Raw genomic sequence first — 115343 nt, forward strand, 5'->3', positions numbered from 1 at the left:
ATTAAAAGCTATATCTGGCTCATAATTGATGCTGCATCCAGAGCCATCATTGGCTATCAGGTATCCGATAACAGAGGTGTTGGTCCGTGCATCCTCGCCATGAGAATGGCCTTAAAAGGTATCACTGAACTTCCCAAGAACTTTAAGTTTATAGCTGATGGTTACAGTGCCTATCCTTTAGCTGCACAGCAGTTTTTCCACGAGTTTGGAGAAAAGCTCAAGTTTGAAATCACTCAGGTAATCGGGCTCCAGAACGAAGACGAAGTATCCAAGGAATACCGTCCTTTCAAGCAGATGATTGAACGCCTTAACCGTACTTATAAAGCCTCATATCGCATCACTAATGGATTCGACAATTACGATGGCGCCAACTATGATCTGACTCTCTGGGTTGCGTATTATAACTTCCTGAGGCCGCATAAGCACAATGATTACAGGCCTCCAGTTGTAGATGAGATTCTGTCAAAGGCTGAAAACATGCCCGCTAGGTGGCAGCTGATGATCTACTTCGGTCAGAAGAAGATACTTGAACTTCAGGCTGCCAGCTGATTGTTCTTAGATTCTGAGCCCGAGGTATTAACCTAGCCACCGCTTTAGCGGCTTGCCCTTGATGGCACAAAAAATAACTGCTACACTGCTGCAAACGACGGAGAAAATCTGATTGTTCTTGAGTTCTTCGCCGTCGGTGATTAACCGTCAGCAGTTATTTTTTGTGCTGTCAAGGGTGGCGTCCGGCTACCTCAACCTATATATCTGCAATTTTCAAGGTTCATCTGAGCCTATTTTTTCTACTCAGTTTTTTCATAGATCATTTGACACTATCTTTTAAGCAATTAAACCCATCATTAAATACTATCACACCTGTTTTTTATTATCAAATTCTGCGCACAAAAAGAAGCGGCAGACAAAACCAAAGGTAAATGACATATCGCACAAGATAAGTCGGTCCAAGAAGAACTGTAGCCCAGGTAAGCATAACAGGTATAAAAGGTACAACTTTCGCAAGATCCCTGATAGAAATCCTGTAACAGAGCACAAACAAATAAATAATGATAAGCACACCAGGTGAAAAAAACAGTGCCAACACCGGCGCATCCTTATGAAAGCTTCCGATTGACAGATAACGGTAGAGACTGTCAATAACAGGTATTAAGCTGTGCCTTTCACCGGGCTGTTCAACTTCATATCCAAAATATGAGCTTTCATCATAGGTAAATGTGAAAACCGTAGTCCCTTGATATACGTTTATCTTTGCAACAGGATACCAGTATCCATATGAAGTAAGAAACCACGAATTAACATATACAAATGGATGCTTTTTAAATAGTGTAAACCATAACCTCCAAAATGTCCCTTTACTTTCTTCGTAAAGTTTATTATTGAAACCAACCTTTACCATATCTGAGACTCTTGGAGAATACAGATTAAGATTCTCCTCAGGAATAAAGGCTTTCAAAGTGTCTACTTCTTCCTGGGTCATTGAGTCCTTATCATACTCATAAACTCTTACCATCTGCATTATCGGTACAGTAAGTATCTCCTGATGATGTGTCCCCTCAGAGCTAAAAGCTGCAGAAAGAAATGATGAAATGAGTATATAGACCATAACAGGCGCAACAAGCGCAGCTGTCAGGACGGACTTGATATTCTTTTTAAAATATATGAACGCAAACGGCAAAAATACCAGATACGCGTAAAATCCATTGTGTCTAAAACAAGGCATAAGTGAAGCTGTAAGAATAAATGCGATAATTCTCTTTTTATCCTGAATAAAAGCTTCTGTATTTTCTGTCATCTGAAGTAAGAAAACTGTAAGCAGTGTCAAAAGCGCAGCGAACAATCCATCCTTGCTGGAGCAGAGAACAAACATCACCACCGTGGGAAAAAGACCATAAAACAAAGTCCAGAAAAGACCTGCTTTCTTATTTATCCCTCTTTTTCTTAGATACAGAATAACGTATGCAAATATCGCTGTTATAATAAGCATCTGTATAAACAGATAGCAGAAAATCCCGGCATTCCATGAGCCGACAAGCTTATGAACGAGCGCAATAGTCCCTCCAAGGAAAAGAACATGTAACAGAGGATGGTGCGTACTGAAAGTTCTGGTAAGCACTTCATTGAGTTCATCCTGCGCATCATAGACAAAAAAACCCGGAAATTCAGCAAGCAGAACCGGAATGTTCAGCACTATCAGTAAAATCCAGACAAAGAAATACTCTTTTCTTTCAGCTTTCTCTGCCTCTATCAGGCGGTATTTGTTAAGATCAAGCAGCCCTAAAAACTTTTTTCCTTTGTAGCTGTTGTTATAACCATCCCATACATGTTTGGCATCAACTGTCAGAACCGCAGCAAAGCAAAGAAGTAATATCAGGGCATTTTTATCAGCCAGATTAACACTGTCATATTTTTCAAGCTGATAGCCCCAAACCAGGAAAAAGCTGGTGATAACTCCAAAGACTGTAGCCATTACCCATGCAAGATAATTAACTTTTCTTACGCTTTTATCTATCATTTCAGACAATTCTCCATAAGGATCATATCGCTTATTTTTCCGTCACTGCATTCAACGTCTTTAAGCTCTTTTGTTCTGACAAAGCCTGCATTTTCATAGCTCTTTATTGCAATGGTATTATATGAAAAGACCCTTAGAAAAAGTTTATCCATCCCAAGTTCTTCTTTTGCATATTCAACAGCAAGTCTTGCTGTCTCACTTCCGTAGCCCATTCCGATTGCATCATCTTCGCCAATAAAAATACCGTATTCCGCCGTCTTTTTAGAATCATCCGTAAATCTCAGATACACACTTCCAACAGGTCTTAAGTCTTTTGCATTCTCACAGATGATCATCTGAAGAACTTCTCCTGTCTCAACTTCTGTTTTCAACCAGTTCTCATGTATTTCGGGAGTAAAATGCTCTCTGTAAACAAAGTTCTGCCTTACTCTCTCATTATTACGCCATCTCACCACTGCTTCTGTATCTTCGTTAGTGATCATGCGAAAGCTTACCTTTTCGCCTGTCTTTATCATTTTTTCAGCCATTTTCAATCCTCATTTGCCTTATCAAGATGGTAAATTACAAAAACATCTGCTATTGTTTTAATCTTTACAGGTTCTACCTTCTGACCTTTTTCAAGATAATAATCTTCAAGCCACTTTGTATCTTTTTCCACAGTCTGAACAAAATAAACATTGTCAGAAAGCAGTGCTTCTTCAGCGGATGAATAGCCTGCCCTGTTAAGCTTTTTATAATAAACAGGACTTTTGGACGCCCAGCCGCCTAAGATGTCCTGATTTGCAAAATTGTTATTCACATTTTCAAACATCTTCTCAGAATAGGTCGCAACCTTGTAGTCCACTGCATCTGCATACGAAACACTGGTATATACATCAATAAGGTAATATGAATCCGGATTCGCTTCAAAGTAATCAGAAAGTTCTCTGTACTTCGCAAGCATCTCTTCACGAATCAGCTTCTCATTCTGAATAACAATAACCTGTGCCGGAAAAGAAACTATTCCTGTAACTACTGTAAGTGCAGCCACAGACGCTATTATTCTTGATGTCTTTTCCATGCTTATCATTAGAACTGCTAACAGAATCAGTATCTCCATATAATAAAGAGGATGTGTAATTCTGATTGGATCTCTTCCACGTAGAATTATGTACATCCAGAGTGATGATCTGCACGCAAAAAGTAGGACTAAATACCAGATTTTTTTCGTTTTCCTTATAGAAACAAAATAAATAACAGCTCCGATATAAAGTATGATAATTCCCAAATTCCAGGGAAAATCCGTCATTGGATACTCATAGGATGCAGGCTCTGACATTGAATGAAGCCTGTAAATGTAATTCTTTGTAGCATCAGTTAATCGCTGAGAAACAGGCGCTTCTTTTCCTCTTATACTCTTTGCATATTCTGCGACTTCTCCGAGAAGATCAGCATCAATTTCATCATCAAGTCCGAAATTGTAATTAACAAGAAGTTTCTGCTCGCTTTCAGATAGTCCGATGCTATCATAAAAATCTTTATGTTCCTGATAATCCGGAATACTCTGAAAATCGTAAAGTTCAGTTCTATTATCAAAGAGTCTGTTAAATTCCTTCCAATCCGCTCTCGAATAACCGGCTTTATTTAAAAGGCTGCAAACTAATAAGCCTGCAATAATAACAACACATAATTTCAAATACTGGAAAAAAAGCTTTTTCTTTTCACCTAAACTGGAAACATCGTCGTTATTACTAATCTGGCTTCTTGTAATGCACCATTTTATGAAAATAGCAACGCCTGCCATCGGCAATGTCAAAAGAAGCATTTCTGAGCGCAATAAAAATGCGATTATGATAAGAATAACAGACAGAATGTTTTCTCTGATGCCGCCGCTTTCTGCTGTTAGTATCAAAAACGCTGCTGTAGCCGACATAAAGGCGCAGACAACCGTGTACTGAACATATAAGAGATGCGTTACATAAAATCCGAGAATAACAGAAATAAAAATTGAAACAAAAAGAACTCTGTTTTTATTCTCAGGGATAAATGAGATTATTCTTTTTACAATAAGAAAGATACATAAATACTGTGAAAAACATAAAAAGATGCCGTACCAGTCAACAGCTCTGCTTATCCTGTAAAACAAAGACAAACAGAGGCTGATCGGATACAGCATCTGAATATTATTCCCCTCAGGCGTACCTGTGTAAGAACCTGAGAGGATATCTTTCATAAGGCAATCATCATTTAAGTCAAAAAAGTAATCACCCAGTATTGCTGTCACCATCATAACAACAAACAAAATTAACATTGATGCAATTATGTTCTTGTTAAATCGTGACTTTACCATTTTATAACCCCAACAAATTAAAATTTGTAATACTCTTTCACCCTCATTACAACTTCATCAAGATCATCGTCAGTAAGCTTATAATACATAGGAAGTCTTAATAGTCTTTCACTTTCCTTGGTAGTATAGCGGTCTTCACCATGGAATCTGCTGTACTTAAGACCTGCCTTTGATGAATGAAGCGGAACATAATGTGATGCCGGAAGAATATCATTATCCTGCAGATAATCAATCAGCCCTTTTCGTTCTTCAAAATCTTTACACTTAATATAGAACATGTGAGCATTATGCACACACTCCTTGGGAACATAAGGAAGCTCAATAAGTCCTTTTTCTTTTAACGGAAGAAGCGCTTCATAATATCTGTTCCAATGATCCATTCTTGCGTTATTGATCTCATCAGCCATTTCAAGCTGCGCATATAGATATGCTGCATTCATCTCACTTGGAAGGTAGGATGATCCGGCTGAGATCCAGCTGTACTTATCAACTTTGCCAAGCTTGTACAAAGTACGGTTAGTCCCCTTTTCTCTGATGATTATTGCATCATCAACATAAGTCTCATCTCTTAATAAAAGAGCTCCGCCTTCACCCATGCTGTAATTCTTGGTCTCGTGAAAACTGAAGTTTCCAAAATCACCGATTGCGCCAAGTGCCTTGCCTTTATAAGTAGACATAACACCCTGGGCAGCATCCTCAACCACAAAAAGATTGTGTCTTTTTGCAATGTCCATGATTGTATCCATCTCACAGGCTACTCCTGCATAGTGAACAGGTACAATTGCTCTTGTCTTGGGAGTTATTGCATCTTCAATGAGCTTTTCATCAATATTCATGGTATCAGGTCTGATATCCACAAATACAATCTTAGCTCCCCTCAAAACAAATGCATTGGCAGTAGATACAAAGGTATAGGACGGCATAATGACTTCATCGCCCTCTTTGATTCCTGCAAGGATAGCAGCCATCTCGGTAGCGTGTGTGCAGGATGTAGTCAAAAGTGCTTTAGAAACACCTGTCTTTTTCTCAATCCATTCATTTGCCTTTGCTGTATATGGACCATCACCACAGATTTTCTGATTTTCCACACACTCTTTTATATATTCGAATTCTTTTCCCACAAAAGGTGGAACATTAAAATTTATACGCATATGTTATCTACCTCAATCCTTCTTCTCAAGAAAAATCTTCCTTGTTATGAAATTATAGACCATAACAACGCCGGTTGCACCAAATTTAAAGAAAATATCCTTGGCAAAGCTCTCACTCATAATACTTCCAAGCCACTGCCAGTTCTTGTAGATGATGTCAATTCCAAGCCAGAGGCAAAGTTCATTTATACCAAGACCTATGATGCTTAGGATAAGGAAAATAGTAAACTCCTTCTTCCTTGACATATCCTCTTTTCTCTCGAAAACAAACTTAAAACTAAGAATATAATTACATACAACAGATATGGCAAAACCCATAAATGCTGAAATCAGATAATACTGACCAAATGCTGATGACAGCCCTGTTGCTTCAAAGATTACATTGAATATTCTATAGATCACATAATCGATAATAAAACAGATAACTCCAACCAATCCAAATTTGGCAATCTGTGCCAAAAGTTTATTCATTCAAACTATTCCTCGCTTTCATTTCCGGTAGTAAAAACTATAAATCTGTCACTTTCAAACACCTTATTATAATCATGATTATCAATATAGTCCAATAAAATATCATACTTCACGCCAACATTAGCATATTCCTGCATGTTTTTGCCGATTATTATTGAAGGCATTTCAGAAGATAACTCTGAATTATTCAATTGGGTAACAAATTTATCGACAGAATAGCTGTCAAGATCAGGCCAAACAGTGTCAAGTGCCGGTTCTAGGTCAAATAAATATGAAATGCCCGGAATACCACCATAAATAATAGCTTTTCCATCACAAATATCTTGCTCCTGCAAAAATGTATTCAATTTTTCAAGACTGCCTGCATTCTCGCCTGAAGTAACCATGTACTCAGCTTTCTTTATCCCTGATGCTACGGTATTTCTAACCGTTCCATCCGCTCCGTCAGAAAACGAGAAGTTCCAGTGAAAAAGAAATCCCTGAACCATTAAAACAATAATAACTGATGTTATTATTGCCTGCCATGCAAAGTTATATTCTTCTTCCCCCATTCTCTGAATGAGTCTTCTAAAGAGCCACAATGCAATGGGCGCTGCTACAAATAAATTGTTAAGCACCGGATAAGTATAATTATTACTGCCGATTGGCGTTAATAATATTATCATAAGGGCAGAAAAGGCCATTGTCTGTTCCTGCTTACTACCATTTAAAAGGCCTATGCTTCCGATAAAAGAAATGATAACAGATATTATCACAAACATCATTGCAGCCTTAAAAATACTGTCATAATAATAATAATTTCTTGTAAATATCCCTCTTGCAAAGAAATATCTTATCAGCACTAGTATGCCCGCTATGTATACTATTTTTTTAGTCCATATATATTTTCCTTTGTAAAGCAAAAAGAGAATTATACCTGCTGCCACACATGGAATCATTATCATCATATCTAGTAAAGATGAACGGTAAGCATCTAGTATCATAGCAAGCATCCCGGAGGATGAATAATCAGAAGCTCCCTCTGTCATTCCGAACAGGCTCGAAATCATATTTATATATGCAAGTGGTCCGTAAATGATTGAAATAATAATATATGGTATCCCAAATCCAATCAGATATCCTGCTATGCAGACAAGTGTTTTCTTTACCGCATCAATTACCTGCTCTTTAGTAATAAAGCAGTAAAACCACAGGATAAGAATGAGTGCAGCCTCTAAAATATTAGGAAACCTTACCATGACATTAAGTCCAAGCGCTATGCCTGCAATTAACAGGTATAGATTCTGTCTGTTCCAGGAAAACATTCCTTTTAACAAAAAAATGATTCCTACAGACATAAGTATATAGGTAAGATAGTTGTACAGAATAACTTTAGGGCACCAGCACAGACTCTCAGCCATAAAGAGCCCGATAAAAATCATCCATCCTGGCATGTAATCCTGAAGCATATAGTATATAAACAATGAAAACAATCCTATAAGCAGGCTGCAATATACTCCCATTCCAAATAATGTACCTGCACAGGGAAGATGCATAATAGCATTTCCAAGAACATTACCAAGAAACGTTGAAAGAATCCACATAGGATCAATATTTCCCAAATACTCATAGTTCACAAGGCTGTACATGGTATCTGTTATATCAAGCCCTGCATTTACGCCTATCAGCGGGTAAAAAATGATGATCAACGGAAAGAAATACTTTTCAAGAGGTCTCTGATATTTTTTTAGGCCATAAAAATACTGTCTGATATTCTTTAGCATAACTCGTCATCCCATTTTCTGATTTTGGCTGAAAGCCATGAATTATGCATAACTCTCTCAACATAATCAAAAAACATTTTTCTGATCCAATCTATAAAAATACCGGTTATAAATACAATAACAATAGTTCTTATCATATGCCATGCATAGAAAGGAACGCTGTCCATAGGCACTTTGCCTATCATCTGCTCAATCCATAGAAGCCATCTGTCTCTTATTTCCAGATGCATGTGTAAAAGATAGACTCCAAAAGTCAACGGACCCACAAATCTGACCACATCCGCCAGACGATTTTCTTTCATTCTGTAAAATCTAAAAACTGAAAACAGTCCCAGTGAGCCAAGAAGTGTAAAAATGAAATTGTAATGGTATGGAACATCTGAATAATAGATAAGTCCACCAAAACGATAGTTGAAATAGTATAATCCGATGCTCATGAGCCCTATTACAAGTGATGATATCAGGTACACGAGGGCACTTCTCTTTGCATTAAAAAACAGAACAACATTATATTTTCTTATATAAGCAGCTATCAGATACAGGCAAATAAACCATCCATAGTCATAACCATAATGGTCTGTCGCAAACATTACAGGAATAATACTCTTTATGAAACAGAACCAGATGAGCAGTCCAATGATTATGGCTTTAAGTTTTTTTCTCGATAAGGTATTGACCGCTGCATTCATCACAGGCGCAAACACGTACATTATGACATACGCGCTTACAAACCAGTAGTGTTCTGAAGAAACAGGGAAAAGATACTGCAAAGTTTTAAACACCGAGTCATTAGACTTTACAACGTAAACTCCTGCAATAACCATTGTTATTGAAATAAGTATAGTATAAAAATAAACCTGAGATATAAGCTTTATAATTCTGCTTGGCTTAACAGAAGATTGGGACAAAAAATATCCGCTCAGTAATACATACACATTTAAACCGGATATGCAAAATCCTTCAATAATGCTGGCAAATAATTGAACTTTTGATGCAGGAACACCAAGCTCAAGCAATGCTCCTGAATGAGAATTATAGTGAAGTGTAATTATCATGAGCATCGCAATTATTCTGAGAAGTTCAAAGTTTGCGTCTCTTTTTTTATTCAATCTGCCTGTGTCAGACATCCTTCCTCCCAAGCTTCGCCGACTTAATTATCTGTCGCGAACAGCCTTTTTTTCCTTAATGCTGTAGACCATGTCGCACTTTTCTATTGTCTGTAATCTGTGCGCTATTATGATCAAAGTCTTTTTGCCATGAAGTTTGTTGATAGAGTCCATGATTGCAGCTTCTGTCTCATTATCAAGAGCAGAAGTTGCCTCATCAAGAACTAAAACCTCAGGATCTTCAAAAAGAGCTCTTGCGATACCTATACGCTGTCTCTGTCCACCTGATAGTCTGATTCCTCTTTCACCAATCTGTGTATCAAGCCCTTCCGGAAGTCCCTTTACAAATTCATCAAGGGAAGCTTCTTTAAGAGCCTGCCAAACCTTATTATCATCTATTTCATCATCTGCACAGCCAAAAGCCACATTCTTTCTGATTGTTGAATCCACCATAAAAATAGTCTGAGGAATATAGCCGACATTCTTAAGCCACCCCTGATAGTTCTCCATTACATCAACGCCATCAGCATAGATCTTGCCACCTGATGGTTTTAACAGGCCAAGCATTACATCCACGATTGTGGTCTTACCTGCACCGGAAGTTCCCACAATACCTACAGAGTGCCCAACCGGTATCTCCATTGAGGCATTCTCCAGTATATTTGAGTCTGTATTTGGATACCTATAGGTTATATCAACCATTTCAATCTTCTTAGTAACAGGAAGTTTCTCAACTACCTTCTTTTTTCTGTAATCTTCGCTGTTATATGAAATAGCACCATCATGAATTTCTTTTTGAAGATTATCACTTACATTCATCAGAAAAGGCTCAAAGTATGCTATTGAAGTCAGGTAGTTATTAATTCTGTTTGCACTTGGTAGTAGTCTCATTGCCGCTGCTGCTAACACTGTAAGAAGTGGCAACAGTTCAGATAGTTCTTTTCCCTGATTCATAACAACAAGTAAAAAGCCTATCATTCCGGCTATTGCTATTGTCTCAATTAATAGTCTGGGTGTTGAATTATAAAGATTATACTTCTGAACCGCGCTCACATAACCGGAACCGCAATCCGCATAGCCATTTATGAAATAGTTTTCCTTATTGGCTATCTTGATTTCTTTAATACCGGTAACAGATTCATTTATCCACTTATAAAGACCACTGTAATAATCCTGATTGTCCTGTCCTGCCTTGACCATTACCGGCTTTATCACATACTTTATTATAAGAAGCACGATAGTAAGCAGCGCTGCAATAGTTATTGTCATCAGGGCATCCTGACTTAAAAGAAATCCCACCAGGAAAATAAAAACAATTATCTCACTTGTAAGCTGAAGACAGCTGAGAATCAGTCCATACATATTGTTAACGTCTGATGTTATGCTTCTTTGTATTACACTTGTATCCGCATTAAGATAATATTCGTAAGGTCTCTGCATAAAGTTGATCATCATGCGTCTTGAGGTTGCAAACTGATTAGTGTACACAAATCTTAACTGAATAACATTTTCAAGATATAAGAAAATATTCTTGATAACAAATATAATAATGATACCTACCAGTATCAGCTTGGCCAACTGCGTTGTGCTTGTTAGATTAAGGCCATGATAAAATGCTGATAATAACCGGTTTTTCTCCACTTTCTCAGGATCTGCAACTATTGTCATCACCGGAGCCAGCATAGCGATTCCGACTGATTCCAGAATTCCTCCTATTAACATGAGAAAAACGATTCCCACCATCTGCTTCTTTTGTTTTTTATCCAAAAGAACCATTAATTTCCTGTAAATCTTGCGCATAAAATACTATAAAATCCTTTCAAATGCGTTTTATAAAATAATGGAGCTTGAATCATATTCTCAAGCCCCAGCAAATGCATGTTTTTTGTAACTGCCTTTACAAATTCATACCTTTTACGGCCTCCCGAGCTCTACTACTCATTCTTGATCTGAATCCGGGATTATCAACCGCAGCAGTCCCCCAGGTTACTATTTTCTGAACAAGTCTCTTATCCGTTCTGGCGTCTCCTGCATATTTGGCAGCGCCATTATCGTCAAAACGTTTTGCCACAAGAGCCTCTCCGTCACTTGTGCTAAACACAACAGTAGGAACTCCCACACTACACAGACTATAAAGCATTGTTTCTTCTGATGCCACAGCAAAATCACATTTATGCATTATCGCAGTCAGATCCTCACATTTTTCATTAAGAAAAATTGTTTCATGCTTTGAAGAAAGGTCTTGAAGCTTTTTAATGTATTCCACATCAAAATCACGTCCTATCATCACTTCACATTCTACACCTGTAAGATCAAGGACCTGTCTGCAAGGACTGTCATCTTCAAATATTTCCGACAAAATTGCCAGAATTACTCCAAACTCGTCCTTGTCACCTGCAGATAAAAAAGCTCTTTTTGCGTGCTCATTTATAATGTAGTCCATACTCAATCCTCATAATAGACCCTCGGTCACCTACGTGGTTAATTGTTCTTAGGCATTATAATGACGAATTTATAAGATTATACTTAAGTTCTGCCAGTTTCCAGTCAACTTCATTGTCAATATCCTGTACTTCAAGTTCTGATAGTTCAAGAGGAATAATATCACCAACAAGTATCCCTTTATTCTTAAGAAAGCTCTCAGTCTTAAAAACATAAAACTGTCCAGCATCATGATACTGCGCTGTAAGATCCTGTGATCTCTTAGCCAGATTTTCAGGATTTCTGAATACCAGTCTTCCATCTCTTATCTCCATGGCTCTTTGAGGAGGATATGAAAATCTAACCACAGGGATAAGACAATCTGCGGTGGATTGTTCAAGAGTTTCCACAGCGTTCTTAAGACGCTCGGCGCTAACAAATGGAGCAGTTGGATATATGCAGGTTATGATATCATATTTTACTCCATTTTTTGCATATTCATCGACAACTTCCTGAATTACATCAGTTGTAGTAGCAAAATCATTAGAAGTCCGCTCACTTCTCATAAACGGAATCTTTGCACCATACTTCCGGGAAATTTCAGCAATCTCCTCATCATCTGTCGAAACCATAACTTCGTCATATACTCCGGAAGCCAGAGCAGCTTCAATAGAGTAAGCTATTATTGGTTTTCCATTAAAATCCTTAATGTTCTTTCTGGGGATTCTCTTGCTGCCTCCCCTTGCTGTTATCATTGCCAGCTTTTTCATTAAATTTCTCCCGATATTTTATTTCTGTTATTTCTTTTTATTGCGCAGACCACGATAAAACCAAAGAAGCTTATAGTACACATAAAAACGAAGTGGTGACTTACAGCACATCGACACAAGCTTTTTTTCTTCGGGATTTACCTTCTCCAAATAGTAGTTGTTCTTTTCAAACTCTGGAAATACCTGCTTCATCTCCTGTGTAAGTTTTTTTACAAAAGATAGCTTTGTTGGTCTCACACATGGCATATACGTAAAAAGAGTATTCACATAGAAAAGAATTGTAAATGTAAATTCCAGTTCCTTATAAAACTCATCTAAAAATCCAAGCCTTTTTGCTTCACTTACCATTATACGCCCGGCTTCCATCCTATCATTACATTTTTCTACGGAAAAAGAATGAACAGTCGAAGCTCCATGCTGATAATAATAATACCATGGTTTTGATATATACTCGTAGTGAGTGGCTGTCAGCAAATATGACACCATCATCGCATTATCTTCATAAAATATATTTTCCGGGAAAAAAAGATTATTTCTTATGATATTATCCCTTTTAAAAATCTTTGCAACAAGTCTTCCACCATCAAGAATAAGGCTCTTTTTCTTATTGTGATCAAGAACTCCTGACTGCTTTGGATTTCCATTTTTCTCAATAACATCACCGACATCATAGGTATGTTTATCCACAAGATTAAGGTCGCACCCAACCATGTCAGCTCCTGTTTCATCAGCTTTCTTCAACATCTCCGCAAACATATCAGGATCAATCCAGTCATCTGCATCGATAAAACTTATCCATTCACCCCTGGCGGCCTTGATTCCAATGTTCTTGGCGCCGCCCTGATGCTTATTTACTTCACTGTGAATAACACGCAATTTTTGCGGATATTTCTTCTCATAATCTCTTAATATATCCAAAGAATTATCTGTAGAACAATCATCTACAGCGATAATCTCGTAATCAGACAGATTCAGACCAAGCAGCGATTCAATACAAAACTCAAGCTTTTTATCTGATGCCATATTAAAAACAGGAACAATAATACTCAGCTCCATAGAATTACCCCGACTAAACTTTTATTGTGCGATGAGTTCCTCTGCAATCCTGATGGCACCTCTTCCATCAGTAATACTTCCGATGCCCTCTGTCATTGCATTAAGCCTTGCTGCATCTGAAATAATATCATTTATTTCATTACATATGCTATTTATTGCAATTTCTTTGGCATCTTCACTAGTGCTTACATCCCCTGCAAATGCCATGCCATTAACTTCTTTCCAGAATTTTACGTTATATTTCTGATTATCCGCAACCTGGTAAAAAACAGTAGGAAGATGCGTTGCAGCACATTCTGTAAGCATTGTCCCCGCCGCCATCACGGCAACATCGCACTTCTTCATAAGTTCTGCCATGTTTCTCACGGAACGGTGCATAAAAATCCCTTCGGTGGAATCTATGAAAGCCTTTATTTTATCAGGCTCTTTGACATAATCTCCAACTACAACATGCCATGAAGCCTTCTCATTAAGTCCACGAGATGTTACCTCTCTCAGAAAAGGCACTATCATTTCACAGGTATCTGCGCCACCGGTTGAAAGAAGGATATTGGGATCATTAACAAAATCCTCTTCCGCAAACTCTTTATCCTCAATATCTGTATAAAACTGTTCTCTCAAGGGTGCAAACTTAAGTCCCAATAAAAACTTGGTAGGAGTCTTACAAAAGCCTTCTCTGCCCGCATACTTTGCTTCATATCCCATTTCACCTGAATAACCACTGTAATTTATTAAAAGATCTATTGAATAAGCCCTTTCGCATAGGTCATCAAGGTAGGCAATTCTACAGATATCTTTTAATCTGTCAAAGTAGTTTTCTGTGACCATGTATGAATCTACAAGCAAAGTAGCAACATTAAATAACTGTAGTTTTGTAATTAACGTATCAAGCTCGCCATCCATATCCTGCCAGTTGCTCTCTAAGACCACTATCTTCACGGAGCCGTTTTCAGCATTTAATTTGTTCGAAGATTCCAATTTATCTTCATTCCAATCGCTAATGCCCGACTTCAAAAGTGTCTCGGACTCTTTATCTGCAATAAAAAAAGTCACTTCCTGGCCAAGTTTTACAAGTGCCTTGGCGATGGTTATACATCTCATCATATGGCCAGTCGCTATAACGCTGTTGGCATCTGTTCTAATACCTATCATAACTTATGTTACTTAATCAAATCCCAGCTAAGGGGAGTGCCTTTCTCTATATCTTTTACAGCTTTCATTCCAAGCACTTCTTCGTAATGCTTCGTATGCATTCCAACTCCCGGACGAATAGACCTTACATTCTGCATGGTGATCGTCTCACCAGCTTTTATGTCTTCCACAACAAAAAGAGATCTGCTAAGTCTTCTTTCTGAAACCTGCTTATCTGAAAGCTCATACTCATATTTGCCAAGGGATGCTTCCATGATTCGCACATTTCTTACCATTTCAGCAAATTCAGCCGGTTCCATTGAAAATGCGTCATCAACGCCACCTGCACTTCTGTTAAGGGTAAGATGCTTTTCTATCATTTTACCGCCAAGGGCCACGCTTCCAACAGCGACAACGCTTCCTGCTGTGTGGTCTGACAATCCAACGATGCACCCATACTTATCCGCAAGGTACTGCATCATTCTTAAATTGACCATCTCATATGGTGTAGGATATGCACTGACACATTTTAGAAGGATAATATCATCATTGCCCTCTTCCTTACAGGTTTTAAGAGCAAGTTCAATATCTTCCTCATAAGCTATTCCTGTTGCAAAAATAATAGGTTTATGAAGTGCGGCTATTTTCCTGATAAGAGGAATATCATTTATCTCAAAGCTTGCTATCTTATACGCCGGCACATCTAATTTTTCAAGATAATCCACAGCTGTCGGATCAAACGGAGATGAAAAACATTCCATTCCAAGCTTCTTAGCCTCTGCCATAAGACCTTCATGCCACTCCCAGGGTGTATATGCATCCTCATACAGATTGTGCAAGGTTCTTCCTTCCCATAGACTTCCCTCAGAGGTCATAAACCAGGGCTTATCACAATCTATTGTTATTGTATCAGCAGTATAAGTCTGCAATTTTACAGCGTCGGCGCCTGCTTCTGCTGCAGCATGTATTATCTCAACTGCCCTGTTATAATCTCCATTGTGATTTCCGGAAAGCTCAGCAACTATCATGGTCCTGTTGCCTTCTCCAACGGAAATATTTCCAATCTTTATATTCTTATTATACATATTGACCTCATTATTCTGTCTAACCATACGTTGTTCTTGTCGTTTAGACAGCTCTTTACTGAATATTTTTTCTCACGTAATGCTCCGCATAGTGCGCATTTATGTCTTATCATTAACCTTTATTGTTTGCTGTCTTTTTGAATGCATTCTGATCTTATAGTTGAATACATACTAATTAATCCATAATCTTTAAATAGCAGGTCACAGGTCCCGTAGGCATCTTTAGATAACCATTGTTTTCAAAGCATTTCATCGATGCCTTATTTTCACTCAACACAAAACCAATAAGAACTTTTACTTTTTCCTTCATCTGCTGTTCGAGAAGCCCAAGTATCACGCTGCCATATCCCTGCCCGCGAAAAGCCGGTGCGATCATATAACTTATTTCCCCAACTTTTCCCTTATCACCATTCATGTCCACGCGGATATTTCCAATTCTTTTTTCTCCGTCCTCAAGTATATAGAGGAAGCAATCCGGATCACTCAGCTTTTTTTTATACCATTTGATATGATTTTCAAAGGATATTTCTTCTTTTGAGAATGAGTTTCGCCTGGTAGACTCATCATTTCGAATCTCTAAAATAAACTCTGCGTCATCGATGACAGCATTTCTTAATTGCATACTAAACTCCTGCTTAGCAATATCTTATGTTTCAGCACATTATTTACAGCAGCTCTGTTTTTCTATGGATAGCCGGATCTTCATACTTATCCAGGAAATCCAGTCCAAGATAAACAATTTCTTTTGCAAAATAGGTATTATCCATCTGAGTAATAACTGAAATTATCTTATCCACCTCAAAGCCCTTGATATCACCAAGAACTTCCATTGGAAATCTGTCTTTTATAACAAGAACTTCCGGAAATTCCTTCTCATAATCCAAAAGATCTCTTGGATGAGGTTTGATGATAACCCTGTAGTTCTCCTTATAATCATCAACAATATCACCAAACAATTTCTTACGAGTCTCAAGATCACAAAGAGGCTCTGTAAGGATCATAACATTCGGTTTTGTATTTACCTTGGCTTTAGCATTATTTTCAATTGCATCTGCCCTGTTTTTTCCAAGAAGAGCATTAACCAGCCTGTCAGGGTTATTTAAAAATATATCAACCAAAACCTTGTGATCATCATCAGAAAGCTTTTCGTCCAGCTGCTTTCTTGGAACCTCAACTATATTCTTGGGCGGTTTATGATTTACACTGATATCATTTACTTCGTAGTCAATACAATATCTGCTATAGCCACTTTCAATAAAGATCAGTCCCATCTTGGCCATAGCGCATTTTAATGGAAATGCTCCTTTATTGGCATTTCTAGCCTGATCATCTAATAGTCCGGAATTAAGGCCATCTTCCACAGCATGATAATGTATTTTCTTGTAATTAAGATAATATCCAATAGGATCAGAATCGCAAAACACGTAAACGTCCTTGTATTCCGATAAGTCTACCGGTATAAACTCTTCCTGAAGCTGCCCCAACAGTTTTGTATACTTAATTCGCTGCAACAAATTCAGGATGATATTTCCTCTGTCCTTATGATACTTCATGACTTCCTCTGAGGTAACATCTTCCTTCTCGTCAAACATATATACATTTTTAAATAGACCTGTTTTTTCCAACCTTTCCTTCAGGTTCTCAAAATTGTTTGACATTGTGCTCAGCATGATATCAGCATAATCCTGCACCGAGCCACGAATAACAAGTTCTTTTACGGCTGCAATATAAACATGATAATATGTGTGGCAAATATACATTCGCCCTTTAGTCTTTACGTTTTTCATGCCATTTATTATATAATCAAAAAAGGGCCTTGTCATCACTTGCCTTACCCTATTAATTAGTAGTATTATTAATCGACTTGAAAAATTGCTGAAAAAAGGAGATAAATCCTATGAAAATGCGTTATTGTAAACGTTGCCTTCAGCCCGATACCAGACCGGGAATTGTTTTTGACGATGAACAGATCTGCTTTGCCTGCAGATATCAGGAATCTAAGGCACACATCAATTGGGAAGAACGTCATGCTGAGCTTGTTGCTTATGCTGAAGAAGCAAAGGCCGAAGCTAAAAAGCGTGGAAACACTTACGACTGTATTATCGGTGTTTCAGGTGGTAAGGACTCAACATTCCAGGCTATTTATGCAAAGGAAAAGCTTGGTCTTAATCCACTTTTGATCAACTGCATGCCTGATGAGATTACTGAAATTGGCCGCAAGAATATTGAAAATCTCAATAATCTTGGTTTTGACATCATATCAATCAGACCAAATCCTATCGTTGCTAAAAAGCTTGCAAGAAAATCATTCTTTGACAGATGTAATATCATTGCAGCTTCTGAGTATTGTTTATGGGCTTCTGCCTATATCATGGCTGTTAAATTCAATATTCCTTTCATCATTCAGGGAGAAAATGCTGCTCTTACTCTGGGAGCTGCCAAGAATCAGGAAACTACAGGAAATGCTTTCTCAGTTATGCAGCTTGAGACAATCAGAGGCGCTAGTGTAAACAGTTTCGTTGATCTTTCAAACAACATTACCGAAAAAGATCTTTTCCTATATAAGATACCTACCGTTGAAGAAATGGAAGCTAAGGGAATAAGAGCTATTTTCCTTCAGTACTATGTTCCTGAATGGTCACAGGTTACAAACGCTGACTTTGCCGTTGCCCGCGGTCTTACCGGAAGAAGCGGAAATCTTCATGACCTTGGAAGATACAGAAGATATACAGCCCTTGACTGCGATCTCCAGATTCCTAACCAGATGATCAAATACCTGAAGTTTGGTTTTGGTTATGCTACAGATGAAATCTGCTATGACATCAGAGAAGGTCGTTTTAGCAGAGAAGATGGCAAGTGGTATGTAAACGAATACGATGGACAATGTGGCGAACAGTATATCCAGAAAGCTTGCGACTATCTCTCTATTACCAAGGAAGAATTCTGGGAAGTAGTTGATAAATTCGTTAACAGAGATCTTTTTGAAAAGAAAGATGGAAAGTGGGTTCCTAAATTTACTGTTGGAGAAGACTACGAATCATGAAGAAATTCGAATTCAAAAAGAATTGGTATATCATTTTTACAGGAGCACTGCTAGCCTTACAGACTGCAGTGTTCCTTATCTTTCGTGGAGAAAGTTATCCTCAGATCCATGATAATCTGGATCTTTTCATGGCTCACTACGAGATGCTAAAAAAAGGAAACCTATGGTTTTCTCACAATGTGAATGCACCTATTCTTCATGGCATTTCAAGGGACCTCTTCGGTTCTGAGTTTAATCTGTATAACCTGTTTTATATCATTCTCCCGGGCTTTTGGGCATATTTTGCAGGCTATGCATCAAAGATAGCAATTGGTATTATATCTTTCATTTTACTTTCAAAGGATATATATAAAGATAAATATAAATCATATAAGCCTTTGATCATAGTTGTTTCTGTTGCTTACGGAATGATTCCTGTTTTCCCCACTTATGGAATTGCATTCACCTCTGTGCCACTTATAATTCTCTTCTTGAGAAAACTATATTACGCAGGTTCGACCAAACAGAAACTCCTTTGCTATCTGGCAATATTTTTATATCCATTGTTATCTTATTTTTCATATCATGGATTCTTTATCTTATGCTATATGGTGGTTGCTGTTATTATTCTATGGATTAAAGATAAACGCTTCCCACTTAGCATTTTTGTTTCAATAGTGGTGTTATCTTTAGGCTATGTTCTTTTTGAGTACAGGCTTTTTGGAGCAATGCTCTTTAACGATACTGTGACAATCAGAACAACAATGGATCATGGAGATTTAAGTCTTCCTGCAGCCCTTGCAACTGCATTCTCTGAGTTTGTTAATGCATCATTCCACTCTGAGGACTCACATACTTATGTAGTACTTGGGGTAGTTTTGGCTGCAATAGTATGTATCAACATCTCCTACATAAAAAATAAGGAATATGAAAAGATCCTCCATGAGCCGATCAACCTTTTAATGCTCTGGGTCATTTTCAATGTTCTCATCTTTGGATTATACCAGTATGAGCCATTCAGACATCTTTTTGAGCTCCTTGTGCCTCCGCTTACAGGTTTTGAATTTGCACGTACCGCTTATTTCAATACATTTTTATGGTATGCTCTGCTACTTCTTGTATGTACAAGAATGTATGATTTTGCAAAAAAGGGGTCAGATACAATACACAGACTAATGCTTCCGTTAGCTAATATAATTGTGGTTTTAGCCGCTGTTGTAGTTATGTTTATGCCTCAGGTCTACAATGATTTTTATTATACCTGCTACAATCAGGCATATAAGATACTCCGCCATAAAGATACAAGCACCGTCAACTACAATGAATTCTATTCCACTTCTCTGTTTGATAAAATAATAGATGATATCGATTACAACGGTGAATGGTCAGCTGCTTATGGCATGCATCCGGCTGTGTTAAATTACAACGGAATAGCAACTGTAGACGGATACCTTGGAATGTACGCACAGGATTATAAAGAAACCTGGACTAAAGTAATAGAACCTGCCTTAGAAGGTTCACCTTCACTTAAGTCCTACTTCCTTGGATGGGGAGCAAGAGTAAGTCTTTATTCCGGCTCAGATGAAAACACCTACGCCCCATTAAGAAATCTGGAATTAACAGACACAAGACTCATAGTAAATATGGATGAGTTGAAAAAATTAGACTGTAAATACATTTTTTCCAGGATAGAATTTTCAAATGCAACTGAGATTGGTCTTAAACTTATTGGCACATATACTGACGAGAGTAGTCCCTATACAATATTTGTTTATGATACCGGATGTAATTAAAAAATAAAAATTGCTCTTAATACCTTTGCGCACTAATCGAATACATAGTGGAACAATTTATGAAATAGGAATGTTCTGATCCATTAAAAAAAGAGATTTTTACTACTTTACATAAATAGTAAAAATCTCTTTTTCATTTCTATCATTTCTTTTCAATTAGAAAAGTCGTCCACATATCTTCTTCTGATAATTGTTTCATTAAATAACTATCGCTACTATTATTTCCTTCTCCTAGCGCTGATAACAGATTATCTATCGCAGCTTCCTTCAGATCATCATCTGCCACATAAAGAATTGCTTTATCTATATTAGCAAAGCTCTTTTCTCTGATTGGCTCAAGATTCTCCTCATCCATATAATAGACCTTAGAATAACAGATAAGCTCATCAGTCAGTCTCCATACATTATGAGGCGTCGCCGGATTAAACATTACTATCACTACCTGATCTTCATTTTCAGATGCAAATTGTATTTTGTCCCTGTCCTCAGGATATAAGAATAAAACTCTATTATCTAAGCAAATCCCTTTCACCAGCAAGGTAGTCATAACGACAGCTATTAAATAACAACTGTATTTGTAGTATTTCTTTCTTTTTTCAGCTCTATTATCATCATAACGTAGTCTATCAGCTATCGCACTATCACTATTTCCGAATAATCTCTTCAAAACCGCGCCAAACGCATAAAATGTAACAGCAATAACCAAACTGTATATCGGCATCTCATAGCGATTAGATGCGCTTCCCACAAGTAGCGCCGCTTTTGCTGTTAAAAGAAAATATCCAACAGTAGCAAATCCTATGATCCATATCTCAATGTGATTCAAAAAGTCTCTTTTGATATCGCAAGATACTTTTTCTTCTGATAAGCATCGCCCATCACTATCCTTTTTGCGGGTTATTATTCCAAATATCATTCCTGCGATAATAATTAGAATGATTATCCAAAATGCTCCGGCAAAAACAAAATCATTAAGAAGTCCAAAAAAGAATGACAGTCTCATAACTGTATTTTCAATATTAAAAAGACTTCCCGCCGCTTCATTTCCCCTATATCCGCCTAAGAGATGATGCACGCTTGCTGGATAAGCAAGCACTGCCAAAATCAGACTGACCGCACATGCACAGCAATAAACAAGAGCTTTTTTTATTTCTTTTCTAAAGAATAATAGCCAAATTGCAAATGCAAAGCCTATGCACACAAAGAAAAACAAATAAAAATACTGCGTCAAAAATCCCATAAAGCATGTTATCATAACTGCGGGCAGGAACAGTTTATAAAAAGTATTTTTCTCTTTTCCTGCTCTTTCCTCTAATATCATCCTGATATGCAGATATGCACACAACAAAATCCAAAACGTCAGCCAGGAATACATCCTTATCAAAAGATTACATGAAATTGTCTGCGGATTTACTCCCCAAAATAATAACACGAGTAATCTTAAATAATAGTCCACTCCAAGGCTCTTAGTAATAAAATACAATACCCAGAATGACAATGCAAACGCGATAAGATTTGTTATTATCCCAGACCACTTTGTGAATATTCCCGGAGTCAATGAACATAACGTGTGAAAGATGAAATAATAAAGAGGAGGATGTACGTCCCAAGACTGAACAAGCTTTACAAGTCCATAATTATATCCTTCCCCCGGCTTTACCGTAAATTCATCCAGAATTGTCTGACTCTCCTGCCATTCTCTATCCGGTTGGTACAGTCCAATACTTCTGTTAGAGGAGAAATATGTATAATACTCATCCTCATGAAAGCCTTCCTTTTGGAAACCAAAATATATATTCACACTTAACGAAATCAAAAATATGATTACAATTGTAATTTTTTTCATAGAACACCTGATTTAAGTATCACAGCCCTCTGATCTTAGCATGTAAGGCACGCACTGACCTGGGAGCAATTGCCAATATCAAAAGATATGCTTTCTGCTTTTTAGTAAGATAGCTGTTTTTTATAATACCAATAATATTTTTTCTGTTATAGCTTACAACACTTCGATAAAAATCATTATCCCTTGTCATCTTTGAAACAGGAATATGCAACAGATAATCAAGACGCTGTACAAATCCAAACCTTTTCGCAATATCCTCAAGCTCCGGAAAGCTCTTCTTCACAAGTTCCAGCGCCACATCAGAGTTTCTTACAATATCCGTAAATACACTTGGAAAATAATCTTTATCTTCTTTTTTGCGTCTGGAATTACTTCCTGTCCGATAAAAAACATGGTAGTACTGCTGCGGCAGAATCACCAACTTATTTACTCTCTCAAGCATATGAATCATTAGATAAAAATCTTCGTTAAGCTCTCCTTCAGGAAAAAGCATATCATCAGTAAAAAGACTTCTTTTTACAAGTTTTGTGCAAAAAGAAGCATCACCTGTATGCATAAGAAGTTTTCTCAAATGATCTTTGGGCTTAATTGTAACTGGCTCTATGGGTGGTATCACCACATCAGGAAGTTTATTACCATCTTCGTCTATTTCATCCCTCGAAATCTGCACCATATCAGCTTCGTTTGAAACTGCAGCACTCATTAGCACGCTATACATTCTGGGATCCACATAATCGTCGCTGTCTACAAATCCAATGTAATCACCTGTAGCATGCAGTAATCCTAAATTTCTCGCACTACTTGAACCACCATTATCCTTGTGATATGCATGCACATTTGAATATTTATTTGAAAGTTCATCAATAATCTGACCGGTCTTATCTGTAGAACCATCGTCAACAACAATGATTTCCAATAAATCGGCAGGATAATCCTGTTTAACAACTGATTCAACACACTTAGTTATAAGTGATTCTATGTTGTAAGCAGGAATAATAACTGTTATCTTATCTTTCATCTTCATTTCCACTTAAAGTATATATTTACCCTATGCTAATGCGTTTCATTCCAAAACATTTCGTTCTCTTAAAGTTCGCCTAATTCCTGCCGGCTTTAAATTCTCTGCTTCACTCATCGGACCGTCCTCATAAAATGAGGGTTTTCTTCCCTCAAGAAATTCACTAGAAAATTCAACAAGCCTTTTCGCAGCATTTTCAGCATTCCATTTTACATCAATCGTTATTTTTGCATTCTCAGAAAACTTCTTAATCTGCTCCTGGTTTTCAAAAAGACTTTGCACCTTCTCAATAAAATCCTGAAGACTGCCGTTTTCATATATGAGACCATTTTCACCGGCTTTTATAAGAAATGGTACAGCTCCGGCCTCTTTAGATGCAACCACTGCACATTTACACTGCATAGCTTCATTGACCACAGCCCCCCAGCCCTCAAGATAATTACTGGTAAACATAAAAATATCAGCCGCTTTCATATACCCAATTACATTTCCCGGCTTCAAACCACCATTAAAAGTAACACTGTCCCCTAGCTTGTATTGATTTGACAATTCTTCCAGATACTTTCTTTTATATCCGTCACCTATCATATCAAGATGAAAGGAATATCCTTTTTCTTTGAGAACTTTTGCAGCCTCTATGGCAAATTCCGGGTGCTTTAGATCAATCAGTCTTCCAGCCCAGCAAAGTCTTATTATTTTTTCTTTTGAGCTATTTTTATTCAGCTCTTTTTGGGAATTTATATGAGCATTATCTTCAGCCAATTCCTGCCTATTGCAACTATCCTCTCCAGTCTGAGTACTATCTACATTTGGAAAATATCCCCACTTTAGTTTCTTCCCCGGGTAGCTGTGGATCAAAGAGAAATCAGATGCCACATATGCGCCGGCACATAACAGATATACCGGATAATTGCGGTATCTTATGTGCTCATAATACTTATTCAAAAGCCCTTTAGGACTGATAAATTTCCACTGCCCTTCTCTGTAAATTCGCTCACTGACACGAAAAGATAATTTCCCGGAAAGTAATCTCTTTTCCTCTAAATTTTTTATCGCCCCGTCAGTCCAGCCAAATATAGTCACATCGCTGTTTAAGATGAGTTCTTCGCATTTTTCCTTTTCTTCGTACAACAGCGAAACAAACGGATACTTCGAAACATCCACGCCCCAGCCCATATCAATCCTCTTTTGCTCCATCGGACTTGTCTGAATAAAATGAAACTCAACGTTATCCATCTTATTCATTGCATCGCAAAAAGGAAGCTGATGATGATTTATGTAATTAGAGGCAAAAGATATAACCATCTAAAGAATTAACTCCGTTTTCCATTTATTTTTCTGCAGTTCTTATCTCTATATCCCGATATATTTCCAAAAGACGCTTATAATTTATCTCGGGATCATGAGTAACAAGCGCTCTTTTTCTCGCATTATCTCCGTATACAGCAGCAATTACTGGCTCATCCCATATCTGAAGGATTGCTTCCGCAAGACCCTTTACATCACCCTTTTCGAAGAATTGGCATTCTTTATTTCCCTGGATAAGGCTTGGAATTCCACCAACTCTTGCAGCTACAACAGGCATTCCAAGCAGCATAGCCTCAGCAAGAGAATTCGGCGAATTTTCCACAACAGAAGGGCATACAAATACTGAGCTTTTCAAAAACTGTTCTTTCATCCCTTCTTCGTTTAACATTCCTACCATAGTCACTTTCTTTTTCAGCTTATTGGAAGAAATGAGATATTTAATATATTTCCCGTAAGCACTTGCTCTTAAAAAGTAAGGATATTTACTTTTTCCACGTCCTATGATATTGTTCCCCGCAACATATAAATGCGCATCAGGATACTTTGAAAGAATTTCCGGCATTGCTTTAAGCATAAAATGAAATCCCTTCAATGGATAATCACCCTGTGGAATAAAAATACTATGAGGAATAGCGCCCTTTTCTTCCCATTTTCCCTCATAAAAAGACGAGCGCATCGTCTCATTCATCTTGTAATACCTGGCATCCGGATTTATCCTTGCAGTCTCTTCCTTATCAAATGCAGTCCTTCCGGTTATATTGCCCACAAGCCTGATAGACTCAGTCTCTCTCCTTGCTCTAACAAAATATTTCTCTCTTTGTTGAAGAATTGAATCACTCTTTAATCTGTCTCTAAAAGTTGAGTTCTTCTGCACTTCCTCCGGGATATCTGCCATGTATTCCTCTGCTATTTTCCCGCATATTCCCTGGATTCCCAAAAGAACTCTCTCCGGTTTTCCAAATACTTTTAGCATAGCAAGCGTATGTGGAAACTCCGTTCCGAATATATGAAGCACATCCGGCTTAAAATCATCTACTATCTCTTTAAGTCTCAGTTCGATACTATCATCATATTTCTCCGGATGTTCAAGATCCTCTATAAAGCCATAATATGTGACATCATCAATTACTTCCTTTGAAGACGCAATTGCTCCTGTGGCAGGAAAACATACACCAAGTTCAATCTCCCTGTCGCTTTTCTTATCCCTGGTAATCTTGTCAAAACATCCTGACAGCCACCCTTCACGTGGTGAATATTCAATACCATGGACCTTGGCATAAGCAGGAAGCATTATATTGCAAAGCCATAATACTTTCAAATCATTTCTCCTTTTTGCTGCCACCCTTGATTTCATAAATGCATGTTTTTATACCGTTATAGACACCTGCAGTCACCTTGTTTGAAGCCAAAAATGTGCGAAGTCCCGATAATGTTATAATACGCAAAAAATCATATTTTCTTATCTTGCCGGCCGGCAGATACATCTTGATTATTTCTTTTCGTTCTTTTTCAGATATATCTTTATTCTGATCAGAGAAACCGCCGCCCTCATATTTTGAAATAACAATTGGTATGTAACAAGTTTCTGCTTTTTCCACATAAAAGCATCTCAAAAACTGTTCATAGTCCGCTCTGACCTTATATTTGAGATTAAACGGATTCTTATAAATAAGCCTTTCATCATAAAAACACGCCTGATGAGATGGAACATTTCTATAACATGCAAAATCATTTATCTCCGGGTTTGATGCCACCCTCTGCTTAGTAATGCTGTCGTATATGTCTCCATAATAAATGGTAGGAAGTGTTGTTCCATGATTTTCATTTCTTGAAGTAATCTTCCTGTGAAGATTCATAAGAACATCTTTGTCATAAAAATAGTCACCGCAGTTTAAGAAAAAAACATAAGACGGCTCCTCGCCTGCCTTCAATAATTTAACATCATTATCGCTGCTTTTATCTTTTCCTGCTCTTGAATCAAATATCTTACCGCCAAGATAAGATGTTGCGATATTCATTGCGTGGTAAATTCCATTATCGCAACTTTCAAGAAGGGTTATTGTCTTCTCTTCCCCTGACTGCGCAATGGCTAAATCATATTCTTTCTTCAGCCTTTCCATTGTCCCATCAGTTGACATGCCATCTTTTATCAGAATCCTATAGTCCTTAAACGACTGCCCAAGCACACTTTCCAAAGTTAAGAACAGCTTTTCTCCAGGATTATAGGACACTATTATTACAGTAAAAAAAGTTTTCTTCATGAATATCCTCTCTCAGACAGAGTAAGTGGCAGATCATGAAACAAAAATGTCTCATATGGTAAAATCCTGATACCATCCCCCGCTGCGCCTCTCATATACATCGCAAAATACCCAAGGCAGGCAATAACAGTCACCACTATAGCAATATTTCTCTTGTTTTCATCCTTTATTCCCTTTATAAGCACAGGAATAAACAATATATGAGTTACAGTAAGATAATAACCAATTCTGGAAATTACCGGCAAAAAAGATCCAAAGATATATAACACAGTTGCCAGTACATTACACATAAAATAGAACTTGTTATTTTTATTATCTTTTACAACGTCATTGTAAAGATAAAGAGAAAAAGCCAAAATCACCAGGCACCTTACTATATTTGCACCACTTGTACCTCCCGCAAGGTATTCAGTATTCTTATAGGAAGGATACAAAAAGACAACTATCTTGAGGTAAATATCCTTAAGAAACAGACAGGATATTCCTGCAATTATAAGCGCCACATACATCCATCTCTTAAAATCAAGTTTTGCTACAAAATATAATAGTAATACAACCAGAAGCGATTTATGAAAAAGACTCCCAATGATAACAATCAGCAAAAACTTTGGGTAATCGCCCTTCATCAGATATTTTATCGAATAAAGAGCCATCGAAAGCGCAAGGTAGTATCTCACTGTGCTAAGGGACTGAAAATAATAGCCAAGCAGCATGAACATCATAAAACTAAAAGTAAACCACTCACTCTGCTCAAGCATTGCCTTCATAAAAAAATAGATTGTTGCAAAAGCAAACAATGCAAACACAAGAATATAGTTTTCAAATCCGCACAGATAATAGACAACATAGGTAAGAACGTTAAACCCAAGTTCTGTTGGAACATATGCTTTAGAAAAAACAAGGTGCATGAACTCCACATAATTCAAATAATCATTTCCTACGTTTAACCTTAATGCAGATACACCAAACAGCAATACAAAAATAATGAGTAAACATATGTTGTTGACCATCTTTTGTCTACTCATTCCCCTGTAAACAAGCATATTTCCGCTTTTTTCTTCAATTTCTGTTTTTCTGATAAGCAGCGCGATCACAAGCACTGTAACAGTTAGTGTTAGATATACTGCCATTTACACCTTCTTTATTGTTTTTCCATGCTTAACACCGCGGGCTAAAAGGCCAAAACACTTAAAAAGTCCTTTTTCCGCACACATTTCAACTCTGTTTTTATATAAGAACCTGAAACCTAGCGCATAGGCAAGCTTACCGTAAAGAAAATGATACAGAACGCCTCTGTCAAAAAAGAATTTATCTGTATATCCCTTAAACCAAGTGGATTCTCCGGCCCTCTCATGTCCAATCGGGACATCCGTCCTATACACACTAAGGCCTGCTTTTAAGCAATCATGCAAAAACAGTGAATCCTCGCCATTCATATAGGGTGCCCCACCACCAAACAAAAGTGAATACCTCACACCGCTTTTTCTGATCTTATCTAATCTTCCGCATATTGCATACGCAGGATAACGGCCGTAATTTTTCCATGTAACCCTGGCATAATCCTCGTTCCAATAAGTTTCGCGACCTTCCTGTGCCTTAACATTAAACAAAAGAATATCTGCCTCAGGATGTGCATCAAATTCAGCTAATATCTTTTTACCGTACCCCGCGTCATAAACAATATCATCATCGCCAAACTGAATAATCTCATGGTCCGCCCTGTCAAGTGCAGTGTTTCTTGATAAGCCAACCCCTTTTTCCCTTCGATAAAGAATAGTTACCTTATTTCCGTTATATTCTATTTCTTCATCACGGTTCTCGTTTGCAATCTTTCTACTATCTAAGTCGTTAGCATTACACTCTTTTTCGCTTAAGACCATCTGGTTCTCAGCATTATAAGCTTCCCTGATAAGCTGATCTACGATTATGGCATCCGATTCAATCTTCATTATCTTGGGTAAAAAACAAGCATCCTTATCTACTGCTGAAATGAGAATCTGCAGCCTTTCATTACTTAATCCCATAATATCTCACCATAAATTTGTAGTCTGCTCTTGTAAGTACCATTCCGATCACAGGGCAATTATGCTTTTTAAGCTGTCCCAAAACATGCTCAGTCATTGTTCCATTGTTTATTCCATATGGCACACAAACGATAACTCCATCGCATACACCAATCTTTCTGTAGTTATCAAGTACCTTTCCGGGAACAGACATCGGAAGCAGCTGTAATTTATCTCCGCCATTTTTCTTGATTTCTTCTGCATCAAGACCAGATTCCTTATCACTATCAACCGAATCAGTTGATATTAAAGCTATCTTCATCTCGCCGTTGGTACTCTCCTCAAGCGCCGCTCTAAGCTCATTTTTGAAAAGAGAATTATTCTCCTCAACCTTGCCGTTAAAAGTCACTCCAAGAGCTGATATTCCGTAGCGCTTTTCGATGTCCTCCGGAACATAAATTGCATCATTTAATGCTTCCTTTAAAAGGAGCGCCAAAACAGTCAATATCAATAAAGCAATTGCACCAAAGCCTGCTGCTACTTTACTTCTGTCAGAATAAACAATAAGCTTTGCCTTGTCGCAGCTTAGAATCTTAATTGAATCAAATGCTTCATTTATGGCTCCATAATTTTCAATTGCCTTTGAAGAAGCATTTATAATAGCATCTGCCAACTCCTTGTTTGAATTTCTGGCAGTAAGCACCATTACTCTTACATCAGAAGGGATATCTGCATTTATCGACTTTACCAGCTCATCCCTGGAAATTGAAAGTCCATCAGTAGTCTCTCCCATTTCCACATCAAAAACTGTAATCCCATCCTTTTCAAGATTAGCTATTGTAAATTCAAGAATATCATCTGTAGAAACAAGGGTATTCCAGGTAAAAGCATTGTAGTAATCAACCTTTGAGCCCTTCTTCTCATCATAGGCAAAATTGATATACAGCTTGGATTCTGCGCTGTACTCACGGCCCGGACCAAATGCAACTGTCGCAACAAAATAGATTAAAGCAGCAATAAGAGCTCCAAGGACTGCTGCCAAAGGTAATATCCATATTCTCTTTATCAGACGTAAGTAAAAACTCCTCAAATTGAGCGTTTCATCCATGTGCCCCTTACTACTTCTCTCCATACCCACTCCATCATGTCACATTATTCACACTGTTTACTTTTAGATGCCGATACCTTATTTCAATAAGTAAACCGGATCAGTTCTGCAACATTCTTTAATTCTTCTGCGCAGTTATCTGATTTTCATCAACTCCCTCTGTACTGTCAGGAGTGAAAAGAATTTTAACTGTCAAAAGCATCAGCTTAATATCAAGCCAGATTGAATAATTTTCAATATAAGTCAGATCAAGTTTTAACTTATCATAAGGCGTAGTGTTATATTTGCCGTAAACCTGCGCATATCCTGCAAGTCCCGCTTTAACCTTCATTCTAAAGGCAAACTCAGGCATCTCCTCAAGATACTGCTCGATTATTTCCGGTCTTTCAGGTCTCGGGCCTATAAATGACATATCCCCTGCAAGGATATTGAACAATTGCGGAAGTTCATCAATTCTACAAGCCCTTATAAACTTACCAACAGGAGTTATTCTTGAATCATTCTTAGAAGCAAGTCTTGCGACACCGTCTTTTTCAGCATCAACTCTCATGCTCCTGAACTTCATAATCTTAAACTGCTTACGATTCTTGGTACATCTTATCTGCTTGTATAAGACAGGCCCACCATCATACGCCTTTATTACTATCGCTGTAACAAGCATGGTAGGTGAAAAAACAACTATAGCAACAAGCGCTATGATTATATCTATTATTCTCTTTAAAGCTCGCTGTTCCACCTTGATGGCATACTCTCTAAGTAGAAGCACCGGTGTGTCAAACAGATGCAGCTGATCTGAGCCTTTTAACAAAACATCTGTTATTTTAGGCATTACATAAATACGGATGTTCCTGCCATAGCAGTATTTTACAAGACCGTTTCTGTATTCGCTGGGAACATCCCATATTATTACACCATCATAATTTCCAAGGCACTCTTTATATACCTTTTCAATTCCCTCTGAGATGTTCATTGATTTTGCAATGTGATACTTATCTCTTCTTGAATTGAATTTGTGAGTAATGTCATCGACAGGATAAATTCCACTTATCAAAAGAAGTTCCCTTGGCTTAAAGATTGCCATATACAATGCATTTGTCGCATATGCCCACAAAAACGAGATCAAAAGCTGCAAGAAAAAGATCTCAACTATTGGCATTGCAGGAACAAGCCAGTTTCTAAGAAGTGAAAGCTGGAAATACGAAATGAAATTCACCATGAACAGGGCAAATATCTGAGAAAAGAATACGTCCATAGGCCTGAGATAGCCTATTTTAAGTCCTCCATAAGTATTAGAAAAAAACAAAAGAAGAATAAAATAAATCCCCAGTATCAGCAAATGTCCACGGAAATAGAGTTTAAGACCATAGCCAAGATAATAACCATCCTGACTGATACGGTCTGCCGATACTATCGGATAATAGGTTCTAAACCAAAAAAGCGCATATACTGCTGTCTGCATCACAAGACCGACAAAACCAAGCAGTAAAACGAGAGTTCTTTTTACTGACTCCACATGTTTCATAAAACTTCCCCTTAAAACTAAATTCATTCAGGATTTGATCACTCCCTATGAACAAAACCTGTCATGCCAGGATCACAATCTTCGCATAGTTGCCCTGAATGCCCATCCGACAAAATAAAATGCCGACTTTACCACTGAAAGATCAGCAATATTTCTGTATAAAAACCAGATTCTCTTCAAAGCCACCAACTTATTAGATGACAGTGACTTTGAGGGCCTTCTGTAGATAGCAAGATTCTCATTGAGTCCATATGCTGTATAGCCACTTTTAAGTATTCTCCACCATGTAGCAGTGTCCTCACTTGGTACATCAGGCATATGGATAATGCCCATGTCAATCTTCTCTGTATCAAACATAACAGTTGTTGTAAAAATGACAGTCCTGGACAGTGCCTGCTTAAAAGTAAGTTTTTCCGGCACCTTCACTACTTTTCCTGTAGGCCTTGCCAGTTCATCTCCAAACTCATATGAGTGAAAAGAAAACTCTGCTCCGGTTTTCTCCATAAACGCAATCTGCTTTTCCAGTTTGTCAGGTTTCCATATATCATCTGCATCCAGAAAAGCAATATATCTCCCCGAAGAAGCATCAATTCCTGTATTTCTTGCAGCTGCTGCCCCTTCGTTACTATTTTTCCTAATCAGGCGAATTCTCTTCCCCTGTCCCCTTATAATTTCCTCTATTACATCGCCACTGCCATCCTTTGAAGCATCGTCCACAAGGATCAATTCCCAATCTTTATAGCTCTGGGCGCTAACCATTTCAATGGTATCTTTTATATAATTGGCTGCGTTGTAAACAGGAACAATAATGCTGACCATTAAATCTCCTCTTTAACAATGAACATCGGACGCTTCTTAACCTCAAGATACGTCTTGGACAGATACTGTCCGACGATTCCCAGGCAAAAAAGCTGAACCCCGCTTATAAGCGAAATGATGCACACAAGTGAAGGCCATCCGCTGGTAGGATCACCAAAAATTATTTTTCTCACAATGATAAAAATAATAAACACAAAGGCAAGCACGCAGAACAAAACGCCCAACACTGACGCAAATGCAAGCGGTACTGTCGAAAAAGCCGTTATGCCATCCAAAGCATAAATAAAGAGTTTCCAAAAAGACCACTTAGTCTCTCCCTTAGCTCTCTCAATATTTTCGAACTCAAGCCATTTTGTCTTAAATCCTACCCATCCAAAGATGCCCTTTGAAAAACGGTTATATTCCTCCAAAGAAAGGATCGCATCCACAAACTGCCTTGTCATCAGACGATAATCCCTTGCTCCGTCAACAATCTCCGTCTTCGACATCTTGTTTATCAGTTTATAAAACATCCTTGCAAAAAAAGATCTGATAGGCGGTTCACCTTTTCTGTTTACTCTTCTCGTCGCAACGCTGTCATATCCTTCATCGACAATAGCCTTGTACATCTTAGGCAAAAGAGCCGGCGGATCCTGAAGATCACAGTCCATTACAACAACAAAATCACCCTTTGCCTTCTTAAGTCCCGCATATATTCCGGCTTCTTTTCCAAAATTCCTTGAAAAATCTATCAGATGAACCTTTTCATCTGTCTCATGCAGTTTCTTTGCAAGTTCTGCAGTTTTATCTTTGGAACCGTCATTTACATAAATGATCTCGATATCGACATCATTGGAACTAAAAAACTCTCTGGTTTTACCTATTTCATTATAAAAATCTATAACATTCTCCTGCTCATTATAGCAGGGTACTATCACGCTCAAAAGCTTCATAAATAACTCCCGCATACAATTACTATGGCTAAAGGCCACGTAATAACACATATATTGTACACTTATCCGCTTTTTCTTTCAATCTGGGCTCACTACTGAATCTCTTTCTCACGAAATGAGCATTTCTATCTGAATTAACTCTCATCACATTCTTTTTTATTGAGAAAATGCATATGCTCAAGCTTTTCATTTACCACAGTTCTGTCAATGATAGTTTTGACCAGTATATCAAGCTCTCCATTATCCGAATAATCAGCAGGTGCAAAGTACTTGATTCTGTTTTCCTTCATCATCTTATAAACCTTGGTCTTATCCTTGCTCTCACAGTCATAAACACCTATTGAATGTCCTCCATAACCATTTACAAGCTGCATGCAGGGAACATCAGTATCACTGTCACCGATATAGATCATATTTCTAAATGGAATCCTTATATCTTCCGGTGCAAAAAAATCATTCACCCCCGGATCATTCACATCAAGAACTCCCTTTTGTATTCTGAAAAGATACTGAGTCTTATTAGTAAAATTTATAACCTGAGAGGGCCATTTCGCCACATCATTCTTATCATAGTAAAAACTGCTGGCATATATTTTTTCAAAAGAGGATGCAACAGAGGTTCCCTCTATCATCTCTTTTAACCCTGATGAAATAATGTAATGTTCAACTATTACGCCCTTTTCAAGTCCGTACTGTCTGATTCTCTCAAACCAGCTCTCAACCCCCGGAAACAGCGCAACTTTTGAACCATATTCCTGTAATTTTTTCCTTGTAAAAAGAACCTTCCCCTGAGCTTCATCCATCATCTTATACATATAAGCAAGATTCTGGTCCATATCATTATTCTGTGAAAGCTCTGTTGCTTCTTTCCAAAAATCCGGAACATTAAATCCAACTGCCTGAATATACCCCTGAGCCTGCATATCATCAGGAGTAAGCGTCTTGTCAAAATCATAACAGATGGCTACTACCGGCTTATCTGATTTCTTTTTTCTCTCAAACATCTTATCACCTTCTATCGGACATCCTTCCTATAAAAGCGATGGAGGTAATAATACACCATATCCATCGCTTTTAACCCAAAAAGATTATTCAACTGTAACACTCTTTGCAAGGTTTCTTGGCTTATCAACATCAAGTCCCTTTGCAACTGATGTATAGTAACCAAGAAGCTGAAGAGGAATTATTGCAAGGCTTCCAATAAAGTGCTCATCAAGCTTAGGAACATATACAACAAAGTTGCACTGATCTTCAACATCATATTTGCCATATTCGGTAATTCCGGCAAGATAAGCACCGCGGCTCTTACACTCAACCATGTTGCTTATTGTCTTTTCATACAGTTCGCTCTGAGTAAGAACTCCGATAACAAGTGTTCCTTCTTCAATCAGAGAAATTGTTCCATGCTTAAGCTCACCTGCTGCATAAGCCTCCGAATGAATATAGCTGATTTCCTTCATCTTAAGGCTTCCCTCAAGAGAAACTGCATAATCTATGCCACGTCCAATAAAGAAAATATCCTTTGCGTTGCAGAACTTTGAGGCAAACCACTGAATACGCTCTTTATCGCGAAGACATTCCTCCATTTTATCAGGAATAGACATAAGTTCCTGAATATAATAGTTGTACTGCTCTTTGTTTGAAAGTGACTTTCTCACCTTACCCATCTGCAATGCCAGAATGAAACCGCAGACAAGCTGACAGCTGTAAGCTTTTGTGGTAGCAACTGAAATCTCTGGACCAGCCATTGTGTACATTACATGGTCCGCTTCACGTGCAATTGAAGATCCAACCACGTTTACGATTGCAAGAGTCTTATATCCTTTTTCCTTAGCCATTCTAAGTGCAGCAAGTGAATCTGCCGTCTCACCAGACTGCGAAATAACAACAACCAGTGTATTAGGCGCAAGTGATAACTTACGATAACGGAACTCTGAAGCCAGCTCACATCTCACTGAAATATCAGTAAAGTCCTCTATAACATACTGACATTCCATTCCAACATGCCATGCAGAACCGCAGGCAACAATACATACCTGCTGTATATTCTTAATATCTTCATCAGTCAGACCAGTTTCTGAAAGATTTATTGTCTTACCGTGGATATACTTGTTTAGAGTATCTCTTACAACAGTGGGCTGCTCATGAATCTCTTTCATCATGAAGTGCTCAAATCCGCCTTTTTCAGCTGACTCTGCAGAAAAAGTAACTTCAGTGAGTTCCTTTTCAATGACATCACCATCAAGGTTATAGAAAGTTACATCACCTGCTGTAACCTTAGCCATCTCAAGATTTCCAATATAATAAACATTTCTTGTATGCTTAAGCATAGCAGGAACGTCTGATGCTATAAATGACTCAGCCTTGTTCACTCCAATGATCATAGGTGAATCCTTACGTGCAACATATATCTCACCCGGATGATCTGCAAACATAACTTCAAGCGCATATGAACCGCGTACACGTACAAGTGTCTTGGCAATAGCATCTATAGGGCCAACATTATATTTCTTGTAGTAGTAATCCACAAGTTTAATAAGGACCTCTGTATCAGTCTGACTGTAAAATAAATATCCGTGCTTGCCAAGTTTATCTTTTAATTCCTGGAAATTCTCTATGATTCCGTTATGTACTCCTACAACTTCTGACTCAACGGTTCCTGACGCTGAACCTGCACAATTTCCTGAAACATGAGGATGTGCGTTTGTCTGAGAAGGTGCTCCATGAGTTGCCCATCTTGTATGACCAATTCCACAAGTACCTTTCAGTGCATTGCCGTTATCTGTTTTATTTGCAAGATTTATTAACTTTCCAACAGTCTTTACAACTTCTGCCGGCTCCTGTCCGTCTCTGACTGCCATTCCTGCAGAATCGTAGCCTCTGTATTCAAGCTTTGACAGGCCCTCCAGCAAAATAGGTGCAGCCTGACGATGTCCAATATATCCTACTATTCCACACATGTTTTTTCTCCTAACTTCTATTACAATTAATTGTTGTTTAGTTATTCTCACCTTTTAACTTTTCCATTAAAAGGTAAAAGAAAAACTTGGTATTAGTAACAAAGTACCTCTTAAGTAATCTTTCCGGATTCTGAAATAATCTGAATAACCACTCAAATCCCATCTTCTGAATCCAGACAGGTGCTCTTTTTATAGTGCCGCCATGAAAATCAAATCCGGCTCCAACTCCCATCATTACGCCATTTATCTTATCTTTATGGGCATTCATCCATTTTTCCTGCTTGGGTGCCCCAAGGCCAATCCAGACAATATCTGCTCCGGATTCATTTATTCTCCTGATATCTTCCTCGTCTTCCTCAGGATTGAGCTTCCTGAAGGGCGGTGAATACATTCCTCTGATATCAATTCCCGGATATTTTGCAAGAAGGTTCTTTCTGAGGGCTTCTATCGTTTCAGGAGAGGATCCATAAAAATAATGGGAAATCTTTCCATCCATGGTATTTTTAAACATATGCTCCATAAAGTCAGGACCTGCAACTCTTTCTATTCCAATATTAGGTCCTTTCTTCTGCTGAAGCTTTGCTATCGGAGCACCATCTGCAAACACATATGCCGCCCCGTTAAGTACATTCCTATATCCTATATCATCCTTAGCCATCACGGTAGTATGAACATTTGAAAAACAAATATATTGCCCGGAGAGCTTCTTTATCTGTCTTATTACTGTAAGAACAGCCTCTTCAGTTCTCGCAACAGAAAAATTCACTCCGAATATCTGGCACTTTTCTTTGCGGACATATGACGGGATCACAGCGAAACCATTTAATTCTGATATAATACCACTTCTTACGGTATAATCAAAGCTTTTAACTGACTGAAATGCTCTAACTCCCATTTCATCACAGATTTTAACACATTTTCTGACTTCTTCATCAGTTGCTTCATTTTGGATTATCATCACTATCTGATAATCTTTAGACCTTATCAGTCCCTTTAAGTCTGTATTATCTGAAAGTGGCAGTTCAACCTTTAATATATCTTCATCGCCAATCGCATAATACTTCTTTTTAAATACAAATCTGCAAAGCATTCTTGCCGCATAACCATATATTACACTAAGCAGCATAAAAATGCCAAATACCACCCTTGATGTAAGAACATTTCTGTGAGTGATATAAAAATATATGACAAGAAGCGCTATCAGTATAAACCTGCTTTTTATCAATAAAAGAAGATTTTCAATGGGATTCATCTCAAGAATCGATGATCTGTGCTGATCATAAAGCATGGAGATCATCATTTCAAATATGAATGCCGTTATCAGCATGGCTCCATATACTCCCATGCTCCTGTCAGCCCACATCATGATAGCACTGTATCTAATAAAAATTGCAGAAAAAAAAGCTGCCACAACAGAGATTTCATCCGCAATAAGTGTACCTCTGTATGCCATGCTGTTAAGTTTGTACTGCGTGTACTTCGTTTTCATCTATACTAATTTTCCAATCTATGCACAAAAATAAAAATGGTATACTATCCCATTCACAGAACAGTATACCATAAAACCATTTATTTATCCTTTAATTTATTACATTTGCCTGTATATTAGCGCTCAGCACGCATTGGATTGTTCAAAAAGTCTTCATAAGCAAGCCTGATACCATCATCAAGTTCTGTCTTGTAGGTCCAGCCAAGTCCTGCTGCCTTAGATACATCAAGAAGCTTTCTTGGAGTTCCGTTTGGCTTTGTGGGATCCCAACGGATTTCGCCCGTATAACCTATTATGGAAGCAACTTTTTCTGTAAGTTCTTTGATTGTAAGTTCTTTTCCTGTTCCGGCATTTACTGTCTCATCGCCGCTGTAGTTATTCATAAGGAATACACACAGATTAGCAAGATCATCTACGTACATAAACTCACGAAGTGGGCTTCCGTCACCCCAGCATGTTACATATGGAAGATTCTGTTCTTTCGCTTCATGGAATCTTCTGATAAGCGCAGGAAGAACATGCGAATGTGTAGGATGATAGTTATCATTTGGTCCATACAGATTGGTAGGCATAACTGAAATATAGTCTGTACCATACTGCTTATTCAGATATTCGCAGTACTTAAGTCCTGAAATCTTTGCAAGAGCATATGCTTCATTTGTCTTCTCAAGCTCTGATGTAAGAAGGCAGTTCTCCTTCATTGGCTGAGGCGCCATTCTTGGATAGATACATGATGATCCAAGAAATTCAAGCTTCTTACAGCCATTTTTCCATGCCGCATGAATAACATTCATCTCAAGAATCATGTTTTCATACATAAAATCTGCAAGTGCTTCAGAGTTACCCATGATTCCGCCAACTTTAGCAGCTGCAAGGAATACATATTCAGGCTTTTCTTTCTCAAAAAACTTCTCCACCTGATCCTGTCTTGTGAGATCAAGTTCTTTATGTGTACGGGTTATAATATTCTCATAGCCCTGTTTGTTTAATTCTCTGACAATCGCTGAGCCAACCATTCCTCTGTGACCTGCGACGTAAATCTTAGCATTCTTTTCCATCATTACAAACCTCTGTATATAAATTACTTATCAATACCTTTTTCAAGGAATTCTGCAAGATTGAACTTAACATGCTCATTAGCTCTCTCTACAGCAACCTTCTTCATATCATGCTCAACCATGATTCTTACAAGGTCTTCAAATGATGTTGTCTGTGGATTCCAATGAAGCTTTTCTTTTGCCTTAGTAGGATCACCCCAAAGATTAACAACGTCTGTAGGTCTGTAGAAATCAGGAGATACTTCAACCAGTACCTTTCCTGTTGCCTTGTCATAACCCTTCTCGTCAGCGCCTTCGCCTCTGAACTCAAGCTCTATTCCTGCATAATGGAATGCAAGCTGTGCAAACTCACGAACAGAATGCTGAACACCAGTAGCGATAACAAAGTCTTCAGGCTTGTCGTTCTGCAATATGAGCCACATACACTCAACATAATCCTTAGCATAGCCCCAGTCACGAAGACTTGAAAGATTTCCAAGATAAAGCTTATCCTGCTTGCCCTGAGCTATTCTGCTGGCAGCAAGAGTAATCTTTCTGGTAACGAATGTCTCGCCACGTCTCTCTGACTCATGGTTGAAAAGAATTCCTGAGCAGCAGAACATGTTATATGCCTCTCTGTATTCCTTCACAATCCAGTATCCGTAAAGCTTTGCTACTGCATATGGGCTATATGGGTGGAATGGAGTCTTTTCATTCTGAGGAACTTCCTCAACCTTTCCATATAACTCAGAAGTTGATGCCTGATAAATTCTGCAGGTTTCAGCAAGTCCGCAAAGTCTTACTGCTTCAAGCACTCTAAGCACGCCTGTAGCATCAACATCAGCAGTAAATTCAGGTGAGTCAAAAGAAACCTGAACGTGAGACTGTGCTGCAAGATTGTATATTTCATCAGGGCGAACCTTTGAAACCACCCCAAGAATACTCATTGAATCACCAAGATCTCCATAATGTAAATGGAATCCCGGATGTCCTTCAAGATGAGCAATTCTTTCTCTGTAATCAACTGATGATCTACGGATAATTCCGTGAACATCATAACCTTTCTCTAATAAAAACTCAGCAAGATATGAACCGTCCTGACCTGTAATACCAGTAATAAGTGCTTTCTTTGCCATATTTTGTCCTCTCAAAATAAAAACTATTTGCATATTTCGTATTTATTATATTTGTGAAGATTAACTTAATAAATTCACTTTCTTGATTTTTATTTGCATTATCTTGACAAACATTTTATATTAGTAATATATGAAATATCATCAAAACAAATGCTAAAGATAGGATAAAGCAATGGAAAAAGGACAGTTATTCCAAGGTGAATTTGTATTATCAAACAGAACAGTCTATACCCCTTCCGAGTTTGCCCGTTCAAATCTCTTCTACCTTCAGGAAATAGGCACACTAAAGGCCAAGAAGCCCCACACCAGCAAAAGACAGAATCTTGACTCCTTCTTATTTTTTTATGTAAAAGAAGGTAGTGGTTTCCTGGAATATAAAGGAAAAGAATACACTGTGAAAACAGGTGACTGTGTTTTTATAAATTGCAAAGAACCCTACTCCCACAGAACATCAGAGGATCTTTGGGCACTAGAATGGATCCATTTTAACAGTGAAAGCCTACTCCCTATTTATTTGAAATACGTTGAAAGAGGCGGCCAGCCTGTCTTTTCCCCCGGAAATCTTAGTCAGGCAGAAAAAATATGGAACGACATAAGCCTGGTAGCCAAATCAAACGACTATATAAAAGACATAAGGATAAATGAGTTTTTATCAAGCCTTGTTACTTTCCTTATGAGTTTTAGCTGGAATCCCGAAGCAGAACAGCTTTCCAACTCCGCCAAGGCAATTCCGGCTCTTAAAGATTATCTTGATACTCATTATAAAGAAAAAATAACTTTGGATAATCTTGCCGAAATATTTTTAATTAACAAATATACACTTTCACGTGGATTTAAAGAACAGTTCGGCACCTCGATAATCAATTATCTACTTATAACACGCATAACACACGCCAAACAGATGCTCAGATTTACTGATGATTCGATAGAAGTAATAGGGAACAACTGCGGAATTGCTCCCCTCTATTATTTTTCAAGAATTTTCAAACAAATAGAGGGCATAAGCCCTCTGGAATACAGACAACAGTGGAAATGATCACCTAAACTCACAAGCAATGAAAGTCTCTCCATTATCATTGCAATAGTAGGCTATTCCAACATAACTAAATGATTGTCTCACAAGATTAGCATAATGCTTAGAGCTAAGTGTCCAGGCCAGAACAACATTCTCGGGTTTCTGCTGATTATAGTTTATGGCATGCGCAAGATTCTCGCCATTTGTAAGCGATGAAACCGTACTCCAGGCTTTGCCATTGGGTCTTGTATGTGAGAAACTCACAGAACACTCCTGTGCTCTGATCGCAGCCACATCCGAAAGATCCTGATCCCATATAAATGCATCGAGACCTGCTTCCTGCCTTACACTATTCATGTAAGCAAGAACATCTTCCTCATTAGAAGCACTTGAATCAAGTGGTGTCCAAAATATGCCGGCAATAAATATGATTGCCGCAGACAACCATAAAATAGCCTTTTTCATAATATCGCCCCCTCAGCAGATTGCATAATCACTTTACTAAATACCGTCAATTATCAACCTACTTTTATGATACTTCTTTTAAGGGACGATAACCCATATATTAATTCTTTTTAATAGGTTTTTATAAATATTTTATATTTTTTCGATAATTTTTATAATGTTTTATCATTATGGAATTGACATAAAGCCGTCTTTTATTCCACTTCCAATCATAATCATTTTTTCACTCATATCCATAGTTGAAGAAGGGAATGGCTTATATCCCACCTTGTCACCCTCAGTCGGATAATAAAACACAGTATTACCAACCTTAAAGGTATCAACTTCATAATCCCCGTAATCCTGCTGAACAAGCAGATTATCAGAATTAAACCTTGGATAATCATATTTGACAACATTTACAGCTTTATAAACAAACCACACAGCAAAAAGAACTAAAGACACTCTTAAAATCACTTTTGCAAGACTTCCTTCACTGTCCAAAGTGTTATAAGCTTTTATCAGAAGTCTTCCTATTATGATTGCAAACGTCAGACATACATAAACTTCGCCATACCTGATAAGTGGTGCTGAAAACAACCAGAATATCAGACAAGCAATCATTGTTCCGCTAAGTGTCAGAAAATCAGCATATTTTACCATGCTTCTGTTCTTAAGTTTCAATACTTTTCCACTGGTCTTAGAGTTTTCTGCAGCTGCTGTAACAAAGAAATATACAATGCATCCAATATAAATAACAATCGATATCATATCCAGGATGATCATTATTTTATTAAATCCATGAATACTGTTAAACCAGTTGACAATCCACTCTTTGAAAGGAACATCTGCAAAAGCAGCAACATCATTATAGCCTCTGCCAAATGTCCTGATCTCTTTTGCATCGTACTGAGCTACACCCTTTGGTATTTTCCATATAACTTTAAACAGATCAATACCGGTTACAGGGTATACCAGCCACCCCGAGATTATTACATTTCTTATAATAAATGGCATAACTATCACAATTGCCATAAGAACAGAGAAGCCAAATGCCTTCTTTTTCTTTTTATCACTATTTGAAAAAAGCTGATATATAGGAATAGCTGACAAAAGAAGTATAGGAGCAGCAGATAACTTTATCGTCACTGCATATACTCCAAGAAGCGCCAGCATAATATATGGCAGGTACGAACGAATATGCCTTACATTCATATCAAGCCACTGTATAAAGATATAAAACACAATTGTAGATAAGAAATAATCCGATGCAGGCGCAACCATTTCATCATAAATCGTAAAAAGATAATATATCGCCATGATCCTGGCAAAATCAGAAAGAATCGGCTGACCTCTTCTGACAATATCTTTCAGGTCAAGACATTTCCAGGCAAGGAGAAGCGCAAAAAAGCCCGCCATACAATGAAAAGAACGCCCAGTCAAAAAGCTAAAACTGTAAAGTGCTGAAAGTGCAAATGACGAACTGTTATAAGCCAGACGAACATGGAGATTACCAAGCCCCTTAACCACTCCGTAATTCTCAATCCAGTGTATTGCCTGTGCATGATAAAGGTCAGAATCATAATGCATGATTCCGTGTGACGCACCATAAGCCATTATAAGAAAAACAAGAAGATAATACTTGCCCTCTCTTCTGGCAAACAGAATTCTTAATAATTCGCCACAATCTTCTTTTAGTTCATCTCTGTAATAGACTGCAATAACAGCGCACACTGCTATCAGAAGCATATTTGCTGCAAGTCCAACTCCTGATATAAGGCTAAAAAGCTGTGCATATACCGTATTTACGACGATACCGGCAATGATATAGCTTTCCCTATAATGAGGAGCATACTTTTTATACCCCGCCCTGCCTTTTTGTACCTGCATACAATCCAAAGATGTTACAAATTTAAGAAAGGCAAGACCGGTTAAATAGGTTGTTGCAATAACATATATCCATATCAGCACAACAGTTGCCATGTATTATGTTACCCCCAAATGCCACAGACAATTACTCCAACAAGCACTCCGAGAAGTGCGCCAAAGCATACCTGAAGTGGAGTATGTCCTACAAATTCTTTTAATTTTTCTTCAGCAGGAATATCACTGTCTAACTTCTGGAACCATTCCATCATATTATTGATAACTTTTGCCTGTATTCCGGTTTCTCTCCTGACTCCCATAGCATCATGCATAACTATGAGTGCAAGCACACCGGAGATTGCAAACTCAAAACTGGCTGCACTGTAATAAAATAGTGTTGAAGTAACAAGCGCCATAACAGTTGCAGAATGTGAACTGGGCATTCCACCATCGCCCAATAGCCTTTCCGGATCAAAGGTTTTGTTTACCAGCACAAACAGAATCGTCTTCAATATCTGTGCTGAAAGCCATCCAAAAAATGCAGCAATAAGAATCTTATTATTCAATAAATCATTAAAAAATTGCATAAAAGCTTCCCCAATAATTAACCATTCAAATCTCTTAAATATTTTGCAATAGCATCATGCCAATCAGCAAACATGTAGTCAGATGTAAGCTTGAGCATATAGTTTTCCAGAATGCTGTATGCTGGTCTTGGCGCAGCCTGGGGATTCTTAGCAAGATATTCAGCAGTAGTCACATGGTTTACCCTTGTCTTCTTTCCTGCTATCTTAAAGATTTCCTCAGTGAAATCAGCCCAGTTGGTAGAACCTTCGCAAGTTCCATGGAACACTCCGTAATTATCAGTGCCAAAAAGATAACAGATTGCTTTTGCAAGTTCTTCCGCACTTGTAGGTGTACCAACCTGATCCATAACAACACTTACTTCATCATGTGTTTCGGACAGATTAAGCATTGTCTTTACAAAATTCTTTCCATCGCCATAAAGCCATGCTGTTCTTACAATAAAAAACTTTTCAGCAAACTGGCGCACGAACTCCTCACCAGCAAGCTTTGTCTTTCCATATACACTTGCAGGACCGGTCTTATCAAATTCGATATATGGTCTTGTGCCATTTCCATCAAATACATAATCTGTTGAAACGTGAACAAGCTTTGCTCCACACTCTCTTGATGCAATTGCAAGATTCCTTGGTCCAATGGCATTGATCTTGTAGGAAAGGTCGATGTCAGACTCCTGCTTATCAACAGCTGTATATGCTGCGCAGTTTATTATTGCTGCCGGCTTTACTTTCTTTGCAAGCTCCATAACTGCATCTATGTTTGTTATATCCAGAGAAGTAATGCCTTCTCCTTCAAAAACATCAGTATTAACAAGTTCATATCTGCTGTCATTTGCAAGTTCTTTATTTATTGCTCTTCCGAGCTGTCCATTGCATCCTGTTACTATTATCTTCTCCATAATCTTCTAATCCTCCTGCTTAAAAATACTCCTCATATCTTTGTCCACATGCTGCCAAATAGCAATCTCATCACGCGGACCTCTGAATAAAACGGACGGCATTTCTGCCGTCCGCAGTAATCATATACTAAACTCATTCGTACTTCACACCATCAACTTCGAATTTAGAGAAGGAAGCACCTTTTTCCTGGATTACAAAGATCATTGTCTTTCCAGTGTTCAATGTGATTTCCTGTCCATTGTCGTCATAGTAAGTTGTTGGCGCATAATCGCTTGTCTTTTCCCATGTAATATGGATCATCTTACCATTAGTAATATAATATCCATCCTTGGTCTTATCATGCATCTGATAAGCAAGATACCCATTAGCATCACGAACTTCATGATAAGTTCTCTGAATAATGACATTTGTAAAAGCAAGCTGCTCGCCTGTGACAGCATCCTTCTGAGGATTGCCGTACAAAGTCTTTAAATAAACTTTTTTCTCAGGGTCATAAGAAAGAGCTGACTTTGTTACAGGGTAACATCCTGCCATGTCAATCTTAGTTGCCTCAACAGCATCTGAATACTGTTCCAATGTATTAGGATTATTATATCCTGTAAAATTAAAGTGTGCCTGGCCTTCAAAATAATCTGCGCGATGATTCAGTGAAAATCCGGCTTTATCGATAGCTGCCTTAACATGTGCACCATCTGTAAAAGCTGTATGTTCTGATGTGCTTCCCTCGGGAACACGGAAAAATGCGCCATAATCAGATCCCATAGCCTTTCCGCCTACACCATTAAGATTATCCACATCATCTTTTCCATTAGGTCTTGTCTTGCCTGTAAGCACGCCGCTTACATATAATTCCGGTCCGCCAAAATGTATGATAATCGGGTCATATTCAAGCGCAGCATATACAAAGTAGTCACGAATACTTCTGATATTTCCGATTCTGTCAAGCCCTTCCCAGTTCTCTACGATACCCATCTGACGGCTCATACTGCCTTCTTCCATGATTTCATAGAATACTGCAACATTACTCAGTCCATATTGTGGCTGTGCCTCTTTGTTAATGGGATACATAACTGCCAAAGGTCTCGTTACATTAACATTTTCATCAACCCACTCATTAGTAAAAAAGCTTCTTACCATTCCTTCATGAGGTGGCTGATCTTCATCAACTACTACTTCTTCCTCAACAGACTCCTCAGCTGTTGCTACCTCTTCAGTAACCACCGGCTGAATGTCTTCAAGTTTCTCAATACTAATTCCAACTACAGCATCTTCCTCTGACTTGCCGCACCCAACGATCAGTGCTGTTGCTAAAATACCTGTCAGAATAATAGCCTTAACTCTTTTCATTTAAAAACTCCCCTTTTGTATCTTTTATTCTCCCAATCCATTCTTTATAGCAGTGATGATGGCTTCCATAGCCTCCTCCTCATCAGCGCCCTCGCATCTGAATTCAAGCTCATCCCCACATTTAATACATGCACCAAGAACACTAAGCACGCTCTTGGCATTAGCAGTATTCTCACCATAACAAAACGTAATATGTGATTTATAATTCATCGCAACCTTACACAGGTTACCGGCAGGTCGCAGATGTAATCCGGTTGGATTGGTTATCACAATTTTCTGACTTACCATTAAAGCATAACCTCCTCGATTAACTTCGCCAGTTTCTTAGCTTCATCATCGATTACATTTTTGTCTTTGCCTTCAATCATTACTCGTACGAGAGGTTCTGTTCCTGAAGGTCTTATCAATACTCTTCCGTCTCCCGCAAATTTCTTCTCAAGTTCAGAAATCGCATCAGCAATTTCCGGATATTCCATATATGCATCCTTTTTGTGGGTAGGAACATGGGCATTAACAAGTGCCTGTGGCATTACCTCCATGATACTTGCAAGTTCTGACAGAGGTTTCCCTGTTTTTACCATTACCTCCAGCAAATGAAGCGCTGATAAAAGTCCGTCTCCTGTAGTGTTGTCATCAAGGAAAATAATGTGTCCTGACTGCTCACCGCCAAGATTTGCTCCGATTTCCTTCATATGTTCAAGAACATATCTGTCGCCAACCTTGGTCTGGTCTACGCGGATTCCTTCTCTTTCAGCCATCTTAAAGAATCCAAGATTACTCATTACTGTAGCAACAATAGTATTCTGCTTAAGTTTGCCCTCATCCTTCATGAACTTGCCGATGATTGCCATGATCTCATCACCATTGACCATATTGCCCTTTTCGTCAACAGCAAGAAATCTGTCTGCATCTCCATCAAAAGCAAGACCGATATTAGCCTCTTCAGTAACCACTCTGCCCATAAGCTCTTCCATATGAGTTGAGCCGCAACCTGCATTTATGTTGATGCCATCAGGATTATTATGAATTACAACCACCTCTGCGCCAAGCTGTCTGATTGCTTCTACGGAAGTATAATATGAAGCACCTTCGGCGCAGTCCATAACGATCTTCATACCTGAAAGGCTGATATCCACTGCATTAAGATTATGATTTATATACTCTTCTCTGGCATCTGTACGATTCTTGACTCTGCCGATGCCTGCACCTGTAGGCATCTTGACGCCTTCCATATTATTCTTGATAAGCTCCTCGATCTCGTCCTCAAGGGCATCAGGAAGTTTATAACCGTTTGCATCAAAAAACTTGATGCCATTAAACTCCATTGGATTATGAGATGCAGAAATAACAACTCCGGCATCAACTCTGTATTTTCTTGTAAGAAAAGCTACACCCGGAGTAGGTATAACTCCAACATTGACAACATTTGCTCCAACTGAACATGCTCCGGCAATAAGTGCGCTTGCAAGCATGTCTCCTGATAATCTTGTATCACATCCAACCATAATTGTAGGTTTATGATTTACTTCCTTGGAAAGTACATATGCGCCTGCCTGACCAAGCTGCATTGCAAGAAGTGGTGTGAGTTCATCATTTGCTACGCCTCTTACACCATCTGTTCCAAATAATCTTCCCATAATAATAACTCCTTACTCTTTTTCTCTAATTGTCAGATAAACGCTAACTGTTCCCTTTGCACTCACTCCGGAAGGCAGCGACCATTTGACTCTCGCACTGTATGTGCCTGCCTGAAGTTCGGACAAATCATTATCTTCGATGACATCATTTATGTCAACAACTCCAACAATATTATTAGCATTTACCAGATCAATGGCATTTCTAAGTCCCTGCAGTGTAAGTGATACCTGATCATACTCACTGTCATCAATAGCTACATCATAGCCATCAATGCTACCGTCTATAGAAATATTTCTTATACTCACATCAAATGTTTCTTCAATCAACGGAGAGATATGAACAACAACCGTTGCTGTTCCGTTAAATTCTTTATCTCCGAAATATACTCCTGTGGGAAGATGATCCGAAAGGTCAATTGTTCCACTAAAATCCGAACTATAGCCGGATATATCCAGCTTATCATCCTCAACCTTAAGCTCATTTATCGCAGAAATAGTGCTGCTCCTGCCCGCAATAAGGATTACTTCCGGATTACTCTCTATCTCACCGGTCATAGCATATCCCGATGCAGGTTCACCCTTAACCACATAATTGACCGGAACATACTTTGTTTCAAGAATCTGAATATTAACCCTGACAGTCTTAATATTCATTGAAACACCTTGTGATGCCAGATCCAGGGCATTTCCATCTCCGTCTAAAAGAATGATATCTGCATCTGTTCCGATATTAGATGTAAAACCTGTCACATCAACATCAACTGCTGCCTTCTGAATAGAATTAACAAAAGATTCAGGCCCTGTTACCCTCACCATATTCTGTTCAGTCGACACATCTCCAACCACATATCCGTCAGAAAGTGAACCGGATGTTGTTGCTGTCAGAGCAAGGCTCTTACTTGCTTTGCGTTCAACGTTTAGCTTTACAACATCAGAGCTCAGCACAATTTTCTCAAGCTTGTCATTATACTTATTTGTCTGAACATCAATACTAACAGTATTAAGACTGGATAAATTCTGAATATCCGCCGTTGCAACCACATTGCTCTGGCTAAGAGAATCAATAATCTGTCTTGGTCCGTATATTGTCACAGAGTTGATGGTATCACTCCCGTCAAGAATTGTGTAAACCTGCCCCTTTTCTGTTATAAGATTTCCATTTTTCAAAGTAACAGGAACGTTGGTATATCTGACTGAAATGATAGGATCATTAATATTTGTAACAAGAAACCACACTATTACGGCAAATATCAGAGAAGCCAGTTTAAGTCCCCAGTTGGCTGTTATCTTTTTCATTTCTTAGCCCTGGCCTTTCTTGCAAAGTGTTTAACAGGAACCTCTGTCTTATGTTTGTTCTGAAGATAGCGCAGGCGCTCTCTGAGTCTGTCACTGTCAACAGCCCTTTCAAGCTCACCCTCGTAAGCTACACTAATCTTTCCTGTCTCCTCCGAAACAATTATCGTCAATGAATCAGTTGCCTCAGACACACCAATTCCTGCACGATGTCTTGTTCCAAGTTCTTTTCCTATTCCCATGTTATCTGAGAGAGGAAGATAGCAGGTTGCTGATGTAATTCTGTTTCCGCGAATAATAACTGCCCCATCGTGAAGCGGTGTGTTATGCTCAAAAATATTGATAAGAAGCTGGCTTGTCACTATGCCATCTACGTCAATTCCCGTTCTTTCAAATTCTGTGAGAGGATGACTCTGTTCTATAACTATCAAAGCACCTGTTCTAACCTTAGCCATCTCAACGCAGGCTCTTACGATCTCATTAAGTGTTTTATCAGAGAAACGCTCTTCTGTGCGCCCATCTCCTATAGATAATACATTTGCAAAAAAGTTCTTTCGACCAAGTTCTTCAAGCGCTTTTCTAAGCTCCGGCTGAAGAATTACAACCATGGCTGTAATAGCTATTCCTACTACCTTTTCAACTATCCAGAGAATAGTTGTCATATTAAAAATAGCTGCAATAAGTATAAACACAACAATAACTATGACCCCTTTTAAAAGAGACCATAGTCTTGTATCCTTTGCCCAAACCAAAATATGATATACCAAAAACGCTATAATAAAGATTTCCAGCACATCAAAAAATCTGATTGCAGGCATATGCAGTGTTGTTCTGTTAAAGTCAAAAAGAAATTCTATCTGCTGCATTTCTATCCTTAATCTTTGTTGCTGCTCATAAAGAGCAATTATTTATCTTCTTTGTCTTTCGTTGGCACGATTTATTCTCTTTACTTTTCTGTCCGGGGCAGAAAGGATTACCTTAGGTACTGCCTTAACATAATAGTAATAATCATCATCTTCAAACTGAACCTTTTCTGTTCTGCTGTAATCCACATTAAATGCAAAGAACTCAACTACCAGCATAAGCGCAGCTGCTACAATAGTTCCAACGATCACACCTAAAAATGAAATATGTGTCTCACATACAAGATCGCCTATCAGTGTACATACAATAAGGCTCACAGATCCTGTTGCTATAGCAATTCTCCAACTGTAATTTACCGATGCTCTGCGAATAATATACACAAGAACAATTGTGATTGAAAAAGCAACTATAGTAACGAGCATAACCTTATCACCAAGGATTCCTGCAATCACCTGCTGGAACTGGTTAGAGGTTTCTTCCACATCAGTTCCGATCTTGGCTACAGTAGCTCCTGATGAAAAATAGTTGATCATATATGCAAGAACAATACCAAATGAAACAGAAACTATTGATGTAGGAAGTCCCAAAAGTCCCATTGCAAGAGGCATAACATATGGAATATGCATAAAGAAAAAGAGTGGTGTCAAAAGCACTGCCAAAGTATCTCTTGGTGAAAATCTAAAATACAAAAGAAACATCAAAAGTAAAATAACGCCTGCTATAAGTGCGCTTTCCACTGCCAGTGAATACAAATGCCCCATCAGGAATACTGCAGACATAAGCACTATGAAATTAGGAGGCAGAATTGAGCACAATAAAGAAGCCATCAAAACAATCGCAATATTATTGATTGGCTGCATATATCCAAGCTTATTGTTTATCATCACAATACTTATCAATGCCAGAACAAATTTCCAAACATATGAAATGTATGTTTCGTATTTAAAATAAAACTGTTTTAAATATTGCTTTAATTCAAGTAATGAAGTCATATTATCAATCCTTTTTCTTGTATAATCTAGCTAGCTTTTTCAGATCCCCATAATATGCCTTCATACTCTTTCGCATCTTGGAATAACGATATGAATATACAACATATGTGATAAGAGAATACACGCCAACAAGCAGGAGGTAGTAAAACAAACACCTCCTGCCAACAGACAATAAATTTTCCGTATTATAGAGGTTAGATAAAACCTCCTCAAATTTGCACAACGCATAGATGCCAAGGAAAATTGCATAAACAATAGTAGCACTTATAACAGATTTGATTATATTGTAGCCAACATAATCGCTTCTAAAATAAGTATTTATTGCATCATTTTTCTTTCCTTCGCGATCTATAAACGCAGCCATTTTGGTCATCAAAATGACTTTTTCTTCATCTAACATTACTGCTCCTTAAGTATCCAGGAAGCGCATTCCAGCCTTTGAATCCTTTTTCACTACCGGCTGCTGAATCTGTGGCTTAGGTTTAGCAAACGTATTCGTCATATTGTCTGCCATTGAAGATTTGCACTTCGCACAGTATCTTCCTGTCTGAATAAGTTCTCCACATTTCTCACACTGAAGCTGAATTGGAGAATCTGCTGTAAACATAAGACGCTCCTCACGAATCCACTGCTGAATCATCTTCGTGGTTACTTCGCAATCATCAGCGATCTGTTTGAGTCCTGCACGCGGATTATCGATTATGTATTGCTTAACCCTTTGGAAATCTTCCTCGATAGCTTTTTTACAAGCTTCACAAACAGGCTGACCTCCAATATAATTGAACATCCTACCGCATCTTGCACAATTCCGTAAGTTCATAAAGTGACCTCCGTATATTTTAAGTAGTTTGCCCGATTGCCAGGGTAAGAAAGTATATTCTCTTCACTCCTGTAATCCGAAACTCGTGGGCGATCTCATCAATAGTACTTCCAGTTGTATAGATGTCATCGATAATAAGTATGCACTTAAATTTTACATCATTTTGAGTTATATTGAAAGCTTTTTTCAAATTATTACGACGTCCACAGACATCCAATTCCTTCATAGGACGCGTATTTCGGTTTCTTTCAATAATATCGTTCCTCATGGGAATTTTTAGTGCCAAAGACAATTCTTTTGCAAAAATTTCAGCCTGATTATAACCTCTTTTCTTCTCTTTTCCCTTAAACATCGGAACCGGCACTATAGCTTCTATTCCAAGTTTTTTCAGCCGCGCTCCGCATAGTTTTTTTGCTTCTCCTGCAAAAAAGCGGGCATATTCCTGTCTTCCTGAATATTTAAATCTGTATATCGCCCCCGAAATGCTTCTGTATTCAAAGATTGAAAAACCTCTGTCAAAAACATGTTTTGTTTTATAGCAGTCCCTGCAATATTCATTATCCGACTCGCTATCTGGCAGAAGTTTCCCACATTTCAGACATGTATTTCCGTGTATATATCTTATTTTCTTGCGGCATTTATCATGAATAAGCTGTCCTGTCACAACTCCATCCCAACCAAAAGATATCGCACTCACAATTTCATCGCACACAGGACAGTGCCTTGGGTATACCAAATCCAGTGTCTTATCAAAGATTTCAATACCAGTTTCTTTTATTTCTTGTAAATCCAATAAAAAACATTAACCCTTTCTTTATACTTCAAATACATCCACAATTCTATCCTTAAGCCCGGTATACCTTTTTAACTGTTCTTCATTATCAACCATTCCAAATAACGTCTGGCTGCTCCCCAATATGCACACTGTACTCTTCGCCCTTGTAACAGCAGTATATAAAAGATTTCTGTTAAGCAGCATTCTCGGCCCGCCAAGAAGAGGCATGACAACAGCCGGATATTCACTTCCCTGTGACTTGTGGATAGTGATGGCGTAAGCAAGTTCGATCTCTTCCAACTCATTAAAATGATATCTCACCCTTCTGTGTTCATCATATTCCACCACCACATCCTGCGAGTATTCGTTTATCTCTCTGACAATGCCCATATCTCCATTAAATATGCCCGTTCCTGAATCAATGACTACATTATACTTGCCAACAACTTCCCACTGCGCCTGATAATTATTTTTAATCTGCATCACCTTATCGCCTTCGCGCAATATAAGGTCTCCATAAACATGTTCTTTCTTGGAGGATGATGGCGGATTAAGCTTTTCCTGTAAAACTGAATTCAGCTGAATAACTCCAAGAGGTCCCTTTCTCATGGGTGTAAGAACCTGAATATCATAGGGCTCAGCATCCACATATCCGGGAAGTTTGTCACGGATAAGAAGGATCAGGTGATTATATATGACATCACAGTCATTTCTTTCCAGAAAAAAGAAGTCTTTACTCTTGTTATCTATAACAGGCTTTTCTCCGTTGTGTATCCTATGAGCATTCATGACAATATCACTTTCTTCCGCCTGTCTGAATATTTTTTGCAGTATGATTGTCGGAAACTTACCGCACTTAATAAGGTCACTTAGCACCTGTCCCGGACCTACACTTGGAAGCTGCGAACTGTCACCCACAAGAATAAGATGTGTTCCAACAGTCAGTGCTTTTAAGAGCGCATAAAAAAGATGTATATCCACCATCGACATTTCATCAATGATAATCGCATCTGTCTCAAGAGGATTGTCCTTATTTTTCTCAAAATGAACCCCGGATCGACTTGTATTGTCATCACTGACCTGCCCTGATACTTCAAGCAATCTATGTATTGTTCTTGCTTCATACCCGGTTGCCTCAGTCATTCTTTTTGCAGCTCGTCCGGTGGGGGCCGCAAGCATAATATCCATTCCCTCACTGGCATAATAATTGATAATTGTATTTATTGTAGTTGTCTTTCCGGTTCCCGGACCACCCGTTATGATAACAATTCCATTAGTAACACTTTTTAGTACCGCATCCCTTTGGAGTTCATCAAGCTCAATACATTTCTTTTTTTCTATATCCAGGATCTTAGAACGTATCTCCTGCTCCTTCTCATCAGGCGTAAGGCTCATTTTATTAAGTTCCTCAAGCATTACTGCGCAGCCCTGTTCTTCATAGTAATAGCTCGAAAGATAAATCTCATTATCATGCTTGCACACCAGTTTTTTATCCATAATGAGATTTCCTATATAAATCTTTATACTCTCCGCATCAATATCTGTATCAGTTCCATTCGTCAGTATCTCAACTGTTTTGTCAATCAAAGCCTCCATTGGTAAAAAAGTATTACCATCCATGGAAGACTGTGACAAACTATATAAAATTCCGGACTTTATTCGATACTCTGAGTCAACAGAAATCCCCACTTTGGAAGCAATTTCATCTGCAGTTTTAAAACCGACACCGCTAATATCGTCAGCTAGCTGATATGGATTTTCTTTTAATATTGCATAAACTCTTTCGCCATACTGGTTAAAAATCTTTACCGCAAGAGTGTTACTTATCCCATATTGCTGCAAAAAGATCATTGCATCGCGCATCGCCCGCTTTTCATGCATCTGGAGTGAAAAATCTATTGCTTTTTCATGGCTGATGCCTTTGATTTTTTCCGCAAGGACTTCCGGTTCATCTTCAATTATCCTGAAGGAATCGTCGCCAAATTCTTTAACAATCTTGGCAGCCATTTTTTCTCCAATTCCCTTTATTGCCCCACTGCCTAGATAACGCTGCATTGAAGCTGCATCATCCGGAAGCGTTATCTTAAATGAAGATATTTTAAATTGCATGCCATAAACAGGATGATTGACATAGCAACCTTCCATTTCAAGAGAATCGCCTATTCCAGCATCCTTGAAATTGCCTGTGCACACAACCTCATCATCTGCAGTTATGAGATTTGCAACACCATAACCATTTTCAGCATTTTTAAATATAAAATGTTCTATATATCCTTTTAGCTTCTCAACTTCTGTCATCTATCTACCTTATACCAAAATCAATAATTTTGTTTTTCAACAATATTCATTTGTCTGCATAACTATATTGTTAATAGTAATGTCACGTATTGTTCAACGCAATGCGCTACCATAGTCCTGCAGAACATTCGAAAATCATGGGAATCCCCACTTTTTCTCATATTTTGTAAGGTCATAAGGTTTTTCCCTCCTGACATCACATCATATATAATAGCACATAAAAAGCCGCATAATTCTTAATCTTTCTTAAGAATTATGCGGCATATCGTCTTTTTTTATTCAATCATTCATTATCTGTAGTATTTACCTGCTCTGCAGCCACAGGGATGTCGTAATTTCGTTTGAGATTTTCATATAACATCTGTGCAAATCCATTGCTCTGTTTTTCTACAGATGTTGCGCAAATATCCTGAAGTGTCTCCCCTTTAAAATAATCTACCAGAGTTTTTGTGGATTGATCCTCTTCCTCCGGCTTTAAGGCATCGACAGATTTTTGCATTTCCTTGAACATCTGCTCCAAAAAATACGCTTCAAAATTCTTGCATGCAGCCCACAATTCATCATCCGAAGACTTATCCGAAACATTCTGAAGTTTTCTCTGAAGTTCGATAGTGCTGGCATTTTTACTCTCATTTGCAGCATAATCGGTTAATGCTGTGGCACTAAGCCCTTTAATATCAAGTCCCGCCATAGATCAATCACCCCCGATAATCAAAATCATAAGACCACTAAAACATCTTAACCATAATCAAAATTATCTCTTAAGTCCGTTAGCTGTCTGCATCATTTCATCGGTAGTCTTAATAGCTGTAGAATTCATTTCATATGCTCTCTGAGCAACGATAAGATTTACCATCTCAGTAGCTACATTTACATTAGAGCCCTCAAGATATCCCTGAACCAGTTCACTCTTCTTTATCTGATTTCCTGCTGTTGACTCGAGAATAGGAGCTCCACTTGCAGCTGTCTCTCTCCATGCAACGCTTCCAACTCTCTCAAGGCCTTCTCTGTTTGTAAACTGCCAAAGTCCAATCTGTTTTCCCTGATCCTGTGGAATTCCCTTATCGTCCGGATAATAAATCTTTCCTTCGCCATCTATTGTAATTCTGCTGGCAACTGCATTGTCCATGGTAATCGGCTGATTGTTAATATCAAGCACAGGATTACCCTCAGCAGTAGTAAGTTCGATCTGTGTTCCACCTGATGTAACAAGCGCCCAAGTAAAATTACCATTTCTGGTATATATGGTATCACCATTAGCATCCTGATATCCAAAGAATCCATCACCGCTTATAGCTAAAGCAGCAGGATTATCATTATTTAAAAGTGATCCCTGACTAAAAAACTGATTTATGGAAGAAGTGCGAACGCCAAGACCAACCTGAGAAGTTACAGGTTTGGGCGAACCGTTTGCTGTAGTTGTTACAGTCTGAAGTTCCTGATACAAAAGAGACTTAAACTGCGCGCCCTGAGCCTTATATCCGGTAGAGTTAACATTTGCCAAATTATTAGAAATAGTGTCAACATTTGTCTGCTGAGCATTCATACCAGTTGCAGCTGACCATAAGCTTCTTACCATAAGCTACCTCCAAATACCAGTTATGCTTTCTTATCGTCCTCCATGACTGATAATCAACACATCTCTTTTTTCATGTACTATATCGTCTGTTGTTCTTCCTTAATTTATTAAGAAACTATAAACTTTATTGCAAACAACAGATTACTTAGTCACTTACTATGCATCAAAGCTTGCCAAGCTGCCCGGCAGCAATTTCCAAGGTACTGTCAATTGTTGTTATCATCTTCTGATTGGTATCATAATTTCTCTGTACTGCGATCATATTCACCATTTCATCAACAATCGAGACATTCGACTGTTCCAGAAATCCCGCATAGACTGAATAATTTTCTGAAGCTTCTGCATTTCCATCATCTACCGGGTAAAAGAAATTTTCACCATAGTGCTCCAAAGTATCGTAGCTTATTCTTCCATCTGGATAAGTAGTCTTCTCAAAATCAAACACACCGATTTTTGCAACTACTGCTCCATCCTGCATGATCTCACCCTGAGTATTCACCGTTACAGGAATATTAGGATCAAGCTGTATATGGGAACCTCCATCAGAAAGCACAAAATCACCATCCTGTGTAACAAGCACACCCTCAGTGTTCAGGGTAAAATTACCATCTCTTGTATACATTGTGGAAGTTTCACCCGCAGTATCTTTTTGAATATTAACTGCTTTATTAGTGTGTTCCACAGCAAAAAAGCCATATCCACTGATAGCGAAATCGAAGGTATTGTTAGTTTCCTTCATTGGTCCTTCGCTCCAGTCGACATAGCCTTCTCCAATTTTCACACCAGGATTAATAATGCCCAATCCACGTGCTGTATGTGGGGCATCTGTATAATCCTTTATTTTAAGCGCCAGCTGGTCTTTGAAAGACTGAGCTGTAGCGCCTTCTTTTTTATATCCATTAGTGTTGGCATTAGCAAGATTGTTAGTAAGCACATCCATTCTGTGCTGTTCATTGATCATTCCAGTGTAAGCTGTGTATAGACCTTTAACCATGCAATATCCCTCATACCATCCTGGTCTTATCTGCGCGCATTCAATCCTTGAATGCCAAAGCTTTTTAGCTGTAAACGGTTATATTAACACCATGCGCAGAAAACCAGAGAGTTATCGCATTACCACACCTGCGTGATTCACTGATTCAATCAGTAAATTCTTAATCTTCGTGATATCCAACAATAAACTCGACATAACGACCAGTTCCAATAGCAACTGCTGTCATTGGATCCTCTGCTGTCATAGTATTGATACCAGTTTTTGAATAGATAAGATCCTCAAGACCACGAAGAAGTGCTCCACCACCAGTAAGTACAATTCCTCTGTCAGCAATATCTGCTGCAAGTTCAGGAGGTGTATTTTCAAGCACACTGTGAATAGCCTCGATAATCTGTGATGTAGGTTCTCTAAGAGCTTCCTCTGTCTCTTCTGAAGATACTCTTACCGTCTTAGGAAGACCTGTAACAAGGTTTCTCCCCCTTACATCCATAAAATCTTCTTCTGCGCGAGGGTATGCTGAACCGATCTTGATCTTGATGTCCTCAGCTGTACGATCACCGATAAGAAGATTATGTTTCTTTCTCATATAACGAACGATAGCTTCGTCGAAATCGTCTCCTGCCACTTTAACAGATGTACTTACAACTGTTCCGCCAAGAGAAATAACAGCAATATCAGATGTTCCACCACCTATATCTACGATCATGTTTCCGCAAGGCTTTGTAATATCAATTCCAGCTCCGATAGCAGCAGCTATAGGCTCTTCAATAGTCTTAACTTCTCTTGCGCCACACAATCTTGTAGCATCTTCAACAGCCTTCTTCTCAACCTCAGTAGCTCCGCTGGGAACACATACAGCAATAAAAGGTTTGCGATGGATTCTACGTCCAATAGCCTTCTTGATGAAGTATCTCATCATCTGTTCAGTAATCTTGTAGTTGGAAATAACGCCCTGTCTAAGCGGTCTTACTGCGACGATGTTGCCGGGAGTACGACCAAGCATAAGTCTGGCGTCCTCACCGATTGCCTTTATCTCTTCTGTATCTCTGTCATAAGCAACAACTGATGGTTCCTTTAAAACAACGCCCTTGCCTCTGATATAAACAAGAACAGAAGCTGTTCCCAAATCGATTCCAATATCTGCGTACTGCATAATTCCTTAGTACCCCTTTCAATGTAAAAACAAAACACTAATTGTTTTGATAGTTAGCTCACAATATCATAGAAATTATAAACCAAATCTCATCACTTGAAAAGGGGCACGAAATTCATCCTACAGTTATATCGGCTATAAAATAAATAATCTTTAGAAAAAACGCAAAAATAAGTGTGTTATATTGTTAATTCATAATCGAATTATAAACAAATAACACACTTATCCGTAATTACTTATTTCAGCATTTTCTTAATATACGCACCGGTATAAGATTTTTTACACTTTGCTACTTCTTCAGGTGTTCCAGAGACAACAACCGTGCCACCACCTGAACCGCCCTCAGGCCCCATATCTATTATGTAATCACCTGTCTTTATAACATCAAGGTTATGCTCAATAACAACCACCGTATTTCCCTGCTCAACAAGCTGATGCATTATTTTTACAAGTTTTTGTACATCTGCAAAATGAAGTCCTGTTGTAGGCTCATCAAGTATGTAAACAGTCTTGCCGGTACCAACCTTACTTAATTCAGTAGCAAGTTTAATTCTTTGAGCCTCACCGCCGGAAAGTTCCGTACTTGGCTGACCAAGCTTAATGTATCCAAGGCCTACATCATAAAGAGTCTGTATCTTTCTTTTTATTGTCTTTACGTTTTCAAAGAATGTAAGAGCTTCTTCAACAGTCATATCAAGCACATCATAGATATTTTTCCCTTTGTACTTAACTTCAAGAGTCTCATGGTTATATCTCTTGCCGCCGCACACTTCACACGGCACATATACATCAGGCAAAAAGTGCATCTCAATCTTGATAATTCCATCGCCTCCGCAAGCCTCGCATCTTCCACCTTTGACATTAAAAGAAAATCTTCCCTTCTTGTAGCCTCTTGCCTTGGCATCCGGTGTTCCCGCAAAAAGATCCCTTATCATATCAAAAACGCCTGTGTAAGTGGCAGGATTTGATCTTGGTGTTCTTCCAATAGGTGACTGGTCAATTGCAATGACCTTATCAACCTGCTCCAGCCCCTCAATAGCCTTATGCTTGCCGGGTATACATCTTGCTCTGTTAAGTTCTTTTGCCAAACGCTTGTAAAGAATCTCATTGACCAGAGAACTCTTACCCGATCCTGAAACGCCGGTAACAATCGTCATAACTCCAAGAGGAATCTCAACATCTATATCTTTAAGGTTATTCTCCTTTGCACCTATAACTTTAATAAAACCTGATGGTTTTCTCCTTTCAGAAGGGACTTCAATCTTGAGCTTACCGGATAGATACTGGCCTGTAATCGACTCCTTAACCTTCATGATCTCTTCTGCCGTTCCAACTGCCACGATCTTACCACCATGTGAACCGGCTCCGGGTCCCACATCAACAATATAATCCGCTTCTCTCATAGTATCCTCATCATGTTCAACCACAATAAGGGTATTTCCAAGATCACGAAGATTCTTCAATGTGTTTAAAAGCTTGTCATTGTCCCTCTGATGAAGGCCAATACTTGGTTCATCAAGGATATAGCAGACGCCGCAAAGTCCTGAACCTATCTGTGTTGCAAGCCTTATTCTCTGTGCTTCGCCGCCTGACAATGTACCTGTAGCTCGTGACAAAGATAAATAATCAAGTCCCACATCAATCAAAAATCCTACTCTTGCCCTGATTTCTTTTAGAACCTGCGCTCCGATAACCATCTGATGTTCTGATAAATTAAGATTTTCAAGATATTCATGAAGCTCCTTTATTGACATCGAAGTAATCTCAAAAATATTCTTGTCATCAATGGTTACCGCCAGAGATTCCTTTTTAAGACGCTGACCTCCGCATAAAGGACAAGGAGTTATTCTCATAAACTCTTCATACTCAGCCTTCATATTCTCAGAAAAGGTCTCTTTATATCTCTGTTCAACATTTTTTATAAGTCCGTCAAAAAGAACAGGATAATCGCCAACGCCCCTGCTGCCTTCATAATGAACATTAACTGACCTGTCAGCTCCGTAGACAAGCATATGTCTAACTTTTTCAGGTAAATCCTCGTAAGGTGTATCAAGACTAAATTTATATTCTTTGGCAAGAGCTCTCAGCGTAGCATTTGTAAAGCTTCCTTCCTTGTTAGAAGACTGCCATCCCATAACTACGATACAGCCATCATTGATAGATAGCTTTTTATCCGGAATCATAAGATCCTCATCAAATTCCATCTTATATCCAAGCCCAAAACAATCAGGACAAGCGCCAAACGGATTATTAAAAGAAAAGCTTCTTGGTTCAATTTCAGGTACACTAACACCACAGTCAGGACATGCAAAATTCTGGCTAAAGCTAAGTTCCTTACCATCTACAACATCAACAATAAGCAAGCCGTCAGCAAGTGCAAGCGCACTTTCAACCGAATCTGTAAGTCTTCGTCTTAAATTCTCATTATCCTGATGAACAACGATTCTATCTACAATGATCTCTATTGAATGTTTTATATTTTTATCAAGCTTTATCTCTTCTGAAAGATCATACTGACTTCCATCAATTCTGGCTCTCACATATCCCGCTCTTTTTGCCCTGTCAAGAGTTTTGGCATGCTCACCCTTCTTTCCCCTTACAACCGGAGCAAGTATCTGAAGCTTTGTCCCCTCTTCAAGCATCAAAATCTGGTCGCACATTTCATCAACTGTCTGACGCCTTATCTCACGACCGCAATTGGGACAATGAGGAATTCCAATCCTTGCGTAAAGAAGTCTGAAATGATCATATATTTCTGTAACTGTTCCCACCGTAGACCTTGGATTTTTGTTGGTAGACTTCTGGTCTATTGAAATTGTGGGAGACAGTCCCTCAATCCGCTCAACATTTGGCTTATCCATCTGACCAAGAAACATTCTCGCATAAGAAGACAGTGATTCCATATACCTTCTCTGCCCTTCAGCAAAAATAGTATCAAATGCAAGCGATGATTTGCCTGAACCCGAAAGACCTGTAAAAACAGTGAGAGTTCCTCTTGGTATCTTAACACTTACATTCTTAAGATTATGCTCATTAGCCCCACGAACCCTGATGTAATCATGTATATCAGATGGTAATATTCTCTTTGTAGTTGTATTCTTTTTTGTCATCTTATTATCTGACATATTGCTCTCCTATCACTTTCCCTCTGTCATCTCATTCAGAAGCTTTTTAAGCTCTATCATCTGGTCTCTAAGCGTAGCTGCCGTCTCAAAGTCAAGTTCGGTAGCAGCCTTCTTCATCTTCTTCTGAACCTGCCCTATAAGTTTCTCAAGTTCTTCCTGATTCATCGACTCAGGATCCTTTTCAAATTTAACTTCTTCCTTGGCAACAGCCTTGGTAACTGCAATCAGATCCCTTACTGCCTTTTTGATTGTTTGAGGCGTAATGCCATGTTCCTCATTATACTTCTGCTGAATTGCACGTCTTCTCTTAGTCTCCTCAATAGCCTTATTCATTGAATCAGTCATATTGTCAGCATACATTATGACTCTTCCCTCAGCATTTCTCGCAGCTCGCCCGATTGTCTGGATCAAGGAAGTTTCCGACCTCAAAAAGCCCTCTTTATCAGCATCAATTATCGCCACAAGAGAGATTTCCGGAATATCAAGCCCTTCCCTTAAAAGATTGATTCCCACAAGAACATCGAACACATCCAGTCTCATATCTCTTATTATCTCAGCGCGCTCTAAAGTATCTATATCCGAATGCAGATACTTAACTCTTATTCCGGATTCAGCAAGATATTCTGTCAGATCTTCCGCCATACGTTTGGTAAGTGTTGTTACCAGAACTTTATTCTTTTTATCAATTTCTTTGCGAATCTCACTGATGAGATCATCAATCTGCCCATCTACAGGTTTCACAGTTACTTCCGGATCCAAAAGGCCTGTTGGACGAATCACTTGTTCAGTTCTTAAAAGTTCGTGTTCCTCCTCATATTTCCCCGGTGTTGCAGAGCAAAAAAGCATCTGGTCAATATGGGACTCAAACTCTTCAAAATTGAGCGGTCTGTTATCAAGAGCTGACGGAAGTCTGAAACCATAGTCAACCAGTGTAAGTTTCCTGCTCCTGTCGCCATGGTACATAGCTCCTACCTGAGGAATAGTCATATGTGATTCGTCTACTATAATCAAGAAATCATTTTCAAAGAAATCAAGGAGTGTGAGCGGTGGCTCTCCCGGCTTCATAAAATTAAGATGTCTCGAATAATTCTCAATACCTGAGCAAAAGCCTGTCTCTCTCATCATTTCAAGATCAAAATTTGTTCTTTCAGATATTCTCTGTGCCTCGATCAGTCTGTCTTCACCCTTGAAGAATTTAATCTGTTCCTCAAGTTCTTTTTCAATGTTATCGCAAGCCTTATTTATTTTTTCCTGCGGAACGACATAATGGGAAGCAGGGTATATCATGACATGGGAGAGCTCATTTTTAACCTTTGCTGTGACAGGTTCTATTTCGCATATTCTGTCAATCTCATCTCCAAAAAACTCTACTCTTATCAGATAATCATCTGCATTTGCAGGAAAAATCTCTATTGTGTCACCGCGAACTCTGAAATTACACCTGTTAAGCTCCATATCATTTCTTGAATACTGTATTGCAACCAGCTCTTTTATAGTCTCATCCCTGTCTTTCTGCATTCCGGGACGCAATGAAATAGACATCCCCTTAAATTCCTCAGGGCTTCCCAGACCATAAATACATGACACACTCGCAACAACAATGACATCTTTTCTCTCAGCAAGCGAAGCCGTAGCTGATAGTCTAAGCTTATCAATCTCATCATTGATGGCTGAATCCTTGGCTATATATGTATCCGTCTGCGGTACATACGCCTCCGGCTGGTAATAGTCATAGTAGGATACAAAGTATTCAACCGCATTTTCCGGGAAAAATTCCTTCATTTCTCCATATAACTGCCCTGCCAGCGTCTTATTGTGGGAAATTATCAGTGTAGGTTTATTCAAAGCCGCAATTACATTAGCCATGGTAAAAGTCTTACCAGAGCCGGTAACACCAAGAAGTGTCTCGAACTGATTTCCTGCTTTAAATCCGTCAACCAATTCTTTTATTGCCTGTGGCTGGTCACCTGTAGGTTTAAATTCCGAATGCAAAACAAATTTATCCATAAAAAATGCTATGCCTCTCATCAAATCTTTTTTCTGATTTATTTAGCATAGCAGATTATATTTTAATTGTATAGATGTAAAGCGAACTTTTGTTCGTCAGTTATACTCACTCCACATTTATTGAGTCATAGGTATAAACAAGATCCTGTTCAATCACGAATTCGCCCTCAAAGAACTCTTCTTTATACTCGGTGGTCTCAAGAAGTCTTGTGGTACACATAGCAGCAGTTGCCCTGCCTTCGCTTGTTTTTACAGGCTCTTCACCATGATCAGTAAGAATGCTGACCATTCCCAGAATAGCTGACAGTGCTATCAGTATTATCGTAAATGTATAAAGAAACGACGCCATCTTTTTCTCCTTTTTTATCAATCATCTCTTCAATTCTCGTTTTTGCATTTGCAATCCTCCCAAGTACAGCCGGGATACGCAGATTCATATCATTCTCTGCCATTTTAAATAACAAAGGCACTTTCGGCGTACCAAAAGAGATCATCAATGATGCAACAGCTGAAATGCTTGCAAGCTTTACCCACATTGCAGCTTTTCTCTTAATCTGTCTCTTAGGAAAGTCATTTAAGGCATCCTCAATTTCTCTCGCAGACTTAAACCTGTCATCTCTGTCAGGTCGTGTGCATTTATCTATGATGTGCATAAATTCGGAAGATATGCCCTTTACACCATTTTGCTTATAATTCGCAACTGCTTCAGTATCTTTTGTATCAACTCCCGATACAAGCTGTAAAAGCATCATCCCAAAACAGTAAATATCTGTCCTTGGATCAGTCTGCCCTAGATTCCCGAATTGCTCCGGCGCTGCAAAGCCAAGAGTTCCAAGATTAACCGTATCAGAACAATCCGAATATCTATATATTCGAGCCGCGCCAAAATCAATCAGCGACACGTGACCGTTTGGCTTCAAAACAACATTTGCCGGTTTCAGATCTCTATAAATCACAGGCTCTCTAAGTCCATGAAGATACCTTAAAATTGCAATTACTTCCTTCGCAATTACAAGTGCTTCTTTTTCTTTAAAAACACCTTCTGCAAGCATTACCTTCTCAAGACTCTTGCCGGGGACATATTCAAGAACAATCTCATCATCCCTGCTCTCGATAAGTTTTGGAATTGCAGGATGTTTTAGTTTTCCAAGAATTCGCGCTTCGTTTTCAAGACTTTTTTTCACATGGATATCGTATCCCATCTCGCCGGCTCTGCACTTTTTTACGGTAACTTTTTGTCCGGTTTCCAGGTCTTTTCCCATAAAAACAGTACTGTTGCCTCCCTGCCCCAGCTGCTTTATTATTCTATATCTGCTCATACATACCTCTCATTTACATAAATTACGATCAGTACGCCAAACTTATTGCCGCAACCGAAATATTATCTTCCTCATTTCTCTCTATTGCCAAATCTGCAAGTTTTCTGCATTGATTAAGCATTTCTTCATCAGTGACGCACATCTGAGGGCAGAGTTTTTTTCTCATATCTTCTGTGCCAAGTTTTCTCCAAAAGCCATCACTGCACGCAATTATTGTAGTGTTCCCCTCTAATCTTCCACGCCTTATTTCAGGTATCGGTGCTCTGGAAGTTCCTATACACTGCAAAAGAACGCTTTTTTCCTCATCACTTGCAGCCTCATTTTCTGTTATCATTCCTTTGTCCAGTTTATCCTGTACCACACTCTGATCCTTGGTCAAAAGAGTTACACCATTTCCTTTTATCTCGTAGATTCTCGAATCACCAATATTCATCAAAATGTACTCAGCTCCCATCTGCAAAAAAGCTGTCAAAGTTGTCCCAAGCTGAATATTTCTGTGTTTACCATATTTTCTAAGATCACTGTTAATACGCAGCACAATTCTCCTGAGGGAATTCTCATAAGCTTCCCACAATTCTTTTTCCGGAAGGCTCTGCAGAAGGCATAATTCCTCATGAAACCATGATTCTAATGTTCTTATAGCCTTGCAGCTTGCAACTTCACCCTTGGAGAGTCCCCCCATCCCATCACATACCGCAACCAGTGAAATCCTCCCATGTCTTTTGGTATTTGCAACTTTTATCAGCGCCGCGTCCTGATTTATCTTTCTGGTCTGACCAATATCAGACAAAATACATGCTTTAACTTTCATAACTTCCTTTCTTTCGCCAAACATAAAACCAAATTTCTAAAAATGGAATCAATGCTCGAACTGAGCAATAAAAAATTTGAAAAAAAAGACTGTGCCAAAACTGACACAGTCATGTATGTTACTATTTATGTTTTTATTTGTCAAGCAAATCTTTCATTACTTCGATTCCCTTATCAAGCTGGGTATCGGTCTTATCTTCTGCATAAGCTTCGGAATCAAAATCAACCTCCACATCAGGTTCTATTCCCACTCCGTGAATATTTATTCCGTTTGGTGTAAAGTAACTGCTTACCGTTATCTTCACAGCCGTACCATCTCTCAGGTCAAAGATTCTTTGCACAATTCCCTTACCATAAGTCGTCTTTCCGACAAGTTTGCCAAGCTTATAATCCTTGATAGCTCCGGAAAGAATCTCAGATGCGCTGGCAGAATACTGATTAACAAGAACTACCACCGGAATATCTATCTGTTTTGTTCCATCGCAGGTATAGTTCTCTCTTTTCCCGTCTCTGTCCTCAGTATAAACAATAAGTCCCTCCGGCAATAATTCTCTTGCTATATCGCAAACAGTAGATAGATTTCCTCCCGGATTAGACCTAAGGTCAATTATAAGCCCTTTGATATCTTTAGATCTTAATTCAGTCATCCCCTCTACAAACTGATTGTAGGTAACATCATCAAACTCACTAATCTTAATATAGCCTATATTATCATCATAAACTTCAGTACTTACAGTAGGCACTTCAATCTGTGCTCTGATAACATCAACTTCGATATTATCAGCTTCTCCCGTCCTTACCAGAGTTAAATGCACCTTTGTTCCGGCTTCACCCTTTATGCGGCTTACTACTTCATCCAAAGATAAGCCCTGTGTGGACTCATTATCCACTTCATAAATAATATCATCAATGCACAACTTGGCCTGTTCTGCAGGGCTTCCAGGCATAACGCCTGATATTCTTGCCATCTTTAATGTGGAATCATAGCTGACATATGCACCAATTCCAAAATAAATACCCTTGGTGTCATTCATCATTTCTTCAAGCTCCGATTCAGTGTAATACACTGTGTAAGGATCGCCCAAAGAATCCATAAGCCCTTTATAAATACCATCGGCTTCTGCCTGCTTATCAACCTCAGTTTTGTAATAGTAATTATCAATCACACTTTCCAGTGATTGAATCTTTAGCATTAATTCATCAGTTATCAGGTCACTGCTTCCAGCAGTCAACGCAGGACTGTCCTTCCTGCCGGAATAAACCAAAAACAAAGCAACTCCACTGATAACCAACGAAGAAACTAAAACCCCGATAAGAATTCCTGAAATAAATCGTCTTGTTAATCTGGAATTATTTTCTTTTTCAGCCTGCTTGAGCTGTTCAACATTAATTACCTGATTCTGATCCTGATCATTATAGTTAAAATCCACTTTTTTAACCTCTGTTTTCTTTTACTTAAGATAATTCCAAGGGCTGACATATGCTCCATTTAAGCGTACTCCAAAATGGAGATGATTACCAGTAGACCTTCCGGTGGAACCTACAGCTGCAATCTTGGTTCCCGCGGTCACGTCCTGTCCCTTCTTTACGTAAAGAGCTGAGCAGTGCATATATACTGTATAGAGGCCATTACCATGATTTATCATAATATAATTACCCATGGTTCCATTATAATCCGCTGCAACGACAGCCCCGTCATATGCTGCAAGAATAGCGGATCCCGCAGGTGCTGCAAGGTCAATACCATTATGCATCTTCTCAACTTTCAGAGTCGGATGCATTCTCATTCCATAATTATCAGAAATTCTGGTATACTTCGGGCATGGCCAGGTGAACATACCGCCATCATACTTGTATTTGCTGTAAAGTGATGCCTTATCTGCTTCAACTTCCTTTTCAAGAGCGGCAATAGCTGCATTTTCAGCCTTGATCTCATCTTCGTATTCTTTGATCGCTGCTTCCTTATCTTTTATATCGGCTTTTACAGAAGATAATTCATCACTTTTTTGTTTAAGTAGCGCCTCAAGATTTGCCTGTTCAGATTCTCTTTGATTTTTTGCCTCATCAAGAGTTGCTTTTTCCTCAATAAGAGCTTCTTTTGTAAGTGTAATAAGTCTTGTTGTTTCTATGTATTCATTAAGCTTTTGTCTGTCATAAGAAGAAAGCATTTCAATATAATCCGCTTTGTTCAGCATATCAGCAAAACTTCCGGATTGTATCAAAAGTTCAAAATAAATAGTATTGCCACGTTCATACATGAACTTGATTCTCTTCTTCATCGACTCATACTGATTAAGCTGAATAAACTCAGCTTCCTCAAGTTCTCTCGTTGTGGTATCGATCTGCTGCTCTTTTTCAGAAATCTGATTGGTAAGATTATCAATCTTTTCCTGTACATCAGTCAGCGATGCGTCAATCTTACTGATATAATTGTTAAGATCAGACTTGCTGCTTTCAAGCTGTTTTTTTACTTTTTCCAGATCCGTCTTCGCACTTTTCAAAGAATCTCTTTCTTTTTTGGCATTAGAAATCTGATTTTCCTTAGCTTTGATACTCTCCTCAGTAACATCAGCCTTAGATACGATCACAGTCCTGTCGTTCAAAAAAGTAAGCAAAATCACAAAAAGAATTCCATATACTATTATTTTTTTCCACTTAAATAATCTATTCAAATCAGCTCAACTTCCTGTCAATATTTATAGTTACTGTTCAGTCACTCCAATAACTAATCAAACATGTAAGTGTTTTCTTACAGTTGTGAAACTACCAAAGAAACCAATTCCAATTCCGATAATAAACGAGATTGGAACAAGCTTATTGTAAATTACATCGACAGGCAGAAAATTCAATAATGAACTAAGCATCGAAAATTTGGATGCTACATAACCGATTGCCTTTGTATAAACAAAATAAACAATAACAAGCGGAATAACAGAACCGATAACTCCAATAAGAATACCCTCGACAACGAACGGCGCTCTTACAAAGAAGTCCGTCGCACCAATGTATTTCATAATGTTGATCTCATCCTTACGGACTGAAATACCCATTGTGACTGTATTGCTTATAAGGAATATAGAAACCAGTAAAAGTATCACAATAATACCAACTGAAACATACGCAATAAGCTTGTTGATGCCGCTAAGTGTATTGGCCGTTACTTCCGAACGGTTAACAGACCTTACTACGCTTATGGATTCCGCATAGGTTACCAGTGCTCCCTGCATGGAAACATCATTCAAATAAATCTGAAGATTGGCTGAATCTGCAAGAGGGTTCTCAGTAAAGCCATCAGCATACTCTCCAAGATATTCGTCCTTAAAGCTCTGCCATGCAGCCTCCGCTGAGATATACTCAATAGTTCTTACCTCAGAACGCCTTTCCAGATCACTCTTCACCGCCAGAATCTGGTCCTCAGTAGTCCCTTCATTAAAAAACACAGTTACTGAAACCCCTTCTTCTGCCGTTTTTACCACATGCTGGAAATTGGTAATTATCGAATAAAAAATACCAAACAAAAAAAGGCAAGCGCTTATAGTGGCCACTGATGCAAGTGTGTACCACTTATTTCTGCCGAGATTTTTAAAACCTTGTCCAATAGTGTAAAAGAAACTACTAATCCTCATCGATGTACATACCTTCTTCCTCGTCCTCTATAATGACGCCCTTTTTCATGGTGATAACTCTTTTCTTCATGGCATTAACAATTTCTCTGTTATGCGTTACCACGATAACAGTTGTGCCATTTTCATTGATCTGCTCCATTAATTTCATGATTTCCCATGAATTATTAGGGTCAAGGTTTCCGGTAGGCTCATCCGCCAAAAGAATTGTAGGCTTATTGACCAAAGCCCTCGCCAGTGCAACTCTCTGTTGCTCGCCTCCTGATAACTGGTTTATTTTATTTTTATATTTGCCCGCAAGATTGACGGTCGCCAGTATTGAAGGCACATTTCTCTTTATCTCTCTTGCAGGTGTCTGTACGATTCTCTGGGCAAAAGCCACATTCTCGTAGACATTCCTGTCCTTGAGCAGTCTGAAATCCTGGAAAACTATGCCTAGATTTCTCCTGAACTTAGGAATCTTGTGATGCTTGATACGTTTTAGATTATATCCTAAAACCGTAATCTCTCCGTCAGTCGGAACAAGCTCTCGTAGCAATAGCTTTATAAGCGTTGATTTGCCCGAACCACTGTCACCAACTATAAAAACAAATTCACCCCTCTTAATGTGAAGGGTGATTCCATTTAATGCAGGCGCACCCGTAGAATAAGATTTGGTCACGTTTTCAAGCGTGATAACCTCATCCTCCGGTATCTGCCTGCTCATTCTTTTTCTTTTATATGCTCTTTCCATAATACTCCCCCGAAAATGGTCATTAGTATAAAACTAATCAGGTAAATTTCTCCATATATTTCATGTACCTGACAACCATAAGCGCAATCTTAAAAGTGATCGCATCATCAAAAACTCTCAAATCCAGTCCTGTACTCTTTTGCAGCTTGTCCAGTCTGTAAACCAGTGTATTACGATGAATGAAAAGCTGCCTTGAAGTCTCTGAAACATTAAGACTGTTCTCAAAAAATTTATCAATAGTAGTAAGTGTCTCCTGGTCAAAATCATCAGGATTTCTTCCGCCAAATATCTCCTTAATGAACATCTTGCAAAGTGGTATTGGTAATTGGTAGATAAGTCTTCCAATTCCTAATTCACTGTAACAGATTACCTTTCTATCATCAAAGAATATCTTTCCGACATCAAGAGCCATCTTGGCTTCTTTATAAGATCTGCTGACTTCCTTGATTTCCCCGACAACTGTTCCATATGCTACTCTTACACCGCTCAGTCCTTCTTTTTCAAGGGTTGTGAGCATTTCCTCTGCAGCTTTGGATATATCTGATGGTTTCATGATGTCACTAACATCTTTTACCACTATTACGTTATCTTCGTCAACCTCAGTAACAAAGTCATTGCCATTTCCAAAGAAAGTTCTTGTAAGCTCAAGGGCATTATTATCCCTACCATTGACTGACTCGATTATCATTGCAACTCTTTTGGCATCGGTCTGAATATGCAATTTCTTAGCTCTGCTGTAAATATCAACCAAAAGCAGGTTATCCAGCAAAAGATTCTTGATAAAGTTATCCTTGTCAAAGCGCTCCTTATATGCAACAAGAAGGCTCTGTATCTGATATGCTATCATCTTGCCAAGCATATAGGTATTCTCGCCGCTTCCGGTACATACTAAAATATACTCAAGCTGCTGTTCATCATATATTTTAAAATACTGGTATCCCTGTATTTCCTGAGAATCTGCAGGAGAACCCACAAAATCCCTGGCTGAAGCAGAAACATTTCCAATATCTGATACAGTGGATGCCACTTCCTTTCCGTCTATATCCAGCACGCAAAGCTCAACATGCGCAATTGTTTTAAGCCCATCGATTGTATTCTGGAGAATCTGGTTTGAAATCATTTGTCACTCTTTCTGCAGTAAAAAGCACTGCGATAATAAAAACTAATGACATTTTAATATAAATGTACAAAAAAATCTAGCATCACAAAGGCGTTTTTTGTACATTTTTTTAGTTTCTTGGTAAAATCTCACAAAAACCAATTTGCTTTTTTGGTATGAGAAAGCAGTAAAGATGCATTAATCTTTTAAATCTACTTGCCGATATAAACACAAAGATAAAGTGAAAAGGTGCACAGAATGGTCATCATTCTGGTAAGTATTACGCACAGGAGGTGTTTTTATGGATATTCCCGCTTTATCAATGGCTCTATCTCAGAACAAACTCCTGAATGACGTTGGCGTGGCTATGCTGTCCAAGAGTCTGGATACTATGGAGAGCGCTGGAGAAGCGCTAGTATCAACTATAGACTCCGCAGCAGAATTGTCAGTAAATCCAGATATTGGCGCCAATTTCGATATCAGGATCTGAGACCATTCGAATAGAGGCACCCGTAGTCTCATGACTACGGGTGCCTTGTTGTTAATACTTTTATATTCTTAATGTAAATATCATATAACTTACGCATATCACAATTGCAATGGCAAGTGGCAAGGTCAAAAGTTTGTATCCCTGTTTCTTACACCCCGGAATACTGTTTATAAATTCAAGCCTTCCCTCTATTGAAGCTATTTTCCTCATTATCACCACTGCAATAACCGTGAAAATCGCCGCAATTATAAATAAATAAACATGATATATAATTGTTGAGATTGTTCCGTCAAAAAAATCAAGATAATCAGATGCCATCTCAGAAGCGCTGCTCATAACATCTCTTGATGAAAACATCATAACCACTTCAACAGTATTGAAAACAGCATGTGCAATAAATGATGAGAGTACACTTCCCGTTGCTTCAACCAAAAGTGCAAGCATTATTCCCATAACTGCTCCATATGCAAACTGGTTAAAATTCATATGCATCATTCCAAACAACACAGAAGACAAAACAATTGAACCAATTATTCTTCCTGTCCTCTGATATGACTGTAAGATAACACCTCTAAAAACAATTTCCTCAACAAATGGTCCAAAAATACCTATTGCAAGGATCATGCTCCACATCGGCATGGCAAGCACATCCTGACTTATTGCAGATACTGTGTTTTCCACAAAAAGCATGGATACTGAATTCACAAATGCCACAAGCGGAAAAAGAGCAAAAACATATACAACTATAAGAAACAATGACGATATTCTTATCTTATGAAACGGGATGAGGGTAGATAATTTCTCTCCGCTGTAAAGGACTGCCGCAACTGCAGGTATCAGCACAACTCCTTCACTCAAAACATTGTTCATAAGAATAGAAATACTGCTTCCACCGCTAAGATACCACAGTGAAATCACCACTACCAGACCAATAGTCGAAAGAATCATGTATAGAAACGCTCTGTTTGCTCTCTTATAATTCATCTATCGAATCCTCGTTTATCACTATTTTCTTTTCCTTAAGAAGTCTTCCAACTGCACGTTTAAACTCATTTTTACTCATCTGAGTTCTTTCTCTTATAAGAGCAGGATCAGCTTTGTCAGTAAAAGGAAGCTTTCCTCCGTTTTGGTGGATCATATCCATAAGTTTCTGCGCATCTGCATCCATCTGAAGATATGCCTTTTCGCGAAGGCTAAGGTCAAGCCTTCCGTCGTCTTTTACAGATGTAATCCTCGCATTTACTACATCACCTATCTTAACATCACCATATAATTCTTTCTTAGGTATAAGTCCTGAATAAATATCGTCCACAGCGACAAATGCACCAAAGTTATCGCTAAGCTCATAAACAGTGCCCATGACTTTATCATCTTTGGAATATGGGCTGTCACTGCGAAGGTATGGATATACGTTCATAGTTACTGCAAGCCTTCCGCTCTTGTCAACGTAAAGTGCGCAAAGAACTTCTTCTCCTGCCTTAACCTTTCGTGTCTGCTCTCTAAATGGCATGAGAACATCTTTTTCAAGCCCCCAGTCCATAAAAGCGCCAATTTTGCAGAGTTCCTTAACCTTAAGCATTCTGACATCACCAACCATAATCTTAGGTGTTTTAGTTGTTGCTATAAGTCTGTCAGAAGAGTCTTTATAAATAAACACCTCAATCTTTGAACCTACTGAAGTGTTTGCCGGCACCTGCTTTACTGGTAAAAGAACCTTATCCTCAGGTGTATTCTCTTCTGCCAGGTAAACTCCGAAGTCAACCTTTTTTACAACTGTTAGTTCCTGCTTCTCGCCAATTTTAATCATATGTCTTTTCCGTCCTTTCAATCCACATGCTGATCCACATGCTCCTATTATCATAATATCAAATTGTTTTAAACTGTACCACACAAACAGGTGATGCATTTCCATCATTAAGGCTCACCGTATATATGCTGTAACCATCACTTGAAGTTCTAATAAGCTCAGGATAAAGAGTATCTCCAAGAACTGCCTGTTTCTTATACTCTGCTCTCATAGAAGTGATATTTTTAGCATTATCAGAAAGACAATCCATCGCCATTCTGATGTACTGACCATTATTCACATGATTATTGGTGTCAAGGTGATGTTTCCTTACCAATATCTCTTCACAGGAAAGTCTTTCCCCCTCCGGAACAGCAATCTTACGATTCTCATAAACCATATCAAGTTTTTCTTCGACCGGGTAAGCCTCAATTATTTCAGGTGTAACCCTGCAAGGCAATCCCTTTTCAAAATCGTATAGAGTCCACACAGAATTTGCCACTGCAAGCCTCTCACCTTCATATGTATCCATAAAAAAGTTTCGAAGCCCAAGCGGGCCTTTTATCATATACGGCACTGTACCAATTGTAACTTCCTCACACAGCCTTGGAAGCCTGTTTATCTCAATCTGCCACGAAGAAAGCACCCAGGCAATATTTCTTTCCCTGAGATATTCCATTGTCGCCGGACCATCCTGCGTCTGAAATGTTGAACAGTCCTGAAAATAATCTATCAATGATTCAAGGGTAAGAATCGCATTACTGTCCACTTCACTGTATCTGATTCTTGAATTAAAGCTGTACATTTGTTTCCTCCCAAAAAGCCTTTGAACAAATCATTTTCTCATATAACGAAAAAAACGAGATTGTTTCCAATCTCGTTTCTTAGCTGGGCTAGAAGGATTCGAACCTTCGTAATGACGGAGTCAGAGTCCGTTGCCTTACCGCTTGGCGATAGCCCATCGGACAAGAATTAATTATACGCATATTCTTCTAAAAATGCAAGCACTTTTTTCAAAAAATTATATTTTTTTAATGAACTATTCCATAAAATTGCTGTTGCCCAATATACCAATATTGAACAACAGCACTATTATCACTCTTTCATTATTGCTGAAACACGGCAGTAAATACGCATCTATGCAGTTTCAATCAAAATAAAGTCAATCCAAGATTCAGCCCTCAAATAATAGATCAGCGTATGTAGGGAATGGCCAGTCTTTTTTGTCAACAAGCATCTCAAGCTGGTCTGCTGGTTCTCTAAGTGCTGCCATAACAGGTCTTACCTCATCTTTATAGAAGAAAGCAAGCTCTCTCTGATCCTGAATTGCTGAAGCTTTTTTCTCAAGAGTCTTCAATTCATCCAAAGCCTTTTTCATCTTTGAAAGGTTGATCTGGATTTCTTTCAACTCTTCAGTCTCAACTGAAGCATCTATTCCGGCTGCAGTAATAGCATTTACATCAGTAGCAAGTCTTCCTGCATATTTCATAACTGCAGGGATGATCTGCTTGGAAGCCATATCAATCATAGTAAGAGCTTCAATATTGATTGTCTTTGCATAGTTTTCAAAAATGATTTCTCTTCTTGACTCAAGCTCTGTCTTGGTATAAACCCCAAAATCCTCAAAAAGATTTATAGCTTTCTTGGTAACAAGCATATCTGCCGCTTCAATAGTTGATGCTATATTAGGCAGCCCTCTCCTTGCAGCTTCTTCAAGCCATGCTTCTGAATATCCGTCTCCATTAAAAATAATTCTCTGATGATCTGTAAGATATTCTTTAATAAGATCATGCACAGCCTCGTCAAAATTCTCAGCCACTTCAAGCTTGTCAGCAGCTTCACAGAAAGCCTGCGCAACAATTGTATTAAGTGTTGTGTTAGAGCTTGCCATTGAATCTGATGAGCCAACCATTCTGAACTCAAACTTATTTCCAGTAAAAGCAAATGGTGATGTACGGTTTCTGTCTGTTGCATCCTTCTCAAACTGAGGCAAAGTTGAAACGCCGGTTCTGAGCTTTCCGCCTTTTTTACTTGATTTAGCAACACCTGTCTCAATGAGCTGTCTTACAACATCCTCAAGCTGTTCTCCAAGGAAAACTGAGATAATTGCAGGCGGAGCTTCATTTGCGCCAAGTCTGTGGTCATTCCCAACATCCGCAGCACTTTGTCTTAAAAGATCTGCGTGTGTATCAACCGCTTTAAGAATACATGCAAGAACAAACAAAAACTGAATATTCTTGTTAGGAGTATCACCCGGATCAAGAAGATTTATACCATCATCGGTGCAAAGAGACCAGTTATCATGCTTACCTGATCCATTAACACCAGCAAAAGGCTTCTCATGCAAAAGACATCTCATATGATGATGCTCAGCAACTCTCTTCATAGTTTCCATAATGATCTGGTTATGATCGACAGCTATATTTGCAGTCTCATAAACCGGAGCAAGCTCATGCTGTCCTGGTGCAACCTCGTTGTGCTGTGTCTTATCAGGAACGCCAAGTTTCCAAAGTTCCACATTAAGGTCATTCATGAACTCTCCAACTTTTTCACGAATAACACCAAAATAATGATCCTCCATCTCCTGCCCCTTAGGAGCCGGTGCGCCAAACAGTGTTCTTCCTGTAAAAATAAGATCCTCTCTCTTCATGGATTTATCCCAATCCACAAGGAAATACTCCTGCTCAGGACCTACAGATACGTTTACTTTAGTTGCTGTTGTATTGCCGAAAAGTCTGACGATACGGAGTGCCTGCTTATTAATAGCCTCCATAGAACGAAGAAGGGGAGTCTTTTTATCAAGTGCCTCTCCTGTATATGAACAAAAAGCTGTAGGAATGCAAAGTGTTACTCCGGCACCCGATTCCTTTAAAAATGCCGGTGATGTAATGTCCCAGGTTGTATAACCTCTTGCCTCAAATGTTGCACGAAGTCCTCCCGATGGGAAAGATGATGCGTCAGGCTCACCCTTTATAAGTTCTTTTCCGGAAAAAGAAGTTATCATCCTGCCATCTTTATCAGCAGAGCCAACAAAAGAATCATGCTTCTCAGCAGTTATTCCTGTCAGTGGCTGAAACCAATGTGTATAATGTGTGGCGCCATTTTCCACAGCCCACTCTTTCATAGCATTTGCCACCACATCGGCAGATTCTTTAGAAAGCTCACCACCATGCTCTGTTACGCTTACTACCTCTTTGTAAACATTTTTGGGAAGGCGCTCTCTCATCTTAGAAAGAGTAAAAACATTCTGCCCAAAAATCTCTTCAACATTCACTTTGTTCCCCATTTAGGTCTTGATTCCTTTCGAAATATGAAATGTTATATCAATGTTTCCGTTACATATTACAACAACTTCATTAAAGTTACAATTATAAAAAAGTTGCAATTCACGCGCCTTACAAACAACGAAAATGAATTGCAACTTTTATTACCATGTATATTTGAAAAAAGCCTTATGATTTTACTCGTAAAATATCATATACTTCAGGTGTATGTGAAAGCTTTACATATAAAGTCTGTTTAGAATGCGGGCAGGACTCTACAGGTGTTCCGTCTTCAGCAAACATAGCCTCAACTTTAACCTTAACATCAGTTCCATCAGGCTTCATTATTTCTATCTCATCACCAACAGAAAACTTATTCCTCTGCTCGAATTTAGCATAACCTCTGTTATCTATCTCATTAACGATTCCAAGATATATGTACTCATTAACATAAGTATTATTATCATATATCTGTGCTTCATCGCTAGGCTTTCCAAAATAGAACCCCGTTGTAAACTGGCGATAAGTACACTTGGAAATCTGATCAAGATACCATGGCATGTTTTCTCTGTATTTCTCTTCTGATTCAAAGAAATCGTCAATTGCCTTTCTGTAAGTCCTTGCAACAGTGGCAACATAGAGCGCTGTCTTCATGCGTCCCTCTATCTTGCAGCTGTCAACTCCGGCATCCACAAGCTCAGGAATATGTTCTATCATGCACAGATCTTTTGAATTGAATATATAAGTTCCTCTGTCATTTTCATAGACAGGAAGATATTCACCCGGTCTTTTTTCCTCAACAATTGAGTATTTCCATCTGCAAGGATGTGTGCAGGCGCCTTTATTAGCATCTCTTCCGGTAAAGTAATTGGAAAGAAGGCACCTTCCGGAATAGGATATGCACATCGCACCATGGATAAAGCACTCCATCTCAAGATCATCAGGTGTTTTTGACGTAATCTCTTTTATTTCATTAAGTGATAATTCTCTGGCAGCAACCACACGCTTGGCGCCAAGTCCATACCAGAAATTATATGTTTCATAGTTGGTATTGTTAGCCTGTGTTGATACGTGAATATCAATCTCAGGGCAGATTCTGCGAGCCTTGGTAAAAATACCCGGATCTGCAATTATAAGCGCATCCGGCTTAAGTTCTTTTAACTCATGTAAATACTCCTCGACACCATCAAGATCATAATTGTGCGCAAGGATATTTACTGTTACATGCACTTTTACACCATGTTCATGAGCAAATTCAATGCCCGCCTTCATTTCATCATGGCTAAAATTCTTGGCTTTTGCCCTTAGTCCAAAGGCATCGCCTCCGATATACACCGCATCCGCGCCAAAAATAACAGCCGTTTTTAATACTTCCAGGCTACTAGCCGGAATTAGTAATTCTGGTTTTCTCATAAAATCTCCGTAATAATAACTAAAAACTACAGTTTCACAGAAAGAGTCATTCCATCGCCGACAGTAAGTATTACTGTATTTAAACTGTCATTATGCTTAAGTTCATATAGATACTCTCTCATTCTCGCATGAATCGTGCGATCTCTTCTTGTCACAGCAAACCTTGATTCAATCACATCGCCATCCTGAAGGACATTATCTGACACTAAGATTCCTCCTGTCTTCAGGATTCTGAGGCATTCAGGAAGGAAATTTATATATTGTCCCTTTGCAGCATCCATAAAAATAAAATCATACCCCGGTGAAAGCGTTTTTAATATATCCATAGCATCGCCTTCAAGAAGTGTGATTTTATGATCAGTGTCGTATTTGCTAAAGTTTTCTTTGGCAACAGGAATGCGTTTCTCATACTTCTCTATTGTTGTAATCCTGGTATCCTTAGATGAATACTCAGCCATCAAAAGGGCTGAAAATCCAACTGCGCAGCCAACCTCAAGTATATTTAAAGGCTTTGAATAGGACATCAGAAATTTCAAAAGTGCCTGTGTATCTTTACGGATGATAGGCACGTCATTATGAATAGCCTCTTTTTCAAGTTCATCAAGATATGCGATATTCCCTTTATCAAGTGAATTGATAAAAGCCTTCATTCTATCCTGCTCAACCACCATTTGATTCCTCTGAACTTTCTGCTGTTTCACCGGAAACATCTTTTTCTTCCGATGAACTATTATCAGAACCTGAAGCAGATGTGCCGGATTCATCCGAAGAATTTGCAGCCATGATCTGAAGCATTTCCTCTGGTGTCATTGCTGTACTAAGCTCATATGTTCCGGGAACTTCTAATCCATGATAATCTGAAAACTGCTCCTGCAGCCTAAATAGATTTTTGTCCGTAATGAGTCCAACACTTGCCAGCTTCTCGCCTATCTCACTGGCGCCATCACCGCTGGAGATAGTTACTTTCACTGTTCTTCCCGTACCGGATGATACAGGAATCTGGTTAAAAATATGATAGCCATAATTATATGCAATTTTCGAATACTTGCTTATCAGCGTCACGACCACTATAACAAACGCGATCTTAACAATAGCATCCAGCAGTCCTAAGCCGATTTTTCTTAAATTCATCCTTGTAATCTCCAAGACCAATTATATGTTCGTGTCCATAATAATAGGCATGATCATAGGTCTTCTCTTTGTCTTTTTCCAAATATAGTCGCTAAGTGCATCCTTAACAATGCTCTTAAGCTTGCCCCAGTCTGTAATTCCCTTATCAAGCGCCTCAGTGACATCATCCAAAACAAGATCTGTAGCATCATCAATGAGCTTATCGGATTCTCTCACATATACAAAGCCTCTTGAAACAATACTTGGCCCTGATACAAGCTGTCCACTTTCTCTATCCAGACCAAATACAACTATTACAATACCATCTTCTGCCAAATGCTGTCTATCTCTAAGTACTACATTTCCTACATCGCCAACTCCAAGTCCATCTACAAGGATAGCACCAACCGGCACTTTCCCCTTAACCTTTGCGCTTTCATCATCAAGCTCCAAAACCTCTCCGGAGTGAAGAATAAATATATTTTCTTTTTCTATGCCAAGATTTCTTGCAATATTTGCCTGCGCAATCAGATGTCTGTATTCACCATGTACAGGAACCGCATATTTAGGCTTAACAAGAGTATAGATAAGCTTAATATCCTCCTGACATGCATGTCCTGAAACATGCACATCCTGGAATATAACATCTGCACCCTTCATCTGAAGCTCATTTATAATATTTGTTACAGCCTTCTCATTGCCCGGTATCGGGTGTGATGAAAAGATAACTGTATCACCTGCGCCAATAGTTAATTTTCTATGCTGTCCGCTAGCCATTCTGCTGAGAGCAGCCATACTCTCACCCTGACTTCCTGTAGTTATGATAACAGTCTTATTCTCAGGGTAGTCTTTGAGATTATCTATATCAATAAGTGTATTCTCAGGAATCTTAATACATTCAAGTTTCTGAGCAATATCAATAATGCTGACCATGCTGCGGCCTTCAACCACAACTTTTCTGCCGCATTTATGAGCCGTATTGATGATCTGCTGAACTCTGTCTACATTAGACGCAAAAGTAGCAACAATAATTCTGTTGTTCTCATGCTCATCAAAAAGCGTATCCAAAGCTCTTCCTACAGTACGCTCAGATGCTGTAAATCCAGGTCTCTCAGCATTAGTAGAATCACACATAAGAGCCAGAACACCCTTTTTACCGATCTCAGCAAATCGCTGAAGATCAATCGGATCACCAAACACAGGTGTATAATCCACCTTAAAGTCGCCCGTATGCACAACTGTTCCCGCAGGTGAATAAATAGCAAGCGCAGCCGCATCAACAATAGAATGGTTCGTTCTTATGAATTCCACTCTGAATTGCCCAAGATTGATAGACTGTCCGAATTTGACAACCTTTCTTCTTGTGTTCTTCAATAAATTATGCTCTTCAAGCTTATGTTCAATGATTCCCATTGTAAGCCTTGTTGCATAAACAGGGACACTAAGCTCATGGAGCACATATGGAAGCGCGCCAATATGATCCTCGTGACCATGTGTTATCACGAAACCTTTGACCTTATCAATATTATCCTGCAGATAAGTAATATCCGGGATTACCAGGTCAATTCCAAGCATGTCATCATCCGGGAATGATAATCCACAATCCACTACAATAATACTGTCCTCATATCTGAAGGCAGTGATATTCATTCCAATCTGCTCAAGACCTCCCAACGGGATGATCTGCAGCTTGGATGCATTTTCAATTTTCTTTTTGCTCAAATTATTTCCTCCACTTTTAGGCAGAGATATAGAAATAAATATTAAACATTATTTCCCGTTAAATATCTAAATCTATATCATCTTCAGCAAGGAGCTTACGGAATACACCGGCAACTGCATCAAGTTCCCGGTCATCATCCACAATCACGTAAAGCGCCTGCTCGTCTTCTTTTCCGGAGTCGTCACGCAAAATAAGCGCCTCTCCGTCGCCATCTTCTTCATCAGTAACTAAAAGGTACGTTTTTGCACCTATAACTGTCTGTTCCAAACAATAAAATTCTACCGGTTCTTCTCCGTCCGGACTAAAATATATTTTTTCCAAATCTACCACCATCAGCCTTTCTTTAGGCTTTGTCTCTGTTATCCAGATAATCCTGAAGAATTATCTGCGCTGCAATCATGTCCACATATTCTTTACGCTGTTTGCCTCTGATTCCAGCTTCATCCATTATTTCGTCAGCTTCTACAGTTGTAAGCCGCTCATCCCACATTATTACGGGAAGTCCTGTTCGTCTTTCTATCTTTTCTTTGAACTCAAGGCATAACTCTGAGCGCTCAGAAATCGACTCATCCATATTGAGCGGAAGCCCCAAAACAATCTTCTCTACCCCATACTCCTGAATAAGCTCCTCTATGCGCGCTAGTGTTTTTCTAAGCTTGTTTTCTTCTTTTCTACGGATTATTTCTTTCCCCTGAGCAGTAAGTAAAAGTTCATCACTAATAGCAACACCTACTGTCCTTGAGCCGTAATCAAGCCCCATTATTCGCATTTCAAAATTCCTTCCATGATATCAGGGATGTCCCCATATTAATGTTTCACCCCCACATCACTTATTACTTACGAGCCCAGCCGTTACTCTTAATGTACTCTGTAAGCATCTCCTCAACAAGTTCATCTCTCTCAACCTTCATTATAAGGCTCCTTGCCCCCTGATGACTTGTGATATAAGTAGGATCTCCGGACATAATGTATCCAACAATCTGGTTCACAGGATTATAGCCCTTCTCCAAAAGAGCATCATAAACCACTGAAAGAACTTTTTTCACACCCGTTTCCGGTTCAACTTCTACTTTAAAATATTGGGTATTTCCTAAATCCTGATCTGCCATAGCCTTCTCCTCTATAGACAATAGTTTATATAATCAAATGAGAATTCATAAAATCACCAAATGCTCTACCCCTAATTTTACACTAAGCACCTTAAATAAGCAATGTATCGGCATTAAGAAATCCTTTGACTATCTCATGGGTTATCGTCCCGGACACTGCATTATCAAAACGGAGATCGTCCTCTGAAACAGCAACTCTGACATATCTGTCAGTAAGACCGATCATATATTTTCTTCCTTTGATTTCCTCACTGTCTTCCCAAAGGATTCCAACTTTCTCACCTATAAATGAATTTCTGTAACATTCAGACTGCGCTTTTGACATATCGATAAGGACATCACTTCTCTCGGATTTTTCCCTATCAGTCAGCTGTTCCTTCATCTCAGCCGCAACAGTTCCTTTTCTAGGTGAATACTTAAATACATGCATTTCGTAAAAATCTATATCTCTTGCAAACTGACAGCACTCATCAAATTCTTCTTTTGTCTCCCCAGGAAATCCAACAATAATATCCGTAGTAATCGCCGGTCTGTCAAAAGCCTCTCTAAGAAGCCTTACGCCTTCTTTAAATTCCTCTGCCGTATAATGTCTGTTCATTCGCTTAAGCACAGAATTTGATCCACTCTGCAGGGAAAGATGAAAATGCGGGCACAGTTTACTAACCGCAGCAAGTCTTTTAGTATTTTCCGGAGTGATGATTCTTGGTTCCAGAGAACTTATTCTTATTCTTTCGATTCCGGAAAGGTCATTTATGCTTTCAATAAGTTCAACAAGCCTTGACTCACCCTTATCAACTCCGTAAGAACTGATATGAATCCCGGTCAAAACAACTTCTTTACAGCCTTTCTGAATAAGTCCCTTTATTTCTTCAATTATTTCTTTCTCATCACGGCTTCTGACTCTTCCTCTTGCATAAGGAATAACACAATAAGTACAGAACTGATTGCATCCATCCTGAATCTTTATATAAGCCCTTGTGTGTTCAGGAAGCTCAGATAAAGTCATACTTTCGTATTCATGAGTCTTATTGATATCAATCACTGACTTGCCACCAAGTGTTTTGTCATCAAAATCCGCTCTTGCTTCAAAAAAGGAATTAAGAATGTCGACAATCTCAGATTTTTTATTATTGCCCACAGCAAGATCTATACACTCATCCTTTTTAACGCCATCCATGCCTGTTTCCACATAGCATCCAACAGCCACAACAACAGCTCCGGGATTTTCTTTTTTCGCCTTGTGAAGCATCTGTCTGGATTTTCTGTCAGCAATATTGGTAACTGTACAGGTATTTATAATGTAAATGTCTGCTTCTTCTGTAAAAGGAACTATAATGCATCCTGCTTCTTTAAGCTTGATTCCCATTACATCCATCTCATAACTGTTTACTTTACATCCAAGATTGTGCATCGCTACGCGAAGCCCGGTAATATTATTTGGCATATTCTCTAACATTTTTGTTTTCCCACTATACTGATAACAAACGGCATATCGCTCATATTTCCTATTCATTTAATTAAATATTTAATAAAAAATATTCGTTTTCTTTGCTATATTGCCGTTACAATTATTTTACTTTGTAATTAATTCACAAATAATTTTCGATTATCCGTTAACTTTAGTTCTTTTAGAACAACTTGCGCTATCTTTACCTGATTAATATTTTGCTCCATAGGTCATTGACTTTTACCTTTTCTACGTTTACTATAAAGAAAAGAAGGAGGTATTTGACCAATGAAGACCGTTAAAATTTCTTTAAATTCTATCGATAAGGTTAAATCTTTTGTAAACGATATTACGAAGTTTGATTATGATTTCGATCTCGTTTCAGGAAGATACGTTATCGATGCTAAGTCTATTATGGGTATTTTCTCATTGGATCTCTCTAAGCCAATCGATCTCAATATCCATGCAGAAGACGGCGCAGATGAGGTTGTTGAAGTATTAAAGCCTTACATGATCTAATCTTAAGGATTAGATCCATCAAAAAGATTATTATAGACCATCTTAATTTTCTTGATTAAGATGGTCTTTTTATGCTCAGATTTAAAAACACTTTAAATCTATATCAAACCTCGATGATCTCGTCTGTATCAAGCGCTGTCTGAACAAGCTCGTCAATCTTTTCGCTAAGCAGTTCCTCATGCTTTTTGATTATATCAAGTCTTGGCTTTGTTACAGGATGTTTAGCAACGAAAATAGTACAGCAATCCTCATAAGGTAAAATAGATGTCTCATAAGCATCAATTTTAACCGAAACGTCAACTATATCCTGCTTATCAAAAGCTATAAGAGGTCTGTAGACAGGCATATCTGTAACCACTTCTCCTGTGCACATAAGGCTCTGCATAGTCTGTGAAGCCACCTGACCAATGCTTTCCCCGGTAATAAGTCCCATGCATCCTGCATCCCCTGCGAGCTTATCCGCTATCTTCATCATGTAACGTCTCATAATTATCGTAAGCTCATCATGTGGACACTTCTCATATATGTACATTTGAATATCCGTAAAGTTGATTACGTGAAGCTTTACATGGCCAGTGTACTTTGAAATTACTTTTGCAAGATCAACTACCTTCTGCTTTGCCTTTTCGCTAGTATATGGCGGCGCATTAAAATAAACAGCCTCAATATCCACACCTCTTTTAGCAACCATATATCCGGCAACAGGAGAATCTATTCCGCCTGATAACAAAAGCATTGCCTTACCCGCTGTTCCAATCGGCATTCCGCCTGGTCCCGGTATAATCTCAGAGAAGATATTAAGCTTTTCTCTAAGTTCAACATTTAGCAGAATCTCAGGATTATGTACATCCACCTTCATTTCATCAAAGGCATCCAAAATCCTCGCTCCAAGTTCTGCAGCCATTTCCATCGAATCAAAAGGATAGCTCTTATCTACTCTTCTAACTTTGACTTTAAAGGTCTTGTGCTTATCAGGATATACTCCGTCAATAAAGTCTATTACTGCCTTTGCCACGCCATCTATATCAGGAAGGTGATTATCTCCATCCCTGTTAATTGTCACTGCAGGGCATATTCCGGTAATTCCAAATACAGTGCCAAGTTTATCCACAGTTTCATTGAAGTCAAAGCCCTCTGCCTCAATATATATTCTTCCTGCAACTCTGGACACCTTAAAGGTTCCGTCGCACTTTGAAAGCACTCTCTCTATCTGTCTGACCAAAGCTTCCTCGAATATATATCTGTTTTTTCCTTTAACTCCGATTTCTGCATATTTAATTATAAAAGCATGATACTGCATATATACCCCTTTCAACTATAGACGCCAAAAATATAATAATAACTACTCACTCTAAAATAAACTGGACCATACTATCAATTTGTATATTTGATTCGTTGTCGTCAATCGTCGTAGCTAGTAACTCATTTATTTTCCGGTCCTGCACTACCCAAAATCAATGATGATAGAATTTCCTCATTGTATCAACCTGTGCGCAAAGTGTATCCAAAAGATAATCTATTTCTTCCCTGGTTGTCAAAAATGACATGCTTATCCTTATAGTAGATTCCAAAAGACTCTTATCAAGTCCTATTGCCTTAAGCGTGTCAGACACATGCGGATTATTTGATGTGCAGGCACTTCCGGCAGAAACATATATCCCTTTGCTGCTAAGCATATTAAGCACGGTTTCAGCGGCAAGTCCTTTTATAGAGAGGCTAACAATATGTGGCGCTCCCTTTTCACATTCAGGTCCATTTATCTTTATATCAGTCAGACGCTCGTTTAAAGAATCCACAAGATACTTTTTCAGATTATATAAATCTCTGATATGATTGTCAAAGTCTTCATAACACTTTTTAGCAGCAACAGAAAGTCCAACAATACCGGGAACATTTTCTGTTCCTGAGCGCATTCCCTTCTGCTGTCCACCACCATAACAGATAGGAACAATCTTTGTGCCCTTTTTAATATATAAAAATCCGATTCCTTTAGGTCCATGTATCTTATGTCCACTCACCGACAAAAGATCAATATTCATAGTTCTCGGTCTTATTAAAACCTTGCCGTAACCCTGAACAGCGTCTACATGGAAATAGGTATCAGGATTCATTGCCTTTATAATCTTTCCCGCTTCTTCAACAGGTTCAATTGCACCTATTTCATTATTTACAAGCATCATAGAAACTAGGATAGTATCAGGTCTGATAGCTGCCTTAAGCTCATTAATATCCACAATTCCCTGATTATCCACAGGAAGAAGTGTCACTTCAAAGCCGTCCTTCTGTAAATATCCCACAGACTCCAGTATTGCAGGATGTTCAATAGCAGTTGTTATTATATGTTTTCCACGCCATTTGTTCGCTCTCGCAACTCCGATAATAGCAAGATTATCTGATTCTGTTCCACCTGATGTAAAAAGAATCTCCTGCGGGTCAACTTTTAATGTATCTGCAATAATTTCCCTGGCATCTGCTATTCTGTCAGCAGAAATTGTGCCCATATGATGCACACTTGATGCATTTCCGTATTCTAAAGTCATTGTATCAGCAACTGCCTTTGCAACCTCATCAAATGCCCTGGTTGTTGCTGAGTTATCTAAATATGCTTCCACTTCATCCACCTAAAAAATAATAATCTACATATCAAATATGATGTCACGTATTGTTCTGCACAATTCATTCTCGCAATCCCACGTAACATATGAAAAATCATAACAATTCCAAATGATACATAAGCCACGAAATAATCGTAAAGCCTGCTGTCTCTGTCCTTAGGATTCTCTTTCCAAGAGTAATCGGCTTTATACCATTTTCATTGCAAAGCTCGATTTCCTGTTCCGAAAATCCGCCTTCCGGTCCTATAAAAACAGCAATTCTCTGCCCCGGCTTTATGTTTTCTATGATCTCTTTTGTTGCTTCCATCCCCTTTGCATTTTCATACGGAATGATCTTAACTTCCATATCCTTTGCAAATTCAACTGCCTGCTTCATAGTCATAGGCATAGTAACCTCAGGAATGATAGCACGCTTACTCTGCTTAGCGGCAGCTTCTGATATAGCCTGCCAGCGTTTTACTTTTGCCGGAGCCTTCTTTTCATCGAGCTTAACAACACATCTCTTGGTCGCCATCGGTATTATCTGAAATGCCCCTAGCTCAACTGCCTTTTGAATAATAAGCTCCATTTTATCAACTTTAGGAAGTCCCTGGAAAAGATATATCTTCGAAGGCAGTTCATTTCCAAACTCTTCGATAAAACAAAGTTTGCCCGTAACTGCGCTATCACCAATATCTTCTATCTCATAAAAGATTTCCTTCCCATCAGCATCGTCACGTATGCTGACAGAAAACTGTTCTCCCCTTTTCATGCGAAGAACATTCACAATATGATTATAGTCATCCCCTACAATCTCAACGTTCTTATAATCCGCAGATATCTGCGAATTATCCACAAAAAAATGATACATCAGTTTTTCCTCGAAGTAATGGATACCCAGTCGCCCTGATGATGAATCTCCAGTATTTCAAGTCCAGCATCAAGATGTGCCTTTTTAACTTCTTCTTCCTTGGTATTGATAATTCCGGATGTAATATAGATTCCGCCTTTTTTAAGCTGATTCAAAATTACAGGTGTAAGCGGAACCAATACATTTGCAAGAATATTTGCCACAACGATATCATATTTATCATATCCAACTTTATCCTGAACAGATTTATCGTCTATGATATTCCCGATCATCATTTCGAACTTATCAGTAGAAATACCGTTATTCTCCATATTTTCTTTGACAGCTGGAACCGCGCACTTATCAAGGTCAGTGCCAACAGCATGCTTCGCGCCAAACATCAGCGCAAGGATAGAAAGAACTCCGCTTCCTGTTCCAACATCCAAAAGCTCAGTGTCTGAATTCACATATTTTTTAAGCATTCTAATGCAAAGCTGCGTAGTCTCATGCATTCCTGTGCCAAAAGCTGTGCCGGGATCAATATGAAGAACCATCTCAGCTTTAGCCTCATCCTCTTTGCTTTCCTTTTCCCATGAAGGAATAACAAGAATGTCATCTATATAAAACTTATGAAAGTACTGTTTCCAGTTATTTATCCAATCTATATCTTCAGTGACGTCAACTGAAATTGTTCCATCACCTATATCAGAAAAGCTTCTAAGTTCATCAAGCTTTTCTTTTATCTCAAGCTGTATTTCTTCCGGCGTCTTCCTGACTTTAATATTTTCTCCATCTTCACCTGGAAGTTCTACAGTAAGCATGTTCTCATCATCAATTTCCAGAAAGAAATTAAGATATGCTACTCCACTATCTATACCTGTATCCTTCTCATCAGGCTCAAGCTCTGGCGCATCAATAAACATCTGCTCTTTATCCGCTGCAGAAAGTGGAGCATTATCTTCAATCTGTGCTCCCTCAAGTCCTATATCTTCTAAATAACTTACAATAATATCTTCTGATTCCTCGTTGGTTCTGACTCTAAATCTCATCCACTTCATATTATCGTCCTCATATTCACAACAAAAAACATTTCTAGCGAAGGAAGTATATCACATATAAAGTCAATATGCTAATTAAAAAAGAGTAATTTTATAATAATTTGCTTAATATCTTAAATCATTTCTGCATAAACAGTAAACTTATTATCTCTTTCAAAACAGAAAAATCGAAGGATGGTCAGCTGCAACGAACAGCGTATAAAGGAGACCCTCCTTCGATTTAAATATTTACAGGTAACAGCGCAGATAAAACAAATTCATTTCATCTTGGCATCATGTTTACTTATTTTCATTTCCAGAATGACTTTTTCTTCTTTCCGCCGCCATCGTTAGGCCCTTTATCATCATTTCCAAGCACTCTGTCAGCAGCTCCCAAAGAATCACCTGTCTTCTCATCAAACTGCTTAAGAAGCTCTTTTGCTTCCTTGGAAATCTTCTCAGGAATCTGAACAACAAGTGTTACGTAATGATCACCTCTAGTATCCTTATCCCTAAGTGAAGGAACACCTTTACCACGAAGTCTTACTCTTGTATCTGTCTGAGTTCCGGGCTTAACATCATAAGCAACCTTACCGTCAACTGTATCAATGATTACTGTTCCACCTAGAGTAGCAATTGCAAATGACATAGGCACTACAGAATAGATGTCATATCCTTCTCTCTGGAATATAGGATGATCTGAAACAATAACTTCTACCAAAAGATCTCCTCTTGGTCCACCATTGACACCGGGTTCACCCTTATCTCTTATTCTTACGCTCTGGCCATTATCTATACCTGCAGGAATTGTAACTTTTATCTTCTTTCTGCTGGCAATATATCCTGTACCATGGCAATCAGTACATTTATCCTTGATAACCTTACCTGTTCCGCCACATTCCGGACAAGTCTGCACATTTCTCACAGTGCCAAAGAAAGACTGCTGTGTATAAACAATCTGACCTTTACCACCACACTTAGTACATGTCTGAGCAGATGTACCGGGCTTAGCACCTGTTCCGTGACAGGTAGGGCATGGATCTTTGATTGTAAGCTCAAGTTCCTTCTCACAGCCAAAAACAGCTTCAAGAAATGTAATTCTAACACTGGCTCTTAAGTTAGCTCCCTTTGAAGGGCCTGTCCTTGCGCCGCCTCTTGATCTTCCGCCACCGAAAAAGTCTCCAAAGATATCACCAAAGATGTCGCCAAAATCAGCTCCGTTAAAGTCAAATCCGCCGCCAAATCCACCGGCACCACCATCAAATGCTGCATGACCAAATTGATCATACTGACGTCTCTTCTCAGGATCACTCAAGACTGCATATGCTTCAGATGCCTCCTTAAATTTATCTGCAGCAGACTGATCGCCTGGGTTCATATCCGGATGGTATTTCTTAGCAAGCACCCTGTATGCTTTTTTTATCTCATCCTCGCTGGCGCCTTTGCTGACACCAAGGACTTCATAATAATCGCGCTTCTGTTCAGCCATAATACTCCTTTAAAACTATCAACTAATATTTCCTGTAATAGTTATATGCTCTGAATAGCCAGGCGAAATAAATCGTCTGGCTATCCAATTATAACACTGCTTTATTTCATTTCAATATTAAACTTCTCTGTAGTCACCATCTACTACGTCGTCGTTATTTGATGAGCTTCCTGCAGAAGCACCGCCCATATCAGGACCTGCGCCGGCACCCATGTTAGGTCCCTGGCCTGCTGCGCCCTGAACATTCTCATACATCTTTGCAAAGAGTGCCTGAGCGTCGTTCATAAGCTTTTCTTTCTGGCTCTTAAGTGAATCTATCTCGCTATCTGAAAGTTCCTTGTCCTTTGTCTGCTCAAGTGTTTCTTTAAGAGCTTTGATATCATCTTCAACAGTCTGTTTCTGAGAAGCGTCAATCTTATCTCCAACTTCCTGAAGAGCTTTTTCTGTCTGGAATACAAATGCATCTGCATCGTTTCTTGCATCAATTCCTTCTTTACGCTTCTTATCCTGAGCCTCATACTCCTGAGCCTCTTTTACAGCCTTATCGATATCCTCATCTGACATGTTAGAACCAGCTGTGATTGTAATGTGCTGTTCCTTACCTGTTCCAAGGTCCTTAGCAGAAACATTAACAATACCATTTGCATCAATATCGAATGTAACTTCGATCTGAGGTACTCCTCTCATTGCTGGAGGGATTCCATCAAGTCTGAACTGTCCAAGTGACTTGTTATCCTTGGCGAACTGTCTCTCACCCTGAAGGACATTGATATCTACTGCTGTCTGATTATCTGCAGCTGTTGAGAATACCTGGCTCTTCTTTGTAGGGATTGTTGTGTTACGCTCGATAAGTCTTGTAGCAACACCACCCATTGTCTCGATTGAAAGTGAAAGAGGTGTTACATCAAGAAGAAGGATGTCACCTGCGCCTGCATCTCCTGCAAGCTTACCACCCTGGATAGAAGCACCGATAGCTACGCACTCATCAGGGTTAAGGTTCTTTGAAGGCTCATGTCCTGTAAGCTGTTTAACCTTTTCAACTACGCAAGGAACACGTGTTGAACCACCAACAAGGAGAACCTTGCCGATATCTGAATTTGTAAGGCCTGCATCCTTCATAGCATTCTGAACAGGGATTGCTGTTCTCTCTACAAGGTCATGGATAAGCTCTTCAAACTTAGCTCTTGTAAGGTCAACATCGAAGTGCTTAGGGCCATCAGCTCCTGCTGATATGAAAGGAAGGTTGATGTTAGTTGTTGTAGAAGAAGAAAGTTCCTTCTTAGCCTTCTCTGCAGCTTCCTTAAGTCTCTGCATAGCCATCTTATCGCCTGAAAGATCTACGCCTTCTTTGTTCTTGAAATCCTGAACCATCCAGTTAATGATAGCCTGGTCGAAGTCATCACCACCAAGGTGTGTATCACCGTTTGTTGAAAGAACTTCGATAACACCGTCACCAATCTCAATGATTGATACATCGAATGTACCACCACCAAGGTCATAAACCATGATCTTCTGCTCTTTTTCGTTATCAAGTCCATATGCAAGAGCTGCTGCTGTAGGCTCGTTGATAATTCTCTTTACCTCAAGACCTGCAATCTTACCTGCATCCTTTGTTGCCTGACGCTGTGCATCATTGAAGTAAGCAGGAACAGTGATAACTGCCTCTGAAACCTTTTCACCAAGATACTGCTCTGCATCAGCCTTAAGCTTCTGAAGGATCATAGCAGAAATCTGCTGAGGTGAATATTTCTTGCCGTCGATTGTACGGCCGCGATCTGTACCCATATCTCTCTTGATTGAAGAGATAGTATTGTCTGCATTTGTTACAGCCTGACGCTTAGCAGGTTCACCAACTATTCTCTCACCATTCTTTGTAAAAGCAACGATTGAAGGTGTTGTTCTTGCACCTTCTGCATTAGCGATAACAGTGGGCTTACCACCTTCCATAACTGCTACGCAGCTATTAGTTGTACCTAAGTCGATACCAATAATCTTACTCATTTTATTTTCCTCCATTAATCTTTCAAATTAACATTAAATACTTAAACTCTATATCTATTATTTTGCAACAGCTACCATACTATGTCTTAGTACAGTATCGTGGAATTTATATCCCTTTTGAAGTTCCTGTGCAATGATTCCTTCTTCATAATCGCCACTTTCAACCTGCATTACTGCATTGTGAAGGTTAGGATCAAATTCTTTTCCCACAGCTTCAATCGGGGTTACGCCAAGATTTTCCATTTCAGTTATCAGCTGTTTGTAAATCTTGTTCATGCCATCTGCAAAAGCTCCATCTTTTTCTGCTTCAGGAACTGCTGCCAGGCCTCTTTCAAAATTATCTATAACCGGAAGGAGCTTCTCAAGGATACTGCTCTGTCCCTGTTCAAACATCTGAGCCTTTTCCTTGTCTGTTCTCTTTCTGTAGTTATCAAACTCAGCCATCTGTCTCATTACACGGTCATTGAGTTCATCAACTTTTTCTTTAAGAGGGTCTTTCTTATCTTTCTTGGCAAAAAATGGTTTCTTCTTGGACTCTTTCTGGTCATCAGAGTTTTCTTCGCTCTGTTCATCTTCGGAAGTATCCTTAGCCTCTGCATTTTCTGCAGCTTCTTCAGTTTTTTCTTCCTCTGCCTGAACATCAGCCTCCGCTTCTTTCTTCTCAGCGTTCTCTTCAGCCTTTTCCTTAGCTTCCTGTTCAAGTTCTTCCATTATATTCTCAAGAACCTCTTTATCTTTCTCACTAACCGTCTTCTTATCTGTATTACTCAAAACTTATGCCTCCTGCCTAAATACATTACTTATGCGCTATCCTTTTTTATAAAGATCATCAAGCGCATGTCTCATATTCTTTAAAGTTGTAATAACCTTGTCATAGTCCATTCTCTTAGGTCCGATGATACCAACCGTACCCTTCATTCCATCTCCAAGCTCATAGGTTGCTGTTACAACACTGCAATCCTTCATAGCCTGAACCGGAGTTTCATTTCCGATGTAGACCTGAATTCCGGTCTGCTCACCGTCAGCTGAAAGCGTATCTTCTACAATACTTGAAAGATCTTTCGTATCTTCAAAGGTACTGATAAGCTCACTCGCCTTACTGCTATCTGTAAGCTCAGGATACTTAAAAATGTTCATCGTACCGCTTGTATAAATCTGTAAATCTTCATCGGCTGTAATTGATTCTGCTGCCGCATCGATCACATTTCCTATGATCTCACTGTGGATTCCTGCCTCCTGCTTAACTGCTGCAATGAGACCAAGATTTATATCTTCAACTGCAAGCCCATCCAGTCTTGTATTCATCAGGATGTTCAGCTTGAGCATCGTTGCATCATCCAAAACTTCATCTACAGGAATGATCTTATTCTTTATTACATTCCCTTCAATAACAATCGTCGCCAGAAGATGTTCGTTATCCACCTTGGATATCTGTATGAATTTGAGTTTGTTCTTCCTGATCTGCGGAGCTGATATCATAGTTGCATAGTTTGTATCAACCGCAAGAGTCTTAGCCACCTGCTTAAGCAGATTCTCAAGCTTCTCTTCTTTATCAAGAAGCATTTCCTTCATATTCTCAACTTCCTGCTCTTTATCACGAAGCATTTCGTCCACATATACTCTGTAGCCCTGATCTGAAGGGATACGTCCTGCTGAGGTATGTGGCTGTAATATAAGTCCCATTTCCTCAAGGTCTGCCATCTCATTTCTGATTGTTGCTGAACTAAGATTAAGATCTGTGTACTTGGAAATTGTTCTGCTTCCTACAGGCTCACCTGTTTCCAGGTAATTCTTAACTATAGCATGAAGTATTTTTCTTTTTCTCTCGTCTAACTCCATAAAGCCCTTCCTCTGTATTCACCGGTTAAATTCATTGGAATGGTGTTTTTGAAGTGTTAGCACTCACTCAAATCGAGTGCTAATATCTTCTGTAACATAAAATATCACTCTAAACATCTCATGTCAACCTTACATTTTATAAAATATGTATTAATAGTAATTTCCTATTCAATAAAATGCCCTGACCAAAGAAATAAAACTCCCTTTGGCCAGGGCATTGCATTTTTTCATATTAGATTTAAAAACTTAGACAACGGATTATAATGAATAGCTTCCATTCTCTTCATCATTTACTACAAAGTAAACTGTATTCTCTTCAGGTTTTACATAGAGATCAAGCTTCTTAACATCAGCAGGATTCTTACCCATATCATACTGACATACATTCTGAGCGTTCTCTAAAAGTGTATCATATGTAACACTCTTATCTGCAAACTGAAGAACAATATTTGTCTTAACAGCTGCGCTCTCTTCCTTCTTAGCAGGTGCCTTCTTTGTTGCAGTCTTAGTTTCCTTCTTAGCTACTTCCTTTTCTTCCTTCTTAGGTGCAGCCTTCTTTGCAGGTGACTTCTTTGCTGCAGGTTCTTCTGCCTTTTTAACAGGTGCCTTCTTAGGAGCATCTGCCTTCTTAGCCTCAGAAGCTACAGGTGCTTTCTCAGCAACAACAGGCTTAACAACTGCTTCTGTCTTCTTTTTCTCGGCCATTTTTCTTTCTCCTCCTCAAAATAAAATCACAATTGATTTATGTAGCTCATTAAAACAATAAAGTAATTTACGAAATAGAGTTTACTCTTATTAATCCGCATTGTCAACGCATTCTTGATTAAAAAGGCATAATTAATCCGTTAATCAAGCGGTTTTTTTGTACACCTCTTTTACAAACTCCCTAAGTCTGCCCATTGCACGCTGAACTTTTTCTGTATCAATGCAATAAGCCATTCTGAAGAAGCCGGGTGCTCCAAAACCATCGGCAGGGACAAAGATAAGATCATAGTCCTTAGCTTTTTTGCAGAATTCTATTGAACTCTCTTCCAAAGCCTTAGGCATAATATAGAATGTTCCGCCGGGTTTAACAACTGTAAATCCAAGTTCAACCAGGGTATCGTAAATTATATTCATATTAGTTTCATATACAGAAAGATCAGCAGTAAGAGAGCAAACCTTTGCAACAGCCTGCTGAATTATTGAAGGAGGACAGTTGTGCCCTGTTCCTCTTGAGATCTGTCCGCACATAGGAACTATGAATTCTGCGCCCTCACAGGCAGGATTAACCGCTACATATCCGATTCTTTCTCCGGGTAAAGATAAAGATTTGGAGAAAGAATAGCAGCTAAGCGTATGAGGATAGAACTTGGAAACATATGGCGCATCCGCTCCTGCAAATACAATTTCTCTGTATGGCTCATCTGAGAGAAGATAAATAGTATGGCCATATTCTTCTGACTTAGCTGTCAAAACTTCTGAAAGTCTCTTTAAAGTCTCTGTAGAATAAGCAACTCCTGAAGGATTATTTGGCGTATTGATAAGAACTGCCATCACATCTTTATTAAGCATCTCCAGGAACTTATCGAAGTTTATCTGAAAAGAACTTGGATCAGCAGGAACAACACTGAGTTTGAGTCCTGCTCCCGTGATATATGGTCCATATTCAGGGAAATAAGGAGCAAAGGTAAGAACTTCATCCCCGGGCTTTGTCACTGCGCGAACTGCATGTGAAATAGCTCCTGCCGCGCCGGTTGTCGGGAATATATGCTCAGGTCCGTAGTTCATGCCAAAACGCTCGTTAAGAGACTTTGCAATATTTTCTTTATACAAAGGATTTCCCAAGCTTGGCGTGTAGCCGTGAAGTGTCATAGTATCCTCAGTTTCAAGGAGTCTTATCATTTCATCGGTAAATTCCTGCGGAACAGCAACACTGGGGTTACCAAGGCTGAAATCAAATACATTTTCATAACCGATTTCTTTGCCTCTTGCTGTGGCATATTCAGAAAGTTCCCTTATAACTGATTTAGCTGAAAGCATACTTTTGTAGTTCTCGTTGATCATACCTCTCCTCCATTATTTCCGGTTTATGTAAAGAAAAGCGTTAAAAAACGCTTTTCTCCTCTTTGGAAGCTACGCAAAAATCACTTGCTCACTCAGCTTTTCCATAGCCTTCCATAACCTCTTTAATTTTGTAAAATGCCGGCTTTGGCTCATAATTCTTGTCAAACAGACGAGTATTTGTCGTATCACCTTCACGATAATGATCAACAAGTCCAAAAACAGTCACATTAGTAATGTTAGCAGGTCCTCCTGCCTGTGTATCCAGCTTGTGGAACATCTCAAAGACCTTGCCATACTTTTCTGCCTGTTTATTAAACTGTGCTTCAGTTTCCGTATCAACACCGATTGAAAGCTCTGTAACATGAATTTCAAGCTCAAGTTCAGCAAATTTTCTTATAGCAGATTCTATCATGGTTTCCGATGGGTAATCAATCCCCCAATATCCCTGCATTCCGATTCCATCGATAAGTCCTTTTTCCTTGAGCGCTTTGCAAAGATTATAGATGGACTGTGTCTTTGGTGCCTGATAGGTATTGTAGTCATTGTAAAAAAGCTTTACATCACTGTCAGCATATTTTCTTGCATAAGTAAATGCCATCTCAACATAGTCAGGACCAATTGTCTCATACCATGGATTTGGAGCATCGCCAAGCTTCATTCTGCACATAAAGTCAGTCTCAGGATCAGCGCTGTCAGGATCAACTGCTTCATTTACAACATCCCAGCAGTAGATTACTCCGGGATAGTTTTCCTGAACATGCTCAAGAAGCTGCTTAATGTAGCTTTCCATTCTTGCAAGCATTGTCTCTTTGTCAACATATTCTCCATCGTCCTTATAGCCTTCTCTAAAGAACCATTCAGGTGCCTGTGTGTGCCATACCAGTGTGTGTCCGCGCATCTTCATGCCATTTTCCTTGCACCATTCAAGTGTAGGATCGATAGAATAAAATGAAAGAGCAGGACTTGCATCGCCATTTTTAAGATTTTCCTGAGATCCCATCTGATCAAGAATATAACCACTCTTCATTAAGTTTGTCATAGTGCAGCTGTTAAAATGCTTTTTGGATAAGTCCATATACTGTGGAATATTGAGAGTCTGGTTTTCCAATGTACTTCCATTGATACCAACTCCCAAAGTAAAATAATCACTGCAAAGATCTTTTAGTGCAACATCATCCTCTGCTTTGTCAGATTCAGCTTCTGTACTTTCTTCTTTAGCTGCTGCCTCTGTTTCTGAAGCCTGCTCTTCTTTTGTTTCTTCCGAAGTCTGCTCTGTGCTTTCAGAACTCTCTACCTCTGCTGCCACTTCAGTTTCCTGTACGGTTTCAACTGAAGTTTCTTTTGCGCATCCGCATAAAAGAGAAAGCGCAATCACCCCGATAATTAAACTCTTTTTCCTCATCATACCCTCCAATAAAAAATGGACTATAGTTATTTACAATGAATAACTATAGCCCAAATCAGCCTCTCAAACCAATCACTCCTTGTGAGAATATTCATTTTTCTTGCTATTTTAAGAGTTTTCAGATTATATTACAGAATTTCAAGGAGCCCCTCTCTGTCAACTGCCGCTATCAGAAGCCTTACCTTATCATATTTTTCTTTAAACTGCTCCGGTATTTTATATGACTTAAGCATCTCAAAAATTCCTTCTGCCGAGTCAAAGTCATAGGCTTCTATAAGCTCTTTCATCCCGGAAAATGCACTTTCAAGCTCATCCACCGCTATAAGCGGCAGGTTTTCTTTTTCCTCATCCTCATTTATAGGCGCAAGATTCTCTTTATACTGTCTATAAAGCTCTAAAAGCGCCGGTGTCCTATCCTTAATCTCAGCCTCATTCTCTTCATTACCACACTTCTCCAAAAACTCAGCCTGCCTCGACAACTCCATTGCCCCAATAAGACGCGCCGAACTCTTAAGAGCATGTACTGCAACCGTATAATTTCTATAATCCTGTTCCCGCTCGAATCTTTCAATGTTATCAGCCTTCGAATCAATTGCGATATAAAACTCTTTTACCACATTCAAAAGAACTTCCCTGTCACCGCAATTTTTCTCAGCTTCTTTAAGATCAATATTTTTAAGCCTTTCTAAGACATCCTTGTCTTTTTCATCAATTATTTCACCAGCTTTATTTGTCTCTTCGTCTGCATCTCCATTTTCTGTTTCTCCCGCAAAAAGAATCTTCTCCTTAGGAAGATATTGACAAAGCATCTCTTCCATCGTCTCGCCGTTTACAGGCTTTGAAAGATAATCGTCAAACCCTGCTGCCTTATAATCATCCCTGGCAGTTGAACCGGCATTAGCCGTAAGGGCAATACACGGAACATTCTTATTAAGATTTTCTTCAAGCCTTTTCATCGCTTCGAGCGTCTCAATTCCATCCATCTCTGGCATTCTATGGTCGATAAAAATGCAGTCGTACTTATTTTCTTTAATCTTATCAATTGTCTCAAAACCACTTTCCGCAGTATCAACCTCTATCTTCGTTGCCTTCAAAAGGCCTTTAACAACAGTAAGATTCATCGGCGTATCGTCAACCACAAGAATCCTTGCCTCAGGCGCTGTAAATTTTTCTTTATACTTCTTTGCACTGGCAAGATACTCTTTGTACTTCTTCTTAAAATCGCCGATAGGCTCCCATGAAATGACCTTCTGCTTTACTTCAAAAGAAAAATCGCTCCCCTGCCCATAGACACTAGACACTTCAAGTTTTGTATCCATAAGCGCCAGAAGTTTTTTTACAATGCTCATTCCAAGTCCCGTTCCCTCAATGGAACGATTTCTGATCTCCTCAATCCTCTCAAACGGTGAATAAAGCTTTTTAAGGTCTTCTTCTTTTATTCCGATTCCCGTGTCAACAACACGGTATCTTATATACGCACTCTCGTCATCTTCCTTTCGATAGGTAATATCCAGAGTAACAGTCCCGGTTTCAGTGTACTTCACCGCATTTGAAAGAACGTTTGTGACACACTGCTTTATCCTTATCTCATCGCCTATGAGTTTTATGGGCAGATTCTCATCAACATTGACCTCTAGCTTTAGTCCCTTTTCTTCCGCTTTGGACGCCACCATGTTTATCAGGTCGTTTATCGTGGAACCAATATGATATTCCACAGGCAGAATATCCATCTTTCCTGCTTCAATTTTGCTAAAATCCAATATATCGTTAATGATTCCAAGCAGCGAATTTCCTGCGCTCTTGACATTATTTGCATACTCAAGGATCTGCTCATCCGTAGCTTCTCTAAGTATCATCTCATTCATACCAAGAACAGCGTTAATAGGAGTCCTGATCTCGTGGGACATATTGGAAAGAAAAGAAGACTTTGCTTCGCTTGCTTTCTGAGCAACCTCAAGTTCTTTTTCCAGCTCCTGCTCTTCCTTGATCCTGTTGATATATTCTTCAATTGAATGAACAGTAGTAACCATTGACTGATGAAGGACCTGAATTTCATCATTGGTTTTTACCGTCATTTTATCAATTTTTCTTCCTGTCTCAAGCTTCTTGTCGTCACCTGCATTTGCAAATTCATACATAAAATCTGACATCCGACCGATAGGGCCGCCGATGTATACCTTGGTAAAGAAATTAGCAAATGCAGCCATTGGCACACCGACGCAGAGCATCAAAAGAATCATCTTGAAATCAAAACCGATAGCAGCTTCATCCCATCTAAACTCGATATTATTGATCTCAGCAACCATCTCATCCGTTGCAGTACCGGAATTTTCTGAGTCAACTGCCTCAATTCCTTCTTGATTTTCTGTAGTATCACCAGTTAATATAGCATCAGAACCCTCTTCCTGCCTCATCCGTGCTTCAATGTTCTCTCTTCTTTCAATTCCATTTACGAACATATTTCTAATATCCGGGAAAAGAACCATCATAAAAAGTCCTACAGCTATTCCAAGTACAAGCTCTACTCCGACTATAATAAGAGTTATCTTCATGCTAAGTCTTGTTTTCCTTATATTGCGCTGATACTCTTTATTCTCCTGAAAAGCTTTTGTATAAACTGCGCCTAAGGGAAAAATAGTCTTCACAATATCCGGAGCTTTCGTCATAAAAAGATATATCAAAGCGGCCGTTCCAAAAACTATTAGAGCATCCCTGGTAAAATAATGCACATAATCAAAAACTTCCGATAGGTTATATTCATTTTTACGGATGACCGTGAAGCATAAATACTCAATCGCAGACGTAAGTATAAGCGCTGCGATTGCTGCGATAAACGTCTTTTTCTTTGTCATAAAAAAGCTATATTGGGAAAAAAGTGAGAAACTCAAAGCTGCGACCATAAAAATGGCCATATTATAAGAAGACTGCATGTCAGTGATAAGAACAATGACAAATGCAATAACAAACGAGATCATGGAAACATAGTAACCATAGAGTGCTCCCAGAACAAGAAATGGAAAGATAAAGAAAGTCACATAAACAGTTCCGTTACTTGAATAATTCAGCTTACTGCCGTTTAATGCAAAGAAAACGCATAAATGCGTAAGAAGTCCCCATAAAACAAAGCTCAAAGGAATTATCACCTTGTTTACTATCTTCCTACTCTCTGCAACATCAGTTACGGTCTTTTTATCCATAAGCACCTCTTGCGTCTAGAAAGAAACAATACCAATAAAGCTTTTTTAAAATGCATACTTCAAAACAAGTTCACTAAGCGCCCTGTATGTTCCTCTGGGAACCGCAAACTCTGTCCCATCCTCCATAGACAGGGTATCACTGTTGATTTTCAGAACCTTCTTTAGATTGATAACCGTCTTCATCCCCAAAGAATGAAAATAATCAGTGTTAATCTCATCCAAAAGCGCCTGCATAGTGCTTCTGACAAAAAAGCTCTTTTCATCCGTGACAATTCTCTTATAGTGATCATCGGACTGTATATAAACAATGTCATCGACAGGGATTTTGCTCACTTCTCCGCTCTCTCTTATGGTCAGAAAACGTATGTCTTCCTTCTTGCAGACTCTGTCCATGGCATCAAAAAATTCTTCTTCAAGAATAGGTTTTTCCAGATAATGAGCCGCATTGATTCTAAATGCTTCTTTGTAAAAAGCATTTGAAGACGTCATAAAAATAATCTCACCGGACTCATCACGTTTCCTTATTGATTCAGCAATCTCTATTCCATTTAATCTGTCTATATAAATATCAAGCAGATAAATGTCATAAGCATTTTTTTCTATTGCTTCCAAAAGATCTAAAGATGAATAAAAAACATCAACGCTCATCTCAATTCTGGAATGAGCGTCTCTATACTTTTCTAAAAGCTCTGCCGCCTCAGCAGCAGAGCTTTTTTCATCATCACATATCGCAACCTTGTACATACTGTGACCTTCTATCCTTTAATGTCAATCGACTGTCCGATCATCTTTTCTTCAGGCGTCTGAACACTATTAGTCCTAAGATTCATATTATACGCCTCAATCTTGGATTGCAACTCCTCAATGGAGTTGGCCATAATGATCTCAACATCATCATCGTTTTCGATATCATCCCAGTCCTTAACACCGGAACTCTTATCAGCATTCTTGTCTCTTAGCTTTTCAAGCCGCTCTTCCTGTGCTTCTTTCTTTTCAGCCTTCTTTGCCGCAGCTTTTTCAGCCTGTTTCTTGGCAGCTCTCTTAGCTGCAAGTTTTTCACTCATCTCCGCAGAAGATTTCTGCATAACCGCAAAGTAGGAGGCAGTTCCGTTATCATTGACCTGCATACCTATTGCCTTTACATTTCCCTGCTGCTCTGCCATGGACTTAAGAACAGGTATCTTAGCCTGGGCATTTGCTATAAGGCCTTCATACTTCGCTCTGAAATCTGCATCTGTAGCCATTCTCTCGATTTTTTCTTCATCAATGAGAACAACCATCTTATTTGCATTGCCAAAAGAACTTGCATGCTGCTTGGCATAGTCCTTCATATCCTTACTTACAAGAACAAAGTCCATATCGGAATATTTCTTTTTTAATTCCTCATAATACTTTGCTCCTTCATCGCTCAGTTTAGCCTTACCAATGGTCTTTCCATAACTAGTATTCTTAACAGTGCTGTCTTTAAAACCGGCATTTTTGATAGCCTCATAAGCGCTGCTGCTGTTATTGGCAGTTACTTCAGAAATATTACTCATGGTTCCCTCCATTTCTCAAGACAAAGGCCTTGTTTGCTTCCCTGCATCAGACAAATGCTTTCACGCCCTATTTAAGAAAAACTGATCATCTCAAAATTCTCTAATGACAACAATATGAAATTTTACACTTTATGGTTTCTCCATTCTCTATATCGGCAGAAAATTCTTATAGTTTAGACTAAACTGTAAAAAAATTGCAAAAATTTATTTTCTTAGTTTATCTTATATTTCAATCTCTGCTCATTTGTAAGAGTGGCATCGCCATATTTTTCTTTAAAGCCTTCAACAAGATCATCTAAGGTCTTAACCTTATAGCTATATACATCATTGTTATAACCACAGATAATTTCCTGTTTGCCCGGCAGATAAATTCTTCCGTATTCCAAGCTGTGAATAAATCCGTTGGAAGCAAGGTCTACCACATACATATCATAGCCGTTACGGAATGCATAACAGTTATTCTTTTCGTCGTAGTAACCGCTCTTAATATCATTTAGCTGTCCATCGGTGATCATTACGAATTCTTTTTTTGTAAGGTCGTAAATTTTAAAGTAAAGGTCATCTCCCTGTAAAAAGAGCTTGTCCCCGTCCGGTGAAAACTGAAGCAGGTTGTCATCCTTGCCAAAGTAAGGCAACTCATCGAGAATCTTCTTTGATTTGCTGTCCATAACTCTTAACACGCCATCAGTGCAGGCAACGGCAACACATGAATCATCAGGACTTATAACAATATTCTGTGCAAGATAGTCAATCAGAATATCCGTCATTTCTCCGGTATTAAGATCAATCTCAACACATCTTTTATTTGAATTATAGGCAAATGCCTTTGAGCAATCATTAGTAACGGCAGCAAAGTATATTACATCATCAATATTAAGCTGCTTAATGACTTTCTTTTCACTAAGATCAACAATCGCCAAATCTTTCATGTCATATGCGAGAATATGCTTTTTATCATCAGAAAGAGCATAATCAACGCTATAATCGATATCAAGTGCTTTCACGTTTTCCACAGTATTAGTTCTGACATCATAAAAATAGATACCCTTGAACGTATCAGTGAAAACAATCGTGTCATCATCAAGATAGAATGCATTCGGCATTGTTATATCTTCTAGTTTGCACTCATTAATTAATTCATCATTATCGGTGCCATAAACATCAATAATAGTGTATCCATCCTGTTCGTAGTCCCATCCGATGACACAGTATGTTGTCTCATCAGGACTTGCTATCATCGAATAAACTCTTTGCTCCGGCTCAGCAATCTCCTTAACAGATTCATCAGAAATAAGACTCATTACAGTAACTTCATTAGACCTGTAGCTTCTTGCCACAACATGAGCTGAATTAAGTCTCAGATCCAAAAGAGAATCTGCAACATCTATCGTCTGATCTTCATTGATGCGACCGGCAGTTCCATCAACCTGCCACAACTTTCCGTCAAAAGTTCCCACAAACACATACTTGGATGAAAGAGCTATAAGATATCTGTATATTTCATCAGGAAAAGAAACTGTTGTGGAAATCTCTCCCGTATAAAGATCAAGGTTATACAATCTTTTTCCGGTAGATACAAACACTTCTGAACATTTACCCTGTGCCCCCTCATATTCCCTTGCTCTTATTCGGGTATATCCGCTCTGCATTCCGGCATAAGGGCTCTCCACTTTCTGACTCCAGATGACTTCTCCGGTCTTATAATCTATTTTCCTGACATTGACAAAATAGTCTTTTACGCCAAGGATATCATCCTGATCTGCAGATGCCATAAGAAAATAGCCATCCGGTGAATAGAACATATCCAATACACTGTCTTTTTGTATAGCTATAGAATGACTCTCTCCATTTTTAAGATTAACAAATTCAATACTGCAGTTATCGCCAAACAGATCGTAGTGCTGAATTGCCAAATAGTCGCTATTATCACTAAAACACATCTTGCTTGTGCCTACATCATCTTCAGCTTCTTCGTATGTATAAGAAAGTGTTCCGCCCTTTGTTTCATAAATCTCTATCTTACTGCCGGTTGACACTGCAACATATTCATTTGCAGAATCAAATTGAGCATTATAGATATTATTTTCAAAGAACTTATCAAATACCTTATTTCCGTCCATTGAATAAGCTGTCAGATAATGGCTGGTTACAGCCACAAGATTCCCGTCACATTCCTGCAGCGCCACAACCTCTTCAACAGAACGTTCATAATAATCCGCATTTTTCTTAAAGAGAAGCTCTCCGGAATTAACGTCCCACCAATATATTGTTTCACCATTATCATAGCTTAGTAATCTGCTCCCATCAGAACTCATTTCAATAGATTTTACTGGAAGGTCATGACTAAGGAGCATGTCATGAACAAAGTCTTCCCCCTTTGAATATGAACCAAGCGCCTGCTCAAGAGCATACATTGAATCTGATACAAACGGCCTTTCAATTCCATTTACAGGAAGTCCTTCCATTGCAATAATTGCAGCGGTTTCTCTGTCTCCCTTTTCAAGTACATCAAGAGAAGTTGCAGCCAAAACCTTTGATTCATTGATAAGTTTTTGCTGATAGTTCTCATTTATTCTTTTTAAGTTATAGGCATTATACACACCAAAAGAAACACCAAGAACCGCTACAGCTGCCGCGATGGACATATTTCTTCGCATGATTCTTTCTTTGTGACGCTGCTTAAGATCATCATAATCGCAATGAATGATTGAAGCTGCAAGTCTTAACGTCTCTGATTTGATCTTTCTTTTTACTTCTTTTTTGGTTGTGCCCCTTACATCTGCTGCAAGAGGTTCTACAGGTTTTCCATTCTCATCAACGCAAAGCTGCAAAGGAAAAGACTCATCGGGTTCTCCCTCAACCAGTACGGCAAGCACATTCTGACGTCCATGTAAAGATATGAAAGTATCTATTTCCTTCATAACCCAGTAAGACTCTTTGGTCTTGGGTGAACATATTACTATCAAAAACTCTGATTCTCTGAGCGCCAGATCAATATTGTTGCCAAGGTCACTTCCGATAGGAAGCTCTTCCTGATCTCTGAAAACTCTGTTTATTTTCTTTCGTCCGGTCTCTTTTTGAATTCTCTTCGGGATCTTTGCTGTTTCAAGGGCTTTGTGAACACCCTTTGCCACAAACATATCCCTCTCTAGATGTCTGTAACTTATAAATGCATCATATTTCATAAAAACTACTCCTACCAACTAAACTGTTTTTCATACTGATTTTTTATTTCCACATATCGCTTACAAAGTACATAAGCGCTCCCCATGTATAAACGGAATAAAAATGTCCGTTATCATCTACTCCCTTTTTCAAAAGCTCTCTTGCCTTATCCTGCCCGATAAGCTCAAAGCCATTAAAGCACTCCTGCCCCTCAGCCCCATCCTGAGTAAGCTCATCAAGATTATCGAGATTAAGAACCACCAAAGCAAATGCGTTGCTTTCATCAGTCATCCCCGGTGTACTGAATAAAAGCGGATTTATCACAGATACTGAATCTCTCCCCTGATCAACTACGATTCCTGTTTCTTCATGTATCTCTCTTATCGCTGTTGTGGCAATGGGATTTTCTTCATCCTTATCAGATGGATCCATAAGTCCTGCCGGAACGCTAAGAAGAAACCTCCCTGCCGGATATCTGTACTCATATGATAAAAGAAGCTGCGGCTCTTTTCCCGGAAGATTTACTATAACCACGCAGCTTACAGCATCCGGAAGCATTGTCTTAAACTCTTCCTCACTCTTAACAGCCACCAGATTGTCAAGTGGCCTTCTTGTTGCGTCAAAATAATGCGCTCCCTCCTTATAATGAAGGTCAAAAACTCTTATGAACTTCTTATCAAGAATTGTCTCAACGTTTTCTTTTGAAATGTTATAACCCTGCATTTTCTCCTCCTGTTATTGTTCTCGCTCCACAAGCAACAATCTCTTAAAAGTTGTCCCACGAAACCTATTTGTAACTAGCTTTAATTTATTCATTTGACATAATAGTGTCTGGCTATCCACTTGGAGAGTCCTTCCAATCCCGGGTATACGATTCTCTCACTCATATTGAGCTGATCAAGCATATCCCTTACTCTCCAACGCAAATTCTTGTCAATCACATATTTCACGGTATCCTCAGTATTTCTGTCAAGGAAGCCTTCGATATCCTCTATTCCCATCGGCACTACCGCAAAAAATGAGTGCTGATTGATTATTCTCTGATTAAGTGAGGGTGGTTCTATTATTACCATCGATGAATCGCCCATATCAGCGTCATACTGTTTTAAACTGTTTCCTGTGAGTTCTTTTAACATATCCACCGTAAAAATAGTAGAATGTTTCTTATTCACAGCATACTTGTAGGGTTCAGGAAGATGATCTACCATCTCCGACATATTGATGCGCCACACCATGCAGTCGTGCTTGTCCATCTCCTCCAGGTTTTCCTCAGTCATGGCAAAATTAAGTCCAACAAGCGCAGACTGTGTCCAGTCAAGAAGTCTTGTGGGAAGCCCATAATGCTGCCCAAGTATCATCTGTCTCCAAACAGAATGTCCGATAGAAGGCTCATCATTTATGGCATATTTTGCAAAATTCTCTAGAATCGCAGGTTCCAGATGTTTTTGTCTTCCCTTACAGTTTCTGCTAAGACTTGTAAACATCTTAAATGAAGCATCCTGCATCCCTCTATAAACATAAGGGCTTCTGTTTCTGTCAAGGTCGGCTCTGTATTCCTGCTCTGTCAAAAGAGGAAGGAGCTCTTCCAAAGTATCGATGTGAACTTCCTTTATCATAAAACAATCCTCACGCTATAAATCCAGCCGTTAATGTGGCCAATCTTATCTTTTATCTTATCATCATCATATAATACCATATCACTAAAATAAATACGAAGAAAATAGAGTTACCCCCGTCACTTCCGCTGAAAAAAACATTGACAAAAATAGGCACCAACCCTTCAGGATTGATGCCCATTTAAAAAATTCATATTTTGCTGATTACTTTACAGTAACCTTTGTGATGTGTGGGTTGGCGCCCTCATACCAGTAAAGGAAGCCCTCTACATCAACTGTCTGGCCAGCCTCAAGTCCACCAACAAGATTGTAGAGCTCTTCATCTGAACCATTTAAGTAATACTCAAGGCAGAACTCATAGTTGTTTCCGTCCTTAGAAAGTGTTACATAGATATCATCACCAGGCTGCTCGTTCTTGTATGCAACCTTCTCAACTGTCATATCTTTGAAAGATACAAGCTGGTTCTGGCTGTCAACAAGTTCATCCTTGCCAAGAAGATCTGTAACGTCCTTAGCTGTTGCTACGAAATTACCATCTTCGATCTCGAATGTAGCATCAACGATCTCAACTTCTCCTGACCACTCAGACTTAACACCTGAAACCTTGATCTTTGTTCCAGGAACAAGCTTGTCATAATCTTCCTGTGAGCAAGGCATTTCATAGATGAAATAAGCGCCTTCTTCATTCTGTGTGTAGAATGTAGCCTTATCTTCCCACCATGACTGCTTAGCCTGTACATAAGTTTCAACTACTACCTCAGAATCAAGCTCTGCAGCTGTAAAATCAGCGTATGACATTACGTCTCCGGCTGCTTCTGCAGTCTCTTCTGTGCTAGCCTCAGCAGCTGTTTCTTCAACAGTAGCTGCAGCTTCTGCTTCCTCTGTAACAACTTCAGCAGGTGTCTCTGCAACTGTTGTCTCAGCTGTAGCACTCTCTTCCTTACTTCCGCATCCTACGAATGAGAGAGCAAGTCCCATTGTCAGTACAATTGCCAATGTCTTCTTCATAATATTTCCTCCTGTTGTGTGCGATTGAAATCATCATTTCAATCCAAATGCGACATCCAAGCTCTCAGTTGACTGATAAAAGCTTAAAATGTCAAACAATGTATGCAAACAATGCAATTATACTAGTTATGTTTCCAAATTACAAATATTAATTTTTATTTTTCTCTTTTATTTTCTCAAATGCAACATATATTCCTATCAATACCCAGGTGATAACAAGCATGCATAAGAGTATTACCGAAGGAAGTGGCAGTGGTCCAAGGTCATTTTTTCCCTGTCCTATCCCTGTGCCCTGCTGGTCAAGATGGTAAAGCGCCTGCACATCTTTATATAAAGCATCGATAAATGCATCATCCACCGTCTTTTTTCTTCTTACAGCCTTGGTGACATTCTCTATCATCTGTCCCGCTGCATCCCTTACTGAAGCCGATCCGTTAAATACAGGCGTTATAAAAGTATTTTCCGTATTATCCATCAAAAGTTTTGCTGCTTTTATCTTTACTTCATAATGTGTATCAGTATCCGTGCCCTCTTTTTCAAGGTAATCCTGATACTCCTCTGCTCTCTGCGCTTTGGTTGTTACAGGAACATACCCTTCTGTCTCTGAATACGCTATCTGAACTTCATTAGTCAAAAGATATTGAGCAAATATCCACGATGCCAGAACTTCCTGTGAATCACTTTTATTAAACACGCAGATTGAAGGCCCCTGAGATATCATCTTGGGATGCTCTGTATCATATTGAGGTATGGGCATTACTTCGGTCTCAAATTTCACAAGCTTTTCTTCTGCGATATCAACAAGAGGCGCATCACTTCCCATCCAGGTTGCGCCTGCAGTTGAATCAATTGCAAAAATGCACTGCCCTGCATTTAGAAAGTTTGCCGGATATCCTGAAATCTTAAATGTGGAAAAAGCTCCTTCTTTTGTGTACTGTGCAACAGTCTTTAAGATTTTTCTTGTATCATCATTGAATAAAAGAGCATTTCCTTCACTATCTGAGTATCCTGCCCCCAGCTGTTTAAGGGACTGAATCATCATATTATCTGTAGACTTGTAAATAAAAGGAATAAGCACATTCTGGCCGTTCACTTTAAATGTGCCATCCGCATTTTTCTCCATTGCTTTTTCTGAAACCTGCCATATAAAGTCCCAGGTAAGAGTTTCAGGCAGAGTAAACCCAAGCTTTTCAACATAAGTCTTATTGATATAGCAGGCCTCTGTAGATCTCATGTAGGGAATTGCATAATGCTTATCCCCAATAACACACTCATCAAGAAACTGCGGAACAACTTCAGAAACTGAAGGAGAATCAAATTTAAGCTCACTTCCTCCAAGTCCGTATTTCTCGCTGGCAAAAAGATCATCCAGTGGCACCACAGTATCATTTCCCGTGAGGTATGTTGCTATATGATCCGGATAGGTTATGCACACATTTGGCGTAGTTCCTGTGGATATATTAGTAATAACATCGTTGTAGATCTTGCCGTAATCCGTATACAGTCTCATATTGACCGTAATATTGGGATACAGCTTTTGAAAATCCTCAATTGCCTTATTATAAATAGCTGTCTGCACAACATTAGTATCATTTTTTGCCCAAAAAGAAATCTCAACTTTTTTAGACTCATCAAAGTTCTCAGGGATATCAAAGCCCTTTGACTGCTTAGCTCCATGACAACCGCTCAAACTTCCGATAATAAATATCATGCAAAAAAAGCTTATAAAAACTTTTTTCATCCTCTCCAAAGTCTCCTTATCGTTATCCTTTTGTGCCGCCTCTTGCCACACCTTCCATTATCTTGTGTCTGAATATCAGAAACAGAGCAACAAGCGGAACTGAAATAACCACAACAGCAGCCATCATGGCCGGTACGTTTTCTCGTCCAAAACCGTTTTCTCTTATCTCCTGAATACCGTTGGAGACCAGGAAATAATTCTGATCATCAGTGATAAGTCTTGGCCAAACATACGAGTTCCAGCACTCTATAACCTTAAGAATTGTTATTGTAACAATAGTTGGTTTTGAGATAGGCAGCATAACCCTCATCAGATATCTAAAATCAGAAGTTCCGTCTACTTTAGCTGCCTTATAGAGTTCTTCCGGAATCTGCTCGAAATTTTCTTTTAACAGATAAATATAAAAAACTGATGTCACTGAAGGGAGGATAAGTCCCATAAAAGTATTTCGAAGGTCCAGATTTGTGATAGTCACATAATTTGTGATGATGACCAACTCATTAGGAATCATCATTAGAGAAAGAAAAAGTGAAAACACAATATCTTTTCCCTTAAAATCAAGTCTTGCAAAGGCAAACGCCGATAGTACAACAACTACCATCATAAGAAGCGTTGTCACAACAGTAAAAATAAAAGTGTTGATAAAGTATTTTGCAAGCGGAACAGCAGTAAATGCCGTTGCATAATTCTGAATGGTAGGGCTTAAAGTAAAGAACTTTGGTACATACTCTGAGTTGTAAGAACCATAGCTTTTTACCGATGTAAGTATCATCCAGTAAAACGGAAACAGCACTATTATCGCCCATAAGGAAAGGAGAAAATAAACCAATACTTTCCTTGATTTTTCTTTTATATTATCCTGAATTTCCAGTTTCTTATTTGTACTCTCGTTCATTAGTAAAAATCCCCTATTACTGATAATAAACAGTCTTTTTGCTGACCATAAGATTTATGGTAGTTATAGTAAATACTATTGCAAAAAGGATAAGCGCTGCAGCAGAAGCATATGATGGATATCCACCGCTGTTTCCATAGAGCATGTCATACACATAACCAACTATCGTATTCATTCCCGCAGCGTTAAGGTCAGTTCCAAAAAGGGCAACCTCATCACTGTACGCCTTAAATGCTCCGATGAATCCTGTTATCACAAGGTAGAAGACCATTGGCGATATCATAGGGAGTGTTATTTTATAAAAAATTCTCCACTTTGGAGTATCATCGACGATTGCAGCCTTGTAATACATTGGATTAACTGATGCAAGCGCACTTGTCAGAATGAGTATCTTAAAAGGCATTACTATCCATATTGTATAAAAACACATTACAAACATCTTTGCAGGATATGGTCCATCGATAAAATCCACGGACGGTCCCCCGAAAAGCTGTATCAAAAGCGACACCAGACCGTCAGAATAGGCAGTTTTCTTAAAAAGGATCATGAAGACAAGACCAACGGCCAGCGTATTAGTTACATATGGAAGGAAATATACTGTCTGAAAGAAATCCCTAAGAACCTTGATAGAGCTTAATTCAAGGGATATCAAAAGAGCTATGCCTGTAGAAAGAGGCACCGTTATTATTACGATTATGAATGTATTCTTAAGTGCCTGTATAAAATACGGGTCATGAAGAACATAGGAATAATTGTATAATCCAGTTCCCTGATAGGACTGGGAAGCAAAATTATAACCTTCCTCAAGAGAATATATAAATACGTCCACAAGAGGATATACCATGAATATCCCCAGGAACAGAATTGCCGGCAAAAGGCACAGCCAGGCTGTCACATTCTTTTTCATAGTCTTATCCTCTCATTTGTGATTCCGTCAAAAACTCTGACTTTATGCGGTTTTAATCTAAATCTAACCTTGCGGTTTTTCCCGTCAAACACTTCTTCAGACGGAATAATGGCTCTTATGTTCTCTCCCACAAAGGAAGGATGTGAAGCTATGAAACTTGTGTCTCTTCCCATTACTTCTCTTGCGATAAAGTCACATTCAAGGCTTCCATTATCATCTATCACAAAGCCTTCAGGTCTTACAGCGACAAAAACATCTTTATCGGCTATGCCCTTTGCATCCATTACTGCTGCATCGCCAATAAATACCTTTTCTCCGCTGATTTTCCCTTTGAATACATTTATCTGAGGTGTTCCAAGGAAACTTGCAACAAAAAGATTTTCCGGCTCATCATAGATATCCTGAGGCTTACCCTTTTGCTGCAGAACACCGTCTTTCATTACAACGATCATGTCGGAAATGCTCATGGCTTCTTCCTGGTCATGGGTAACAAAAACAGTCGTGATTCCTGTCTCCAATTGTATACGCTTTAACTCTTCTCTTGTCTGAAGTCTAAGTCTTGCATCCAGATTGGATAAAGGCTCATCAAGAAGAAGCACCTGAGGTCTTTTAACAAGCGCTCTTGCTATAGCAACTCTCTGCTGCTGCCCACCGGACATTTCATTAGGCTTTCTGTCAAGGAGTTCCTGAATCTGCACAAGCTTTGCTGCTTCCAAAACCTTCTCTTCCATCACTTCTTTAGAAAGCTTCTTATCACCGCGAAGATTCTCAAGTGGAAATCTGATATTCTCTCGCACAGTAAGATGCGGATACAGAGCATAATTCTGAAATACAAGTCCAACTCCTCTATGCTCAGGTGACAGATCCGTCACGTCGACATCACCAAAGAAAATGCGGCCACTTGTTGGCTTTTCAAGACCGCAGATCAGATTAAGCGCAGTAGATTTTCCACATCCTGACGGTCCCAATAGACCTATTAATTTACCGTCCGGAATCTCAAAGTCAAAATCATTAACTGCGATAACGTCTTCCTTAATCTTTTTATTTCTGTTTGGAAAACGTTTAGTCAAATGCTGCAATACTATTTTCATACTCTCTCCCATGCCCTTGCGGCGTCCTAAGGCTCGAAACCTGCCTTCCACGCTGCGCTTATTTTTTACATCTGATGCCTTACAACCTTATATTCATCATTATCCTGATAATATGGACACTCTTTCTTTTTAGAAGACAAAAGTCTCCAGTACTCGTCCTCATCCATGTTCACCATGCAGGTGTAACATTCCCAGTCTTCATCATAAACATAGTTTGCACATGTATCACAGATCATCAACTACCTCCAATGGAAAATGATTCTTGAATAATTCAATCATTTTCCCTATAAATAATACATCAAAAATTCATAGCTTCCACATACTTTTCATCAAAACTATCATTTTCAGCAAGTATTATTTCTTTTGCGCAGGAAATTATGTTTTCAATGCTTTTGGTTTCTTTTGCCTTGCTATCCTCTCCATCAAGACATTTTCCCAGAAATTCATAAGCTCCTCTTAGCGCTGAATTGCCCACTGTTTCGCAATTTTCAAGCAAATCATCATTTAATAACTTAAGATATTTTATTTTATCTTTATCTAAATGCGTGCCGAATCCGCCTGCGATAAGAATCTCACTTACTTTCTCGCCTTTTACAAGTTCATTTGCTCCTGCGTTTATGGCTGCCTTTGCAAGCTGAACATTTCTTATATCGTTCTGAGTAAGCTTTATTTCCGGATTATCATCACATAGCGCAAATCCACTGTCAAAGTATTTATAAGTCAAAAGACCTGTCTTATCAACAATTTCATTTCTGACAAGTTCAGATACCGCTTCAAGCACACCTGTCCCGCATACTCCAACCGCCTTCCTGTTTCCTATTGTTTCGCTCCTGACCTTAAATTCTTCGCATTCTTTTTCAATCTTCAAGTGACATATAGCACCATTTATGGAAGGAACTCCGCAGCTTATGCCGCCTGCCTCAAACACAGGTCCTGCTGCCGTTGAGGTCACATATATTTTTTCCCCGTCGCAAAAAGCCATCTCGCCATTAGTTCCAAGGTCAATAAAGAGTTTCTTTTTCCCGTCAAAAGGATACATAAACGCATAAATCCCGGCAACAATATCTGCTCCAACAAAAGCTGATATTCCCGGCATGATAACCGTTTCAACATCATCCATAGTTTTAGGAAGGAAAGACATCTTCTCCCCAATAACCTCTTTTAACACAAGCCACTCAAAGGATATATTCCATGGTTTATAGGGGTATCGCCCAAGCGGCGATGTGTCATAGTTTCTGAGAAGATGAAGCATTGTCGTATTTCCGGTGATACATATAAGATTGACTGCTTCTATATTATTCTTTTCGATCAGTTCATTTATTAACACTGCCAAATCTTCTCTTATGCTATCGCAAAGTCTTTTTCTCCCTGCTTCATCACTGGCATAGCTTATCCTGGAAATAACATCAGTACCGAATTTTCTTTGATGATTTATCCCGCTTACCGTATCTATCAAAACCGATTTTCCATCATATAGTTTTCCCAAAAGCGCCATTGCTATTGTTGTCGTTCCTATATCAATAGCAATCCCGTAGGATAAGATCTCGTCATCATCATCAGGCTTATCCCCCACAGGCAGCGTCTCAGCCTCAATTTCCTTATCCAACAAAACATCTTCAAGCCTGATCTCACAGTCCTCTCGCAGGATACACCTGCAGGCAAGCCTTTTTCCCTGTTCAAGCTCATCTTTTGTCAAAAACTTAAGATCATAAGAATTCGGAACTGGCGCGCCTTTAATGAATTTGACCATGCATTTTCCGCAACGGGCAAGCCCTCCGCAGGGAAAAGAAACATATACCCCTGAGGAAACAAGGCTTTCTTTTAATATTTTCCCTGCTCTGGCATATAAAATTGTCGTTTTTCTTCCTATGTGAATAGTTATTTCCAGATTATTATTTTTCATACTTGTAATAATACACTAAATACGGCAAATCTTCACAAAAATAGTGCATTTTTTCGACAAATGTGCGAAAATATAATTGCGTTTTCCTTTGCAAAACAAGGACGAAAAAAGTGTATTAATCCTAATATTATGGGAGTGTATGAAAGGAGATAGTTATGGGTCTTTTACAGGCAGCTCTTGTAGCTGGCGGCAGTGTTTTGTCTGACCAGTGGCGAGATTATTTTTATTGTCCGGCGCTTTCAAGCGATGTTCTTCTTACAAAAGGTGTTAAGAAGGCCGGAAAAGGTAACGAAAACATTATTTCAAACGGTTCGATCATCGCTGTAAACGAAGGACAGTGTATGATTTTGGTTGACCAGGGACAGATTACTGAAATCTGCGCAGAGGCAGGAGAATTTGTTTATGATGTTTCCACTGAGCCATCAATCTTCTATGGCAATCTCGGTGAGAACATCGTAGCTTCTTTCAAAGAATTTGCTAAGAGAGTTGGCTTTGGCGGACAGGCTGCCAAGGATCAGAGAGTTTACTTTATAAATACAAAAGAAATTCTCGGAAATAAATATGGCACAGTTAACCCTGTTCCATTCCGCGTTGTTGATAACAACATCGGTCTTGATATGGATGTAAGCCTTAAGTGCCATGGTGAATACAGCTACCGCGTAGTTGATCCTATTCTTTTCTACAAGAATATCTGCGGAAACATTGAAGGCGAATTCAAGAGAGAACGTATTGAGTCTCAGCTTAAGAGTGAGCTCTTAACTGCTCTTCAGCCAGCATTTGCAAAGATTTCAGAAATGGGCATCAGATATAGTTCTCTTCCCGGACATACTAC

The 115343-nt window shown here is 38.9% G+C and carries 102 protein-coding genes and 1 tRNA gene (1 of these 103 running past the window's edge); 7 read left to right on the top strand and 96 right to left on the bottom strand.

Going from position 1 to position 115343, the window contains the following annotated elements:
* On the top strand, window positions 1-549 hold a 549-nt coding region (locus tag BM086_RS08005), incomplete at its 5' end, for an integrase core domain-containing protein (protein WP_141107718.1).
* A gap of 325 nt (window positions 550-874) precedes the next feature.
* On the opposite strand, the gene BM086_RS08010 is transcribed toward BM086_RS08005, so the two are convergent.
* The 15 genes from BM086_RS08010 to BM086_RS08080 all read right to left on the bottom strand — a co-directional run bounded on the left by BM086_RS08010 (window position 875) and on the right by BM086_RS08080 (window position 17621).
* Window positions 875-2515, bottom strand: coding sequence for a DUF6020 family protein (locus BM086_RS08010; protein WP_092325500.1), 1641 nt, complete (start codon window positions 2513-2515; stop codon window positions 875-877).
* Window positions 2512-3042 (bottom strand): GNAT family N-acetyltransferase, encoded by a 531-nt coding sequence (locus BM086_RS08015; RefSeq protein ID WP_092325501.1) that lies wholly within the window; start codon window positions 3040-3042, stop codon window positions 2512-2514. Before BM086_RS08015 ends, BM086_RS08010 begins: the two co-directional genes overlap by 4 nt.
* Before the next feature lie 2 nt (window positions 3043-3044).
* Window positions 3045-4844, bottom strand: a complete 1800-nt coding sequence (locus tag BM086_RS08020) for a hypothetical protein (RefSeq protein ID WP_092325502.1) — start codon at window positions 4842-4844, stop codon at window positions 3045-3047.
* Between the two features lie 17 nt (window positions 4845-4861).
* Complete coding sequence (rffA, locus tag BM086_RS08025) at window positions 4862-5995, bottom strand: dTDP-4-amino-4,6-dideoxygalactose transaminase (protein WP_092325503.1); 1134 nt, start codon at window positions 5993-5995, stop codon at window positions 4862-4864.
* A 12-nt stretch (window positions 5996-6007) separates the two neighbouring features.
* A complete protein-coding gene (locus tag BM086_RS08030; RefSeq protein WP_092325504.1) occupies window positions 6008-6466 on the bottom strand; it encodes a GtrA family protein in 459 nt (152 codons plus the stop codon).
* Between the two features lie 5 nt (window positions 6467-6471).
* Window positions 6472-8229 (bottom strand): hypothetical protein, encoded by a 1758-nt coding sequence (locus BM086_RS08035; RefSeq protein WP_092325505.1) that lies wholly within the window; start codon window positions 8227-8229, stop codon window positions 6472-6474.
* Complete coding sequence (locus BM086_RS08040; RefSeq protein ID WP_092325506.1) at window positions 8223-9356, bottom strand: acyltransferase; 1134 nt, start codon at window positions 9354-9356, stop codon at window positions 8223-8225. The genes BM086_RS08035 and BM086_RS08040 overlap by 7 nt, the downstream gene beginning before the upstream one ends.
* Before the next feature lie 27 nt (window positions 9357-9383).
* On the bottom strand, window positions 9384-11135 hold the full coding sequence (locus BM086_RS08045; RefSeq protein WP_092325507.1) for an ABC transporter ATP-binding protein: 1752 nt from the start codon (window positions 11133-11135) through the stop codon (window positions 9384-9386).
* 97 nt (window positions 11136-11232) lie between these two features.
* Complete coding sequence (locus BM086_RS08050) at window positions 11233-11778, bottom strand: hypothetical protein (RefSeq protein WP_092325508.1); 546 nt, start codon at window positions 11776-11778, stop codon at window positions 11233-11235.
* Window positions 11779-11833: 55 nt separating this feature from the next.
* Window positions 11834-12526: a pseudaminic acid cytidylyltransferase gene (gene pseF / locus BM086_RS08055; RefSeq protein ID WP_092325509.1), complete on the bottom strand. Its 693-nt coding sequence runs from the start codon at window positions 12524-12526 to the stop codon at window positions 11834-11836.
* Window positions 12527-12553: 27 nt separating this feature from the next.
* A complete protein-coding gene (locus tag BM086_RS08060; RefSeq protein ID WP_092325510.1) occupies window positions 12554-13582 on the bottom strand; it encodes a glycosyltransferase family 2 protein in 1029 nt (342 codons plus the stop codon).
* Window positions 13583-13603: 21 nt separating this feature from the next.
* Window positions 13604-14734: a UDP-2,4-diacetamido-2,4,6-trideoxy-beta-L-altropyranose hydrolase gene (pseG, locus tag BM086_RS08065; RefSeq protein ID WP_092325511.1), complete on the bottom strand. Its 1131-nt coding sequence runs from the start codon at window positions 14732-14734 to the stop codon at window positions 13604-13606.
* An 8-nt stretch (window positions 14735-14742) separates the two neighbouring features.
* Complete coding sequence (pseI, locus tag BM086_RS08070) at window positions 14743-15798, bottom strand: pseudaminic acid synthase (protein WP_092325512.1); 1056 nt, start codon at window positions 15796-15798, stop codon at window positions 14743-14745.
* A 175-nt stretch (window positions 15799-15973) separates the two neighbouring features.
* Entirely contained in the window at window positions 15974-16420 is a 447-nt protein-coding gene (locus BM086_RS08075; RefSeq protein ID WP_092325513.1) for a GNAT family N-acetyltransferase, read from the bottom strand.
* A 43-nt stretch (window positions 16421-16463) separates the two neighbouring features.
* Complete coding sequence (locus BM086_RS08080) at window positions 16464-17621, bottom strand: lipooligosaccharide sialyltransferase (protein WP_092325514.1); 1158 nt, start codon at window positions 17619-17621, stop codon at window positions 16464-16466.
* A 74-nt stretch (window positions 17622-17695) separates the two neighbouring features.
* On the opposite strand from BM086_RS08080, the gene BM086_RS08085 reads away from it, so the two are divergent.
* Together BM086_RS08085 and BM086_RS08090 are read left to right on the top strand one after the other, a co-directional pair.
* Entirely contained in the window at window positions 17696-18841 is a 1146-nt protein-coding gene (locus BM086_RS08085) for an N-acetyl sugar amidotransferase (RefSeq protein WP_092325515.1), read from the top strand.
* Entirely contained in the window at window positions 18838-20613 is a 1776-nt protein-coding gene (locus BM086_RS08090; protein ID WP_092325516.1) for a DUF6044 family protein, read from the top strand. The genes BM086_RS08085 and BM086_RS08090 overlap by 4 nt, the downstream gene beginning before the upstream one ends.
* 142 nt (window positions 20614-20755) lie before the next feature.
* Here the strand turns inward: BM086_RS08090 and BM086_RS08095 are convergent, their stop codons facing one another.
* The 16 genes from BM086_RS08095 to gmd all read right to left on the bottom strand — a co-directional run bounded on the left by BM086_RS08095 (window position 20756) and on the right by gmd (window position 40052).
* Window positions 20756-22459: a hypothetical protein gene (locus BM086_RS08095; protein ID WP_092325517.1), complete on the bottom strand. Its 1704-nt coding sequence runs from the start codon at window positions 22457-22459 to the stop codon at window positions 20756-20758.
* 19 nt (window positions 22460-22478) lie between these two features.
* Window positions 22479-23477 carry a glycosyltransferase family 2 protein gene (locus BM086_RS08100; protein ID WP_092325518.1) on the bottom strand — a complete coding sequence of 333 codons (999 nt, stop codon included), beginning with the start codon at window positions 23475-23477 and terminating at the stop codon, window positions 22479-22481.
* Between the two features lie 45 nt (window positions 23478-23522).
* Window positions 23523-24782, bottom strand: a complete 1260-nt coding sequence (locus BM086_RS08105) for a glycosyltransferase (RefSeq protein WP_092325519.1) — start codon at window positions 24780-24782, stop codon at window positions 23523-23525.
* Window positions 24783-24807: 25 nt separating this feature from the next.
* Window positions 24808-26103: a glycosyltransferase gene (locus BM086_RS08110; RefSeq protein ID WP_092325520.1), complete on the bottom strand. Its 1296-nt coding sequence runs from the start codon at window positions 26101-26103 to the stop codon at window positions 24808-24810.
* Window position 26104: 1 nt separating this feature from the next.
* On the bottom strand, window positions 26105-27046 hold the full coding sequence (locus BM086_RS08115; RefSeq protein WP_092325521.1) for a glycosyltransferase: 942 nt from the start codon (window positions 27044-27046) through the stop codon (window positions 26105-26107).
* Complete coding sequence (locus BM086_RS08120; RefSeq protein WP_092325522.1) at window positions 27043-28176, bottom strand: EpsG family protein; 1134 nt, start codon at window positions 28174-28176, stop codon at window positions 27043-27045. Before BM086_RS08120 ends, BM086_RS08115 begins: the two co-directional genes overlap by 4 nt.
* Window positions 28177-29070 carry a glycosyltransferase family A protein gene (locus BM086_RS08125; protein ID WP_092325523.1) on the bottom strand — a complete coding sequence of 298 codons (894 nt, stop codon included), beginning with the start codon at window positions 29068-29070 and terminating at the stop codon, window positions 28177-28179.
* Window positions 29057-30181: a YveK family protein gene (locus tag BM086_RS08130; protein WP_092325524.1), complete on the bottom strand. Its 1125-nt coding sequence runs from the start codon at window positions 30179-30181 to the stop codon at window positions 29057-29059. The genes BM086_RS08125 and BM086_RS08130 overlap by 14 nt, the downstream gene beginning before the upstream one ends.
* 94 nt (window positions 30182-30275) lie before the next feature.
* Window positions 30276-31679 carry a sugar transferase gene (locus BM086_RS08135; RefSeq protein ID WP_092325525.1) on the bottom strand — a complete coding sequence of 468 codons (1404 nt, stop codon included), beginning with the start codon at window positions 31677-31679 and terminating at the stop codon, window positions 30276-30278.
* 72 nt (window positions 31680-31751) lie between these two features.
* On the bottom strand, window positions 31752-32498 hold the full coding sequence (locus BM086_RS08140) for a glycosyltransferase family 2 protein (RefSeq protein ID WP_092325526.1): 747 nt from the start codon (window positions 32496-32498) through the stop codon (window positions 31752-31754).
* A complete protein-coding gene (locus BM086_RS08145) occupies window positions 32498-33430 on the bottom strand; it encodes a glycosyltransferase family 2 protein (RefSeq protein WP_092325527.1) in 933 nt (310 codons plus the stop codon). The genes BM086_RS08140 and BM086_RS08145 overlap by 1 nt, the downstream gene beginning before the upstream one ends.
* Before the next feature lie 134 nt (window positions 33431-33564).
* Window positions 33565-34434: an HAD family hydrolase gene (locus BM086_RS08150; RefSeq protein WP_092325528.1), complete on the bottom strand. Its 870-nt coding sequence runs from the start codon at window positions 34432-34434 to the stop codon at window positions 33565-33567.
* 84 nt (window positions 34435-34518) lie between these two features.
* Window positions 34519-36390 (bottom strand): glutamine--fructose-6-phosphate transaminase (isomerizing), encoded by a 1872-nt coding sequence (gene glmS / locus BM086_RS08155; protein WP_092325529.1) that lies wholly within the window; start codon window positions 36388-36390, stop codon window positions 34519-34521.
* Between the two features lie 37 nt (window positions 36391-36427).
* On the bottom strand, window positions 36428-37879 hold the full coding sequence (locus tag BM086_RS21355) for a WecB/TagA/CpsF family glycosyltransferase (RefSeq protein ID WP_242952152.1): 1452 nt from the start codon (window positions 37877-37879) through the stop codon (window positions 36428-36430).
* 116 nt (window positions 37880-37995) lie between these two features.
* Window positions 37996-38937, bottom strand: coding sequence for a GDP-L-fucose synthase family protein (locus BM086_RS08165; RefSeq protein ID WP_334292754.1), 942 nt, complete (start codon window positions 38935-38937; stop codon window positions 37996-37998).
* A gap of 23 nt (window positions 38938-38960) precedes the next feature.
* On the bottom strand, window positions 38961-40052 hold the full coding sequence (gene gmd / locus BM086_RS08170; RefSeq protein WP_092325531.1) for a GDP-mannose 4,6-dehydratase: 1092 nt from the start codon (window positions 40050-40052) through the stop codon (window positions 38961-38963).
* A 172-nt stretch (window positions 40053-40224) separates the two neighbouring features.
* Here gmd and BM086_RS08175 point away from each other — a divergent pair, with 172 nt between their 5' ends.
* The gene (locus BM086_RS08175; protein WP_092325532.1) at window positions 40225-41088 is read left to right on the top strand and encodes an AraC family transcriptional regulator; all 864 of its coding nucleotides are present in this window, start codon (window positions 40225-40227) and stop codon (window positions 41086-41088) included.
* Here BM086_RS08175 and BM086_RS08180 read toward each other — a convergent pair whose 3' ends face one another.
* The 28 genes from BM086_RS08180 to BM086_RS08315 all read right to left on the bottom strand — a co-directional run bounded on the left by BM086_RS08180 (window position 41089) and on the right by BM086_RS08315 (window position 71350).
* Entirely contained in the window at window positions 41089-41532 is a 444-nt protein-coding gene (locus BM086_RS08180) for a CAP domain-containing protein (protein WP_092325533.1), read from the bottom strand.
* 168 nt (window positions 41533-41700) lie between these two features.
* Complete coding sequence (locus tag BM086_RS08185) at window positions 41701-43494, bottom strand: LIC_10190 family membrane protein (protein WP_092325534.1); 1794 nt, start codon at window positions 43492-43494, stop codon at window positions 41701-41703.
* 8 nt (window positions 43495-43502) lie between these two features.
* On the bottom strand, window positions 43503-43964 hold the full coding sequence (locus tag BM086_RS08190; RefSeq protein ID WP_092325535.1) for a divergent PAP2 family protein: 462 nt from the start codon (window positions 43962-43964) through the stop codon (window positions 43503-43505).
* A gap of 17 nt (window positions 43965-43981) precedes the next feature.
* A complete protein-coding gene (rfbD, locus tag BM086_RS08195; protein WP_092325536.1) occupies window positions 43982-44860 on the bottom strand; it encodes a dTDP-4-dehydrorhamnose reductase in 879 nt (292 codons plus the stop codon).
* 133 nt (window positions 44861-44993) lie between these two features.
* The gene (locus tag BM086_RS08200) at window positions 44994-46208 is read right to left on the bottom strand and encodes a DUF3048 domain-containing protein (RefSeq protein ID WP_092325537.1); all 1215 of its coding nucleotides are present in this window, start codon (window positions 46206-46208) and stop codon (window positions 44994-44996) included.
* A gap of 24 nt (window positions 46209-46232) precedes the next feature.
* A complete protein-coding gene (locus BM086_RS08205; protein ID WP_092325538.1) occupies window positions 46233-46496 on the bottom strand; it encodes an HPr family phosphocarrier protein in 264 nt (87 codons plus the stop codon).
* Window positions 46496-47845, bottom strand: a complete 1350-nt coding sequence (glmM, locus tag BM086_RS08210) for a phosphoglucosamine mutase (RefSeq protein ID WP_092325539.1) — start codon at window positions 47843-47845, stop codon at window positions 46496-46498. Before glmM ends, BM086_RS08205 begins: the two co-directional genes overlap by 1 nt.
* A 12-nt stretch (window positions 47846-47857) precedes the next feature.
* Window positions 47858-49141: a CdaR family protein gene (locus BM086_RS08215; RefSeq protein ID WP_092325540.1), complete on the bottom strand. Its 1284-nt coding sequence runs from the start codon at window positions 49139-49141 to the stop codon at window positions 47858-47860.
* A complete protein-coding gene (gene cdaA, locus BM086_RS08220) occupies window positions 49138-50004 on the bottom strand; it encodes a diadenylate cyclase CdaA (RefSeq protein ID WP_175560166.1) in 867 nt (288 codons plus the stop codon). The genes BM086_RS08215 and cdaA overlap by 4 nt, the downstream gene beginning before the upstream one ends.
* Before the next feature lie 42 nt (window positions 50005-50046).
* Entirely contained in the window at window positions 50047-50994 is a 948-nt protein-coding gene (locus BM086_RS08225; protein ID WP_092325541.1) for a hypothetical protein, read from the bottom strand.
* A 4-nt stretch (window positions 50995-50998) separates the two neighbouring features.
* Window positions 50999-51394, bottom strand: coding sequence for a hypothetical protein (locus BM086_RS08230; protein WP_092325542.1), 396 nt, complete (start codon window positions 51392-51394; stop codon window positions 50999-51001).
* A gap of 9 nt (window positions 51395-51403) precedes the next feature.
* Window positions 51404-51814, bottom strand: coding sequence for a flagellar protein (locus tag BM086_RS08235; RefSeq protein ID WP_092325543.1), 411 nt, complete (start codon window positions 51812-51814; stop codon window positions 51404-51406).
* A gap of 19 nt (window positions 51815-51833) precedes the next feature.
* The gene (locus BM086_RS08240) at window positions 51834-52607 is read right to left on the bottom strand and encodes a ComF family protein (RefSeq protein WP_242952153.1); all 774 of its coding nucleotides are present in this window, start codon (window positions 52605-52607) and stop codon (window positions 51834-51836) included.
* A gap of 21 nt (window positions 52608-52628) precedes the next feature.
* Window positions 52629-54887 carry an SF1B family DNA helicase RecD2 gene (gene recD2, locus BM086_RS08245; protein ID WP_092325544.1) on the bottom strand — a complete coding sequence of 753 codons (2259 nt, stop codon included), beginning with the start codon at window positions 54885-54887 and terminating at the stop codon, window positions 52629-52631.
* 283 nt (window positions 54888-55170) lie between these two features.
* Window positions 55171-55578 carry a hypothetical protein gene (locus tag BM086_RS08250; protein WP_092325545.1) on the bottom strand — a complete coding sequence of 136 codons (408 nt, stop codon included), beginning with the start codon at window positions 55576-55578 and terminating at the stop codon, window positions 55171-55173.
* Between the two features lie 63 nt (window positions 55579-55641).
* On the bottom strand, window positions 55642-56466 hold the full coding sequence (locus BM086_RS08255) for a flagellar hook-basal body protein (RefSeq protein ID WP_092325546.1): 825 nt from the start codon (window positions 56464-56466) through the stop codon (window positions 55642-55644).
* 163 nt (window positions 56467-56629) lie between these two features.
* Complete coding sequence (locus tag BM086_RS08260) at window positions 56630-57460, bottom strand: flagellar hook-basal body protein (RefSeq protein WP_092325547.1); 831 nt, start codon at window positions 57458-57460, stop codon at window positions 56630-56632.
* 160 nt (window positions 57461-57620) lie between these two features.
* Window positions 57621-58613 carry a rod shape-determining protein gene (locus BM086_RS08265; protein WP_092325548.1) on the bottom strand — a complete coding sequence of 331 codons (993 nt, stop codon included), beginning with the start codon at window positions 58611-58613 and terminating at the stop codon, window positions 57621-57623.
* A gap of 236 nt (window positions 58614-58849) precedes the next feature.
* Window positions 58850-61723, bottom strand: a complete 2874-nt coding sequence (gene uvrA / locus BM086_RS08270) for an excinuclease ABC subunit UvrA (protein WP_092325693.1) — start codon at window positions 61721-61723, stop codon at window positions 58850-58852.
* A 27-nt stretch (window positions 61724-61750) separates the two neighbouring features.
* Entirely contained in the window at window positions 61751-63745 is a 1995-nt protein-coding gene (gene uvrB / locus BM086_RS08275) for an excinuclease ABC subunit UvrB (RefSeq protein ID WP_092325549.1), read from the bottom strand.
* Between the two features lie 106 nt (window positions 63746-63851).
* Window positions 63852-64094 carry a hypothetical protein gene (locus BM086_RS08280; protein ID WP_141107719.1) on the bottom strand — a complete coding sequence of 81 codons (243 nt, stop codon included), beginning with the start codon at window positions 64092-64094 and terminating at the stop codon, window positions 63852-63854.
* The gene (locus BM086_RS08285) at window positions 64015-65064 is read right to left on the bottom strand and encodes a serine/threonine protein kinase (protein WP_092325551.1); all 1050 of its coding nucleotides are present in this window, start codon (window positions 65062-65064) and stop codon (window positions 64015-64017) included. The genes BM086_RS08280 and BM086_RS08285 overlap by 80 nt, the downstream gene beginning before the upstream one ends.
* Before the next feature lie 28 nt (window positions 65065-65092).
* Window positions 65093-65875, bottom strand: coding sequence for a PP2C family protein-serine/threonine phosphatase (locus BM086_RS08290; RefSeq protein ID WP_175560167.1), 783 nt, complete (start codon window positions 65873-65875; stop codon window positions 65093-65095).
* A gap of 133 nt (window positions 65876-66008) precedes the next feature.
* Window positions 66009-67304, bottom strand: a complete 1296-nt coding sequence (locus tag BM086_RS08295) for a S41 family peptidase (RefSeq protein ID WP_092325553.1) — start codon at window positions 67302-67304, stop codon at window positions 66009-66011.
* Window positions 67305-67325: 21 nt separating this feature from the next.
* Window positions 67326-68546, bottom strand: coding sequence for a murein hydrolase activator EnvC family protein (locus BM086_RS08300; RefSeq protein ID WP_092325554.1), 1221 nt, complete (start codon window positions 68544-68546; stop codon window positions 67326-67328).
* 57 nt (window positions 68547-68603) lie between these two features.
* A complete protein-coding gene (gene ftsX, locus BM086_RS08305; protein ID WP_092325555.1) occupies window positions 68604-69500 on the bottom strand; it encodes a permease-like cell division protein FtsX in 897 nt (298 codons plus the stop codon).
* A complete protein-coding gene (gene ftsE / locus BM086_RS08310) occupies window positions 69490-70230 on the bottom strand; it encodes a cell division ATP-binding protein FtsE (RefSeq protein WP_175560168.1) in 741 nt (246 codons plus the stop codon). Before ftsE ends, ftsX begins: the two co-directional genes overlap by 11 nt.
* A gap of 37 nt (window positions 70231-70267) precedes the next feature.
* Window positions 70268-71350, bottom strand: coding sequence for a PucR family transcriptional regulator (locus BM086_RS08315; protein WP_092325556.1), 1083 nt, complete (start codon window positions 71348-71350; stop codon window positions 70268-70270).
* Window positions 71351-71630: 280 nt separating this feature from the next.
* Between BM086_RS08315 and BM086_RS08320 the strand changes: the two genes are divergently transcribed.
* Complete coding sequence (locus BM086_RS08320; protein ID WP_092325557.1) at window positions 71631-71819, top strand: YjfB family protein; 189 nt, start codon at window positions 71631-71633, stop codon at window positions 71817-71819.
* A 60-nt stretch (window positions 71820-71879) separates the two neighbouring features.
* On the opposite strand, the gene BM086_RS08325 is transcribed toward BM086_RS08320, so the two are convergent.
* The 13 genes from BM086_RS08325 to mtaB all read right to left on the bottom strand — a co-directional run bounded on the left by BM086_RS08325 (window position 71880) and on the right by mtaB (window position 83679).
* On the bottom strand, window positions 71880-72803 hold the full coding sequence (locus BM086_RS08325) for a CPBP family intramembrane glutamic endopeptidase (protein WP_092325558.1): 924 nt from the start codon (window positions 72801-72803) through the stop codon (window positions 71880-71882).
* A complete protein-coding gene (locus BM086_RS08330; protein ID WP_092325559.1) occupies window positions 72793-73626 on the bottom strand; it encodes a CvfB family protein in 834 nt (277 codons plus the stop codon). Before BM086_RS08330 ends, BM086_RS08325 begins: the two co-directional genes overlap by 11 nt.
* 58 nt (window positions 73627-73684) lie before the next feature.
* On the bottom strand, window positions 73685-74410 hold the full coding sequence (locus BM086_RS08335) for an acyl-[acyl-carrier-protein] thioesterase (RefSeq protein WP_092325560.1): 726 nt from the start codon (window positions 74408-74410) through the stop codon (window positions 73685-73687).
* Between the two features lie 83 nt (window positions 74411-74493).
* Window positions 74494-74566: transfer RNA gene (locus BM086_RS08340), tRNA-Gln, on the bottom strand.
* A 213-nt stretch (window positions 74567-74779) separates the two neighbouring features.
* Window positions 74780-76891: a glutamine synthetase III family protein gene (locus BM086_RS08345; RefSeq protein ID WP_092325561.1), complete on the bottom strand. Its 2112-nt coding sequence runs from the start codon at window positions 76889-76891 to the stop codon at window positions 74780-74782.
* Between the two features lie 166 nt (window positions 76892-77057).
* The gene (locus BM086_RS08350; protein WP_092325562.1) at window positions 77058-78281 is read right to left on the bottom strand and encodes a peptidase U32 family protein; all 1224 of its coding nucleotides are present in this window, start codon (window positions 78279-78281) and stop codon (window positions 77058-77060) included.
* Between the two features lie 26 nt (window positions 78282-78307).
* Window positions 78308-78949: an O-methyltransferase gene (locus tag BM086_RS08355; RefSeq protein WP_442857334.1), complete on the bottom strand. Its 642-nt coding sequence runs from the start codon at window positions 78947-78949 to the stop codon at window positions 78308-78310.
* The gene (locus BM086_RS08360) at window positions 78942-79412 is read right to left on the bottom strand and encodes an endolytic transglycosylase MltG (RefSeq protein WP_092325564.1); all 471 of its coding nucleotides are present in this window, start codon (window positions 79410-79412) and stop codon (window positions 78942-78944) included. Before BM086_RS08360 ends, BM086_RS08355 begins: the two co-directional genes overlap by 8 nt.
* A gap of 21 nt (window positions 79413-79433) precedes the next feature.
* Complete coding sequence (locus tag BM086_RS08365; RefSeq protein WP_092325565.1) at window positions 79434-81113, bottom strand: ribonuclease J; 1680 nt, start codon at window positions 81111-81113, stop codon at window positions 79434-79436.
* Window positions 81114-81171: 58 nt separating this feature from the next.
* Complete coding sequence (locus BM086_RS08370) at window positions 81172-81435, bottom strand: DUF1292 domain-containing protein (RefSeq protein WP_442857333.1); 264 nt, start codon at window positions 81433-81435, stop codon at window positions 81172-81174.
* Window positions 81436-81457: 22 nt separating this feature from the next.
* A complete protein-coding gene (ruvX, locus tag BM086_RS08375) occupies window positions 81458-81883 on the bottom strand; it encodes a Holliday junction resolvase RuvX (protein WP_092325567.1) in 426 nt (141 codons plus the stop codon).
* Window positions 81884-81947: 64 nt separating this feature from the next.
* Complete coding sequence (locus BM086_RS08380) at window positions 81948-82223, bottom strand: IreB family regulatory phosphoprotein (protein ID WP_092325568.1); 276 nt, start codon at window positions 82221-82223, stop codon at window positions 81948-81950.
* Between the two features lie 91 nt (window positions 82224-82314).
* Window positions 82315-83679, bottom strand: a complete 1365-nt coding sequence (gene mtaB / locus BM086_RS08385) for a tRNA (N(6)-L-threonylcarbamoyladenosine(37)-C(2))-methylthiotransferase MtaB (protein ID WP_092325569.1) — start codon at window positions 83677-83679, stop codon at window positions 82315-82317.
* A gap of 279 nt (window positions 83680-83958) precedes the next feature.
* On the opposite strand from mtaB, the gene BM086_RS08390 reads away from it, so the two are divergent.
* Window positions 83959-84189, top strand: a complete 231-nt coding sequence (locus BM086_RS08390) for an HPr family phosphocarrier protein (RefSeq protein ID WP_092325570.1) — start codon at window positions 83959-83961, stop codon at window positions 84187-84189.
* 103 nt (window positions 84190-84292) lie between these two features.
* Here the strand turns inward: BM086_RS08390 and thiI are convergent, their stop codons facing one another.
* The 24 genes from thiI to BM086_RS08505 all read right to left on the bottom strand — a co-directional run bounded on the left by thiI (window position 84293) and on the right by BM086_RS08505 (window position 114511).
* Window positions 84293-85489, bottom strand: coding sequence for a tRNA uracil 4-sulfurtransferase ThiI (thiI, locus tag BM086_RS08395; RefSeq protein WP_092325571.1), 1197 nt, complete (start codon window positions 85487-85489; stop codon window positions 84293-84295).
* Between the two features lie 154 nt (window positions 85490-85643).
* Window positions 85644-86801: a cysteine desulfurase family protein gene (locus BM086_RS08400; RefSeq protein ID WP_092325572.1), complete on the bottom strand. Its 1158-nt coding sequence runs from the start codon at window positions 86799-86801 to the stop codon at window positions 85644-85646.
* Between the two features lie 97 nt (window positions 86802-86898).
* On the bottom strand, window positions 86899-87654 hold the full coding sequence (locus BM086_RS08405) for an RsmE family RNA methyltransferase (RefSeq protein WP_092325573.1): 756 nt from the start codon (window positions 87652-87654) through the stop codon (window positions 86899-86901).
* Complete coding sequence (gene prmA, locus BM086_RS08410; protein ID WP_092325574.1) at window positions 87654-88691, bottom strand: 50S ribosomal protein L11 methyltransferase; 1038 nt, start codon at window positions 88689-88691, stop codon at window positions 87654-87656. The genes BM086_RS08405 and prmA overlap by 1 nt, the downstream gene beginning before the upstream one ends.
* 289 nt (window positions 88692-88980) lie before the next feature.
* The gene (gene dnaJ, locus BM086_RS08415; protein ID WP_092325575.1) at window positions 88981-90159 is read right to left on the bottom strand and encodes a molecular chaperone DnaJ; all 1179 of its coding nucleotides are present in this window, start codon (window positions 90157-90159) and stop codon (window positions 88981-88983) included.
* Window positions 90160-90276: 117 nt separating this feature from the next.
* Complete coding sequence (dnaK, locus tag BM086_RS08420; protein ID WP_092325576.1) at window positions 90277-92160, bottom strand: molecular chaperone DnaK; 1884 nt, start codon at window positions 92158-92160, stop codon at window positions 90277-90279.
* Window positions 92161-92217: 57 nt separating this feature from the next.
* A complete protein-coding gene (grpE, locus tag BM086_RS08425) occupies window positions 92218-92931 on the bottom strand; it encodes a nucleotide exchange factor GrpE (protein ID WP_092325577.1) in 714 nt (237 codons plus the stop codon).
* Between the two features lie 36 nt (window positions 92932-92967).
* A complete protein-coding gene (hrcA, locus tag BM086_RS08430; protein WP_092325578.1) occupies window positions 92968-93999 on the bottom strand; it encodes a heat-inducible transcriptional repressor HrcA in 1032 nt (343 codons plus the stop codon).
* A 258-nt stretch (window positions 94000-94257) separates the two neighbouring features.
* Window positions 94258-94704: a DUF6465 family protein gene (locus tag BM086_RS08435; protein WP_092325579.1), complete on the bottom strand. Its 447-nt coding sequence runs from the start codon at window positions 94702-94704 to the stop codon at window positions 94258-94260.
* 144 nt (window positions 94705-94848) lie between these two features.
* Entirely contained in the window at window positions 94849-96045 is a 1197-nt protein-coding gene (locus tag BM086_RS08440; RefSeq protein WP_092325580.1) for a pyridoxal phosphate-dependent aminotransferase, read from the bottom strand.
* Between the two features lie 88 nt (window positions 96046-96133).
* Window positions 96134-97447 (bottom strand): endo-1,4-beta-xylanase, encoded by a 1314-nt coding sequence (locus BM086_RS08445; RefSeq protein ID WP_175560169.1) that lies wholly within the window; start codon window positions 97445-97447, stop codon window positions 96134-96136.
* Between the two features lie 131 nt (window positions 97448-97578).
* Complete coding sequence (locus tag BM086_RS08450) at window positions 97579-100647, bottom strand: response regulator (protein WP_092325582.1); 3069 nt, start codon at window positions 100645-100647, stop codon at window positions 97579-97581.
* Window positions 100648-100692: 45 nt separating this feature from the next.
* Window positions 100693-101391, bottom strand: coding sequence for a LytR/AlgR family response regulator transcription factor (locus BM086_RS08455; protein ID WP_092325583.1), 699 nt, complete (start codon window positions 101389-101391; stop codon window positions 100693-100695).
* An 11-nt stretch (window positions 101392-101402) separates the two neighbouring features.
* Window positions 101403-102185, bottom strand: coding sequence for a DUF6033 family protein (locus BM086_RS08460; RefSeq protein WP_242952154.1), 783 nt, complete (start codon window positions 102183-102185; stop codon window positions 101403-101405).
* 212 nt (window positions 102186-102397) lie between these two features.
* A complete protein-coding gene (locus tag BM086_RS08465; protein WP_092325585.1) occupies window positions 102398-105370 on the bottom strand; it encodes a toll/interleukin-1 receptor domain-containing protein in 2973 nt (990 codons plus the stop codon).
* Window positions 105371-105413: 43 nt separating this feature from the next.
* Window positions 105414-106073, bottom strand: a complete 660-nt coding sequence (locus tag BM086_RS08470) for an NUDIX hydrolase (protein WP_092325586.1) — start codon at window positions 106071-106073, stop codon at window positions 105414-105416.
* Window positions 106074-106162: 89 nt separating this feature from the next.
* The gene (locus BM086_RS08475) at window positions 106163-106966 is read right to left on the bottom strand and encodes an FRG domain-containing protein (protein WP_092325587.1); all 804 of its coding nucleotides are present in this window, start codon (window positions 106964-106966) and stop codon (window positions 106163-106165) included.
* Window positions 106967-107170: 204 nt separating this feature from the next.
* The gene (locus BM086_RS08480) at window positions 107171-107974 is read right to left on the bottom strand and encodes a hypothetical protein (protein ID WP_092325588.1); all 804 of its coding nucleotides are present in this window, start codon (window positions 107972-107974) and stop codon (window positions 107171-107173) included.
* Between the two features lie 148 nt (window positions 107975-108122).
* A complete protein-coding gene (locus BM086_RS08485; protein ID WP_092325589.1) occupies window positions 108123-109715 on the bottom strand; it encodes an ABC transporter substrate-binding protein in 1593 nt (530 codons plus the stop codon).
* A 22-nt stretch (window positions 109716-109737) separates the two neighbouring features.
* Window positions 109738-110610, bottom strand: a complete 873-nt coding sequence (locus BM086_RS08490) for a carbohydrate ABC transporter permease (protein WP_092325590.1) — start codon at window positions 110608-110610, stop codon at window positions 109738-109740.
* A 16-nt stretch (window positions 110611-110626) separates the two neighbouring features.
* Complete coding sequence (locus BM086_RS08495) at window positions 110627-111517, bottom strand: carbohydrate ABC transporter permease (protein WP_092325591.1); 891 nt, start codon at window positions 111515-111517, stop codon at window positions 110627-110629.
* On the bottom strand, window positions 111514-112608 hold the full coding sequence (locus tag BM086_RS08500) for an ABC transporter ATP-binding protein (RefSeq protein ID WP_092325592.1): 1095 nt from the start codon (window positions 112606-112608) through the stop codon (window positions 111514-111516). Before BM086_RS08500 ends, BM086_RS08495 begins: the two co-directional genes overlap by 4 nt.
* Before the next feature lie 65 nt (window positions 112609-112673).
* Window positions 112674-112844: a DUF6472 family protein gene (locus BM086_RS20855; RefSeq protein ID WP_175560170.1), complete on the bottom strand. Its 171-nt coding sequence runs from the start codon at window positions 112842-112844 to the stop codon at window positions 112674-112676.
* Window positions 112845-112906: 62 nt separating this feature from the next.
* Window positions 112907-114511, bottom strand: a complete 1605-nt coding sequence (locus BM086_RS08505; RefSeq protein ID WP_092325593.1) for an ASKHA domain-containing protein — start codon at window positions 114509-114511, stop codon at window positions 112907-112909.
* A 155-nt stretch (window positions 114512-114666) separates the two neighbouring features.
* Between BM086_RS08505 and BM086_RS08510 the strand changes: the two genes are divergently transcribed.
* Window positions 114667-115343: the 5' portion of an SPFH domain-containing protein gene (locus tag BM086_RS08510; protein WP_092325594.1), read on the top strand. Its footprint extends 511 nt past the window's final position; 677 of the gene's 1188 nt are visible here — the first part of the coding sequence; the start codon lies at window positions 114667-114669; its stop codon lies beyond the right edge, outside the window.

It is taken from the genome of Butyrivibrio sp. YAB3001 (genome assembly GCF_900112195.1).
GTDB lineage: Bacteria > Bacillota > Clostridia > Lachnospirales > Lachnospiraceae > Butyrivibrio.

What these genes read in the sequence shown, in the direction of transcription:
- BM086_RS08010 (WP_092325500.1), bottom strand. Translation starts at nt 2,515, where the DNA reads ATGATAGATAAAAGCGTAAGAAAAGTTAATTATCTTGCATGGGTAATG.
- BM086_RS08015 (WP_092325501.1), bottom strand. Translation starts at nt 3,042, where the DNA reads ATGGCTGAAAAAATGATAAAGACAGGCGAAAAGGTAAGCTTTCGCATG.
- BM086_RS08020 (WP_092325502.1), bottom strand. Translation starts at nt 4,844, where the DNA reads ATGGTAAAGTCACGATTTAACAAGAACATAATTGCATCAATGTTAATT.
- rffA (WP_092325503.1), bottom strand. Translation starts at nt 5,995, where the DNA reads ATGCGTATAAATTTTAATGTTCCACCTTTTGTGGGAAAAGAATTCGAA.
- BM086_RS08030 (WP_092325504.1), bottom strand. Translation starts at nt 6,466, where the DNA reads ATGAATAAACTTTTGGCACAGATTGCCAAATTTGGATTGGTTGGAGTT.
- BM086_RS08035 (WP_092325505.1), bottom strand. Translation starts at nt 8,229, where the DNA reads ATGCTAAAGAATATCAGACAGTATTTTTATGGCCTAAAAAAATATCAG.
- BM086_RS08040 (WP_092325506.1), bottom strand. Translation starts at nt 9,356, where the DNA reads ATGTCTGACACAGGCAGATTGAATAAAAAAAGAGACGCAAACTTTGAA.
- BM086_RS08045 (WP_092325507.1), bottom strand. Translation starts at nt 11,135, where the DNA reads ATGCGCAAGATTTACAGGAAATTAATGGTTCTTTTGGATAAAAAACAA.
- BM086_RS08050 (WP_092325508.1), bottom strand. Translation starts at nt 11,778, where the DNA reads ATGGACTACATTATAAATGAGCACGCAAAAAGAGCTTTTTTATCTGCA.
- pseF (WP_092325509.1), bottom strand. Translation starts at nt 12,526, where the DNA reads ATGAAAAAGCTGGCAATGATAACAGCAAGGGGAGGCAGCAAGAGAATC.
- BM086_RS08060 (WP_092325510.1), bottom strand. Translation starts at nt 13,582, where the DNA reads ATGGAGCTGAGTATTATTGTTCCTGTTTTTAATATGGCATCAGATAAA.
- pseG (WP_092325511.1), bottom strand. Translation starts at nt 14,734, where the DNA reads ATGATAGGTATTAGAACAGATGCCAACAGCGTTATAGCGACTGGCCAT.
- pseI (WP_092325512.1), bottom strand. Translation starts at nt 15,798, where the DNA reads ATGTATAATAAGAATATAAAGATTGGAAATATTTCCGTTGGAGAAGGC.
- BM086_RS08075 (WP_092325513.1), bottom strand. Translation starts at nt 16,420, where the DNA reads ATGCAATTAAGAAATGCTGTCATCGATGACGCAGAGTTTATTTTAGAG.
- BM086_RS08080 (WP_092325514.1), bottom strand. Translation starts at nt 17,621, where the DNA reads ATGACAAGGCCCTTTTTTGATTATATAATAAATGGCATGAAAAACGTA.
- BM086_RS08085 (WP_092325515.1), top strand. Translation starts at nt 17,696, where the DNA reads ATGAAAATGCGTTATTGTAAACGTTGCCTTCAGCCCGATACCAGACCG.
- BM086_RS08090 (WP_092325516.1), top strand. Translation starts at nt 18,838, where the DNA reads ATGAAGAAATTCGAATTCAAAAAGAATTGGTATATCATTTTTACAGGA.
- BM086_RS08095 (WP_092325517.1), bottom strand. Translation starts at nt 22,459, where the DNA reads ATGAAAAAAATTACAATTGTAATCATATTTTTGATTTCGTTAAGTGTG.
- BM086_RS08100 (WP_092325518.1), bottom strand. Translation starts at nt 23,477, where the DNA reads ATGAAAGATAAGATAACAGTTATTATTCCTGCTTACAACATAGAATCA.
- BM086_RS08105 (WP_092325519.1), bottom strand. Translation starts at nt 24,782, where the DNA reads ATGGTTATATCTTTTGCCTCTAATTACATAAATCATCATCAGCTTCCT.
- BM086_RS08115 (WP_092325521.1), bottom strand. Translation starts at nt 27,046, where the DNA reads ATGAAGAAAACTTTTTTTACTGTAATAATAGTGTCCTATAATCCTGGA.
- BM086_RS08120 (WP_092325522.1), bottom strand. Translation starts at nt 28,176, where the DNA reads ATGGCAGTATATCTAACACTAACTGTTACAGTGCTTGTGATCGCGCTG.
- BM086_RS08125 (WP_092325523.1), bottom strand. Translation starts at nt 29,070, where the DNA reads ATGGGATTAAGTAATGAAAGGCTGCAGATTCTCATTTCAGCAGTAGAT.
- BM086_RS08130 (WP_092325524.1), bottom strand. Translation starts at nt 30,181, where the DNA reads ATGGAGAGAAGTAGTAAGGGGCACATGGATGAAACGCTCAATTTGAGG.
- BM086_RS08135 (WP_092325525.1), bottom strand. Translation starts at nt 31,679, where the DNA reads ATGAAACATGTGGAGTCAGTAAAAAGAACTCTCGTTTTACTGCTTGGT.
- BM086_RS08140 (WP_092325526.1), bottom strand. Translation starts at nt 32,498, where the DNA reads ATGGTCAGCATTATTGTTCCTGTTTACAACGCAGCCAATTATATAAAA.
- BM086_RS08145 (WP_092325527.1), bottom strand. Translation starts at nt 33,430, where the DNA reads ATGAAGCTTTTGAGCGTGATAGTACCCTGCTATAATGAGCAGGAGAAT.
- BM086_RS08150 (WP_092325528.1), bottom strand. Translation starts at nt 34,434, where the DNA reads ATGTTTGAGAGAAAAAAGAAATCAGATAAGCCGGTAGTAGCCATCTGT.
- glmS (WP_092325529.1), bottom strand. Translation starts at nt 36,390, where the DNA reads ATGTGTGGAATAGTAGGATATATTGGACATCGTCAGGCTGCACCTATT.
- BM086_RS21355 (WP_242952152.1), bottom strand. Translation starts at nt 37,879, where the DNA reads ATGAAAACGAAGTACACGCAGTACAAACTTAACAGCATGGCATACAGA.
- BM086_RS08165 (WP_334292754.1), bottom strand. Translation starts at nt 38,937, where the DNA reads ATGGAAAAGAATGCTAAGATTTACGTCGCAGGTCACAGAGGAATGGTT.
- gmd (WP_092325531.1), bottom strand. Translation starts at nt 40,052, where the DNA reads ATGGCAAAGAAAGCACTTATTACTGGTATTACAGGTCAGGACGGTTCA.
- BM086_RS08175 (WP_092325532.1), top strand. Translation starts at nt 40,225, where the DNA reads ATGGAAAAAGGACAGTTATTCCAAGGTGAATTTGTATTATCAAACAGA.
- BM086_RS08180 (WP_092325533.1), bottom strand. Translation starts at nt 41,532, where the DNA reads ATGAAAAAGGCTATTTTATGGTTGTCTGCGGCAATCATATTTATTGCC.
- BM086_RS08185 (WP_092325534.1), bottom strand. Translation starts at nt 43,494, where the DNA reads ATGGCAACTGTTGTGCTGATATGGATATATGTTATTGCAACAACCTAT.
- BM086_RS08190 (WP_092325535.1), bottom strand. Translation starts at nt 43,964, where the DNA reads ATGCAATTTTTTAATGATTTATTGAATAATAAGATTCTTATTGCTGCA.
- rfbD (WP_092325536.1), bottom strand. Translation starts at nt 44,860, where the DNA reads ATGGAGAAGATAATAGTAACAGGATGCAATGGACAGCTCGGAAGAGCA.
- BM086_RS08200 (WP_092325537.1), bottom strand. Translation starts at nt 46,208, where the DNA reads ATGAAAAGAGTTAAGGCTATTATTCTGACAGGTATTTTAGCAACAGCA.
- BM086_RS08205 (WP_092325538.1), bottom strand. Translation starts at nt 46,496, where the DNA reads ATGGTAAGTCAGAAAATTGTGATAACCAATCCAACCGGATTACATCTG.
- glmM (WP_092325539.1), bottom strand. Translation starts at nt 47,845, where the DNA reads ATGGGAAGATTATTTGGAACAGATGGTGTAAGAGGCGTAGCAAATGAT.
- BM086_RS08215 (WP_092325540.1), bottom strand. Translation starts at nt 49,141, where the DNA reads ATGAAAAAGATAACAGCCAACTGGGGACTTAAACTGGCTTCTCTGATA.
- cdaA (WP_175560166.1), bottom strand. Translation starts at nt 50,004, where the DNA reads ATGCAGCAGATAGAATTTCTTTTTGACTTTAACAGAACAACACTGCAT.
- BM086_RS08225 (WP_092325541.1), bottom strand. Translation starts at nt 50,994, where the DNA reads ATGACTTCATTACTTGAATTAAAGCAATATTTAAAACAGTTTTATTTT.
- BM086_RS08230 (WP_092325542.1), bottom strand. Translation starts at nt 51,394, where the DNA reads ATGTTAGATGAAGAAAAAGTCATTTTGATGACCAAAATGGCTGCGTTT.
- BM086_RS08235 (WP_092325543.1), bottom strand. Translation starts at nt 51,814, where the DNA reads ATGAACTTACGGAATTGTGCAAGATGCGGTAGGATGTTCAATTATATT.
- recD2 (WP_092325544.1), bottom strand. Translation starts at nt 54,887, where the DNA reads ATGACAGAAGTTGAGAAGCTAAAAGGATATATAGAACATTTTATATTT.
- BM086_RS08250 (WP_092325545.1), bottom strand. Translation starts at nt 55,578, where the DNA reads ATGGCGGGACTTGATATTAAAGGGCTTAGTGCCACAGCATTAACCGAT.
- BM086_RS08255 (WP_092325546.1), bottom strand. Translation starts at nt 56,466, where the DNA reads ATGGTAAGAAGCTTATGGTCAGCTGCAACTGGTATGAATGCTCAGCAG.
- BM086_RS08260 (WP_092325547.1), bottom strand. Translation starts at nt 57,460, where the DNA reads ATGGTTAAAGGTCTATACACAGCTTACACTGGAATGATCAATGAACAG.
- BM086_RS08265 (WP_092325548.1), bottom strand. Translation starts at nt 58,613, where the DNA reads ATGCAGTACGCAGATATTGGAATCGATTTGGGAACAGCTTCTGTTCTT.
- uvrA (WP_092325693.1), bottom strand. Translation starts at nt 61,723, where the DNA reads ATGACAAAAAAGAATACAACTACAAAGAGAATATTACCATCTGATATA.
- uvrB (WP_092325549.1), bottom strand. Translation starts at nt 63,745, where the DNA reads ATGGATAAATTTGTTTTGCATTCGGAATTTAAACCTACAGGTGACCAG.
- BM086_RS08280 (WP_141107719.1), bottom strand. Translation starts at nt 64,094, where the DNA reads ATGGCGTCGTTTCTTTATACATTTACGATAATACTGATAGCACTGTCA.
- BM086_RS08285 (WP_092325551.1), bottom strand. Translation starts at nt 65,064, where the DNA reads ATGAGCAGATATAGAATAATAAAGCAGCTGGGGCAGGGAGGCAACAGT.
- BM086_RS08290 (WP_175560167.1), bottom strand. Translation starts at nt 65,875, where the DNA reads ATGAAAGTTAAAGCATGTATTTTGTCTGATATTGGTCAGACCAGAAAG.
- ftsX (WP_092325555.1), bottom strand. Translation starts at nt 69,500, where the DNA reads ATGAGGATTAGTAGTTTCTTTTACACTATTGGACAAGGTTTTAAAAAT.
- ftsE (WP_175560168.1), bottom strand. Translation starts at nt 70,230, where the DNA reads ATGGAAAGAGCATATAAAAGAAAAAGAATGAGCAGGCAGATACCGGAG.
- BM086_RS08315 (WP_092325556.1), bottom strand. Translation starts at nt 71,350, where the DNA reads ATGATTTCAAACCAGATTCTCCAGAATACAATCGATGGGCTTAAAACA.
- BM086_RS08320 (WP_092325557.1), top strand. Translation starts at nt 71,631, where the DNA reads ATGGATATTCCCGCTTTATCAATGGCTCTATCTCAGAACAAACTCCTG.
- BM086_RS08325 (WP_092325558.1), bottom strand. Translation starts at nt 72,803, where the DNA reads ATGAATTATAAGAGAGCAAACAGAGCGTTTCTATACATGATTCTTTCG.
- BM086_RS08330 (WP_092325559.1), bottom strand. Translation starts at nt 73,626, where the DNA reads ATGATTAAAATTGGCGAGAAGCAGGAACTAACAGTTGTAAAAAAGGTT.
- BM086_RS08335 (WP_092325560.1), bottom strand. Translation starts at nt 74,410, where the DNA reads ATGTACAGCTTTAATTCAAGAATCAGATACAGTGAAGTGGACAGTAAT.
- BM086_RS08345 (WP_092325561.1), bottom strand. Translation starts at nt 76,891, where the DNA reads ATGGGGAACAAAGTGAATGTTGAAGAGATTTTTGGGCAGAATGTTTTT.
- BM086_RS08350 (WP_092325562.1), bottom strand. Translation starts at nt 78,281, where the DNA reads ATGAGAAAACCAGAATTACTAATTCCGGCTAGTAGCCTGGAAGTATTA.
- BM086_RS08360 (WP_092325564.1), bottom strand. Translation starts at nt 79,412, where the DNA reads ATGAATTTAAGAAAAATCGGCTTAGGACTGCTGGATGCTATTGTTAAG.
- ruvX (WP_092325567.1), bottom strand. Translation starts at nt 81,883, where the DNA reads ATGCGAATAATGGGGCTTGATTACGGCTCAAGGACAGTAGGTGTTGCT.
- BM086_RS08380 (WP_092325568.1), bottom strand. Translation starts at nt 82,223, where the DNA reads ATGGCAGATCAGGATTTAGGAAATACCCAATATTTTAAAGTAGAAGTT.
- mtaB (WP_092325569.1), bottom strand. Translation starts at nt 83,679, where the DNA reads ATGTTAGAGAATATGCCAAATAATATTACCGGGCTTCGCGTAGCGATG.
- BM086_RS08390 (WP_092325570.1), top strand. Translation starts at nt 83,959, where the DNA reads ATGAAGACCGTTAAAATTTCTTTAAATTCTATCGATAAGGTTAAATCT.
- thiI (WP_092325571.1), bottom strand. Translation starts at nt 85,489, where the DNA reads ATGCAGTATCATGCTTTTATAATTAAATATGCAGAAATCGGAGTTAAA.
- BM086_RS08405 (WP_092325573.1), bottom strand. Translation starts at nt 87,654, where the DNA reads ATGTATCATTTTTTTGTGGATAATTCGCAGATATCTGCGGATTATAAG.
- prmA (WP_092325574.1), bottom strand. Translation starts at nt 88,691, where the DNA reads ATGAAGTGGATGAGATTTAGAGTCAGAACCAACGAGGAATCAGAAGAT.
- dnaJ (WP_092325575.1), bottom strand. Translation starts at nt 90,159, where the DNA reads ATGGCTGAACAGAAGCGCGATTATTATGAAGTCCTTGGTGTCAGCAAA.
- dnaK (WP_092325576.1), bottom strand. Translation starts at nt 92,160, where the DNA reads ATGAGTAAGATTATTGGTATCGACTTAGGTACAACTAATAGCTGCGTA.
- hrcA (WP_092325578.1), bottom strand. Translation starts at nt 93,999, where the DNA reads ATGGAGTTAGACGAGAGAAAAAGAAAAATACTTCATGCTATAGTTAAG.
- BM086_RS08435 (WP_092325579.1), bottom strand. Translation starts at nt 94,704, where the DNA reads ATGGCCGAGAAAAAGAAGACAGAAGCAGTTGTTAAGCCTGTTGTTGCT.
- BM086_RS08440 (WP_092325580.1), bottom strand. Translation starts at nt 96,045, where the DNA reads ATGATCAACGAGAACTACAAAAGTATGCTTTCAGCTAAATCAGTTATA.
- BM086_RS08445 (WP_175560169.1), bottom strand. Translation starts at nt 97,447, where the DNA reads ATGAGGAAAAAGAGTTTAATTATCGGGGTGATTGCGCTTTCTCTTTTA.
- BM086_RS08450 (WP_092325582.1), bottom strand. Translation starts at nt 100,647, where the DNA reads ATGGATAAAAAGACCGTAACTGATGTTGCAGAGAGTAGGAAGATAGTA.
- BM086_RS08455 (WP_092325583.1), bottom strand. Translation starts at nt 101,391, where the DNA reads ATGTACAAGGTTGCGATATGTGATGATGAAAAAAGCTCTGCTGCTGAG.
- BM086_RS08460 (WP_242952154.1), bottom strand. Translation starts at nt 102,185, where the DNA reads ATGAGTAATATTTCTGAAGTAACTGCCAATAACAGCAGCAGCGCTTAT.
- BM086_RS08465 (WP_092325585.1), bottom strand. Translation starts at nt 105,370, where the DNA reads ATGAAATATGATGCATTTATAAGTTACAGACATCTAGAGAGGGATATG.
- BM086_RS08470 (WP_092325586.1), bottom strand. Translation starts at nt 106,073, where the DNA reads ATGCAGGGTTATAACATTTCAAAAGAAAACGTTGAGACAATTCTTGAT.
- BM086_RS08475 (WP_092325587.1), bottom strand. Translation starts at nt 106,966, where the DNA reads ATGATAAAGGAAGTTCACATCGATACTTTGGAAGAGCTCCTTCCTCTT.
- BM086_RS08480 (WP_092325588.1), bottom strand. Translation starts at nt 107,974, where the DNA reads ATGAAGAAGACATTGGCAATTGTACTGACAATGGGACTTGCTCTCTCA.
- BM086_RS08485 (WP_092325589.1), bottom strand. Translation starts at nt 109,715, where the DNA reads ATGAAAAAAGTTTTTATAAGCTTTTTTTGCATGATATTTATTATCGGA.
- BM086_RS08490 (WP_092325590.1), bottom strand. Translation starts at nt 110,610, where the DNA reads ATGAACGAGAGTACAAATAAGAAACTGGAAATTCAGGATAATATAAAA.
- BM086_RS08495 (WP_092325591.1), bottom strand. Translation starts at nt 111,517, where the DNA reads ATGAAAAAGAATGTGACAGCCTGGCTGTGCCTTTTGCCGGCAATTCTG.
- BM086_RS08500 (WP_092325592.1), bottom strand. Translation starts at nt 112,608, where the DNA reads ATGAAAATAGTATTGCAGCATTTGACTAAACGTTTTCCAAACAGAAAT.
- BM086_RS20855 (WP_175560170.1), bottom strand. Translation starts at nt 112,844, where the DNA reads ATGATCTGTGATACATGTGCAAACTATGTTTATGATGAAGACTGGGAA.
- BM086_RS08505 (WP_092325593.1), bottom strand. Translation starts at nt 114,511, where the DNA reads ATGAAAAATAATAATCTGGAAATAACTATTCACATAGGAAGAAAAACG.